The organism is Xanthomonas protegens (genome assembly GCF_038442435.1).
Classification (GTDB): Bacteria; Pseudomonadota; Gammaproteobacteria; order Xanthomonadales; family Xanthomonadaceae; genus Xanthomonas_A; species Xanthomonas_A sontii.
Map to the genome: position 1 here is coordinate 1 of NZ_JAQJCQ010000017.1, position 103,795 is coordinate 103,795.

The window sequence follows — 103,795 nt, forward strand, 5'->3', positions numbered from 1 at the left end:
CCCCCCCCCCCCCCCCCCCCGGGGGCCCCGCCCCCCCCCCCCCCGCCCCCCCCCCCCCCCCCCCGGGCGCCCCCCCCCCCGCTCCTACGAGAAAACCTGCCTCCGGCTTGATTGCGGCGAAAGCAAGTTGGTCGCAGCACTCGTCAGCAGCGCCGGGCGCTACGAATGGCAGTCGCGGCTGAAGCCGCTCCTACGCGCTTCACGACAGATGCGCCCATCCAGCGCACGAACACGCGACCGAACGCGCCCGCTAGTCGACCAGACGCAGGCGCAGTTCCTTGGGCAGGGCGAACACCATCGACTCCGGCTCGCCCGCCAGTTCCGACACGCCATCGGCGCCGAGTTCGCGCAGCCGCGCGATCACCCCGTCCACCAGCACCTGCGGCGCCGAGGCGCCGGCGGTCAGGCCGACACGGCGCTTGCCGGCGATCCAGGCGGGGTCGATCTCGTCGGCGCCGTCGATCAGGTAGGACTCCACCCCGTCGCGCCGCGCCAGCTCGCTGAGCCGGTTGGAATTGGAGCTGTTCGGCGAGCCGACCACCAACACCAGGTCGCACTCCTTGGCCAGGTCACGTACCGCGTCCTGGCGGTTCTGGGTGGCGTAGCAGATGTCGTCGTTCTTCGGACCCTGCATCGCCGGGTAGCGCGCGCGCAGCGCCTCGATGATGCCGCGGGTGTCGTCCACCGACAGCGTGGTCTGGGTGGTGTAGGCCAGGTTCTCCGGCTGTTTCACATCCAGCGTGGCGACCTGCTCGATGTCCTCGACCAGATAGATGCGGCCGGTGCCGCATTCGCGGTCCCACTGCCCCATCGTGCCCTCCACCTCCGGATGGCCGGCATGGCCGATCAGCACCACGTCGCGGCCGGCGCGGCAGTGCCGGGCCACCTCGAAATGCACCTTGGTCACCAGCGGGCAGGTCGCGTCAAACACCTTCAAGCCACGCCGCTCGGCCTCCTGGCGCACCGCCTGGGCCACGCCGTGGGCGCTGAAGATCACCGTGTTGCCGTCGGGCACCTCGTCCAGTTCCTCGACGAAGATCGCGCCGCGCTGCTTGAGGTCGTCGACCACGAAGCGGTTGTGCACCACCTCGTGGCGCACGTAGATCGGCGCGCCCAGGGTTTCGATGGCGCGCTTGACGATCTCGATCGCGCGGTCGACGCCGGCGCAGAAGCCGCGGGGGTTGGCGAGCAGGACATCCATTAGCTAGATCCGCCGGCCACAGGGGCCAGGCGCTTCGACAGGGAGAGTGGCACCGATTATCCCGCTTTTCGCTTCGCCTTGCCGTCGAACAGGCCGAACAGGGCGATGCCGATGGCGCCGGCGACGATCGCCGAGTCGGCGATGTTGAACGAGGGCCAGTAGTGCTCGCCCACGTACCACTGGATGAAATCGACCACGTGGCCGTGCATCAGCCGGTCGATCACGTTGCCGATCGCCCCGCCGATCACCAGCGCGTACGGCAGCGCGCTGCGCCACTCGCCGCGCGGGGTGCGCGCCAGCCACCAGGCCAGCAGGCCGCTGATGCCCACCGCCAGCGCGGTGAAGAACCAGAGCTGCCAGCCGCCGGCCTGACTCAGGAAACTGAACGCCGCACCGGTGTTGTAGGTCCGGTACCAGTTCCAGAAGCCGGGAATCACCGGCACCGCGGTGAACTCGGGCAGGCTGGACAGCACCCAGGCCTTGCTCCACTGGTCCAGGCCGATCACCACGGCCGACAGCAGCAGCCAGATCAGGGCGGAGGGGTTGGGTCGTGCGGTCATGCGGGAAGTCCGCCTTGGGCGAATAAGGAAAGGAAGGACGGCCGGCGCCGCAACCACGGCGCCGCCGCTGGCCCCGGCAGCGCGCAGGTCGCGTGGCCGGGGACGGGACTCAGAACCAGCGGCGCTCCTCCCCCGGTCCTTCGATGTTGCTGACGCAGCGGCCGCACAATTCCGGGTGCGCCGGATCGGCGCCGACGTCGGCGCGGTAGTGCCAGCAACGCACGCACTTGGGCTTCTCGGTGGCCTGGGCGCTGACGAAGATCTCGTCGGTGCTGGCCTCGCGCACCACCACGTCGCCGCTGATGAACAGGAAGCGCAGCTCTTCCTGCAGCGGCTGCAGCTTCGCCGCGGTGGCGGCGTCGGCGGCGACGGTGATCTCCGCCTCCAGCGCCGCGCCGATCACGCCATTGCTGCGCATCGGCTCCAGCACCTTGGCCACCTGCTCGCGCAGCGCCAGCAACTGCTCGAAGTCGGCCGCGCTCAGCGCCGCGTCCTCCGGCAACGGCGCCAGGCCTTCGTACCAGGTCGCGAACAGCACGTTGCCCAGGTGCGCGCCCGGCAGGTAGCCCCACAGCTCGTCGGCGGTGAAGCTCAGGATCGGCGCGATCCAGCGCACGAAGGCCTCGGCCACATGGAACATCGCGGTCTGCGCCGAACGCCGGCCGAGCGAGTCCTCGGCCATGGTGTACAGCCGGTCCTTGGTCACGTCCAGGTACAGCGACCCCAGGTCCACGCTGCAGAAGTTCAGCAGCGCCTGCACGATGGCGGCGAAGTCGTAGCGCGCGTAGGCGGCCTTGATCTGCTCCTGCACCTCGTAGGCGCGGTGCACGATCCAGCGGTCCAGCGCCACCAGTTCCGGCAGCGGCCGCAGGTGCACGGCCGGGTTGAAGCCGTGCAGGTTGCCGAGCAGGAAGCGCGCGGTGTTGCGCAGGCGCCGGTAGGCGTCGGCGTTGCGCTTGAGGATCTCCTGCGACAGCGACATCTCGTTGCTGTAGTCGGCCGAGGCGATCCACAGGCGCAGGATGTCCGCGCCCAGCGTCTTCATGATGTCCTGCGGCTCGATGCCGTTGCCCAGCGACTTGGACATCTTGCGGCCGTGCTCGTCCACGGTGAAGCCGTGGGTCAGGCACTGCCGGTACGGCGCCGCGTGGTCCAGCGCCACGCCGGTCAGCAGCGAGGACTGGAACCAGCCGCGGTGCTGGTCGGAGCCTTCCAGGTACAGGTCGGCCGGCTTGGGCAGGCCGCGTTCGGTCAGCACCGCCTCGTGGGTGACGCCGGAATCGAACCAGACATCGAGGATGTCGGTGATCTTGTCGTAGTCGCCCGCTTCGTCGCCGAGCAGCTCGGCGGCGTCCAGCGCGTACCACACGTCCACCCCGCCCTCCTCGACGCGGTCGGCGACCTGGCGCATCAGTTCGGTGCTGCGCGGATGCGGCTCGCCGGTCTCGCGGTGCACGAACAGCGCGATCGGCACGCCCCAGGTGCGCTGGCGCGAGATCGTCCAGTCCGGGCGCCCGGCGACCATGCCGGCGATGCGCGCCTGGCCCCAGGCCGGGTACCAGTGCACGCCCTCGATGGCCTGCAGCGCCTCGGCGCGCAGGCTGGCCTGCTCCATCGAGATGAACCACTGCGGCGTGGCGCGGAACGCGATCGGCGTCTTGTGGCGCCAGCAATGCGGATAGCTGTGGACCATGCTGGCACGCGCCAGCAGCAGCCCGCGCGCGGCCAGCAGGTCGGCGATGACGTCGTTGGCCTTCCAGATGTGCAGCCCGGCCAGTTCCGTGCCATCGACCGCGGGGGTCGACGGCAGGTACACGCCGCGCGCATCCACCGGGTTGATCTGCGCGGCGCCGTAGCGCTCCAGCAGCCCGTACGGCTTCACCGCCACGTAGTCCTCCTGGCCGTGGCCGGGGGCGGTGTGCACCGCGCCGGTACCGTCGGTGTCGGACACGTGGGTGCCGAGGATCACCGGCACGTCGCGCTCGTCGTAGAACGGATGCGCCAGCACCTGGTGTTCCAGCGCCGCACCGGCGACGCGGCCGTGCACCACGACCTCATCCACCCCGTAGCGCTGCAGCGCGCGCTCGGCCAGCGCGTCGGCCAACACCAGCCAGCGGCGGCGGCCGTCGCGGGCCGGGCCTTCCACCAGCGCATAGACCAGCTCCGGCCCCAGCGACACCGCCAGCGAGGCCGGCAGCGTCCACGGCGTGGTGGTCCAGATCGGCACCGCCACGTCCGCCCCCTCCGGCAGGGTCGCGCCGAACGCGGCGGCCAGCGCCGCGCCGTCGCGGGCCGTGTAGGCCACGTCCACCGTCGGCGACTGCTTGTCGGCGTACTCGATCTCGGCCTCGGCCAGCGCCGAGCCGCAGTCGAAGCACCAGTGCACCGGCTTCACGCCGCGGGTCAGGTGGCCGTTCTCGACGATCCTGGCCAGCGCGCGGATCTCGTTGGCCTCGAAATGGAAGTCCAGCGTGCGGTACGGGTTGTCCCAGTCGCCAATCACGCCCAGGCGCTTGAAGTCGCGGCGTTGGATGTCGATCTGCGCGTTGGCGTACTCGCGGCACTTCTGCCGGAACTGCACCGCATCCAGCTTGACCCCGACCTTGCCGAACTTCTTCTCGATCGCGATCTCGATCGGCAGGCCATGGCAGTCCCAGCCCGGGATGTACGGCGCGTCGTAGCCGGACAGGTACTTGGACTTGACGATGATGTCCTTGAGGATCTTGTTGACCGCATGCCCCAGGTGGATCGCGCCATTGGCGTACGGCGGGCCGTCGTGCAGCACGAACAGCGGCCGGCCCTGCGCGTTGTCGCGCAGCCGCGTATACAGGCCCTCGCTCTCCCAGCGCGCCAGGATGTCCGGCTCGCGCTTGGGCAGGTCGCCGCGCATCGGGAACTCGGTCGCCGGCAGATGGAGGGTGGCTTTGTAGTCCTGGGTCACGGGCAGTTACCGGTCGGTGGTCTTCAGGGTGAGGTCCGCGCGCGGGGCGGCGGACACGGGCGGCAGGCCCGCGCCAGCGGGCGCAGCGAGCAGTTGCCGCGCCAGCGCGGCGTCGCGGTGCATCTGCGCGGTCAGCGCCGGCAGATCGGCGAAGGTTTCCTCGTCGCGCAACTTGGCGACGAACTCCACCTCGATGTGGCGACCGTACAGGTCGCCCTGGAAATCGAACAGGTGCGCTTCCAGCAGCGGCTCCACGCCCTGCACCGTCGGGCGGGTGCCGAAGCTGGACACCGACGGCCACGGCTGTGCCGCCACCCCATGCACCCAGGTGGCGTAGATGCCGGACAGCGCCGGGGTGCGGGCGAACCGCAGGTTGGCGGTGGGGTAGCCGAGCGTGCGCCCGAGCTGCTTGCCGCGCACCACGCGCCCGCCGATCGCGTACGGGCGGCCGAGCAGCTCCGCCGCATGGGCGAACTCGCCGGCCACCAGCAACTCACGGATGCGGGTGCTGGAAATGCGTTCCTCGCGCAGGTGCACCGGCGCGATCTCGTCGGCGGCGAAGCCATGCTGGGCGCCCAACGCACGCAGCAGCGCGATGTCGCCGCCGCGCTTGTGGCCGAAGCGGAACGCCGGGCCGATCCAGACCTCGCGCGCACGCAGGCGCTCGACCAGCACGCGCTGCACGAAGTCTTCCGCACTCATCGACGCCATGCGCCGGTCGAAGCGCAGCAGGCCGACGCTGTCGACGCCGAGTTGGAGCAGGCCCTGCACCTTGGCCCGGGCCAGGGTCAGCCGCGGCGGCGGCGCGGCCGGGGCGAAGAACTCCCGCGGCAGCGGCTCGAAGCTCAGCGCCACCGCCGGCACGTCCGCCCCGCGCGCGCGCGCGATCGCCTGCCGCACCAGCGCGCGGTGGCCCAGGTGCAGGCCATCGAAGGCGCCGATGCAGACCACGCTTCCCTGCGGGAACAGGGTCCCGCCCTCGACGTCTCTAAACAGCCTGCTCATTCCTCGGTCCGAAGCGCCGGCGCAGGAGGCGCCGGTCGATGATGCGTAACCGTCGAGTATAGCGGGTGGGGCCACGGCCCGGGCGCAGCCTCCCGTCGTAGGAGCGGCTTCAGCCGCGACCGGGGATTCCACCGCCACCCCGCAGGTCGCGGCTGAAGCCGCTCCTACGAATCCCCAATCCCGAATCCCCACTCCCAGCCCCACTACTGCTCGCGCAGATCCCGCGGCCGGAACCCCAGCGCCAGCAAGGCAAGCAGGTATACCGCGCCGCCGCCGCCGACCAGCAGCAACAGGCTGCCGATGCGGTGCCACTTGTCCATGGTGGTGAACGCCGGCAGCCAGTGCAGGCCCAGCGCCAGCACCGCGGCCATCGCCGCACAGGCCACGCCCAGCCGCAGCAGATAGCCGCTCCAACCCGGCTTGGGCTGGTAGACCTGGTCGCGGCGCAGCCAGCGCCACAGCAGGGAGAGGTTGAGGTAGCTGGCCACCGCGCTGGCCAGGCCCAGCGCCAGGTGCAGCCCCGGCACCGCCTCCAGCGCCGCGCGCACGCCCTGCGCGCGCAGCTCCGCCGGCACCCACAGCTGGTACAGGATCGCCAGGAACAACAGGTTCAGCGCCATGTTGGCGACCAGCGCGGCGACGCCAGCACGCACCGGCGTACGCGTGTCCTGGCGCGAATAGAACGCCGGCAGCAGCACCTTGAGCAGGGCGAACGCCGGCAGGCCGAAGCTCAGCCCGAACACCGACATCGCCGCCATGCGCGTATCGAAGGCGGTGAACTTGCCGTACTGGAACAGGGTCGCCACCAGCGGCTGGCTCAGCAACATCAAGCCCAGCATCGCCGGCACCGCGATCAGCAAGGTGGTACGCAGCCCCCAGTCCAGCGCGTTGGAGAACCCGGCGCGATCGGTCTTGACGTGGTGTCGCGACAGCGCCGGCAGGATCACCGTGCCCAGGGCCACGCCGAACACCCCCAGCGGCAGCTCCAGGAAGCGGTCGGCCTGCGATAGCCAGCTCTGCGAGCCGGCGTACAGGAACGAGGCGATCACCGTGTCCAGCAGCAGGTTGATCTGCGCGATCGAGGAGCCGAACAGGGTCGGCACCATCAGGGTCAGCACCCGGCGCACGTCCGGATGCCGCCAGCCCCAGCGCGGCAGGGTCAGCAGGTCGATACCGCGCAGGGCCGGCAACTGGAACAGCAACTGCAGCACACCCGCCACCAGCACCGCCCAGCCCATCGCCAGGATCGGCACCTGCAACCGCGGCGCCAGCCACAGCGCGCCGGCGATCATGCACAGATTGAGGATCACCGGGGTCAGCGCCGGCAGGCCGAAGCGATGGAAGCTGTTGAGCGCGCCGCCGGCCAGTGCGGTCAGCGACACGAACAGCAGGAACGGGAAGGTCAGACGCAGCAGGTCGACGATCAGCCCGAACTTGGCCGGATTGTCGATCGCGCCGGGATTGAACAGCATCGCCATCTGCGGGGTAAAGATCAGCCCCAGCGCGGTGACCAGCAGCAGCACGCCGCCCAGGGTGCCGGACACGCGCGACATCAGCGCACGCAGGTCGGCGTGCGGGCGGGTTTCCTTCACCTCGGTGAACACCGGCACGAAGGCCGTGGCGAACGAGCCCTCGGCGAACAGCCGGCGCAGGAAGTTGGGAATGCGGAAGGCCACCCAGAACGCATCGCTGGTGGCGTTCGAGCCGAAGGAATAGTTGATGGCCTGGTCGCGTACCAGACCCAGCAGGCGCGAAACCATGGTCATGCTGCTGAAGGAGAGCAGCCCGCGAAACATGCGCGGCGTGCTCATGCGGCGGCCCTCTTGACAATTGACTTGACGCAAATATTCGGACGCTTCATACTCTCCCGCTTGTTTTTATCCACCACACAGCTTTCCAGGAAACCACCACCGTGGCCAATATCAAGTCCGCCAAGAAGCGCGCCAAGCAGACCGTCGTGCGCAACGCGCGCAACACGGCTCAGCGTTCGATGCTGCGCACCGCCGTCAAGAAGGTCATCAAGGCCCTGGACGCCAACGACGCAGCCGGCGCCGAAGCCGCTTTCGCCATCGCCCAGCCGATCCTCGACCGTTTCAGCTCGCGTGGCCTGATCCACAAGAACAAGGCTGCCCGTCACAAGAGCCGCCTGAGCGCCCGCATCAAGGCGATCAAGACCGCCGCCTGATCGGCCGCAGTCGACGCCGGAAGCGCGCACGCTTCCGGCAGCACCACGAAAAAGCCCGGCCTCGGCCGGGTTTTTCGTGTGCGCGTCACCCTGCCCCGCGCGCCGCGGGACGGCGCGACGCTCAGGAGGCATTGGCGGCCGCCTCCAGCGCCTCCTCGCGCTGGCGGTCGAAGAACGCCATCACGTCCTTCATGATCGGCCAGGTGCCTTCGCGGCCCAGTGCCGACACCAGGTACCAGGGCTGGGTCCAGCCCAACTCGGCGACAACCTGCTCGGCCAGCGCACGCGCCTCGTCCTCGAACATCAGGTCGGCCTTGTTCAGCACCAGCCAGCGCGGCTTGGCCAGCAGCTCCGGATCATGCTTCTGCAGCTCGCGCTCGATCGCCCGCACCTGCTCGGTCGGCGACACGCCATCCACGCCACCCTCCATCGGCGCCAGATCCACCAGGTGCAGCAGCAGGCGGGTGCGCTGCAGGTGGCGCAGGAACTGCGCGCCAAGGCCGGCGCCGTCGGCGGCACCCTCGATCAGCCCGGGAATGTCAGCGATCACGAAGCTGCGATAGGCCTCGACGCTGACCACGCCCAGGTTCGGATACAGCGTGGTGAACGGGTAGTCGGCGACCTTCGGCGTCGCCGCGGACACGGCGCGGATGAAGGTGCTCTTGCCGGCATTGGGGAAGCCCAGCAGGCCGACGTCGGCCAGCAGCTTCAACTCCAGCTTGAGCGTGCGCTCCTCGCCCTCCTCGCCCGGCGTCGCCTTGCGCGGCGCGCGCGTCACCGAACTCTTGAAGTGCATGTTGCCCAGGCCGCCCTTGCCGCCCTGCGCGACCAGCAGGCGGTCGCCGTGCGCGATCAGATCGCCGATGACCTCGTCGGTCTCGACGTTGATCACCACGGTGCCGACCGGCACGGTGATGGTCAGATCCTCGCCGGCCTTGCCGTACATCTGCCGGCCCATGCCGTTCTCGCCGCGCTGCGCACGGAACGCGCGCTGATGGCGGAAGTCGACCAGGGTATTGAGATTCTCGTCGGCGACCAGCCACACGCTGCCGCCATTGCCGCCGTCGCCGCCGTCCGGCCCACCCAGCGGGATGAACTTCTCGCGGCGAAAGCCGATGCAGCCATTGCCGCCATTGCCGGCCGTGACCTGGATTTCCGCTTCGTCTACGAGTTTCATGGGATTCGGGATTCGTGATTCGGGATTGGGAAAACACCGGACGCCACAGTTTAGCGGCGCCAGCAAAAGAACGGAGGCAACGGAACGGAGGCCAGCAATCGAGGGCTCTGGCGGAATCCGCAGTTGCGAATCCCCAATCCCCAATCCCGCCATCCCGGCCACCAAACGAAAAACCCCGCCGAAGCGGGGCTTTCGTCAGCAAGCCTGCGCCACGGCGCAGGCCCTGGACACCGGCGACTTACGCCTCGGTGACCACGCTCACGGTGCGGCGCTTCTTGGCGCCCTTCACCGAGAACTCGACCTTGCCGTCGACCAGCGCGAACAGGGTGTGGTCGCGGCCCAGGCCGACGCCGGCGCCCGGGTGGAACTGGGTGCCGCGCTGACGCACGATGATGTTGCCGGCTTCGATGGCCTGGCCGCCGAACATCTTCACGCCCAGGTACTTCGGGTTGGAGTCGCGGCCGTTGCGCGAGGAACCTACGCCTTTTTTGTGTGCCATGACTGCTGCTCCTTACTTCTTGTCGCCACCGGCGATGCCGGTGATCTCGATTTCGGTGTAGTGCTGCCGATGACCCTGACGCTTCATGTGGTGCTTGCGGCGGCGGAACTTGATGATGCGCACCTTGTCGGCGCGGCCATGGGCCACGACCTTGGCGGTGACGGCGGCGCCCTTCAGCGCGTCGCCGATCTTGATGCCGTCGCTGTCGCCCAGCATCAGGATGTTGTCGAACGTGATCTCGTTGCCGGCTTCGACTTCGAGCTTTTCCACGCGGAGCGTTTCGCCCTGCGCGACGCGGTATTGCTTACCGCCAGTGACCAGTACTGCGTACATGACCAGACTTCCTCTGTAGTTATTGTGGTCGTTCCCGTCGTGCCGTTTCGGGCAGACAGGAGCGGGATTGTAAGCCGCCGTGCGCGGCAGGGTCAAGCCCACCCAGCCCCGGACTGTCAAGCCCCGCGGGCCGGCACGGCTGCCTGAACCAGCCAGCCGCCGGCGCCCGGCGGCGCTGGGATCTGCGGCAATTGCCCCCACCTGACAAGCTGGGTACGCTGATCGATTGCCGTCCCCTTTCCGCCCCCACACTGGCCAGCGGCACCGCCACGGCCGGCACATTCCGGAATCTCTTCATGGCGATGGATTACATCCGCATCCGCGGCGCGCGGACGCACAACCTCAAGAACCTCGACCTCGACCTGCCGCGCGACAAGCTGATCGTGATCACCGGCCTGTCCGGGTCCGGCAAGTCCTCGCTGGCGTTCGACACCATCTACGCCGAGGGCCAGCGCCGCTACGTGGAGTCGCTGTCGGCGTACGCGCGGCAGTTCCTCAGCGTGATGGAGAAGCCCGACATCGATCACATCGAAGGCCTGTCGCCAGCGATCGCGATCGAGCAGAAGTCGACCTCGCACAACCCGCGCTCCACCGTCGGCACCATCACCGAGATCTACGACTACCTGCGCCTGCTGTACGCACGCGTCGGCCAGCCGCGCTGCCCCGACCACGGCTATCCGCTGGAGGCGCAGACGGTCAGCCAGATGGTCGACCAGGTGCTGACCCTGGATCCGGAGCAGCGCTACATGCTGCTGGCGCCGGTGATCCGCGAGCGCAAGGGCGAGCATGCGCAGGTGTTCGAACAACTGCGCGCGCAGGGCTTCGTGCGCGTGCGCGTGGACGGGGAGCTGTACGAGATCGACGCGGTGCCGGCGCTGGCGCTGCGCCAGAAGCACACCATCGAGGCGGTGATCGACCGCTTCCGCCCGCGCGAGGACATCAAGCAGCGCCTGGCCGAGAGCTTCGAGACCGCGCTGAAGCTGGCCGACGGCATGGTGTCGGTGCAGTCGCTGGACGACACCGCGGCCGCGCCGCACCTGTTCTCCTCCAAGTACAGCTGCCCGGTCTGCGACTACTCGCTGCCGGAACTGGAACCGCGCCTGTTCTCGTTCAACGCGCCGATGGGCGCCTGCCCGAGCTGCGACGGCCTGGGCGTGGCCGAGTTCTTCGATCCCGAGCGGGTGGTGGTGCATCCGGAGCTGTCGCTGTCGGCCGGCGCGGTGCGCGGCTGGGACCGGCGCAACGCGTATTACTTCCAGCTGATCGCCTCGCTGGCCAAGCACTACAAGTTCGACGTCGACGCGCCCTGGCAGTCGCTGCCGGCGAGCGTGCGCCAGGCGGTGCTGTACGGCAGCGGCGACGAGACCATCACCTTCACCTACTTCACCGATGCCGGCGGCCGCACCCAGCGCAAGCATCGCTTCGAAGGCATCATCCCCAACCTGGAACGCCGCTACCGCGAGACCGAATCGCCGGCGGTGCGCGAGGAACTGGCCAAGTACATCAGCGAACGGCCGTGCCCGGACTGCAAGGGCGCGCGCCTGAACAAGGCCGCGCGCAACGTGTTCGTCGCCGACCGTCCGCTGCCGGACCTGGTGGTGCTGCCGATCGACGATGCACTGACCTTCTTCCGCCAGCTCGACCTGCCCGGCTGGCGCGGCGAGATCGCCAGCAAGATCGTCAAGGAGATCGCCGAGCGGCTGGGCTTCCTGGTCGACGTCGGCCTGGATTACCTGACCCTCGAGCGCAAGGCCGACACCCTGTCCGGCGGCGAGGCGCAGCGCATCCGCCTGGCCAGCCAGATCGGCGCCGGCCTGGTCGGCGTGATGTACGTGCTCGACGAGCCGTCGATCGGCCTGCACCAGCGCGACAACGAACGCCTGCTCGGCACCCTCACCCGCCTGCGCGACCTCGGCAACACGGTGATCGTGGTCGAGCACGACGAGGACGCGATCCGCCTGGCCGACTATGTGCTGGACATCGGCCCCGGCGCCGGCGTGCACGGCGGCGAGGTGGTCGGCCACGGCAGCGTGCAGGACCTGTTGAAGGCGCCGCGCTCGCTGACCGGGCAATACCTGTCCGGCAAGCGCCGCATCGAGATCCCGGCCAAGCGCCACAAGGCCAATCCGAAGATGACCCTGCACCTGCGCGGGGCCACCGGCAACAACCTCAAGAACGTCGACCTGGACATCCCGGCCGGCCTGCTGACCTGCATCACCGGCGTGTCCGGCTCGGGCAAGTCGACGCTGATCAACGACACCCTGTTCACCCTGGCGGCGAACGAGATCAACGGCGCCTCGCACAGCGTGGCGCCGTACCGCGAGATCGAGCACCTGGACCTGTTCGACAAGGTCGTGGACATCGACCAGTCGCCGATCGGGCGCACCCCGCGCTCCAACCCGGCCACCTACACCGGCCTGTTCACGCCGCTGCGCGAACTGTTCGCGCAGGTGCCGGAAGCGCGCTCGCGTGGCTACTCGCCGGGGCGCTTCAGCTTCAACGTGCGCGGCGGCCGCTGCGAGGCCTGCCAGGGCGATGGTCTGATCAAGGTGGAAATGCACTTCCTGCCGGACGTGTACGTGCCCTGCGACGTCTGCCACGGCAAGCGCTACAACCGCGAGACGCTGGAGATCCTGTACAAGGGCTTCAACATCAACGACGTGCTGGAAATGACCGTCGAGGATGCGCTGAAGCTGTTCGAGCCGGTGCCGTCGATCGCGCGCAAGCTGGAGACCCTGGTCGACGTGGGCCTGAGCTACATCAAGCTCGGCCAGAGCGCGACCACCCTGTCCGGCGGCGAGGCGCAACGCGTGAAGCTGTCCAAGGAACTGTCGCGGCGCGATACCGGCCGCACCCTGTACATCCTCGACGAGCCGACCACCGGCCTGCACTTCCATGACATCGAGGCGCTGCTGGGCGTGCTGCACAAGCTGCGCGACGAAGGCAACACCGTGGTGGTGATCGAGCACAACCTGGACGTGATCAAGACCGCGGACTGGATCGTCGACCTGGGACCGGAAGGCGGCCACCGCGGCGGCACCATCCTGGTCACCGGCACGCCGGAAGACGTGGCGGCCTGCCCGCAGTCGTACACCGGCCAGTTCCTGGCGCGGATGCTGCCCTCCACCAGTGCGCGCCCGGAGCAGCCGGCGGCGATGGCCAACAAGCCCGATGCGCGCCCGCCGCGCAAGGTCAAGCCGGAAAAGCCGGCGAAGAAGCAGGCGGTAGCCGCCAAGAGCGGCAAGGCCAGCAAGAGCACCACCAGCACCGGCACCAAGAAGAAGAAGGACGTTTGATGAGCAGCGAACACAAGATCCTGGCGCGCATCCCGATCAGCGTGCGCTGGCGCGACATGGACAGCATGGGCCACGTCAACAACGCCAAGTACATCTCCTACCTGGAAGAGGCGCGCGTGCGCTGGATGCTGGGCGTGGAAGGCGTGTCGATGAGCGATCGCATCGCCCCGGTGGTGGCGGCGACCAACGTCAACTACCGCGCGCCGATCGTGTGGCCCAACGACATCCTGGTCGAACTGTTCGTCGAGCGCCTGGGCACCAGCAGCGTGACCATCGGCCACCGCATCGTCGACCAGCAGGACGAAAGCCGGCTGTACTCCGACGGCAACGTGGTGGTGGTGTGGATGGACACCCAGACCGGCAAGAGCGCGCCGCTGCCCGACGCCGTGCGCAAGGCAACGAGCTGACGCCTGGGCTTGCGCCGGGCGAGGCCCGGCGCAAGACACACCATCGAAATACCGGCGGCGTTGTCGCTTGAATCGCGGGCGCAGCGTGCGACCGCTCACCTAGTCGAGCACCTGCGCACGATTTCGCGTGGTGCGGCATAGGCATCTCCAACAGCCCCTTCGCATTTGCATTGGCGCTGCTTGCTTTCGTAGGAGAGGCGCCCTCTCGCGAGGAGGCTCCCCTACATCGCCTGCTTGCGCACCGTCAGCGTCGCGTCGGCCTTGCCGCCATCTTCCAGTTGCAACTGCAGCGGCACGGCCTGGCCCTCCGTCAGCGCACCCTTGCCCTGCATCAGCATCAGGTGCATGCCGCCCGGCTTGAGCTCGACGCGGGCGCCAGGGGCCAGCGGCACGCGCTCGACCGCGCGCATCCGGCTGACGCCGGCCACCAGCGTGGTCTCGTGCAGCGACACATCGCCGAAAGCGGGGCTGCTGGCCCCGACGATCGTGACCGGCGTGCCGCAGCCGTTGTGGAGCACGCCGTAGCCGGCGGTCATCAGCATCGCCGGGTTCGGCGGCAAGCGCGCCCAGCCCTGCTCCAGAGTGACGCACGCCGGTTCCGCGGCCAACGCAGTGGCGGCAACCGCGCACAGCACGAACAATACGCCAGCGAATGGTTTGGTTATCATCGCCGAGGTTCCTTCTTCGAAAGCAGACCGCAGCATGACGACGCTCATCGACGTGATCAACCACGGCCCCCTCCGCGAACTGCGCCTGGCGCGGCCGCCGGTCAATGCGCTGGACACCGACCTGTGCCGGCACCTGATCCAGGCGATCGAGCAGGCCGGCGCCGAGGGCACGCACGGCATCGTGCTGTCGGGCAACGAACGGCTGTTCTCCGCCGGCATGGACGTGCCGCACCTGCTCGGCCACGGCGACGACCGCGCCAAGCTGCTCGGCAGCTGGCAGCAGTTCTTCGGCGCAGCGCGTGCCCTGGCCGCCAGCCCGATCCCGGTGGTGGCGGCGCTGACCGGACACGCGCCGGCCGGTGGCTGCGTGCTGGCGCTGTGCTGCGACTACCGGGTGATGGCGCGCAGCCCAGATGCGGCGCATCCGCTGCACATCGGCCTCAACGAGACCCAGATCGGCCTGGTCGCCCCGGAAGGCATCCAGCGCCTGCTGCGGCGGGTGGTCGGCGCGCACCGCGCCGAGCGCCTGCTGGTCGGCGGCGACCTGGTCAGCGCCGAGCGCGCGCTGGAGATCGGCCTGGTCGACGAACTGGTCGACGCCGACCTGGTGGTGGCGCGCGCGCTGGCCTGGCTGCTGGACCTGCTCAAGCGCCCGCGGCAGCCGATGCTGCAGACCCGCGCCATCGCCCGCGCCGACCTGCGCGCGGCGCTGGCCGACGAACACATCGGGCTGGAACGGCTGATCGACGACTGGCAGGCACCGGACACCCAGGCCGCGCTGCGCGCGCTGGTGGCGCGGCTGGGCAAGGGCTGAGCGGAGCGGGCACGCGGGCGGGCGCGGACGGCCCGCTATAATCGGCGCACGTCCGTCGCCAGGCCCCGCCTCTTGTCCGCCAAGCCCGCCCCCGTCGTCTCCGAACTGATCGAGCTGCTGTCGCTGGAGCGGCTGGAGGACAACCTGTTCCGCGGCCAGAGCCGCGACATCGGCACCAAGTACGTGTTCGGCGGCCAGGTGCTGGGCCAGGCGCTGTCGGCGGCGCAGGCCACGGTCGAGAACGCGCGCCGCGTGCACTCGCTGCACGCCTACTTCCTGCGCGCCGGCGACATCGAGCATCCCATCGTCTACGACGTGGACCGCACCCGCGACGGCGGCAGCTTTTCGGTGCGCCGGGTCACCGCGATCCAGCACGGCAAGGTGATCTTCTTCTGCGCGGCCTCGTTCCAGGAACAGGAAGACGGCGCCACCCACCAGCTGAAGATGCCGGAAGTGCCGCAGCCGGAAGACATCGAGCCGACCCCGGCGGCGCGCCCGGAAGTGCTGGCGACGCTGCCGACCAAGGTGCAGCGCTGGCTCTCGCGCGGCGGCCCGTTCGAGTTCCGCCACGTGTATCCGCGCGACGAACTGAATCCGCCCAAGCGTCCGCCGTTCCAGCAGATGTGGCTGCGTCTGAGCGAGCCGGTCGGCGATGCGCCGGAACTGCACCAGGCGCTGCTCGCCTACGCCTCCGACTTCCACCTGCTCGGCACCGCCACCTTCCCGCACGGCATCAGCTACTACACGCCGAACGTGCAGATGGCCTCGCTCGACCACGCGCTGTGGTTCCATCGCCCGTTCCGCGCCGACGACTGGCTGCTGTACTCGCTGGACAGCCCCAGCGCGCAGGGCGCGCGCGGCCTGGCGCGCGGGCAGTTCTTCACCCGCGACGGCACCCTGGTGGCCAGCACCGCACAGGAAGGCCTGATCCGCGTGGTTCCCGACGCCGACGCCGCGGCGCAGGTGCCGGCAAAACGCTGAGGACACGAACATGCGTCAGATCTTCAGCAGCCAACGCGTGGAAACCGCCGAAGGTGTCGCCGCCCTGCTGCGCGATGCCGGCATCGACGTGCGCCTGAGCAACGGCCGCTCCTACCGGACCCGGCGCAGCGGCCAGTTCAGCTATCTCGACCCGGTCGCGGCGCAGGCCCAGCCCACGGTGTGGGTGGTGCACGCCGACGACCAGCCGCGCGCACGCGAACTGCTGCGCGACGCCGGCCTGCTCGACAGCACCCGCCGCGACCCGGAACAGGGCCGTGCGCCCTATCTGAACGAGTTCCGCTCGCAGGTGGAAGCCGACACCGGCAAGCGCTGGGCCTGGCGCATCCGCATCGCCCTGCTGCTGGCGATCGGTGCGGTGGCGCTGATCACGGCGCTGCGCCATCGCGACAACCGCGCGCCGACCACCGCACCGGCACAGGCACCCGCGACGCAACCGGCCACGCCCCCGGCGCAGGACACCGGCAGCGACGAAGTGCGCGTGCGCGTGCAGCCGGCAGCGCGCGGCAACTGAGCCGCGCCGAGCGCAGGTCCACGCATGCGGTGGACATCGCGTATGCGATGACGTCCTGCCGATGATCGTCCTTGCGCGACGGCGCGACACCAGGCGCTGCGACGGCAATCCGATCGGCACGGCGATCGCGTCCTGCACGCGGTGTTCGCTGTAGCAAATGCCGGCATCGCAACCTGCCGCGACGCTGTCGACGCGTGGCGCACGGCCACGCGCGTTCCGCGCTGCACCTGCCGCCACACTGCACGATGCGCGACAGCAGGTTTCGGTCCATAAAAAAACGCCCCTGCGCGAGGGGCGCAGGGGCGCTGTCGATCGGCGCCTTGGTGCAGTGACGCCGCGGCCACCGCCGCGGCGGATGGATCAGTTGCTGTCCGGCGCCGGCATCGGTGCCGGCGCATCGCCGCGGCGCTGCCCGCCCGGGCGATGCGCCCAGCGCTTGGCCTGCGCCGCATCGAACTCGGCGCGGCTGAGCATGCCGTCCTTGTTGGTATCGGCCGCGGTGAACCAGGCATCGCGATGCTGCTTGGCGCGCAGTTCGAAGTCGGCACGGTCGATGTAGCCGTCCTTGTTCACGTCCATCTTGTCGAAGCGCGCGGCGAGCTTGGGATCGGCCTGCGCTTCGGCGCGGCTGATGCGGCCGTCCTTGTTGGTATCCAGCTTGGCCATCATCGCGCCGGGCACGCCGTGGTCGCCCGGGCCTCCGTGACGGCCGTGGCGCGGCCACTCGTCGCGGCTGAGCTTGCCGTCGCGGTTCTTGTCCATGGCGTCGAAATGCTCGGCCAGGCGCGGATCGGCGGCGGCCTCGCTGCGGTCGATGACACCGTCGCCGTTCTTGTCGAGCGCGGCGATGCCGCCGGCATCGGCGGGCGCGGCGGGATCGGCCGGCGGCGGGGGAACGGCGTAGGCGGTACCGGACAGCACGGCCAGCACGGCCAGGGCGAGCAGCGGGTTGCGAGACTTCATGGGTCACTCCCTGAGGATGATGAGGAACCTGCCGAAGACGGCAGGCGTCCGGCGCCGCAAGCGGCCCGCATCGCGGGCCGGCACCGCGGTGCCTTCCCTTCTGACAACGCCCCGTCGCCGCCGCGGTTGACCCGCCGCCGGGCGCATTCATCGACGGGACAGTCGCGGCCCCTGCGATGGCGAAGCGCTATGCTCGACGCATGGCTATCCATTCCGACGCCAGCGACGACCTGCGGCTGTTCCAGACCGGCCAGCACGCGTGTGGCTACTGGCCCGAGCGACAGGCCCGCGACCTGGTACTGGACCCGCACGATCCACGCCTGGGGGCGCTGTATCCGCTGGCACTGAGCTGGGGCTTCCGCCGCTCCGGCGATCTGGTCTATCGCCCGCACTGCGACCATTGCCGCGCTTGCGTTGCGGTGCGCATCCCGATCGACGCGTTCGTGCCCGATCGCAGCCAGCGCCGCTGCCTGGCGCGCAATGCCGATGTCGAGGTCCGCATCGTCGCCGCCGAGCGCAGCGAGGAACAGCTGGCGCTGTACCAGCGCTACCTGCGCCACCGCCATCCCGGCGGCGGCATGGACGATCACGGCGCGCACGAGTTCGACCAGTTCCTGATCGGCCGCTGGTCGCATGGGCGCTTCCTGGAGCTACGGCAACGCATGCCGGACGGACGGCGTGGGCCGCTGCTGGCGGTAGCGGTCACCGATATCGCCGCGCAGGCGCTGTCGGCGGTCTACACCTTCTACGACCCGGACGCCGGCGCGCGCGGCCTGGGCACCCTGGCGATCCTGCAGCAGATCGCCTGGGCGCGACGCGAAGGCCTGCGCCACCTGTATCTGGGCTACTGGATCCGCGGCCACCAGAAGATGGACTACAAGCGCCGCTTCCGGCCGCTGCAGGCCTACGATGGCCGCCACTGGCGCGACTTCGACGACTATCTGCGCCAGCTCGGCGGCTAGCCGACGGCAACCGATACCGCGCTGCCCAGCCGATGCCGCCGCACGTCGCCGCACGTCGCCGCACGTCGCCGCGCCATCGTGCGGACATGCCACGCATGCGAAAATCGGCGCATGACATCACGCCTCCTCCTGCTCGCCCTGACCCTGCTGTGCGGCGCCTGCGCGCACACCGCTCCCACTTCCGCCCCGATGACCGACGCCGCAGCGCCCGCCGCCACGACACTGCGCCTGGCCACCTACAACACCTCGCTCAATGCCGACGACCCCGGCGCGCTGATCGCCGCCCTGCAGGGCGACAGCGCGCAGGCGCGCAAGATCGCCGCGGTGCTGCAGCAGGTGCGCCCGGACATCGTGCTGCTCAACGAGTTCGACTACGACGATGCGCACCGCGCCGCCGACCTGTTCGAGCAGCGCTACCTCGCGGTGCCGCAACCGCACGGCGGCGCGGCGTTGCGCTATCCCTACCGCTACCTGGCCCCGGTCAACACCGGCGTGCCCAGCGGCCTGGACCTGGACAACGACGGCCATGTCGGCGGCGAAGGCCGCGCGCGCGGCAACGATGCCTGGGGCTACGGCCTGCATCCCGGCCAGTACGGCATGCTGCTGCTGTCAAAGTACCCGATCGACACCGCGGCGGTGCGCAGCTTCCGCCTGCTGAAATGGAGCGCGATGCCCGACGCGCTGCGCCCGGTCGACCCGGCCACCGGCCGCTTCTTCCACAGCGACGCGGTGTGGGCGCAGTTGCGGCTGTCGTCCAAGTCGCACTGGGACGTGCCGGTGCGCACCCCGCTGGGCGTGCTGCATGCGCTGGTGGCGCACCCGACCCCGCCGGTGTTCGATGGCGCGGAGAAGCGCAACGCCGCACGCAACCACGACGAACTGCGGCTGTGGCGCGAGTACCTGGACGATGCCGGCAGCGGCAAGGCGCGCTGGCTGTGCGACGACGCCGGCCGCTGCGGCGGGCTGGCCGCCGATGCGCAGTTCGTGATGCTCGGCGACCTCAACAACGACGTGATCGACGGCGACGGCCACCACGACGCGATCCGCGCGCTGGTGACGCATCCGCGCGTCCTGCAATATCCCACCCCGCACAGCGCTGGCGGCGAGGAGACCACGCGCGCCTACGCGGCCACCGGCATCGACCATCGCGGCCCACCGCAGCAGGTCACCGGCGATTTCGGCCCCAAGGCCGGCACCATGCGCCTGGACTACGTGCTGCCGTCGCGCAACTTCCGCTACCTGGACAGCGGCGTGTTCTGGCCGGCCTCCAATGATGCCTCCGCCGCCATTGCCGACGGCAGCGACCATCACCTGATCTGGGTCGACGTCGCCGCGGGTCCGTAAGCGCAGGCGGACCGGGGGGCGGCGCGCAGCATGGCGCCGCCTTGCTGCACCCCACAGGCGGCCTGACGGCCGCCTTTTGCTTGTCTGGCCGGCGCGCCAGGCGCCTGGCGAGCGGCCTGCACCCGCGCGTCCGCGTTGACCGCTGGCCGCGAGGCGGCGCCGGTGTGAGCAGGGCCCGACGCCTTCGCGGCAGCGGTGCCGCCCGTCGGATCGCCCCTCCTGCGCAGGCACCTGCGCCGGGCGTCGCCATCGGCCTTGATCCAGATCAAGGGCAAGATCGCGCCGACGCGGTCCAATGCCTCCCGCACCCGGTCAGGATGCGCAAGCGGATGGCGAGCATGCGAACGCAACAGTTGCAACAGGCGCTGGAAGGCCTCAATGGCGCCACCGCCGATATCGAGGCCTCGGCGCTGATCTCCCTGGACGGGCTGATGATCGCCTCGGCGATGCCGCAGGGCATGGACGAGGACCGCGTCGGCGCGATGTCCGCGGCGCTGCTCGCGCTGGGCGAGCGCAGCGCGCGCGAACTGGCACGCGGCGCGCTGGAGCGGGTGCTGATCCAGGGCGAACTCGGCTACGTGATCATGAGTGCGGCCGGCCGCGAGGCGGTGCTCACCGTGCTGGCCAAGCCCAGCGCCAAGCTCGGCCTGGTGTTCCTGGACATCAAGCGCGCCGCGCAGGCGCTGCAACAGATCCTGTAGGGGGCGCCGCCATGCCGCTGCCGCCGATGCAAGCGCCGCACGAGCCGCACCGCAGCGCCGAGCTGCGCTACCACGACGGCAGCCGCCGCACGGTGTACTGGAGCGAACGCGAGGTGGCCTATCCGGACGGGCGCCTGATCGTCTCGCGCACCGACCTGGACGGCATCATCACCCACGCCAACGACGCTTTCGTCGAACTCAGCGGCTGGCCGCGCGAACTGCTGATCGGCGCGCCGCACTGCATCCTGCGCCACCCGGAGATGCCGCGGCGCGCATTCCGCGAACTCTGGGACACAGTGCTGGCAGGCGAGAAGTGGCACGGCTACGTCAAGAACCTGCGCCGCGACGGCGCCTGCTATTGGGTCTACGCCACCGCGTTGCCGAACGTCCGCGGCGGCCGCGTGGTCGGCTTCACCTCGGTGCGGCGCAAGCCGTCGCGACGGCGCATCGACGCGTTGCAGCCGCTGTACGCGCAATGGCTGCAGGACGAACGCGCGGAGCCGCTGGCATGAGCTGCACGTTCCTGGTCGCGCCGGACTTCGCGCCCGAGTACTTCGGCGGCTGGTACCTGCTCAGCACGGTGCTGCAGCGCCGCGCCGGCCTCGGCCTGCGCCTGCTGATGCCGGCCGACGCCGCCGAACAGCGGCAATTGCTGGACGACAGCGTCGTCGACCTGGTGTACGCCAGCCCGTTCGACGCCAGCGCGTTGATCCGCGACCGCGGCTACCTGCCGCTGGCCAGGCCGCGCGGGCACGCCGACGAGGTGGTGATCGCGACCGCGGCCGAGGCGCCGGCGCGCTGCGTGGAAGACCTGCCCTACGGCTGCCGCATCGCGCTGACCGCCAACCACGACGTGCGCCTGATCGGCCTGCGCCTGCTGGAACCGGCCGACCTGGAGCCGGAACGCATCGCCTGGCGCCCGGCCAGCGGCTACGCCGCGGTGGCGCGACTGCTGCTGGAAGGCGAAGCCGATGCCGGCCTGTTCCTGGCCACCGCCTACCACGGCCTGTCGCGGCTGACCCGCGAGCGATTGCGCCCGCTGGTGGAGAGCGCGCTGTGCGACATCGGCCACGTGCTGCTGGCGCATCCGCGCCTGGGCCCGCAACTGCCGGCGCTGCGCGACGCCCTGCTGGCGCTGGGCGATGCCGCGCATCGCGACGACCAGGCAGTGCTCGACGCGCTGGGCCTGGAGCGCGGCTTCGAGGCGATGGCCACGGAGGACGCCGAATTCATGATCGACCTGATCGACACCTTGCTGGACTGAGGCGCCCATGCCCACGCTTCCCGCTCGCGATCCCGCACGCCTGGTGATGCGCACCCATGCCCGCGCCCTGCTGCGCGACCCGCGCGACGCCGCCGCGCACCTGGCGCGGCTGCACGCGGCGCTGCAATTGCACGACAACGAACCGACCCAGGGCGTGCTTGCCGACCTGTTCGTGGCCTTGCCGCGGCACGACGTCGCCCTGCGCCAGTTGGCGCTGCAGATGGCCGCGGCGCATCTGGCGCCGCACGTGGCCGAGGCCTTCCAGCGCCACAGCCAGGGCCACGCGCTGCTGCCGATCAACGCCCTGGCCACGCGCTGGAGCGTGCTGGCGCGGCCGTCCGCCGACGTGCCGGCGCGAGTGCGCCGGGCCAGCCCGGACCATTCGCGGCGGATGGTGCGCGAGGTGGTGGACGCGCTGTGCGACGGCGCACCGATCGCCGCGGCGCGCTGCGAGCGCGAGTTCCTGGACTACTGCATCAGTTGCCAGGACAAGCTCGCCTTCATGCTCGCCACGCGCGAACTGCGCCGCCATGCGCTGGCCCTGGGCGACCGCTGGGACAGCACCGCGCGCTGGCTGCAGCAGCGCGAGCCGCTGGGTGGCCGCAGCGTCGACGCCCTGTCCTTTTCCAGCGCGAGTGCGTCGCGATGACCGCCCCCGACCCGACCAACTCCGAACCGACCTGGCTGATGCCGACCCCGCACGGCGTGCTGCACGGCTTCGCCAGCGCCACGCCCGACCGCCTGCAGCGCGCGCTACAACTGCTGCTTGGCGCGCACGGCGCGCTGTCGCTGCAGGAATGGCGCCAGCGCGTGGGCGGCGACGCACAGCGGCTACTGCAGGAGGCGCGCGAACAGCAATGGGTGCAGTTGCTACGGCGCGCAGTGCCGGGCCCGGAAATCCGCCTGGACGATTTCGCCCAGCACGTGATCGCCCCGCTGTCGGCCGAACGCCGCGCGGTGCTGGCCTCCGACAGCGGCTTCTGCCTGGGCCATGCCGGCCTGGACCAGGAACAGGCCGACACGCTGAGCGTGGCCGCGGCCGACTTCTCCGGCTTCGCCCAGCGCCAGAGCGCGCGCGGCTGGCACGGCGCGCACCGCTACGTGGCGTTCTACAGCGAGCCGCAACTGCTGCTGCCGGACTGGTCGTTCGTGCCGTTTTGGGTCGACGGCGCCGGCTATTGGCTGGTGCTGGGCGGCGAGGCCCTGCTCAACAACCTGGCGATGGTGGAACTGGTGTGGAGCATCCGCCTGGCGGCGGCACGGTTTGCGCCGCCGGCTTGAGCGATCGGGATTGGGGATTCGGGAGTGGGGATGAAAAGCGGGTTCGCGTTGCGGCCCGCTTTTCCTGTGTGCGGACTCAGGCGTCGAGGTCGATGCTCAGGGCAGCGGCAGCGTCGCGGGCGGTCTGGCGTGCCTGCTCGATGTCGGCGCCGCGGGCCAGGGTCACGCCGACGCGGCGGTGGCCGTGCACGCTGGGCTTGCCGAACAGACGCAGGGCGGTGTCCGGCGCCTGCAGGGCGGCGTCGATGTTGCCGAAGCGCGGCACGCCTTCGCCGTGCGCCAGCAGCGCGCACGAGGCCGACGGGCCGTTCTGCCGGATCACGGGAATCGGCAGGCCGAGGATCGCGCGCGCATGCAGGGCGAACTCGCTCAGTTCCTGCGACACCAGGGTGACCAGGCCGGTGTCGTGCGGTCGCGGCGACACTTCGCTGAACCAGACCTCGTCGCCCTTGACGAACAGCTCCACGCCGAACAGGCCCCAGCCACCGAGATCGTCGGTGACCGCGCGGGCGATGTCCTGCGCGCGCTGCAGGGCCAGCGCCGACATCGGCTGCGGCTGCCAGCTCTCGCGGTAGTCGCCGTCCTTCTGCCAGTGCCCGATCGGGTCGCAGAACGCGGTGCCGCCGGCGTGGCGCACCGTCAGCAGGGTGATCTCGTACTCGAAGTCGATGAAGCCTTCGACGATGCAGCGGCCGGCGCCGGCGCGGCCGCCGGTCTGCGCGTACTCCCACGCCGCGTCGATGTCGGCGGCGCTGCGCAGCGTGCTCTGGCCCTTGCCGGAGGACGACATCACCGGCTTGACCACGCACGGCAGGCCGACCGCGGCGATCGCTTCGCGGTATTCCTCTGGCGTGTCCACGAAGCGGTACGGCGAGGTCGGCAGGCCCAGGGTTTCGGCGGCCAGGCGGCGGATGCCTTCGCGGTCCATGGTCAGCCGCGCCGCACGCGCGGTGGGGATCACCCGCTGGCCGAGGTCGCGCTCCAGCGCCACCAGGATCTCGGTGTGGATCGCCTCGATCTCCGGCACGATCAGGTGCGGCTGCTCGCGCGCGATCAGTTCGCGCAGCGCCATCGCATCGAGCATGTCGACCACGTGGCTGCGGTGCGCGACCTGCATCGCCGGGGCGTCGGCATAGCGGTCCACCGCAATCACTTCCACGCCGAAGCGCTGCAGTTCGATCGCCACTTCCTTGCCCAGCTCGCCGGAGCCAAGCAGCAGCACACGGGTGGCGGAAGCGGACAACGGGGTTCCCAGAGTGACCATGGCGGCGGCGCCTGCGCGAAGAGGGGAGCCGTATTCTACCGGGCCAGCACCCCGCGCCGGCACAGGACCGGCCGCGCCATCGTCGGCGCGCAGCGAGGTGCTATCTTCCGCAACGTCACTGGGGATGTCGCCATGCACGCACACAGCGCCGAACACCGCCGCGGCACGCCCTGCCGCACCGCCGAGGCGCGTCCATGCACTCGCTGATGCCGGCCGAAACCTACATCGACGAGGCCTGGTTCGCCCGCGAGCGCGAAAAGTTGATGATGCCGCTGTGGCAGTTCGTGGCGCCGCGCATGCTGCTGGACAAGCCCAACGCCTTCGTGCGCCGCTCGATCTGCGGCGTGGACGTGGTGGTGCAGCACATCGACGGCGAACTGCGCGCCTTCGACAACCTGTGCCTGCACCGGCAGAACCCGCTGCAACAGCAAGCGCAGGGCGTGCGCCCGCTGGTCTGCAGCTACCACGGCTGGCGCTACGGCGCCGACGGCGGCGTGGACAACATCCCGTTCCAGGACGATGCCTACCGCCTGGCCCCGGAAGCACGCGCCTGCCTGCGGCTGCGCCGCTTCGCGGTGGCCTGCATCGGCAAGCTGGTGTTCGTGAACCTGTCGCCCGAGCCGATGCCGCTGGAGGCGCAGTTCTCGCTGGAGGCGCTGGAGATGCTGCGCGCCGCTTCCGAACAGTTCGACGACGAAGTGCTGGTGGCGACCTTCGAGGCCGACTTCAACTGGAAGCTGGCCTACGAGAACCTGCGCGACGCGCTGCACCCGCGCTTCGTGCATGCACGCACCCTGGCGCAGCAGGTGAAGTTCCAGGTGCAGATGGACGACGCCGGCATTGCCGAGGCGCGCCGCTATCACGCAGAGGGCAGCGCCTCGCGCGAGGCACATCTGGCGCGGCTGCGCGCGTTCAGCGGCGGCGGGCTCAACGAGCCGTTGCTGGCGATGGCGCACTACCCCTGGCACGCGCACGTCGAACGCTTCGGCAACGACGACTGGTATCTGAACTGGCTGCTGTACCCGAACCTGCACATCGCCTCGGGCTCGGGCGGCTATTCCTTCATCATCGAGCACCACCAGCCGGTATCGGCGCAGCGCACCGACCTGCTGGTCTACTACGTCACCGCACGCAAGAAGCATCGCTACCCGGGTTCCGACGCGGTGCTGCTCGGGCACCTGCACGGCGCCGAGAAGGTACTGCGCGAGGACATCGAGATCATGGAGCAGGTGCAGTCGGGATTGCGCGCCGGCGCCCCGCGCGCGGTGCTGGGCGACTACGAGCACGCCAACATGCAGATCGAACGCTGGTACATGGACGTCATGGAGGGCCGCCATGTCCTCTGACAAGTACGTGGTCGGCAGCGGTGCGCTGCTGCGCTGGGCGCTGGCGGCCTGGGCCGAGGCGGCGCCGGAGTGCGTGCTGCACCCGGTGGACGTGGCCCAGGGCAAGGACTACCGCTTCGACCTGGATGCCCTGCACGCGCTGGCCGATACCGGCGCCACCGCCTTCGTCGCCTGGGGCGCGCAGTTCCTCAACTTCCGCCGCCAGGAACTGATGGGCGAACTGAAGGCGCGCGGTTTCAGGATGCCGCCGCTGATCTGCCGCGGCGCGCAGGTGGCCGCCAGCGCGCGCGTGGGCGAGAACTGCGCGATCGGCACCGGTGCCATCGTCGATGCGCACTGCGACATCGGCTTCAACGCCTGGATCGGCGCGGCGGCGGTGCTGGAATCGGCGGTCAAGGTCGGCGCATCGGCGTGGATCGAGGCCGGCGTGACACTCGGTGCCGAAGCGCAGATCGGCCCCCAGGCCACGCTCGGCCGGCAGGTCGACGTCGGCCCCGGCGTGCGCATCGGCAAACGCTGCCAGATCGAGATCCCCGGCCGCTACCGCAGCGACATCGCCACCGGCACCCACCACCTCAGCGGCTTTCGCACGCCGGTGCTGATTCTCGGCGGGTGAGTTGTCGCCGCTCGCGGCGACGGGATTGGGGAGTCGGGATTGGGGATTCGTAAAAGCGCTGGGTCTGCCCCGGCGTGACAGCACGCGGCCGATGGATGCACACCGCCGACGCCCGCCAAGTCGACACCCGGGCTGCCACCGCAGCAACTGCCCCTTCATACCTCGCGACTTCAGCGCCATACCGATCCTCAAAAGCGGATGCCGCGCGCGGGCGGGAAGCGGAGATTCATAAGGCTCCCTGGACCCGTCCGCCCCGATGAACCCGCTCCCACGATTCCCCATTCCCGATTCCCCAATCCCCGTCCCTTGCAACCTGATATCAATTTGATATCTTTTCATCCAACCACCCAAGGACGTCCACCATGAAAGAGCAGCCCCGTTCCTCCCTGCCCGGCATTCCGATGATCTTGGGCCTGGTCCTGGTGTTCGTGGCCGGCGCCGGCGCGATCATTGCCACCGGCGTGCTGCAGCCGTCGGCGATGCCGTGGACCCTGCTGGTCGCGATCCCGGTGCTGACCGTCGCGCTGTTCCTGGTGGTCGGCCTGTATGCGCTGGAACCGAACCAGGCCGCGGTGCTGAGCCTGTTCGGCCGCTACGTGGGCACGGTCAAGGACCCGGGCCTGCGCTGGAACAACCCCTTCTTCAGCAAGCGCAAGGTCAGCCAGCGCGTGCGCAACTTCGAGAGCGGCCGGCTCAAGGTCAACGAACTGGACGGCAGCCCGATCGAGATCGCCGCGGTGATCGTGTGGCAGGTCATGGACGCGTCCGAGGCGGTCTACAACGTCGACGACTACGAGAGCTTCGTGCACATCCAGTCCGAGGCGGCACTGCGCGCGATGGCCACCAGCTATCCCTACGACCAGCACGAGGACGGGCAGATCTCGCTGCGCAGCCATCCCAACGAGATCAGCGAACAGCTCAAGCGCCACCTCGACGAACGGCTAACCCAGGCCGGCGTGGACGTCATCGAGGCACGCATCAGCCACCTCGCCTACGCCCCGGAAATCGCCCAGGCCATGCTGCAGCGGCAGCAGGCCAACGCGGTGATCGCCGCGCGCACCCGCATCGTCGCCGGCGCGGTGGGCATGGTCGAGATGGCCCTCGCCGAACTGCAGAAAAACGGCGTGGTCGCGCTGGACGAGGAGCGCAAGGCGCACATGGTCAGCAACCTGCTGACCGTGCTGTGTTCGGACCGCGGCACCCAGCCGATCGTCAACGCCGGCTCGCTGTACTGAGGTGCCGATGTCCATGCACGCCGCCATCGCGCCGCTGGCGCTCGCCCTCTCCGGCCTGCCGGCCCTGGTCATCGCCGCCTGGGTCGGCGGCAAGGGCGACGACCGCGCGCGCGGGCTGGGCCTGCGCTGGGCGCTGATCGGCCTGGCGATCCTGGTCGGCGCCGCGGCGCTGTACTGGACCGGTGGCCAGCGCGCCGGCGTCTATGCGGTGGCGATCGCACTGCTGCTGGTGGTGAACGCGCTGATCGTGTCGATGCTGCTGCACCTGCGGCGCAGCGACGCCGCGCGGCAGGAGCGGTCATGAGCGAGAAGAAGGCCTATCCGCTGCGCATCAACGCCGACGTGCTGGCGGCGGCGCAGCGCTGGGCCGACGACGAACTGCGCAGCCTCAACGCGCAGATCGAATACGTGTTGCGCGACGCGCTGCGCAAGGCGGGCCGGCTGCCCAAGCCCGGTGACGACAAGGAACGCACCTCATGAGCAAGCGCTGGGAGTACCTCACCGTCGAGGCCAAGACCAACCTGATGCTGGGCCTGAAACTGGACGAACTGCAGGCCGATCTGAACAAGCACGGCAAGCTCGGCTGGGAACTGGTCAACGTCCTGACCCTGCCTGGCACCAAGCCGCTGATGATGTTCAAGCGGGAGGTCTAACATGCGCCCGCATCGGGTTCTTGCGCTTGCACTGACGACGCTGCTCGCTCCGCTCACGGTGCTGGCCGCGACGCCGCAACAGACCGCCGGCGCGCTGCCGGATCGCCTGCAGGCTGTCGGCCTCGCCGCTGTCGAAGCCGACCAGCACCGCGATCCCGCCCTGAACCACCTGCGTATCGCGCGCAGCGTTGCACCCGGACCGGCCGAGTACGCGACGCCTGGCCATGTCGACCCGGCCCTGATCGCCGATGTGGCCGCCTGGGTGCGCGCCCTGCCCGCCAACCACGGCGCCGCGCCATGAGCCGGCTGCGATCCACAGCGCCCTCGCCGGCACGGCGGTATCCGGTGGCGCCGGCGCATGGGTTGGGTCTGGCCTTGTGGCTGTGGCTGCCGCTGCTGCTCGTCGCCGCCGTGATCGGTGCCTTCGCGCTGCACGCCGCGCGGCCCGGTGCGCTGTGGTGGCATTTCGGGCTGCTGGCGCTGATCGGCGTGGCCGGCACCGCCACTTTCGCGCGGCAGCGCGTGCTGCTGCACGATGGCCTGGTGGAGGTGCGTGCGACGTTCCTGACCAAGCGCGTTCCGCTGGCCGCGCTGCGCCTGGGGGACGCGCGCGTGGTCGCGCTGTCCGAGCACACCGGCTTCAAGCCGGCCTTGAAGCTGCTCGGCTTCGGCTACCCCGGCTTCCATGCCGGCCACTACTGGACCCGCGACGGGCACAAGGCGTTCTGCCTGATCACTAGCGATCGCGTGCTGGCCGTTCCGCTGCACGACGGCGGCTGGCTGCTGCTCAGCGTCGAACACCCTCGGCAGGTGCTGCAGGAATGGCAGGCGCTGGCGGCGCCGGCGCGTGGCGGCGAAGACACACGCGGCGCGACCCGCCGCATGGCGTGAGTCCGGCGCGCAGCGCAGCGCCGCGTCGATCGCCGCTGCGAGCGGCCCTCGCACAGGGCAGGACATGCCGCGCGCAGTGCGGTAAGTTCTCGCGGCTCTCATGCACCCAATGCGCCGAGGACGCCAAACCGAGGGTTCCGGCGTATCCGAGGCGATACGCTGGACCAGCAGCAACGCTCGCCCTCGTCACCAGCGGCATGCACAGGGACGCGACCTCGCCTCAACCATCAAACAACTCTCCAGGATCGGCCCGATGGACGACACCGCGCCCCGCGAGACTCCCGCCACCGCACCGGCGCTGCCGCCGACACTGTCGGCGCGGCTGCACGGCCTGCATTGGCACCGCAATCTGGTCGGCGAGGCCGGCGCCCTGGTCTATCGGCTAAGCGGCACCAGCACGCCAGCCCTGTACCTCAAGCGCGGCACCGGCGCCTCGCACGACGACGTGGTGGACGAATTCGCGCGCCTGCACTGGCTGCGCGGAACCGGCTGCGTGCCGCGCGTGCTGCATTTCGAGGCCGACGCCGCCGGCGCGTGGCTGCTGAGCGAAGCGCTGCCGGGCAAGACCGCCTACCAGTGGCTGCAGGAGGCGCCCGCGCAGGCCGAGCGCATCGTGCAGACGCTGGCCGACTTCCTGCGCCGCTTCCACGCCTTGCCGATCGATACCTGTCCGTTCGACGCCACTCACCCGCTGCGCCTGGCCGCGGCGCAACGCCGGCTGTTGGCGGGCCTGGTCGACACCGAGGACTTCGACGCCGCGCGTGCCGGCTGGTCAGCGGACGCGGTGTGGCAAGCGATGACCGCGCTGCTGCCGCTGGCCAGCGAGCGCGTGCTGTGCCACGGCGACTATTCGCTGGACAACATCCTGCTCGACGCGCCGGACCACATGATCGGGGTGATCGACCTCGGCCGCGCCGGCGTCGCCGACCCGTACCAGGACCTGGCGATCCTGGCCAACTGCCTGGACGAATTCGGCCCGCAGCTCGCCGACCATTTCTTCGCCGCGTACGGCATCGCCACGCCGGACCTCACGCGGCTGCAGTTCCACCAGTTGCTCGACGAGTTCTTCTGAGCCGCGTCTGCCGCGTCGTGTGCAGCGCGGCAGGATCGCCCCACGACTGGCCGCCCGCGTTGCTTGGCTCTACCCTGTGCCGATGCGCACCGTCCCCAGCCTGCTGCTCAACACCGAGACCATCGAACTGCTGCCGGCCGCGCGGCTACGCGCCCGCAGCAACGCCGACGCGCGCCAGCTCGCGCAGGCGACCTGGCTGCTGCGGCGCAAGCACGACGGGCGCTACCTGGCGACCGCGAACGCACACGGGCTGCACGCGCTGGTCCCGCGGCTGATGCACGAACCCGGCATCGACGCGGCCCTGGATCGGCTCGACGCGCTGCCCGCACGCGGCGCGATGGCGGCTGATGAGATCTGGTTGCCGCTGCACGCGCTGGAGGAGCAACTGGACCAGCTGGGCCTGGCCGCCGACGCCTACGCGCAGCGCACCGGCCTGCCGCTGCAGCCGGAACCGGCCACCCTGCACGCGGCCGGCGCAGATCGCTACCGCCGCCCGCTGTGGCTGAGCGCGGGCGCCGCACGCGCCTGGCACGCGCTGCGCCAAGCCGCCGCGCGCGATGGCGTGGTGCTGGAGGCGATCTCCGGCTATCGCAGTCATGCGTATCAACTGGGCATCTTTGCGCGCAAGTTCGCCCGCGGGCAGACCCTGGAGCAGATCCTCGCGGTCAATGCCGCGCCGGGCTTCAGCGAGCACCACAGCGGGCACGCCCTGGACATCGGCACGCCCGGCGAGCCGCCGGCCGAGGAAAGTTTCGAGCGCACGCCGGCCTTCGCCTGGCTGCGCGACCACGCCGGCGCCTTCGGCTACCGCATGAGCTATCCGCGCGACAACCCGCATGGCATCGTCTACGAACCCTGGCATTGGTGCTGGCAGGAGGCCACTTGCGCATGACCCGTTCCGACACCCGCCGGCCGCGCGCCGGCACCGCCGCCTGGCGGGCCTTGACCCTGCTGGCCCTGGCCCTGCCCACCTGCGCCACCGCGCAATGGCACGACCGGCAGGGCCAAACGCTGCCGGACAGTGCCGAGCGCGGCCATGACAAGGCCTTCGCCGCCGCACTGCAGATCGCCGACGATGCAGACTTCAGCGCGTTCGCGCAGGAGTGGGGGCAGACCGAGGCCGCACATGCGCCCAACCTGCGGACGATCGCGCGCGTGAAGCGCGGCCAGTTGCTGCGCGTGGCGCTGCTGTATTCCGGCTGCGCGCCCAGCCCCAACAACGGCGGCGCCTGCGATGCGCAGATGAGCCTGCGCGTGCTCGGCCCCGACGGCAGCACCACCCTGCAGGATCCGATGCGGCCACTGGGCATGGGCGGCCCACCGGCCGCCGCCGGCCTGCTGGAACTGGCGCCGCTGTCGGTGCAACTGCGTTTCGAGGACAGCGACCCGCTCGGCACCTATACCGTGCAGGTCACGGTCAACGATCCCAGCCAGGACGCGTGGGTGCGGTTGAAGGCGCAGGTGGAACTGGTCGGCGACCGCTGAGTACAGGCCGTATCGGCCACGAAGACCGGGAATGTTGATGAACGAGCACATCGATCATCGGCGCCGTGCCGCCAGCGCTACGCTGCTCGGCGCTGGCGCCGGCTTGGCGCTATCAGGATGCGGGCGCAGTGCCCCTGATCCACTGGAGATCGGCGACATCGCTGCCATCGATCGGACCCGCGTCGCGCGCATCGCGCGACCGCGCAGCACGGCCGAGGTCGCTGCCCTGCTGCGCGACAGCCGCGGCGCGGTGTCGGTCGGCGGCGCGTGTTACAGCATGGGTGGCCAGGTCAGCGCCGCCGGCTCGCTGCATCTGGACCTGCGTGAGCTGGTCGGCGTGGTTCATCTGGATCCGGGCGCGCAGCGGATCCGCGTGCGCAGCGGCATGCGCTGGCGCGACGTGCAGGACCGGATCGATCCGCACGATCTTTCGATTGCGGTGATGCAGAGCTACAGCAACTTCAGCGTCGGCGGCTCGATCTCGGTCAATTGCCACGGCCGCTACCTGCACGCCGGCCCCATCGCGCACACGGTGCAGGCCCTGCAACTGGTCGATGCGCAAGGCAGCGTGCACGAACTCGATCGCCAGCGTGAACCGGCGCTGTTCGCCGCGGCGATCGGCGGCTACGGCGGGCTCGGCGTGATCACCGAGGCCGAGCTGTCGTTGGCCCGCAACGATGTACTCGAACGCCACGTCCAGCAGCTGACGCTGGTCGAGTACCCGGCCTTCTTCGCCGAACGCATCGCCAGCGATCCGCTGGCGATCATGCACAACGCCGATCTGATGCCGCCACGCTTCGACCAGCCGTTGGCGGTGACCTGGCGCCGCAGCACCGGGACACTGACCGAGCCCCGCCGGTTGCTGCCCCGCGGACAGAACCACGCGCGCGACCAAGCGATGATCTGGGCTGCCTCGGAGTTACCGCTGGGCCCATGGCTGCGCGAGCACTACCAGACCGAACCGCTGCTGCACACGCCGGCGGTCATGCGCCGCAACTGCCAGGCCAGCTTGGATGCGAAGGCGCTGGAACCACGCACCCGGCGCCTGTCCACCTTCCTGCTGCAGGAATACTTCGTGCCAGTGTCCGCGTTCGCCGCATTCGCGAAGGAAATGGCCGCGATCCTGCGTCGCCATGAGGTCAATGCGCTCAACGTCTCCATCCGCCACTCGCCCGCCGATACGGTGGCGTTGCTGCGCTGGGCGACGCAACCGGTGTTCTCGTTCGTGCTGTACCACAAGCAGCGCAGCGGGATGGCCGCGGACCGCGCCTCGGCGGTGTGGACGCGGCAGCTGATCGATGCCGCACTTGCACACGGCGGACGCTATTACCTGCCGTACCGCCTGCATGCCAGCACCGACCAGTTCGCCGCAGCCTATCCGGAGGCCGAGGCGTTCGCGCGGATCAAGCGCCAGGTGGATCCGCAAGGACGCTTCCGCAACCACCTATGGGACAAATATCTGCCGCGCGCATAGGGCAGCGCACACAAGGCGCCTGGCTGGCGTGCATCGAGCGACACGCAGCAGAATGCAACGCCACTCAGCGCCGAAGCGCGTCCACCGCCCACAGCAGCCAGCCCAGCATCAGCGTGGTGCCGCCGATCGGCGCCAGGCGCGTCGGCCACTGCGCCAGCGCGTTGCCGGCCAGGCTGCCGGAAAACAGCACGGTGCCGAGCAGCAACAGGCACAGCGCACTCCGGGCGAGCAAGCGTTCGCTGCGGCGGCCCAGCGCCGCCAGCGCCACGCCGTGGCCGAAGGCGTACAGCGCCGCGGTCTGCAGGTGCGATTGCGCCAGGGGCTCGGCCACGCCGTGCGAGGCATAGGCGGACAGGCCGATGGACACGGCCGCCAGCAGCGCGCCGGCACTGCACAGCCAGAACGGTCCGCGCGTACGGCGATCGAACGTCAGCATGAGGGTTTCCTCCGGGAGCGCGGCAACGTTTGCCGGCCCCATAAACAGAACGCGCCGCAAGATGCGGCGCGTTCCGGTTCACTCGTCCACCAGGGCAGGACGGACTTACTTGATCGCCCAGTAGATGTCGTAGGTGCCTTCCGGCGTGAACGACTTGTCCACTCCGCCCTTCCAGGCTTCGTACGGACGGTCGGTCACGTCGTAGCCGCTGGTCGCGGCCCAGGCACGCAGCGCATTGCGCGCCGCATCCAGGCCCGCCATGTGGCCGGTGTAGCTGGCGAAGGCGGAACGGTGCGCTTCGGTACGCAGGTAGGTCACCGGGGCGCCCTGCGGGATGGTCACCTTCAGCGGCTCGCCGGAGGCGGCAACCGGGGTGGCATCGACCGGCGCGGCGGCCACGTCGTCCTTCTTGTCGTCCTTCTTCTCATCCTTCTTGGCGTCGTCCTTCGGCGCGCCACCGGCACGCTTGCGCACCGGCTGGGCGACGTCGAACGCGTACTTGTCGGCGCCGAAGTCGGTGGTGACGATGCGCACCGGGCCGGCCGCTTCCAGGCCGTTGGCGTCCATCACCCGCTTGATCCACTCCTGGTTGTCCTTGATGGACTTCTTGATGGAGTCGTTGTCGCGGTCGATGTTGCCGGCGTTGACCACCAGCAGGTCCTCGGCCGGGACGTCGACGACCTTCAGGTCCTTCAGCGGGGTGTCGTCGGAGCGGTAGTCCACGTTCGGCACGGTGGCCAGCACGTTGCTCAGGCGCGACAGACCCAGCTTGATGTCGTCGCCGACATGGCGGCTGACGTACAGGCCGGCGTAACGACCCAGCAGGTCCCAACCGTACTTGACGGTGTAGTCCTGGGTGATCTTCACGTTGCGGCCGTTCTTGCCGGTCGGCTCCAGCTTGAAGCTGGTGGTCTTGTCCTTGCCCTTGGTCTCGTCCTCGATGGCGATGACCACGTCCTTGTTCTTCTCGGTCGAGGTGATGGTCCAGCTACCCTTGCCGATGTAGCCCTCCTTGGAGCTGTAGTCCAGGCGCGCGCCGACACCGGATTCCGGGCCGGAGAGCTTCAGCTCGATGCGCGGGTCGCGCAGCACCAGGGGGTTCCAGTCCTTGAACCGACGCAGGCTGTTGACCGTGTCATAGACGATGGTCATGCGCCGATTGGTCTCGACGCTTTCGGACATGTGACGCTCCGAGGGCAGCACCACGCCGACAATGACGAACAGGCCAGCCACGATCCCCAGGGCGATCAGGAACTCGATAATACGGGTCATTCAGGAGGTCTCCGGGGCCGATCCCACGGCCGGGTTGATGAAGCGAAGCGCCCATCCTAGCAGGCTTCGCTGTCCGTGGTCAGCACATCACGGAATGCCGCTTCGCCCCGCGCCGCAACGGCCTTGCGCGGTGCCGGCAGCGGCGGTGCGCGCGGCGCCGGGGACGACCAGACCATTGTCCCAACGACGGCGGCGGACAGGCGGGCGCACCCAAGACCGGCCCGCATCGAATCGAGCAATGACGGCACTCTCGGACAGCCGGGCGTGTCCGCGCCATGCCAAGCCAAGGCCAGACCACTTGCCTGCGCGCGACAGGCGCGACAGCGCCATGCCGGCACGGTCTGCATGGCCTCCGGCGACACGGGACCCGGCCGGCGTGCGCGCGACCCGCCCCCGCCGGCCGTCATCCTGTCTGGTTCAGACCACCTGCGGCCCCGGGCGGAGCATCCTGCTCGGTCAGACCAGCTGCAGCTCGAACGCCTTCAGCACCGCCCGGGTGCGATCGCGCACGCCGAGCTTGGAGAGAATGTTGGAGACGTGGTTCTTGATCGTGCCCTCGGCCACGCCCAGCGAGTTGGCGATCTCCTTGTTGGAGAAGCCGCTGGCCATCAGCCGCAGGATCTCGGTCTCGCGGTCGGTCAACGGGTCGGGCCGGTCCAGGCTGACGAAGTCGTTGCGCATGTGCTCCAGGCCGGACAGCAGGCGCTGGGTCACTGCCGGCTGCACCAGCGAGCCGCCCGCGGCCACGGTGCGGATCGCGCCGACCAGTTGCTCCAGCGACACGTCCTTGAGCAGATAGCCCTTGGCCCCGGCCTTGAGCCCGGCCAGCACCAACTGGTCGTCGTCGAAGGTGGTCAGGATGATGGTCGGCGGCAGCGCGGCGGCGCGCGACAGCGTCTGCAGCGCCTCCAGCCCGGACATCGACGGCATGCGCATGTCCATCAGCACCACGTCGGGCAGCACCTGCGGGATCAGCTCCACCGCCTGGCGGCCGTCGCTGGCCTCGGCCACCACCTCGATGCCGCCGTCCAGCGCCAGCAGCGAGCGGATGCCCTGCCGCACCAGGGTTTGATCGTCGACCAGACACACACGGATCATCACAACACTCCTTGGGGAACGGCGGGCGGCAGCAGGGTGGCGGCGCCGGGGACCGCGGCGCGCAGGCGGAAGCCGGCGCCCGGCGCGGCCGCCACGTCCAGGCTGCCGCCATACTGGCTCAGGCGCTCGCGCATGCCGCGCAGCCCGTTGCCGGGAGCCAGGGTCTCGCAACCGCGGCCGTCGTCGCGCGCCTGGATCACCACCTGCGGGCCGTCGCGGCGCACCTCGATCCACAGATTGTCGGCCTGGGCGTGGCGCACCGCGTTGGTGATGATCTCCTGGGTGCAGCGCAGCAACACGTGCGCACGCTCGGGATCCTCCACGGTCAGCGGCTCCTCCACCTGCAGATGAATCTGCAGCGACGGGACCCGCTCGGCCAGCGGCCGCAGCGCCGCCGCCAGGTCGATCGCGCCGCTGTCGCGCAACTGGCTGACCGCCTCGCGCACGTCGGTCAGCAGCAGCTTGGCCAGGGTATGCGCCTGCTGCACGTGCTCCTGCGCGCGGCCCTCGGTGATGTGCCCGGCCACTTCCAGGTTCAGGCTCAGCGCGGTCAGGTGGTGGCCGAGCAGGTCGTGCAGTTCGCGCGAGATGCGGGTGCGCTCGTTGACCCGGGCGCTCTCGGCCAGCAGCGCGCGGGTGGCGCGCAGTTCGGCATTGAGCTGGCGCTGCTCCTCCCGCGCCTGGGTCTGCTGCCGTGCGACCAGGCTGGTGACGAAGATGAACATGGAGAAGCCGCCGTACAGCAGCGACTGCATCAGCGCCTCGAACGGCGGGAAGCCGATGGTCAGGTACACCGGCAGCACCGCCAGCTGGCTCAGCAGCAGCCAGGCCACGCCGGCGCGCACCGGCAGCAGCCAGGGGATCACCCCGGCCGCCACCATCATCAGGATGCTGCCCAGCCCGGAGCGGTGCAGGTAGCCGACCGCCAGCGCGCAGATGGTCAGCAGCACCAGCATGCCGCGGTCGTACCAGCGCACGCCGTCGCCGCTGTGCAGGCGCCGGGTCAGCAGGAAATAGACCACGCCGAAGCCCAGGTAGCTGGTCAGCAGCAGCCACACCTCGCCGCTGGGCATCCGTCCCGATTCCTCGACCGGCTCCCAGTACAGGTACAGCAACGGCATGCAGATGACCGCCCAGGTGAACAGGCCGGCATAGCGCAGGACGCGGGTATGGCTGAGATATCCCAACATGCAGCCATCTTAGGATGAACGGCGCGCATTGCACTCCCACGGAAGTCATGCCGGCGCGGCTCGCCGCCCCGGGTCGCGCGTGCGATAATCCGCCCCTGCGGCCCGCACGGGGCCGCGCGCGCATCAGCAATGGAGTCTCAATGTCGATCGTCATCCGCGACGTGCGCGAGCACGAGCTCGATTCGGTCCTGGCCCTGAACAACAACGCCGGACTGGCGATCCTGCCGCTGGATTCGGCCAAGCTGCACCGCTTCTACGAAACCGCAGAGTACTTCCGCGTCGCCGAGCGCGACGGCAACCTGGCCGGCTTCCTGGTCGGCTTCGGCAGCGACAGCGACCACGACAGCAGCAACTTCGCCTGGTTCCGCGAGCGCTACCCGCAGTTTTTCTATATCGACCGCATCGTGGTGGCCAGCCGCCGCCGCGGCGGCGGCGTCGGCCGGGCGTTCTACGCCGACGTGCAGAGCTACGCCGAGTTGCGCTACCCGCAACTGGCGTGCGAGGTTTTCCTGGATCACGGCGCCGATGCGGCGCTGCTGTTCCACGGCAGCTTCGGTTTCCGCGAAGTGGGCCAGAACACGATGAACGAAGTGGAGGTGCGTGCGAGCATGCTGTTGAAGGATCTGTGCAGTTACGCCTGGGTGCGCGAAACCTACGGCGACACCCTGCCCGAACTGCCCTGGGCCGGCCACGCCCATCGTCTGCAGCGGGCGCAGCGCCCGACCGGGACCTGAGCGTGTCGTCGGTGAATCTGGACTTCGAGCAGGCCGGCGAACTGAAGATCGGCCAGGTCGGCATCGCCAACCTGCGCGTGCGCACGCTGGACGTGGCGCGGCTGAGCCAGGAGATGCGCGAGCGCGTGCAGCGCGCGCCCAAGCTGTTCGGCCGGGCCGCGGTGATCATCGATTTCGGCGGCCTGGCGCAGACCCCGGACGTGGCTACCGCGCAGGCGTTGCTGGATGGCCTGCGCGACGCCGGCGTGCTGCCGGTGGCGCTGGCCTACGGCACCCGCGAGATCGAGGAGCTGTCGGTGGCGCTGGGGCTGCCGCTGCTGGCCAAGTTCCGCGCGCAGTACGAGCGCTTCGATGGCGGCGCGCCCGCTGCGGCGCCCGCCCCGGTCTCGCCGCCGCCCCCGCCTCCGCCACCGCCCGCTCCGACGGCGCGGCCGCAACCCGGGCGCATGCAGAAGAGCGCGGTGCGCTCCGGACAACAGCTGTATGCGGAGAATTGCGACCTGACCGTGGTGGCCACCGTCGGCGCCGGCGCCGAGGTGATCTCCGACGGCAGCATCCACATCTATGGCAGCCTGCGCGGCCGCGCCCTGGCCGGTGCGCAGGGCAACACCGAGGCGCGGATCTTCTGCCGCGACTTCCACGCCGAACTGGTCGCCATTGCCGGCCACTACAAGGTGCTGGACGATATTCCCAAGGAACTGCGTGGCAAGGCCGTCCAGGTCTGGCTGGAGCAGGACCAGATCATGATCGCCGCGCAAGACTGACGCGGCCCAACTACGAACGTATCAGGAGATAGTCCTTTGGCTGAAATTATCGTTGTCACCTCCGGCAAGGGCGGCGTCGGCAAGACCACCACCAGCGCGAGCCTGGCCTGCGGGCTGGCGCGACGCGGCAAGAAGGTCGCCGTGATCGACTTCGACGTGGGCCTGCGCAACCTCGACCTGATCATGGGCTGCGAGCGCCGCGTGGTGTACGACTTCGTCAACGTGGTGCACAACGAAGCCACGCTGAAGCAGGCGCTGATCAAGGACAAGCGCTTCGACAACCTGTTCGTGCTGGCCGCCTCGCAGACCCGCGACAAGGACGCGCTGACCCAGGAAGGCGTGGAGAAGGTGCTCAAGGACCTGGCCGCCGACGGCTTCGACTACATCGTCTGCGATTCGCCGGCCGGCATCGAGAAGGGCGCGTTCCTGGCGATGTACTTCGCCGACCGCGCGGTGGTGGTGGTCAATCCGGAAGTGTCCTCGGTGCGCGACTCCGACCGCATCCTCGGCCTGCTCGACTCCAAGACCCACAAGGCCGAGAGCGGCAAGAGCCTGCCCGCGTTCCTGCTGCTGACCCGCTACAGCCCGGCGCGCGTGGAAACCGGCGAGATGCTCAGCATCACCGACGTGGAGGAAGTGCTCGGCCTGAAGGCGATCGGCGTGATCCCCGAATCCGGCGACGTGCTCAACGCCTCCAACAAGGGCGAGCCGGTGATCCTGGACGCCGAATCCCCGGCCGGCCAGGCCTACGAGGACGCCGTGGCGCGCATCCTCGGCGAGGAACGTCCGATGCGTTTCATCTCCGTGGAGAAGAAGGGCTTCTTCACCAAGTTGTTCGGAGGGTGAGCATGGGACTATTCGATTTCCTCAAGACCAAGAAGAACACCGCCGAAACCGCGAAGAACCGCCTGCAGATCATCATCGCGCAGGAACGCAACCACCGCGGCGGCCCGGACTACCTGCCGCTGCTGCAGCGCGAGCTACTGGAAGTGATCAAGAAGTACGTCAACATCGACGCCGACGCGGTCAAGGTGGACTTGGTCAAGGACGGCGAGCACGACGTGCTCGACATCTCCGTCGCCCTGCCGGAAGGGCCGACGCCCTGAGGCGGCGCGTCGGCCGTGGCCGACGCCGCGGCTGACGCATCGGTGGGCCGGCGCCGCGATGGGCCGTGCCTGCCGTTCCCGGGCGCGTCGGCCGCGCCCTTTCCGTCCCGACGAAGTTCACCCGATGCAGACCGATACCGCCCTTCCCGCTGCCGCCGCCCAGGTGCTGACCGTGGGCGCGATCGGCCTGGACGCGCCGCGCGCGCTGCTGGCCGGCTACGGCCTGGCCCTGCATCGCGTCGCCGACGGCGCCGCCATTCCCGGCAGCTACTGGGGCGAGCCGGAGGCGGGGGTGATCGCCAGCGACGTCTACGTGCGCGACGACACGCCGGTGCATTCGCTGCTGCACGAGGCTTGCCATCTGATCGTATTGCCGCCGCAGCGGCGCGCGCAGGTACATACCGACGCTACCGATTCAGTGGAAGAGGAAGACGCCACCTGCTACCTGCAGATCGTGCTGGCCGACGCCCTGCCCGGCGTGGGCCGTGCGCGGCTGATGGCGGACATGGACGCCTGGGGCTACACCTACCGGCTGGGTTCCACCCGCGCCTGGTTCGAACAGGACGCCGACGACGCGCGCGCCTGGCTGGCGCAACGCGGGCTGCTGCCGGCCTAGCCCGTCGTCCTTACGGCGCAGGCGACGGCGGCGACGCCCCGGGGCGCTTCAGCGCGCTGCTCAGGTCCAGTGTCGCGCGGGTCCCGCTGCCGGCCAGCGAATCCAGGTGCAGCGCCCAGCCCAGGTGCTCGCACAGCCGCGCGATCAGGTCCAGGCCGATGCCGCTGCCCTCGCGGCTGCCGCCGCCGCGTGCCATGCGCATGTAGATCGCGCTGATCTCTTCCGGGCTCATGCCGTGGCCGGGATCGTCGATGCACACCACGCCCGGCGACGGCATGGTGATCTCGATCCGGCCCTTGTCGCTGTTCTCGATGGCGTTGCGCAGCAGGTTGCCGATGGCCACCTGCAGGATCGCCAGCGGCGTCTCCACCTCGCACGGCGGCATCGGCGCCAGGGCCAGTTCCAGGCGCTTGTCCGCGCACAGGTGGCGGTGATCCTCGACGATCTCCGGCAGCAACTGGTCCAGCCGCACCAGATCGCTGCCGCGCGCGAGCCGCGCCGGGTCCTTGGCCAGTACCAGCAGCAGCGAGATGAGCTGGCCGACGCCGCTGGCGGTGCGGCGGATGCGCAGCAACTGGTTGCGCACGCTGGGCGGCACGTCGTGCTGCTCCAGCGCCAGCTCGGCGGCGCCGCCGATCACCGCCACCGGCGTGCGCAGTTCGTGGCTGGTGCTGTCGATGAAGGCGCGCTCGCGCTCCACGAACAGGTCGTTGCGCGCCAGGTAGTCGTTCAGCGCTTCGGCGATCACCACCTGCTCGGCGCTGGCGCGCGGATGCACCTCGATGCGCTGCCCGGGCCGGTCCGGACGCAGGCTGCCGATGCGCTGGGCCATGTCGATCAACGGCTGCACCACCCGACCCATGCCCCAGGCCACCAGCGCGCCGAGCAGCAGCACCGCCACCGCGTTGGACACCAGCATCCACAGCGCCAGGTTGTCCTCGTGGTCGTGCAGTTCGGTGATGTCCAGCGCCAGCGCCAGGCGACGGCCGCGCACGTCCTGCACCAGCACCACCTTCTCGCTGCCTTCCAGTTGCACTTCGTCGTGCAGGCCCGGGCCCAGCGCCGCCACTGCCGGCGGCAGCGGCGCGCCGCCCTCGTCGCCGTACAGGCTCACGGTGCGGGTGTCGATCCAGCGATAGTCCGGGTCGGCCGCGCTGCGCGCCAGGAAGTGGTCCAACTCGGAGGTCAGCAGCGAGCGCCAGGTGAGCTGCTCGGCCTGGTCGTTGACGATGTAGCCATGCACGAACACCGCCAGCGACAGCAGCGCCGCGTAGCCCACCAGCCACAGGGTCAGCCGCTGCCGCAGCCCGGCCCTAGTCGGCATGCTCGCCCTCGTGGGGGCCGACCACCGCCAGGCGGTAGCCGATGCGCGGCAGGGTATGGATCAGCTTGGCCGCGAACGGGCCGTCGACACTGCGGCGCAGGTCGTAGATGTGCGAGCGCAGCATGTCCCCGTCCGGCGGCTCGTCGCCCCACAGCGCCTGCTCCAGGCGATCGCGGGTGACCGCGGCCGGGCTGGCCTGCATCAGCACCTCCAGCAACTTGCGACAGGCCGGGTACAGATGCAGGGTACGCCCGCCGCGGGTCACTTCCAGCGTGGACAGGTCCAGCTGCAGGTCGCCCACGCGCAGCAGCTTGCTGCGGCCGCGGCCACTGGCGCGTACCAGCAGTGCTTCCAGCCGCACTTCCAGCTCCGGCAGCGCGAACGGCTTGGTCAGGTAGTCGTCGGCGCCAGCGCGGAAGCCGGCGATCTTGTCCGGCAGTTCGTCGCGCGCGGTCAGCATGATCACCGGCACGTCGGCATGGTGCTCCTCGCGCAGCGCACGCAGCACCTGCTGCCCGTCCAGGCGCGGCAGCATCCAGTCCAGGATCAGCGCGTCGTAGCGCTGGGTGGTGGCCAGGTGCAGGCCGGTCACGCCATCGGGCGCCGCGTCCAGGGTGTGGCCGCGCACCTCGAAGTAGTCGAACAGGTTGGCGACCAGGTTCCGGTTGTCTTCTATGACCAGCAGCCGCATGGGGGCGCTCGAATTCGGGGGACTGACCCGCCCATGCTAGCGGAAGCGTGTCGGAACGCCGTCAGAACGGCCGCGCGCCTTGATCGAATCTCAATAAAACCTGGAAAGGATCCCAACACGGCGCCGTCAGGCTGCCTTCCGCGCCGGCCACCGGTACGCGTGGCCCGGCGCTTGCATCAGTGCGGCCGTGCGCAACCTTCGCTGAAGCCTCGGCCCTCTCACCCGCAGTTCCGACAGCTATCCGACACCTGCAACCCGACCATGCCCCCACTTTCCCGCCGTCCCTGGCCGCCTTCGTCGACCATGTTCAGTACGCCCCTGCGATTGTCCGCTGCGGCGGCGCCCCACCTCGGCGCACGCCGACACTTCTATCTGTCCCACCTCTGGGTGCCGCTGGTCCTGGTGCTGCTGGCCAGTGGCCTGCTGATGGGCCTGGGCGGGGATTTCTGGATCGCCGACCTGCTGTATCGCTGGGAAGGCGGGCAGTGGGCGCTGAAGGATGCGGCGCTGACCCGTAGCCTGATCCACCACGACGGCAAGATGCTGAGCGCGGCGGCATGGGCGGTGACCGCCGCGCTGGCGGTGTGGGCCTGGCGCCGTCCGGATGCCCGCCGCTACCGGCTGCCGCTGCTGTACCTGCTGCTGGCGGTGGCGCTGAGCACCGGCGTGGTGTCGCTGCTGAAGTCGGTGACCCACATGGACTGCCCCTGGGACCTGACCCGCTACGGCGGCGAGCGGATCTTCGTGGGCCTGTTCGAGACCCGCCCGGCGGGCATGCCGCGCGGGGTATGCTTCCCCGCCGGTCATTCCAGTGCCGGCTATGCCTGGGTGGGGCTGTACTTCGTCGCGCTGGCGCTCAAGCCGGCCTGGCGTTGGCCGGCGCTGGCGATCGGCCTCGGGGGAGGCCTGCTGTTCGGTCTCGGCCAACAGCTGCGCGGCGCGCATTTCATGTCGCACGACCTGTGGACGCTGGCCCTGTGCTGGGGCGTGGCACTGGGCCTGTACCGGGCGATGCTGTGGCCGCGTGCGACCCTGTCGCAGGCCGATCGACGCCCTTCCACCACCAACGATTCCGCCGCATGAGCCATTCCGTCGCCCCGCCCTCGCCGTCCACCGCCTCCCGCGCCCGCTGGTGGGCATGGCGTCCGCAGTTGAGCAACGAGATGCTGGCGCTGGCGGCTAGCGCGTTCTTCGCCCTGGCCTGCAACGGCATGTTCTGGCGCAGCGCGATGAGCGGCCACGGCGGCGACGTGAAGCTGGCGCTGTCGCTGTTCCTGCTGCTGCTGGCGGTGCACGGCCTGCTGCTGGGCCTGCTGCTGTGGCGCGGCATCGCCAAGCCGGTGCTGACGGTACTGCTGATCACCACCGCGTTCGCCGCGCACTACATGAACAGCTACAGCGTCTACCTGGACGCGGACATGCTGCGCAACGTGCTGGCCACCGACCACAAGGAATCGCGCGAGCTGATGACCCCGGCGCTGATCGCGCCGCTGCTGTTCTACGCGGCGCTGCCGATCCTGGTGCTGTGGCGGGTGCGGCTGATCCGGCGTTCGCCGCTGAAGGCGCTGGCGATCCGCGCCGGCTTCCTGGTCGGCATGCTGGCGCTGGGCGGCGTCGCTGCGATGCTGTCGTTCCAGGACCTGTCGGCGATGATGCGCAACCATCGCGAGATCCGCTACCTGGCCACGCCGATCAATTACCTGGTCGCGCTGCGGCAGAACTTCAAGTCCGACAGCCCCACGCGCAAGGCGCCGAAGCTGCCGCTGGAACACGACGCCAAGGCGACCGCACGTGCGCCGGGCAGCAAGCCGCGGCTGCTGGTGGTGGTGCTGGGCGAAACCGCCCGCGCGCAGAACTGGGGCCTCAACGGCTATGCGCGGCAGACCACGCCGGAACTGGCCAAGCGCGACGTGATCAACTTCCCCGACATGCACTCCTGCGGCACCAGCACCGAAGTCTCGGTGCCGTGCATGTTCTCCCCGTTCGGCCGCCACGACTACAACGAGAGCAACATCCGCAAGCACCAGTCGCTGCTGCACGTGCTCGAGCACGCCGGCATCAGCACGCTGTGGCGCGACAACCAGTCCGGCTGCAAGGGCGTGTGCGACGGCCTGCAGATCCAGCACCTGGACGACGCCAAGGATCCGCAGCTGTGCAAGGACGGGCGCTGCATGGACGAGATCCTGCTGCAGGATCTGGCCGCGCAGGTGCGCGCCAAGCCCGGCGACCGCGTGGTGGTGCTGCACCAGCTCGGCAGCCACGGCCCCAGCTACTTCGAGCGCTACCCGGCCGCGTTCCGCCGCTTCACCCCGACCTGCGACACCGCCGACCTGGGCAACTGCAGCCGCGAGTTGATCACCAACGCTTACGACAACTCGCTGCTGTACACCGACCACCTGCTGGCGCGCACCATCGACGCCCTGCAGGCGATGCCCGACTACGACACGGCGATGATCTACCTCTCCGACCACGGCGAGTCGCTGGGCGAGAAGGGCCTGTATCTGCACGGCGTGCCCTACGCGATCGCGCCGCAGGAGCAGACCCATGTGCCGATGGTGATGTGGTTCTCGCCCGGCTTCGCCAGTGCGCGCGGCCTGGACCTGGCCTGCCTGCAGGCGCGGTCGCGCCGCTACGCCGACCAGGACAACCTGTTCCCGTCGGTGCTGGGCCTGATGCAGGTCAGGACCGGCGTCTACGACCACACGCGCGACCTGTTCGCGCAGTGCGCCAGGCCGCAGTGACCGCCCGTCCACGCGCACTCATGGCGTAAGCGGGCGCGGCGGCGAGGCCCAGGGCGCGCCGCCCGAACTTGCGGCGTTGCGGGCGGGCCACTAGCCTTCCGGGCAATCGCCCTGCAAGGATTCGCCGTGACCCACCGCTCTCCGCTGCTCGCGCTGTGCCTCGGCGCGAGCCTGCTGACGCTGTCCGCCTGCCGCAAGGAACCCGCGGCCGAGACCGCCGCCCCCGCCGCGGCCCAGCCCCAGGGCGAGAGCGCCGACCAGTTCGTCGCCCGTATCAACGAGGAGTACCGCGCGCTGCTGCCGGAACTGACCGCGGCGCAGTGGCTGTCGGCGACCTACATCAACGGCGACAGCGAGCGGCTGGCGGCCAAAGCCAACGCGCGCTGGCTGACCACGCTCAACGGCTGGATCGCGCAGGCGCGACGCTACGACGGCAAGCCGATGTCGCCCGACAGCGCCCGCGCACTGCGCCTGCTGCAGCAGATGACCGCGATGCCGGCGCCACGCGATCCGACGCGGCTGGGCGAACTGGCCGCGCTGGCGACGAAGATGGAAGGCGCCTACGGTGCCGCCTCCTACTGCACCGGCGAAGGCGACGCGCGCCGCTGCCGGCAGTTGGGCGAACTGGAGGACGTGCTGCGCCGCAGCCGCGACTACGACCAGCAACTGGATGCCTGGCAGGGCTGGCACGCCGCCGTGCAACCGATGCGCAAGGACTACCAGCGCTTCGTCGAACTGGTCAACGAAGGCGCGCGCGACATGGGCTACGCCGACACCGGCGCACTGTGGCGCAGCGGCTACGACATGCCGCCGGCACAGCTCGCCGCCGAGACCGACCGGCTGTGGACGCAGGTCAAGCCGCTGTACGAACAACTGCACTGCTACGCGCGCGGCAAGCTCGACGCCGAATACGGCAAGGACAAGGGCGAACTCGCCGGCGGCCTGCTGCCGGCGCATCTGCTCGGCAACATGTGGCAGCAGGACTGGAGCAACCTGTGGGACCTGCTGCAGCCCTACCCCGGCGCCGGCAGCCTGGACATCACCGACGCACTGGAGCGGCAGTACCAGGGCAACCTGAGCGCGGCGCTGGCGCGGCGCAACGGCGACACCTCGGTGGACGCGCGGTTTATGGCCCAGCGCGAGGCGCAGTTGCTCAGCGCGCGGCAGATGACCGAGCGTGCACAGGACTTCTACACCTCGCTGGCGATGCCCAAGCTGCCGGACAGCTACTGGACGCGCAGCCAGTTCATCAAGCCGCTGGACCGCGACGTGGTCTGCCACGCCAGCGCCTGGGACATGGACATGGCCGGCGACGTGCGCACCAAGATGTGCGTCAAGCCGAACGAAGAGGACTTCACCACCATCTACCACGAACTCGGCCACGTCTATTACGACCTGGCCTACAACCCGCTGCCGCCGCTGTTCCAGGCGGGTGCCAACGACGGCTTCCACGAAGCCATCGGCGACACCGTGGTGCTGGCGATGACCCCGCAGTACCTGCATTCGATCGGCCTGGTCGATGCGCCGCAGGTCGGCCGCGAAGCGTTGATCAACGCGCAGATGCGCATGGCCCTGAGCAAGGTCGCGTTCCTGCCGTTCGGGCTGATGATCGACCGCTGGCGCTGGGGCGTGTTCGACGGCTCGATCGCCCCGGACCGCTACAACCAGGCCTGGTGGGAGCTGAAGGCCAGGTACCAGGGCGTGGCGTCGGCGACGCCGCGGGGCGAGGACTTCTTCGACCCCGGCGCCAAGTACCACGTGCCGGCCAACACCCCCTACACCCGCTACTTCCTCTCGCACATCCTGCAGTTCCAGTTCTACAAGAGCCTGTGCGACGCCGCCGGCTACAAGGGCCCGCTGTACGAGTGCACCTTCTACGGCAACAAGGAAGCCGGGCAGAAGTTCTGGTCGATGCTGCAACGCGGCGCCAGCCAGCCCTGGCAGGCCACGCTCAAGGAACTGACCGGCAGTGAGCGCATCGACGCCGGCCCGCTGCTGGAATACTTCGCGCCGATGCAGGAGTGGCTCAAGCAACAGAACCAGGGGCGGATGTGCGGGTGGGAGGCGGCATCTGCCGCAGCGCACCCCACTGCAGTCCCGGCGCAGAAGCAAGGTTGACGCGGCGCGGCGGGCGCAAAGCCGAAGCGCAGTCGTCAGGACAGACCGTGGAGGTAAGCGCGTAGAGGAAATGCGCGCCGTGCGGATCAGTCAGGCGGGAAAAGAAGCCGCGACATGCCTGAAGTGCTTATCGCGTCCGTGCAGACACGTGCTGCGCCTCGCTGTCGGCCTGCTGCAACGCGAGCGCCGCCCCGTCCTTGGCGGGTGACGCGATCGCCTCTTCCGGTCGCGATGGCACCGCAGAGAGATCGACCTTCACCCGGAACCCCGGCGTATACCCTTCGATCCAGGCGTTGCCGCCATCGACCATGACGTGTTTGATCTGCTCGGGCCGCGTCATGCCATCGCGCTGGGCCTGCGCCGCGGCATGCCTCAGCGTCGCATCCGGCATAGCGGCCGGGAATCGCTCCTTGATGGCACGAAACAGCGGGTCTTCGTCCCGCACTGCCGCCCCCTGCTCCGGCACCTTCAGCGGCACGTGCCAACCCTGCGGCGCGTGGGCTTCCTGCTTCGGCAGATGCAGCCGCCGCATGTGCTCCGACCATTCCGGCGCACCGATGCCCTGCCGACCCTCGCCCGGCGGCAACGGCCCGCGCAGTTCGTTGACGGCGTCACCGGCCAGCCCGCGCACGCCGCGTGCCAGAAGCGTGGTGCCGATGCGCATGGATTCCACATCCTCGCGGTACCTGCCGATCATCGGCGCGTACTGGGCGGCGCGCTGGTGCGCCGCCGGGTCTTCCAACACGGAGCGGTCGGGCCGCCCGTTGCCGTCCACCGGCAGGAAGTTGTGCATGCGGTGCGACTCGACGAGCAACCCGCCGACCGCGCTGAACGGATTGCGCGCATCCCAGCCGCCGCTGCTGTTGTCGTAGCCGGCGCGCTGCAGCGTGGCGACTTCCTCGGGCGTGGCGTAGATGCGGACCTGGCTGTAGTGACGGCTGGCAGCGCTGACGGGGTCGCCGGCCATGACGTGGTTGACGACGTCGGTGCCACCTTCGGGGATCCGGCGATCCAGGCTGACCGCGCCGTAGGCGTTGAAGGTCTCGCCCTTCAGGCCGAAGTGGTGGGCGGCGACCTGCGCGAGGTCGCCGCCCAGGGAGTGGCCGGTGACAACGACAGGCGGGACCCTTCCATGCTCGCCTATCTTCTCGGCATATTGCACAGCTTCGCGCGTGAACGCGATGGCGTCTTTCACCTGCCTGTTGTGCCTGGTAGCGACCATGCCGCCATCGGCCGCAAGGCCATCTTGCAACGGCTGACGATCGAATTCGGTCCCGCGATGCGCGACAACCAACTCGCCGGTATTCACTCGCTGGTACAGGATGCCCTGATAGCCGGAAGGTCGATCCACGTACGCTAGGCGCCGGTAGAACTCTCCGCCGATTTCAATGGTGGCGCTCTTCGGCCCGAACTCATTCGGCTTCGAATAAACGTCGTATGCGAGGGTTGCGTACTGTTGACTGGTCAACGTCATGGGACCACCCGCTCTGCTTTGAGCGTGACCTTGAACAGGTTCTTGCGAGCCTCTTCGTCGAAATCTTCCGCATCGCGCTGACCGACATCCTGGAAATCATCCATATCCTCTTTGGGATAGCGGCCCTTCCAGAAGTAGGTGACCTTCGACCGGGACTCGATGATCTCTGGCCTCTCAAGACTGGGAGAAAAATTCGTCTCCTGCTGCTTGCCTGTTGCCTTCAATCCGATGACGATGCCGTTGATCCTCCAGTGGCAGATACCCTGACCGTAGTAGTCAGCATCCACCATCCCATCGGTATAGATCGTAGTGACATAGGTGTTGGCATCGACCTTCGCAAAAGCCGCAGGGATATGGTCGTCCTTGCGTTTTGTCCACACTCCTTCAAGCGGCTCTCCTGGCGTGCATTGTTCGTAGTTGCTCATCTGATAGACAGCGGCAGCATCCACGAATCCAAATGGCCCAGGCGCATCCTCAATCATCATCGTGATCCGATACGCCTGCGTCGGATGCGGATTCTTGCGGTACACCGGGTCACCATGGGCGTCGGCATGAGGACTGGCGGCATTCTCCGAGGCAGTGTTCATCGGGTTGCATCCTGTCAACAACAGCAGAAGGGAAAAAGCGCAGAGGATCTTGGCGTTCATGGAAAGGGTCTCAGGCCACGATGGTGCGCCGCGCTGCATGCTCGGCGGCAGCGAGGGCTTCGGTGAGCCGGCGGCAGCCATGGCGCACGTGCAGACGTTGCATCAGCAGCAAGGCGATCAAGATCGGCAGCGACAGGCCCAGTTCCGGCACCTGGATGAAGAGCGGCAGGGAACCGGGGAGCGCGACGGCCGCCAGGGCAGACAACCACATCAGCAAGGTCATCCCGGCTACCTGCAGGATGGCATGGCACAACTGCCTGGACTGCACCGTGCGCTTGCCACCGGAGCGCAGACGCCACCAGGCGCGCGACGCGCGCACGACCAGCAGCGCCAGCATGCCCACCATGCCCAGTTGCAGCAGAGCACCCAATACCGCCAGTGTCTGGGCCATCAGCAGTGCCGTGCCACCCGCATGACGGTAGGCCAGCGCGGCCATCCCGGCGGTGAGCAGCAGTGCGAGTAGCGCCGTGGTCAGCAGCGCACACGTGCGCCGCACGCAAATCTGCCACTCCTTCGACCACAGCATGTGGGACATGTCACGGCTCCTGCATCGACCAAGTCAGGGAACGGCAGCGCTGTCCCGCACCACGGAAGAGCGCGGCGTCGCCGCCGCTGACCCTACCTTCCCGCTCGTGAACGCATGGGGGCAGACACGCGCATACATCGCCGACGAGTACGCGTTGTAGCAGTACGGGTTGGTGACGGTGAACGCGCCCGTGGCGGGATTGATCGGCGCCCAGCAGTCGCTGGGCACGCCGATCGTGCAGAAGAGAAACGGATCGTTGTCGTAGTACGGAATGAACTCGTAGTAGCCGTCAGTCTGCGCCGACGATGGCAACGCCATCACTGAAAGCAGCGCCAAGGGAAACAATCCACGCTTCTTCACGACCCTTCTCCTTGAGGGGTTGCTAATCTTCCAGCCTCGCTTGAGGCCAGGCATCAGTAGCTTTTGAAAACCGCCTTGGAACATGCGGTGTAGATCACCTTGCATTGCATACCAGAGACCGCGCGATTCTCTCGCTCGCAACGCTCCATCGCGACGCCGCTGGCTGCTTCTTCGTCGCCTGCGGCGGCGAAGCTTGTCGGCCCGTCGAGGTAGGCCCTTCCCCCAACCTGTGGCTCCGCAACAGCCGCACACTGGTTTTTATAGACAAAGCCGATTCGACAATCCTTCACTCCATCGGAAGAGCAGCGCCTCAGCGCGTCGGCCTCCGCTTCGGATTTCGATGCCTTGCCTGTCGTCACCCCCAGGCTGTTCCAGCCGTCGCCCGAGCCCATGGCAATAGCACCCCAGGTCTTGACCCAGTACCCAGTCGGCCGGAGAGCCTCCTGCGGGGCCGCCTGGTTCTGCGGAATCGGAGCGCAACCAGCCGCCCCCTGGCCACCGATGGGATACTGGCCGGGGGGACATCCGCCTTCCGCGTGGGCGCCATACGCAGCGACCATCAAGACGCAAAGCGCTAGAAGTTTGAAGTACATAGCTCTCTCTTTCACGTTACCTGATCCTGGTATCGCGGTTGGCAGCGCCCATGACGCCACTGCCTTCGGAAGGAGAATTGTTGGCCGGCGCGCCGCCAAGCCGGTGGTTAGCCGAGCCCACCATCGAACCCGACGAAGCCTGCGAGTCCGGTCGGGTTTGCGGGGGGCTGTAAGACCCCGGCGGCTGCCCCTGCGGCCCCGGCGAAGACGCAGTCGCAGGGCCGAAGGCCGTGTAGGTCATGAACGTGCCCATGTTGCCTTGCCAGACCGCCGCGGCGATCGTGCGCGCAGTACCGAAACGCAGCAGACCTATATACATAGGAGATCATCTTTAAGCATCTAAATCAGTACCTCCGAAACACAGGCTCAGAGCAACCGATATAGATAACCTCGCACCGCATGCCGGCGTTTTTTGCCAAGCACCTTTTGAGCACGCCATCACTCGCCATTTCCTTTGTAGGCGCCGAAACAAATTGAGCCAAGCCAATGGGGCTTGGCTTGTCCCCATCTCGCGGCTCACCGATGGCAGCACATTGGTTTTGATACGTAATGGCCACACTACAATTAGTTGGCCCCTTCTTGGCGCACCGTTCTAAAGCCTGTTGCTCGGCTTCGGATTTAGACATAGCCCCCGTTGGCACGCCGTAGTAGGGGATGGAGTCCACTCTCCCGACCGCGATAGCCCCCCAAGTCTTGAGCCACTTCCCAGTGGGTCGAGCCTCTTGTGAAACAGTGGAATTTTGCTGAGGAATCGGTGCACAGCCCGCCGTACCCTGGCCGCCAATAGGGTATTGCCCGGGAGGGCAATTTCCTTCAGCAGTCGCAGCAGCAGAAATGAAGAGTAGTGCTAGAAAGAAGAAAATCCGCGCCCCAGTCATTTTCACCTCGAATTAGAAAGTGAAACTTTCATTAAAATACGACTTCAAGTCTAGCCCAGACGATCAGCGTTCCTCTGACTGGCAATACCACGCATACCAGTTTCCTGATTCGGAGCGATGCTGGAAGAAGGTGGCACCCTTGTTGAACTTAGATCAGCGGGCGACTCGGACCCACTGCTAGTCCGACTATTGGGAGCCACGCGCTCCGGCGTGTAAGACCCCGGCGGCAGCCCCTGCGGCCCAGGCGAAGACGCAGTCGCAGGGCCGAAGGCCGTGTAGGTCATGAACGTGCCCATGTTGCCTTGCCAGACCGCCGCCGCGATCGTGGGCACCGTGACGATCAGCACCGTCATCAGCAACCCGATCCCGCCCTGCTGCAGCGCCTGGGACGACAGGCCTTCGGCATTCGCCAACGGAATGAACTTCATCGCCCAGTACGCCGCCGCCACTTTGGCCGTGAACTTCAAGACCATCGCCGACACCACCGACAGCATGGACATCGAGAACAGGGTGCCGATCACGTAGAACAGCCACTTCCGGAACAGGTCCTTGGTCTGGTCGAACATCAGGAAGAAGATGAAGATCGGGCCGATGCCCACCAGGAATGCCATGGTGAACTTGAACAGCAGCAACATCGCGCCCGCCGCCATGGGCGGGCTGGCCGTGCCGAAGCTGGCCAGCAGCATCGAGCGCCCCTTCTTCTCGATCGATTCTGGATCGTTGGCGTCCACACGCACCGCGTCGAGCGCTGACAGGGCCAGCTGCGTGTACTTCAGGTTGTCGTCGATCGATTCGGCCGCGCTGCTGGTGTCGTCTCCGGTGAACAACCCGTGGATCTCCATGTCCAGGTTGTCCGTCATCGCCTTGTGCAACGCCGCACCGTTTGCCCCCAGGGTCGATGCGATCATCAGGATCACCGCCACCTTGGCCGCCTTGACCATCGTCGCCATCGCCGATTCGCGGGACTGCCCGGTGACGATGCGGTAGCCCTGGATCAGGATCCAGAACGTGGTAGCCGTCAACGCGATCACGCTCACCCAATGCATCGCGCGGCGCATCAGTTCAAGGCCGAACTCGGCGATCTCGTTGGTGAAGTAGTTGTTCACCAACCGGAAGAACAGGAAGTCGCCCAGATTGGCGTCCGCCAACGGCTGCATCCAGTGCGTGGCGGTGTCGAAGAATCCGTTCATGCTGCGTGCCTACCCGATGTCCCGTGCTGTGTTGGAGTTGCCGGTGCCATCACTTGGACAGCGCCCCAGCGAGCACACCCGCCTGGATCACCTGCCCCAGGATGTTGTTCTTGTTGCCATCCAGCGCCCGCCGCGCCAATCGCGACTGGTCGTCCTTGAGCGCCACGATGTAGGTGTCGTAGGCCTTCATCTGCGCCTGCCAGTAATCCAGGTCCATGGCGTTCTGCGCGACGAAACGCCGCACCTCGTTGTCGTTGGCGGCCAGCGCGCCCTGGCTGGTCCCAATCCCGTCGCGCTGCGACTGCACCTGCTTGAACTGTTCGTTGCGCTGGATCAGGCGCTTGAGCATGCGCACCGTCTCGTTGTACTGGGCGTTCTTGGCCATCACGATGCGCGCGCAGACCTTCATCTGCTCGTCGACCGCGCTGCCGTTCATGTCCGGCGCCAGCGCCTTGAACTGGTTCATCAATCCGGCGATGCCGCTCTGGCTCGCGCCGGGGCAGCTGTCCTCCAGCCCGTAGTCCTGGGGACGCTCGGGAAAGTTGTCGGCCATGGTGGAGTCGCCGAACTGCAGCCGCTGGAGCTTGATGAGTTGCTGCTGGTAGTGCTCCAACTGCATCTGGTACTGCTTGATCGTCTCGCCCCAGCGCTTGGCCTGCTCGGCGTATTCCTGCAACGCCTTGGCCATCGACATCGGGTCGTTGACGATCCAGGTGGCGCTGGCGGGTCCGGCAGCCAAAAAGGCGGCGAGCGCGACGCCTGCGAACAGGCGCGACCAGCGGGGGCGACGGGTCGAGGAGTGGGTCATGGGCGATCTCGGCAAGTCTCGTGCGATACAGGACGCAGCGACGGTTTCCAGCTGCTGTGCGTTGGCGGCAGAGGCCGACGGACAGCCGTCGGCGGCAGCAGCGGAGCCACTGGGTGGTCGGATTGGGGAACCTGCTGCGGCCATAGTCCTTTATGAGCAGATGAGGCAGGGTGCGGCGGACTCTTGCATGAAGTGCATTCCATTTCCACCGTTCCATGCGCCTCCGTAGGGAAGCGCATTCAGCGAAGCCAGGCACGCCAATGGTTTCGCTGACCGGGGTAGGAAAACTCCGACATTTCGTCGCGGCATGTCCCGAGCCAGCCAGCGACGCTGTCACCGTCCGTTTTGCGCAGCCAGGTCCGCGCCGGCCCGCCCAGGCCGACCGCGGTGCGCCAGCTCAGTCGTCGGCCAGCCGCGCCCAGCGCTCGTGGTCGCGCCATACCCCGCCGATGCGCAGGTAGCGTGGCGAATAGCCTTCGCGGCGGAAGCCGGCGCGCTGCGCCAGCGCCAGCGAGCGGGTGTTGTCCGGCTGGATGTTGGCCTCCACCCGGTGCAAGCCCAGTTCGGCGAAGGCGTAGGCCACGCACAGGCGCAGCGCATGCGTCATCAGTCCGCGGCCTTCGCAGCCGGCCATGGCGTGGTAGCCGAGGTAGGCGCTCTGGAAGCAGCCGCCGACCACCTGGCTGAAGGTGAACAGGCCGGCGAGCGCGCCGCTGCTGCGTTCGCGCGCTAGCAACGCGATGTTGCTACCGTCCAGAGTCTGCGCGTACCAGGCCTCGAAGCCGGGCACGTCGGTGAACGGGTAGGTCCACGGGTGATGCAGGGCGACGCTGGCGCGGTGCGCCTGGATCAGCGCGATGCCGTCGCGGCGCCGCACCCGCGCCAGCGACACGGCCTCCTGCGCAACCTGGCCCGCGCTCTGGCCCATGGCCTCAGGCCGGGGCCGCGGCGCCGTCGTCGCGGCGCATGACCTGGGCGTGGCGCGTCTTGAACTCGTCGAAGCTCAGGCCCTGCGCCTGCGCATCGGCGTGCGCGGCGTCCTTCAGCGCGTCCGAGTACATCAGCCGCACCGGCGTGCCGGCGCGCTCGTGCAGCTCCGCCGCCTGCATGATCAGCGACAGCACCTGCGCGGCGCTCTCGCTCTGGCCGGCGATGCGCCCGTCCATGCCCAGCACCCACTCGCCGTCGCGGCGCACGATGCCGGCCAACAGCGTGCGCTGCTGGTCGCGCAGTTCCGCATGCGGCTCGATGGGCGCGGCCGGCGCGGCGTCCTCGGCACGGTGGCGCAGGCGCTCGGCCAGCTTCTTGCGCAGATCGCGGCGCTGCTTGGACTGGATGGACATGCGGTTTCCTCAACGAAGACCCGACGACGATAGCCCAACCGCGACGCCGCTCACAGCGGGTCCGCCGGTTCCAGCCGAGGCACCTGCGCGTCCGGCCGCGGCAGGCGCTTGCCGCTGCGCCGCTCCCAGCGCCAGAAGCCCCAGCCGAGCAGGAAGAATGCGCCCGAACCCAACGCTAGGTGCAGCGCATGGCCGCTGAGCAGCGGCGACAGCACCCCGGCCACCAGCACGGTCACCATCAACTGGGTGAAGGCCTGCAGCGAGGAGGCCAGCCCGCGCTGGCGCGGGTACATGTCCAGCACCGCCAGCGCCAGGATCGGGAAGATCAGCGCGGTGCCCAGGCCGGCGAAGAAGATCGGCAGCACCGCCCACGGCAGCGCGATCGCCGGCGTCAGCGCGGTGTAGGCGATGTTACCGGCCATCGACAGGCCACAGCAGACGAAGCCGAAGCGCACCTGGCGCATCGGCCCCAGCCGCCCGGCCATGCGCCCGGACAGGAACGCGCCCAGGGTCATGCCGCCGATGGTGGGCAGGAACAGCCAGGCGAAGTCGCGCTCGGTCTTGCCCAGCAGGTCGATCATGAACACCGGCGCCGAGGCGATGTACAGGAACACCCCGCCGAAATTGAACGCGCCGGCCGCAGCCAGGCGCTGGAAGCGCGGATTGAGCGCGATGCCGATGTAGTCGCGCAGCAGCGTACGCGGCGCCAGCGGCGTGCGCGCCTGCGGCGGATGCGTCTCCGGCATCCAGCGCAGCGTCGCCACCAGCAGCAGCGAGGAGAAGCCGACCAGGAACCAGAAGATCATCGGCCAGCCGCGGCCGCTGCCCAGGATCCAGCCGCCGATGACCGGCGCGATCGCCGGGGCGATGCCGAAGATCATCGACACCTGGCTCATCAGCCGCTGCGCATCGTCGCCATGGAACAGGTCGCGGATCACCGCGCGGCCGACGATCATGCCGACCCCGGCCGACACGCCCTGCAGCGCGCGGAACGTCAGCAGGGTCGGCAGGTCGCGCGACAGCGCACAGCCGGCCGAGGCCAGGATGAACACGATCAGGCCGGCGACGATCACCCGCCGCCGCCCCAACGCGTCGGACAGCGGCCCGTGGGCCAGGCCCATCAGCGCGTAGGCCAGCAGGTACACGCTCACCGTCTGCTGGATCGCCACCGGATCGGCGTGCAGGCGCTGCGCCAGCTGCGGGAACGCCGGGAAGATGGTGTCGATGGAGAACGGGCCGAACATCGCCAGCCCGGCCAGCAACAGGGCCATGCGGCGTGTGGACACGGACGGGAGCGTCATGGGGACATCATCCTGAAAAGCCGGCCGCGGCGGCCGCAGGACGGGCGCACGCGCGACGACGCCGTCCGGCATGGACGGGCGCGAGAAAAGGGAGTGCGGCCATGATACGCGCTGCGGCCGCAGGCGCGCATCCGCCGCGGCTTGCCCATTCAGGCTGGCGTGGGTGCGCGCGGCCCGCCGTGGGCGCCGCCGGCCACGCTATAATCGCGGCGCAGCAAGGTGGGAGAAGCGGGGCGACCCGCTGCCGAAGGCGCAAACGCCCGTAATCGCTCAGGCCCGATACCACCCGCACCAAGACTCTGGAGAGACCGGTCAAACCCGGCGCCGAAGGGGCACGAAGCGCAGCGCCAGCCGCCGCTTCCAAACTCTCAGGCAAAAGGACAGAGGGGCATTGGGAAGACGCGTGCTTCCCGTCGATCGTGCCCGCCGCTGCGGCCCGACGACGGCCTTGCGCGCGTCCCCGCCTCCTCGTGCCTTCCTCAGCCGGACGACTGCCATGTCTCACACCTCTTCGCTGCGCGACCTCGAACACCACTCGGCCTTCATCGAGCGCCACATCGGCCCGAACGACGCCGAGATCGCGCACATGCTGCGCACCGTCGGCCACGACTCGCTGGAGGCGATGACCGACGCCATCGTACCGGGCAACATCAAGTCGCCCGCCGCGCTGGCGCTGCCCGACGCCATCACCGAGGAGGAGGCGCTGGCCAAGATCCGCGCCATCGCCGACAAGAACACCGTGTTCCGCAGCTTCATCGGCCAGGGTTACTACGGCACCCACACGCCGAAGGTGATCCTGCGCAACATCCTCGAGAACCCGGCCTGGTACACCGCCTACACCCCGTACCAGGCGGAGATCTCGCAGGGCCGCATGGAAGCGCTGATCAACTTCCAGACCATGTGCGCCGACCTCACCGGCATGGAGATCGCCAACGCCTCGCTGCTGGACGAAGCCACCGCCGCGGCCGAGGCGATGACCCTGGCCAAGCGCTCGGCCAAGTCCAAATCCGACACCTTCTTCGTGCACGACGCGGTGCAGCCGCAGACCCTGGAGCTGCTGCGCACCCGCGCCGAGCCGCTGGGCATCGTGCTGCGCGTGGGCACGCCGGAGGAAGCGCTGCAGGCCGAGTGCTTCGGCGTGCTGCTGCAGTATCCCGATAGCTTCGGCCACATCGGGGACCACAAGGCGCTGGCCGACGCGGTGCACGCGCAAGGCGGCCTGGTCGCGGTCGCCACCGACCTGCTCGCGCTGACCCTGATCGCCGCGCCCGGCGAATGGGGCGCGGACATCGTGGTCGGCAACTCGCAACGCTTCGGCGTGCCGTTCGGCTTCGGCGGCCCGCACGCCGCGTTCATGGCCTGCCGCGACGCCTACAAGCGCTCGATGCCGGGCCGCCTGATCGGCGTGTCGATCGACGCCGCCGGCAACCCCGCCTACCGCCTCACCCTGCAGACCCGCGAGCAGCACATCCGCCGCGAGAAGGCCACCTCCAACATCTGCACCGCGCAGGTGCTGCTGGCGGTGATGGCCTCGATGTACGCGGTGTACCACGGCCCCGAGGGCCTGGTGCGCATCGCCCGCCGCACCCACCGCCTGGCCGCGATCCTGGCCGCGGCGCTGCGCGGCGCCGGCGTCGCCGTCGGCGAGCGCTTCTTCGACACCCTGCACGTCACCGGCATCGACGCCGAGGCCATCCATGCCAAGGCGCGTGCGGCCGGCATCAACCTGCGCGCGATCGACAGCACCGCCCTGGGCATCAGCCTGGACGAGACCGCCACCCGCGCCGACGTGGTCGCGCTGGCGCAGCTGTTCGGCGCCCAGGCCGACGTGGACGCGCTCGACGCCGCCACCGCCGACGCGCTGCCGCCGCAGTTGTTGCGCCACAGCGCGTTCCTGCAGCACCCGGTGTTCAACACCCACCATAGCGAGCACGAACTGCTGCGCTACATGCGCGCGCTGGCCGACAAGGACCTGGCGATGGATCGCACCATGATCCCGCTGGGCAGCTGCACCATGAAGCTCAACGCCACCGCCGAGATGATTCCGGTGACCTGGCCGCAGTTCGGCGCGATCCATCCGCTGGCCCCGGCCGAGCAGAGCGTGGGCTACAAGCAGCTGATCGACGAGCTGGAAGCGATGCTGGTCGAGTGCACCGGCTACGATGCGGTCAGCCTGCAGCCCAACTCCGGCGCGCAGGGCGAGTACGCCGGCCTGCTGGCGATCCGCGCCTACCACCGCGCGCGCGGCGAAGGCCACCGCGACATCTGCCTGATCCCAGAATCGGCGCACGGCACCAACCCGGCCTCGGCGCAGATGTGCGGCATGACCGTGGTGGTGACCAAGTGCGACGGCAACGGCAACGTCGATGTCGCCGACATCCGCGCCAAGGCCGAGAAGTATTCCGAGCGCCTGGCCGCGTTGATGATCACCTACCCGTCCACCCACGGCGTGTTCGAGGAAGACGTGGTGGCGATCTGCGAGGCGGTGCACGCGCACGGCGGCCAGGTCTACACCGACGGCGCCAACATGAACGCGCTGGTCGGCCTGGCCAAGCCCGGCAAGTGGGGCTCGGACGTGTCGCACCTGAACCTGCACAAGACCTTCTGCATCCCGCACGGCGGCGGCGGCCCCGGCGTCGGCCCGTGCGCGGTGAAGGCGCATCTGGCGCCGTACCTGCCGCGCACGCTCGGTGGCGACGGCGACGTGGGCATGGTCTCGGCGGCCAGCTTCGGCTCGGCCTCGATCCTGCCGATCAGCTGGATGTACATCACCATGATGGGCAACAGCGGGCTGCGCAAGGCGACCCAGGTCGCGCTGCTCAACGCCAACTACATCGCCAAGCGCCTGGCGCCGTACTACAAGACCCTGTACACCGGCCGCAACGGCCTGGTCGCGCACGAGTGCATCCTCGACGTGCGCCCGCTGGAGAAGACCAGCGGCATCGGCGCCGAGGACATCGCCAAGCGCCTGATCGACTTCGGCTTCCATGCGCCGACGCTGAGCTTCCCGGTCGCCGGCACGCTGATGGTGGAGCCGACCGAGAGCGAATCGCAGCACGAGCTGGACCGCTTCATCGACGCGATGATCCAGATCCGCGAGGAGATCGCCGCGATCGAGGACGGCCGCCTGGATCGCGAGGACAATCCGCTCAAGCACGCCCCGCACACCGCCGCGCAGGTCACCGCCAGCGAGTGGACCCACGCCTACCCGCGCGAGCTGGCCGCGTTCCCGCTGCCGACGCTGAAGCAGCAGAAGTACTGGCCGCCGGTGGCGCGCGTGGACAACGTGTACGGCGACAAGAACGTGATGTGCGCGTGCATCCCGGTGGACGCGTACAAGGAAGACGTGGTGGTCTGAGCATGGACCCAGACGACGCAGGAGGCGGCCCAGCCACCAAAGTGCTGAGCGCTTCTGCGCAAGCGCCCTTGCCGAATTGGCAAGGGCGAAACGTCGAGGATGCCGAAACATGCCTCGAAGTGGACTGATTACTGCGTATAAGTCCCCAATACCGTCAGATCGGCAAAATTGCCGGCACCGACGACGCGCATGTAGTAGGTCTGCGCCGCCGGACGCGTCAACGTCACCGATTCGTTGTTGCCGGCTTTTGTCGATCGGTATGTCGCATCCGTGCCATCCACTGCAGGCGCACTGCCCGCTTTGACATACAACGCGACATCGCCGCTGCCACCATAGGTCCGCAGTGTCAAATTGCGAGCGCCGGCAGGCACGCTCAGGGTGTAGAGGAACGTTTCACCGACAAACCCGCTCTGAGAATTCAGCGGGACGCCGCGGGTCAGCGCCACTTCGGGATTGCTAAGGTCCGGCGTAGTCAACGCCGCTCGGACCGCTGCGTACGTATCCAGCAGACCCGCGCCAATTGGCTTGTCCGGCGTTACCGCAAGGGGTGCGGCGGTGCTCGACAGCAGCCTGCGAATCTGTACCGGCGTCGGTACGGACAACTGCGCTTCCTGTCGAGCGCTCAGCATCATCGCTACTGTTGCGGCCACGTGGGGAGTCGCCTGCGAAGTCCCCGCATAACCGGCATATCCGGTGTCCGCGAGCGGTACTGTGGTGCCACGGTTCAACGTAGACCAGATCACGCCAGCGGAGATGGTGTCGCCGAATGCACCATCGTTAGGATGTACACCGCCGCCAGGCGCTGCGATCGCCACGCCCTTGCCGTAGTCGGAATAGTAGGCGCGCGTTGAGGTGATGCCGGTCGCCGCCACCGCAATGACACCCGGACAACTGGCCGGGGAAATATTGGCAACATCGACATTGCTGTTGCCCGCGGCCACCACCACGACCGTGCCACGGGCAATCGCGCCGCTGATGGCCTGGCCCAACGCGCTATTGGCATCGCATGCGCCGCCACCGCCCAGACTCAGGTTAATGACTTGCGCGGGATGCGTATTGACGGGAATGCCAGCGACGCTGCCGCCGGATGCCCAGGTGATGGCATCGGTGATGTCGGAGGTGCTACCGCCACAATGGCCGAGGACGCGCACCGGCAACACCTTCGCCTTGTAGGCGACTCCGGCCAGACCGATGCCGTTGTTCGCCATCTCGGCGATGATGCCCGACACGTGCGTACCATGCCAAGAACTCGGTTCCTGCTGCGATGCATCGACGCAGCCGCCATTGTCGTACAGGTATTCGTCGCCGGTGGTCCAATCCCCAAGATCCCAACCGCCAGCGGCACGGCCATCGCTGCTGCGACCGGAAATGAATTTGTCGCTGATGAAGTCGTAACCGGCATCGCCCAGCGACGTGTCCAGGTCTGGATGCGCAGTGATGCCGGTATCTAAGACGGCGACGGTGATGCCGTTGCCATCGGCCAGGTTCCAGGCGCGCGCCACGTTGGCGCCACCGTAATTGGCATAAGCATTGGTATCGCTGCCGACGGTGGTCAGAGTGCCATCCGGCGCAGCATGGTCCCACTGCAGGCTGACCGAACGCGGATCGTCGGTGACGACAGGCGGGTCGACATCGGCTCGCTGCACCGGCTTGAACGCGTGCAGCATCAGATCAGGCTCGACATACACGACATTTGGATCTGCAGCCAGTTGCGTCATCAGCGCTTGCGCATCAGCCTGGCTTAGGCCGCGACTGGTACGCAATACCACAGCATTGCGGCCCAGCGCGCGCAGATAGCGCGCACTCGGCGACGCACTGACCGCGGACTTTGCAGCTGGCGCTTGGGCAGCGGCCAGAGCGCGTGTCGCTTGCCGCTCAACGTCGGCGCGATTGCGTGCGACGGTGCCATCCTGGTAACGAACAATGAACTGATTGAATCGAGCTTGCGGGGCGGCAGCAGGGATGCTGGCGGGAAGCTTCGATAGAAGTTCGTCGGCGATGGCATCCGGGCCGAGCAGGAGCGCGGCGAGCGTCAGTGGCAACACGTGTTTGCGGGGAAACATGAGATCACTCCAAAAAGATTGCGAAAAAGTTCCTACCGATCACAGATCCAGACCGAAGCCGAGTCCAACCGAGCGTTCGTCGCCAGAGAACGCGCCGCCGAGGCTGAAGCGTCCCTTCGCGCCAACCGGAACCGCGTAGCCCACAGCCAGCGCCTTCTCGCCCGCCTGGAAGCCGACGCCGAACGCGATCCGGCCGCGCGAGGACAGCCCGCCGCCTGCGTTGATCGCCATCTGGGTATTGGCCGCGGACATCGAACCCAATCGATCCAAGCGCGTACCCATCGTCGAGAAACGGCGATCGGTGCGATCGCTAAGCGCCGTCAAATCGTCTTGCGTGGCCATGCTGGCCCACTTGCTGTCGGTGTAGGCGTTGGCGCGCTGCAAGGTCCGGGCATCGCCGTTGTCGGCGTATGTCTGCGCATTGCTCAACGCTTGATTTACCTGACCGACATTCGCGGCATCGGTGCTCTGCGTGCCCGCCGCCACCTGAGTGATCTGGCGCTGCCCACCGTTGCTGCCGACGGAAACGGTATTGGCACGATCGGCGACGGCACCGGCGCCGATGGCCACCGATCCTTCTGCGCTCGCTTGGGCACTGCTGCCTATGGCGGTCGCGTTGACGGCCGATGCCGTGGCCTGCGCCCCCAGCGCCGTGCCGCCGACAGCCGCCGCCGCCACCGTGGCGCCACTGCCAACGGCCGTACCACTGTCGGCACCAACCGTGGCGTTGCGCCCCACCGCGGTGTCAGTTGCGTCCTGCGCATGTGAGGTATCGCCCAGGGAAAGCCCGCTACCAGTTCCCGCTTGTACGCTGGAGGTGCCCGACCGCAACTCGCTCAGATACCCGTCCACCGCACCGAATGCCAAGGCGATACTGGAATAGCTCTGCCCTTGCAGCATGTAGCTCGGCGCGACCAATGCGCCGTTGACGTAGGCAGCGCCGCCGCCAAAGACGGCCGCGGTCGAGGCGAGCCCCGTGTTCAGCTGATTGACGGTGACAGCGTCGTGCACATCGGTGCCGTCGGCGACGTTCACGATCTGCCGATAGTTTCCCGAGCTGATGCCAGCACCCACGCTGGCGCCCACCGGCGTTCCAACGGAGACGGTATTGGCACGATCGGCTACCGCATTGTCGCCCAAAGCCACACTGTTGTCGGCGATCGCCTGAGTATTCACGCCAAGCGCGACTGCACCCACCCCGAAACTTGAGGCATTATTTCCGACCGACGTGCTCGCCTCCCCATATGCGCTGGCGATGAACCCGATTGTGGTAGTACCGAAGGCACGTGAGACCGCAAGGCTCCCGATCGCGGTGGAACCGTAATCAAGCGCAGTTGCGCCGGTTCCAATGGCCACACCATAGTCGGCCTGGGCCGTTGTCGCGACGGGAAACAAACCGTCCACCGAAGAGCCGATCGCGATGCCGTGGTTGCCTGACGCGATGCTGGCATTGCCAAGCGCGATGCTGCGATCGCCCGTTGCTTGGCTTGCATTGCCCAGCGCCATCGCGCCAGACCTCTGTGCCACGCTTTGCGCACCAAGCGCAATGGCGCCGTCCAGCGTAGCCTGGGCAGACGCGCCAATGGCGATGGCATTCGCCTCGGCCGCATTGGCCTGCGTGCCGAGCGCCACCGCATTTTGCGCCGAAGCCGTGGTGCCATAGCCGACGGCCGTCGCCTGCTCGCCGGTCACCGTCGCGCCGTTGCCAACAGCGGTGGCGCCGATCGCCCCGGCGTAGCTAGCGGCGCCCAGCGCTACCGCGTAGTCCGCGTTGGCCAGCGCCTGCGCGCCAACCGCGATCGTTTGCTCGCCGCTGGCACCTGCATTGGCGCCAAGCGCAGTACTCTCGCTGCCGCTGGCGGTAGCGAAGTAGCCGCTGGCCAGTGCGCTATCGCCGTCTGCCAACGCCTGCGTCCCGAGTGCCGCGGCGCCCTGCCCGGAGGCACTGGCGCCGGTTCCCACCGCGACAGCATCATCTCCGCTGGCCGAAGCGGCCGCAAATGTGCCGTTCGCGTCCGGAGCGATCTGCACATAAGGCGTAACATCGGTGGCGTTTTGCGCTAGCGCAAAGGCTGGCAACGCCAACAGCGCGGCGGCGAGCAGGCAAAATGGCGGCCATGCGTCCAGGCAGGACAAGCGGCCACGATCGACGCAGGCTCGCGTCTGATACGAATTGTTCATGCAAAATGGTCCCGTGTATGCGGATGCTGTGCCCATGCTTCCTGCGCAAGTCCGGCATCGAAGAAAGAAGGCGCATCGTCGCGCCTCGCGCCAGCCCCCCTTCGGCCGACGGATGCATTACTAGCAGTTGGTCACAGGACTGACATCCACGGAGTCTTTCAAATCTCACCGTTTCTTGCTTATGTCACTCCCATCCCACACGCCCCCACGATGCCACCATCGTCCGTCGAGCCATGACCGATGAAAACGTTCACGCAATGGTTGAAGGCTGCCCCCATCCAGGATCCGATAGAGCGCAAGAACGCTCCTCTGGTGCAGCTATTCTTTCTCTTCTCCTTCGCTTACTTGTTCGTGACGAAGGGCGTTTTCACTTTTTACGAGGTACGCCTGGCGAACGCAGTACCGCCGACGCTCGCACTCGACGCGGTCGTGGACGGCGTGATCGCATTGTCGGCGCTGGCTGGCTTTATCCTGGTGAGGCGCGGCCTTTATCGCCTTGCGCTGCGCACCTTCGTCGGCGTATTGCTGGCGCTTGTGCTGTACAACTATGCCACTGTCGGCGCGCAACATCTGTTCCCCACGCCGCTCCCTTTATTGATCCTTTCGTTCGGCGGATTGCTGATCGGCCGCCGCGACATGTGGTGGATCTACGCTGTACTGCTGGCCAGCCTCGGCCTCGGCATCGCCAGCGATTACTTCCACTTTTCCAGCGCCGACGGACTTTCCTCCATGGCGATGGAGCGCATGGCCTCGATCGGCGGGCTTTACACCATGTCGGCCATCATCTTCGATGGCGCTATCCGCGCGTTGCGCGAGGGGATCAAAGACGCGCGCACGCACGCGCAGGAGACCGCGCGCGCCAATCAGGCGCTGGCAGCGGAAATGGAGAAGCGGCGAGAAACCCAGCGCCGCCTGCTGCACACCCAAAAGCTGGATGCCATCAATCGGACTGCGGCGGGCGTCGCGCACGACTTTGACAATCTGCTCAGCGTAATTCTTGGCTATGCGATGCAACGCGGACGCATGGCAGAACACGGCGCCGAAGAATTGCAAAAAGGCCTGGCCTCGATCGAGCGCGTAGCCCGTCAAGCGCTCGACCTGACTGATCGCCTGTTGTCGTTCAGCCGCCTGGAAGATATCAAGCCTGTCCGCTTCGAACTGGACAGGGCAGTCGCCGAACTCGTGCCAATGCTGAGACAGCTATTCGACCCCTCCATTCGCATCGATACGATTGCTGGTACCGGCGCACGTATGATTGAAATGGACCGCCACCAGTTCGACGTGATGGTGCTGAACATTGCATCGAACGCATGCGACGCGATGCAAGAGCTTTCCAACGGCACATTTACTATCACCACCCGAGTAGGCACAGACGACGAGGTAGAACTGGAACTCCACGACTCCGGGGTAGGTATCGGCCCAGAGGTCTTGCCGCGGATATTCGACGCATTCTTCACCACTAAGCCCAGCGGGCACGGTACAGGGCTGGGACTTGCAGGCGTCCTGGACATCGTGAGTGCCATTGGCGGCCGGGTCCGAGTGGATAGCGAGCCAGGCGCGGGAACCGCGGTGACGCTATCCCTACCCTGCGTACAATGAACCGCGAGATCAGGCTGCGTCGCTATCCGTATCCAACTGCCAGTCGCCAACGACAATGGCGTAACCCAAGCCACGCGTGGTCTGCAGCGGCAAGGTCTCGCCAGCGACCCGCATGGCCTTGTTGCGCAACCGATGAATCATCATGTCCAAACGGTGCCCATCGAAGTTGCAAGGATCAGGATCGATGGCGAGATGCAGTTTCTCGCGCTCTACCGGGCTTCCTTGGGCCTGGACCAGCGCACGCATCACTGCACGCTCGTTTGCGGTCAGCGGGATCGTGGTGCCGCTGGGCGCACAGATCGACCAGTGACCTGCACCCAACTTCCAGACAGGCGGCGACAGCGACTGGGCGTGTTGACGCTGGCGCTCCCATATACGTCTCATCAGGCTATGGATCGTGGCGACCAGCACATCCATTTCCACCGGCTTGGACAAAAACGCATCTGCACTGCCCATCAATGCATTGATGCGTGCCGACTTGCGCCGATTGGAGGTCAGGATGACGATGCCCACCTCGGAGATCTCACGCAACTGTCGAGCCACATCGAGTCCATTCTCCCTGGGCAGCCCAATATCGATCACCACTACATCGAACGGCTGTTTCAGCATCTCCAGGAAAAGAAACTTTGATTCCCCCAGCCCGACCACCTCGAAGCCGTGATCCCGCAGTCCCTTGGCGATGATCTCCTCCCGCAGTTCGACATTATCCTCCACCAATCCGACCCGGATTGGACGCTTGCCAGCACTCATGCCACCCTCGACTCTTTAGCGTTGTGTTACCCGACGTCCCAATCACCCAAAGGTAAGAGCTGGCATGATTCGTCCACAAAGGGAGCGACCGGTTGCCGATCATAAACTTCTGGTGGACATGCACAAGGAGGACGCCGTCGTCGCACCATCGCCTTCAGAATAACCAAACTGCAGGCCTGCAGGTCGGACGGATATCTCCCGACAGACGCCGCTGCACTCAGTTGCCCGCCACGCCGGGATCGAACGCCAAGCTGGCGCCGATATGCTCCAGGCAGCGCAGCGGTTGCGACCGCCCGACGCCATCCGTGGCGCCAGCTTGGCGGCGATGCCGCACCACCCTTCGGCGCTCGCGGCGCGTCGACCGCCAGCAGCAACGGTACGTTCGCAGTTCGCCGCAGCCAGCGCGGGGAAAACGAGGCGGCAGTGCGATACGCTGCGTGCGCAGCTGCGCTTTGTGCGAACTGGAACACATGCCGACGCACCATCTCACGCCACGCTCTGACAGGTTGCACGAACCGTTCACGCCTGCCGGCACAGCATCGGCCAAACGCTCTGCCGATTCTCTCCCGCGCAGCAGCAGCCATTTGCAGCGTGACCCTTCTGTCGTTTCTGCCTCCCCCCCTCGGAGCGCTCATCCATGGCCAGCCCTCGCAAGCCCATCAAATCCAGCACGCCCGTCGATACCAGCGCCTCCGCCGACCAGCGCGGGCATGGCGACGAACTGCATCAGCACGCAGGCGGCACGCATCCGCCGCTGACCACCAACCATGGCATCCCGGTTGCCGACAACCAGAACTCGCTGCGCGCCACGCCGCGCGGGCCGACGCTGCTGGAAGACTTCATCCTGCGCGAGAAGATCACCCACTTCGATCACGAGCGCATTCCCGAGCGCATCGTGCACGCGCGCGGCAGCGCCGCACACGGCTACTTCGAACTGACCAAGTCGCTGGCCAAGTACACCACCGCCGCGCTGCTGACCGAGGTCGGGGTGAAGACGCCGGTGTTCACCCGCTTCTCCACCGTCGCCGGCGGCGCCGGCTCGGTGGACACGCCACGCGACGTGCGCGGCTTCGCGGTCAAGTTCTACACCAAGGAAGGCAACTGGGACCTGGTGGGCAACAACATCCCGGTGTTCTTCATCCAGGACGCGCTAAAGTTCCCGGACCTGATCCACGCGGTGAAGATGGAGCCGGACCGCGGCTTTCCGCAGGCGGCCAGCGCGCACGACACGTTCTGGGACTTCGTCTCGCTGATGCCCGAGTCGCTGCACATGATCATGTGGGCGATGAGCGACCGCACCATTCCACGTTCGCTGCGCATGATGGAAGGCTTCGGCATCCACAGCTTCCGTCTGCTCGACGAGGAAGGCCGCAGCACCTTCGTCAAGTTCCACTGGCGGCCGAAGCTCGGCCTGCAGTCCACGATCTGGGACGAGGCGGTGAAGCTGGCCGGCGCCGACCCGGACTTCCACCGCCGCGACCTGTTCGAATCGATCGAACGCGGCGACTTCCCGGAATGGGAACTGGGCGTGCAGTTGTTCACCCAGGAACAGGCCGACGCCTTCCCGTTCGACCACCTGGACGCCACCAAGCTGATCCCGGAGGAACTGGTGCCGCTGCAGATCGTCGGGCGCATGGTGCTGGACCGCTGGCCGGACAACTTCTTCGCCGAGACCGAGCAAGTGGCGTACTGCCCGGCCAACATCGTGCCCGGCATCGACTTCTCCAACGACCCGCTGCTGCAGGGCCGCCTGTTCTCGTACCTGGACACCCAGCTCAGCCGCCTGGGCGGGCCGAACTTCCACCAGTTGCCGATCAACGCGCCGAAGTGCCCGTTCGCCAACATGCAGCGCGACGGCCACATGCAGATGGGCGTGCCCAAGGGCCGCGTCGCCTACGAACCCAGCTCGCTGCAGGCCGACAGCCCGCGCGAGACCACGCGCGGCTTCGTCAGCCACCGTACCCAGCCCGACGACGGCGCCAAGGGCCGCGTGCGTGCCGAGAGCTTCGCCGACCACTACAGCCAGGCGCGGATGTTCTACCGCAGCCAGACGCAGCCGGAACAGGCGCACGTGGCCTCGGCGCTGGTGTTCGAGCTGTCCAAGGTCGACACCGCGCACGTGCGCGAGGCCGTGGTCGGGCATCTGCGCCACGTCGATCCCAAGCTGGCGCAGCGCGTCGCCGATGGGCTGGGCATGGATGCGCTGCCACCGGCACCGCCGGCGGAGATCGCACCGCAGGACCTGCCGCTGTCGCCGGCGCTGCAGTTGATCGGGCGGATGAAGCCCACCCTGCAGGGCCGCGCGATCGGCATCCTGATCGACGAGGGATCCGACGCGAAGGCCGTGCGCGACCTGCGCAAGGCCGCCACCGACGCCGGTGCCGCGGTCAAGATCGTCGCGCCCAAGCTCGGCGGCGCCGTCCTCAGCGACGGCAAGCGCCTGACCGCCGACGGCCAGCTGGCCGGCACGCCCTCGTTCGTGTTCGATGCCGTGGCGGTGGTGCTGTCGGCCGAGGCCGGCAAGCGGCTGAGCAAGGAGTCGGCGGCCATCGACTTCGTCAGCAATGCCTTCGCCCACCTCAAGGCGATCGCCGCCGACGCCGGCGCGCAGCCGCTGCTGAAGGCCGGCAACGTGCAGAAGGATGCCGGGGTGGTCGAAGCCAGCGACAGCAAGGGCTTCATCAACGCCGCCAAGACCCGCCAGTGGAGCCGCGAAGCGAAGCTGCGCCTGCTGGCCTGAGTGAGGCGGCGCTTTCCGCCATGGCGCCGCACGCTGGCGCCATGGCGATGATCGCGACCCGACCCGGGTCGCGGGCGGCACGCGCCAGCGCGCGAACCGCTACACGCCGGGGGACACCAGCGTTCCGGGGCGCCACGACCTCGACGGCTGGTCGCGCACCAGCTCATGTTCGCGTGGGCTGCCATCCGCACAGGCGGCCACTATGGCGACGGTGGGATCCATTCCACATGCACCGCCCACCGTCCGCAGCCCCAGATGCGCCCAACCAGGGGTCCGAGACCGGACACCTGGGCCGGCCCAGTGGCGCCGCAAAATCGCCTGGTCAATTTTTCGCCACCCCTCTTGACACTGTTGTGTCACGGGCCGGCATCGGCCTTATCCACAACCTTATGCAGAAGTCATCCACACCCCCTGTGGACAAGCCGCCGATGCCGCCCTCACCTCACCGGAACATCCAAGTCATTGATTCTTGGTTAGAAAGCTTGTCACGGACTTGACAAGAAGCGGACGGAGCACTCCTGCGTGGCCGCCTGACGGCGACCGCAGGAAAAACTTATCCCGAGCCTGGGGGCGGCGTGTCTACAGCGGAGCAAGGTGAAGGGGACGTGAAATCTTCACCTGTTCGCGACGGACGGTTGGCGCAGCGTCTCCCGCTCCCGCCAGGCAGGCCGAACGCTCCTGCCCAAGTGCGGGAGATCGCCTCGCGGGTTGTGCAACGCACCATGTTTTCCGCCCGTTCCAACACTCTCGGGCTGGGCCGGGGTGGCCCGCCATGGGACACCCGGCCACACCATGGTCACGGCGTCAGGATCACCTTGCGGCAGTCCTGCTCCTTCTTGTCGAAGATCGAATACCCCTGCGCGGCCTCGGCCAGGCTCAGGCGGTGGGTGATGATCTCGTTGGGCCGCAGCCGGCCCTCGCCGATGTGCTCCAGCAGTTCGGGCATGAAGCGCTGCACATGGGTCTGGCCCATCTTGAAGCTCAGCCCCTTGTCGAAGGCGTCGCCGAACAGGAAGCCGTGGATGAAACCGGCATACACGCCCGGCACGCTGACCGTGCCGCCGCGACGGGTGGCGGCAATGCACTGGCGCAGCGCCGTGCCGCTGCTGCCTTCCAGCTTCAGCGTGGCCATCACCGTCTCCACCGTGCTGCCCTTGGCCTCGAAGCCGACCGCGTCGATGCTGGCGTCCACGCCACGCCCGTCGGTCTGGCCGACGATGATGTCGGCCGGATCGTCGATCTCCTCGAAGTTCAGCGGAATCACCCCGTAGGTGCGCTGGGCGAAGTCGAGCCGGTACGGATAGCGATCGACCATGAAGATGCGCTCGGCGCCGAGCATGCGGCAGCAGGCCGCGGTCATCAGCCCGACCGGGCCGGCGCCGAAGATCGCCACGGTACTGCCCTGGCGCACCCCCGCGTTGACCGCGGCCTGGTAGCCGGTGGGCAGGATATCGGACAGGAACAGCACCTGCTCGTCATGCAGCACGTCCGGCACCACCAACGGGCCGACATTGGCCTTGGGCACGCGCACGTACTCCGCCTGGCCGCCGGCCACGCCGCCGTACAGATGGCTGTAGCCGAACAGCGCGGCCGGCGGGCGGATGCCCTTCTGGTTCAGCGCCGCGCCCTTGCCGGTGTTGGTGGTCTCGCAGGCGGCGTACTCGGTCAGGCGGCAATGGAAGCACTCGCCGCAGGCGATCACGAACGGGATCACCACGCGGTCGCCCTTCTTCACCCGCTGCACGTCCGAGCCGACCTCTTCCACCACACCCATGAACTCGTGCCCAAGCACATCGCCAGTGTGCAGATCGGGGATCTTGCCGCGATACAGGTGCAGGTCCGAGCCGCAGATCGCGGTGGCGGTGACGCGGAGGATGATGTCGTCGGTTTCGACCAGCACCGGGTCGGGAACGGTTTCCACGCGCACGTCCCGGGTGCCGTGATAGGTCAGAGCTTGCATGGGTAGGTCCTTTCGTCTGCGAACACGTGCCCGCAGTGTCGCCGCCGATGCCGTGCATCGTCGGTGACCACGCCGTGAGTCCGATGTCGCGACCGCAGTGCCTGCGCGCGTGGTCGCTGCTTTACCATGCGACGTCCCCACTGCGAGCCGATGCCATGCCCGACAGCCTCCACGACCTGCAGGCCGCCCAGCGCGCCTTCGCCGACGCCCGCGACTGGGGTCAGTTCCACAGTCCGCGCAATCTCGCCGCGGCGCTGTCGGTGGAAGCGGCGGAATTGCTGGAGCACTTCCAGTGGCTGGACGATGCGCAGAGCCGGCAACTGTCTGCAGAAAAAAAGCAGCAGATCGGCAGCGAGATCGCCGACGTGCTGCTGTATCTGGTGCAGTTGTGCGACAAGCTGGAGATCGATCCGATCGACGCCGCGCAGCGCAAGATGCTGGCCAACGCCGCCAAGTATCCGGTGGAGCGCGCCAAGGGCCGCATCACCAAGTACACCGAGCTGTAAGACCCCGGCGAATCGCGCCGCTCGCGGATGCGCCGACGCGCGGCGGTGGCATCCGCCGCCGCGCGCCATGGAATGACTAGCCGCTCGAGCGCGAACTGCGTTTTCGCACGGATGTCTTGCCTGCGCGCTTGCTGGTCGTGCGCTTGCTGGATGCGCTCTTCTTGGCTGGTGTCTTCCTGGCGACCGAGGTCTTCGCCGTCGACTTTTTGGACGCTGTCTTCCTGGATGCCGTCTTCTTCGATACCGTCTTCTTGGTCGCAGTCTTCTTTGCCGAAGAAGTCTTGCTCGCCACCTTCTTGCTCGCGGCCTTCTTGGCGGGCGTCTTCCTGGCCGAGGCGGTCTTCGCGGTGCGCTTCTTCGCGGCAGCCGTCCGCGTACCGGCCTGTTTGGCCCGGGTCTTCGCGGCCTTCTTGGCCGCGCTCTTGCGCACCGTCGCGCCCTTGGTCTGCGCGGCCTTCTTCGCCGCGGCCGAGCGGCTGCTGGCACTGCGCTTCTTCGCCGCGCGCTTGGTCTGCGTCGACAGTGCCTCGCTGCCCACCGTCTGCGTTGCGCTCTTGCCCTTGCTGGCGGTCTTCAGCGCCTTCTTGGCGCCGCGCGAGCGCGTTGGCGACGGCTTGGCCTGCTTGCCGCCCTTGGCCTCTTCCTGCGCAACCTTCTTCTTGGTGTCTTTCGACGCCGTCTTCGACGCGCCGGTCTTGACCCCGGCGCGGCGCGCCTTGGACAGGCCGATGGCGATCGCCTGCTTGGTCGACTTCACCTGGGTCTTGCCCTCGCGCACGCGGTCGATTTCCTCGCGCACGAATTCGCCGGCCTGGGTCGTGCCAGCCTTGCCTTCGCGCTTGGCACGGCGCGCACGGGTGGAGGTGGATTGCTCCGGCATCGATACATCTCCTGAAAGCGGCCACGACGGCCATCGGCTCCGGGTGTAGCAACGCGCAGGTCAAGAGCAGGCATACGACAGGCGAAGCGCGCGTGCATATGCCTGCACGCGGAAGACGGCGCAATCAGCTGTCGCGACCGCACAACGCCGGCGAATAGGTCTGGATGGCATGCTGGATCGGCGCGTGTCGGCCGTACATCAACGCGCCGACCAGGACCACCGACACGATGGCGTACATGCGCAGGCGCGCAGGCAGCTGCGGGGCACCGCGCCACTGCAGATAGCACGCCGTCGTCGCCGCCCCGACCACCACACCGGCCGCGACCTCGGACAGGCTGTGCGCCCGCGCATAGACGCGGGCAATGGCGATCACGCTGGCGATGGCGAAACCGCAGGCGATCGCCAGCCGCGGCCGTGGACGGGCGCGCAGGCACAGCATGCAGGCCATCGGCCATACGCAGGCGGCGAGCATGGTGTGTCCACTGATCACCCGGAACTGCAGGGCGCGCAGTTCCACCCCACAGCCGGCGTAGAGAATCTTGGTCACCCCGACCAGGGCCGCGGCGCTCGCCAGCAGGCCAAGCCAGGTCGCCGCGGCGCGCCATCCATCACTCCCCAATGCCAGCCACAACGCGCAGACGAGCGCCAGCGGCAGCGTCATCGCCGCGTCGCCGAAGTTGCTGATGGCAGACCACATGCTGGGGAAAACGTCCTTCGGCGTACGCGTCGTTCGGAGCCACCGACGGCGTGCGCCGGGGCGGCCATGATACGGGCGATCGCTCGAACGGGAAGATCGTGGTGCGCAGCGCGCGACGGAGGCGCAAGCGCGGCCACGGATCCAGCCGCCGCCCCGCGCGTGCCGGCAGCCCCCTGAGCCACAGCAAGCCCCTGGTAGGTCTCGAAGCCATCAAAGGCGCCCTGACGCCGCTTCTGCACAACAGCCTGCATCTGTTCGCGCGCAGCGTAGGCAACGCACGCACGCGCTTTTCAGCTCGCGCGTGCGGCACGCCCCACTGCGACCACCTCCGGCGCCGGCTCCCAGCCGAACACACTGCGCCCGCCATAGGCGTGCGACTGCGCGCGTTCCTCGGCGATGTAGTCCTCCACCGACGGACCGCGTGCGGTCGGTTCCAGCAAGCGCGCCTGCGCGTCCAGGCGGCGGATCGCGTCCAGTTTCTCTTCGCGCCCCAGCTTGGCCTGCGCCACCGCGGTCTTGAGCACGCCGATGGTGTGGTCGTAGACCCGCGTCGGTACGGGGAACGGGTGCCGGTCCTTGCCGCCATGGGCCAGCGAGAAACGCGCCGGGTCGCTGAAGCGGCACGGCGCACCGTGCAGCACCTCGGCCACCAGCGCCAGCGCGCGCACCGTGCGCGCGCCGACGCCCGGCACCTGCAGCAGATCGGCGAAATCGCGCGGGCCGCATTCGGCGGCGGCGGCCAGCGCCCCGTGCAGGCGCCGCACCACGATGTCGCTGCCGCGCACGTCGTGGTGGTCGGGCAACGACAGATGCGGCAGGTCGGCCGGCCGGCGCTCGGGCACCGTGGCGGCCGCCGGCGCGAACAGGTCGCCGGTCTCCGCGAACAGCGCATCGGCGGCCGGCGCAGCGGCGCCCCGCCCCTGCGCGGCGTGGGTCGGCGCCGCGGCGGCCGATACCGGCGTCCGCGCGGCCTCCAGCGCGGCGTATTCGCGGGCGATGCGCTCCGGTGCCAGCGTCTGCAGCAGCTCCACCTGCGCCGTACGCGCCGCGGCGGCGCGATGATCGGCGAGATTGACGATGCGGCCCTGGCGCGGGCCGTCGATCGCCGCATGCGGCGCATCGACGAAGCTGCTAAGGCCTTCCGACAGCCAGTGGTAGCGGCGTGCCTGCTTGCGCGCGCCGTGCATGCCCTGCTGCACCACCACCCAGCGCCCGTCGTCGCTGACGATGAAGCCGTGCAGGTACAGGTCGAAGCCGTCCTGCACCGCGGCACTGTCGACCTTGGCCACCAGGCGGCTGACCCGCGCCAGGTCCGCGCCGTCCAGACCGGTGCGCTCGCCCACCGCCTGCAGCTCGTCCGGCGTGGCCCGCGAATGCCGCCCGCGGCCGCCGCACACGTGGATGCCCAGTTCGCCGGACAGCGGCGCCAGGCCGCGCTTGAGCGCGCCCAGCACGCTGGTGGTGATGCCGGAGGAATGCCAGTCCATGCCCATCACCGCCCCCAGCGACTGGAACCAGAACGGATGCGCCAGGCGCCGCAGCAGTTCGTCGCGGCCATAGCTGTGCACGATGGCCTGGCACATCACCGCGCCGAGCCGGGTCATGCGCGCGCCCAGCCAGTGCGGCACGCGACCGCCGTGCAGGGGCAGATCGGCGCTGCCGGAACGTCGGCTCATGGGGGCTCCGAGGAACGGGGTGCACCAGGGTAGCCAGTGCGGGTCTCAGCGTGCGAGTCTGGAGGCGAGCGCAGGCTGAGTGATTCAGTGCGGCCGCACGCGCGAAAGCACCCAGGGCGCTGCATGGATCGGCCCTGCTCGTTGCGTGTCCCGCAGCGCATGCCTTTCGACGACGCCGACGGGCAACTGGATCCCGAAGGGAGTCAGCGCCGCTCTCAGGAGGGCAAGCACCTCCGCGCAACCGCGCCTGCCGTCGAGGCTTCAGCCCTGAAAGGAGGCGTTATGGCTTGCGTCCCGATCCAGGCGAACGCATCGCGCGGCAGCGGACCGACGACGTTGCTGCGTCGACGTAGGCAGCGCAACGATGCATCCTGTTCCTTACGCTGACTTGCAGCTCAGCTGGCCGCGCCAGGGCCGTCACATCCTGTCGTGCGTCGACACCGATTCGATCATGTCTACCAGGTGGATCGCCCTGCGATTGCGCAGTTCGTCTTGGACCACCAGCGCTTCGGCGGCGAGTTCAGCTACGACCGGATGAGCTGGATCAAGCCCAGTTTCCTGTGGACGATGTACCGCGCCGGTTGGGCGCAGAAGCGAGGGCGGGAGCGGATCCTGGCGATCCGGCTGCCACGCGCCTGCTGCCACTACGCAGGCACTGCCGGCACGGCCTCACGCACACGGCGCGCGACACGTGCCGGGCATAATGCGCCTCACGTCGACTGTCGCCACACGCCCGATGTCCTACGCCGCCCTCCGCACACTGCTCGCCTCCTGGGGCGAACTGCGTCCGCAACCTGCATCCGACTGGCAGGGCACGCTGCCGCTGCCACAAGCGCTCGCCGACTTCTATGCGCAGGTGGGGCCATGGGGCGACATCCGCGACGCCACGGCCGGCCCGACCGGCCTGTCGCTGCAACTCGGCGGCAACCCGCTCGACATTCCGCCGTTGTGCAAGCTGTGGGCGCTGCAGGCCGGCTACCGCTGGAACGCGATCGACGGCAAGCCCATAGCCGCCTGGCGCGACCACTGGCTGGTGATCGCGGACCAGGGCGCGGACCCTGTCATCCTCGATACCGCCAGCGGCGGCGTGCTGTTCGCGTTCCACGGGGCCGGCGCATGGCGCCCCCGACCGCTGGCCGCCAGCCTGGAGATCGCATTCGGTGGCCTGGCGACCATGGCCAACACCATGGCCGAACTCGGCGATGCCGCATTCGACGACAGCGCCGCGCTGTGCGCCACTGCCCACAACGCGGTCGCCGCGTCGCTGGCCGCCTATCTGGGCAGCGACGTCGAGGCCGCGCGCTTTCTGGAAACGCTGGATTGGTAGCGGGTTGAGCAAGCAAGGCGCGGCTGCGCCAAGCGCGACATCTACGCCCACGTTGGCGACGGTATCGCCCCCTGCCGGTCGCCCCATCGCGATCACGCGGATGCACGGTGATGTTCCAGGAGCGCGCCTGCCGACCCACGATTATCGTGCACCGCATCACAACTTCCCGCTCCTGATGAGGTAGCGTGACCATCGGGGTCCAAACAGGGGGTTTGCCGATGACGTTTCGTACCACGCGGCGCGGGCTGTTGCTCGGCGCCGGTTCGTTCGCGTTGCTGTCGCACGTGCCGATGGGCCTGGCCCTGCCGCGCGCGCCGGCGAAGACGCCGGCCTTCATCGATGCCCTGATCGCGCGGATGACGCCGGAAGAGAAGGCCGGGCAGCTGACCCTGTTCGGTTCGGCGCAGCAGACCGATGCGGCGGCCGCCGCCAATCCGGTCAACGTGCGCCCCACCGCCGAGGGCCAGTTGGCCGCGGCGCGCGCCGGACGCCTGACCGGCATCTTCAACGGCTCCAACGTGCGCTGGCACCAGCAGTTGCAGCAGGCCGCGCTGGAGAGCCGGCTGAAGATCCCGATGCTGTTCGCCGCCGACGTGATCCACGGCTTCACCACCGTGTTCCCGGTGCCGCTGGGCGAAGCCGCCAGCTTCGAGCCGGAGCTGGCGCAACGCACCGCGCGTGCCGCCGCGCTGGAGGCCAGCGCGGTCGGCATCGACTGGACCTTCGCGCCGATGGTCGACATCGCCCGCGATGCACGCTGGGGCCGCGGCGTGGAAGGCAGCGGCGAGGACGTGCTGCTGGGCCGGCGCTTCGCCGAGGCGCGCGTGCGCGGCTTCCAGGGCGAGGGCATCGACCATGCCGATGCGCTGGCCGCCTGCGCCAAGCACTTCGCCGCCTACGGCGCGGCCGAGGCCGGCCTGGACTACAACACCGTCGACATCTCCGAGCGCACCCTGCGCGAGGTGTATTTCCCGCCGTTCCAGGCCGCCTTCGGCGCCGGTGCGGTGACCACCATGGCCTCCTTCAACGAGCTGTCCGGCGTGCCGGCCACCGCCAACACTTGGCTGCTCAGCCAGGTGCTGCGCGGCGAGTGGAACTACAGCGGCCTGGTCGTCTCCGACTACACCGGCGACCTGGAACTGGTCGCGCACGGCTACGCCCGCGACGCGCGCGACGCGGCGCGGCTGGCGTTCCTGGCCGGCGTGGACATCAGCATGCAGAGCGGGCTGTATCTGCAGCACCTGCCTGGCCTGGTCGCCGACGGTGCGGTGCCGATGGCGCGGCTGGACGACGCGGTGCGCCGCGTGCTGCGCTTCAAGGCCGCGCTGGGCCTGTTCGACGACCCGTTCCTGCGCATCGTGCCCGAGCGCGCGCAGGCGCGGCAGCGGCGTCCGGAGACGCTGGCGCTGGCGCACGAGGCGGCGCGCAAATCGGTGGTGCTGCTCAAGAACGAGGGCGAACTGCTGCCGCTCAAGCGCCAGGGCCAGCGCATCGCGCTGATCGGGCCGATGGCCAGCAACTGGGTGGAAAGCGCCGGACCGTGGACGCTGTTCGGCGGCGACGACAGCGGCAACGACCTGGCCACGGCCCTGCGCGCGCAACTGGCCGATCCGGCCGCGTTGCAGGTGGTGGAAGGCTGCGCGTTCGAACACGCATTGCCGGGCGGCGTGCAGGCGGCGGTGGCCGCGGCGACCGCCGCCGACGTGGCGATCCTGGCGATCGGCGAGCCGCTGCGCTACTCCGGCGAAGCGCAGTCGCGCACCGACATCAGCATCCCCGGCGCGCAGCAGTCGCTGCTGGCCGCGGTGGCGGCCACCGGCACGCCGGTGGTGGTGGTGCTCAGCAATGGCCGTGCGCTGGTGCTCGACGGCGCGGTGCTGGACGCGCCGGCGATCCTGGTCAGCTGGTTCCTCGGTTCGGCCTCCGGCCCGGCGCTGGCCGACATCCTGTTCGGCGTGCACGGCCCCTCCGGGCGCCTCCCGGTGAGCTTCCCGCACGAATCCGGGCAGTCGCCGTACTACTACGCGCACAAGCCCACCGGTCGCCCGGATCCGCGCCCGAACGCGCTGACGCCCTTCACTACTCACTACCGCACGATCTCCAACACCGCGCTGTTCCCGTTCGGCCACGGCCTGACCTATGGCCGCATCGAGTACGGCGAACTGACCTTGAGCACGTCGCGGCTGGCCGCCGGCGGCACGCTGAAGATCGCCGCACGCATCCACAACCGCGGCCACCGCGACGCCGAGGAAGTGGTGCAACTGTATGTCCGCGACCGCAGCGCCAGCATCACCCGCCCGGTGCGCGAACTGAAGGATTTCCGCAAGGTCGCGGTGCCGGCCGGTGGCAGCGCCAGCGTGGACTTCGTGCTGCGCCGCGAGGATCTGCTGTTCGTCGGCCAGGCGCTCAAGCCGACGGTGGAACCCGGCCAGTTCGATCTGTGGGTAGCGCCCTCGGCGCAGGCACCGGGGCTGACGGCCAGTTTCGAACTGCTGGGCTGATCGCCGCATCGGCAACCGCTGGCGGTGGCGGCCACGCGGTCGCCACCGCGGCAGGCGCGTGGCCAACGCGGGCGGCGTTTCACGTCGGCGGCACTGCGCGCTCACATGGTGCTGCCGCGCGTGGCGCTCAGATAGGAATGTCGTCTGCAGCGATGTCGCGCATCGCGCGCGCCAGATCCTTGCGTCGCATCCGCAGACGATGCCGCACCGGCGGCGCTTGCGATGCGCACCGCCGCGCCTTCCCCCACGCCAGGAGCCGCGCCATGCACGACCACGATCCCGACCACTCCGCCGGCCGCCGTCGCGCGCTCGGCGCCCTCGGCAGCGGCCTGGCCGCTGGCGGCGCGCTGGCGATGTCCGCCGGCGCCAGCGCGCAACCCGCCGCTGCGACCAGCGCCGCCCGCCCGCCGATGCAGAACCCGCGCACGCAGTACCCGCGGCCGCCGTTCGACACGCCGAAACAGGAATGGCCGGGCCTGGCCTCGAAGATGGTGCCGGTGCCCGACCATGGCGAGCGCAGCTACGTCGGCTCCGGCCGCCTTGCCGGGCGCAAGGCGCTGATCACCGGCGGGGATTCGGGCATCGGCCGCGCCGCGGCGATCGCCTTCGCCGGCGAAGGCGCGGACGTGGCGATCAACTATCTGCCGCAGGAAGAACCGGACGCGCGCGAGGTGGTCGCACTGATCCGTGCGGCCGGGCGCAAGGCCGTGGCCATCCCCGGCGACCTGCGCGACGCCGCATTCTGCAAGCAACTCGTCGCGCAGGCGGTGCAGCAACTCGGCGGCCTGGACATCCTGGTCAACAACGCCGCGCGGCAGACGGCGCAGACATCGCTGCTGGACATCGACGACCAGCAACTGGACGACACCCTCAAGACCAACCTCTACGCGCTGTTCTGGGTGACCCGCGCCGCCCTGCCGCACCTGCCGGCGGGTGCGGCGATCATCAACACCACCTCCATCGTCGCCGACGACCCACCCGAGTCGCTGCTCGATTACGCCACCACCAAGGGCGGCATCGTCAGCTTCACCAAGAGCCTGGCCAAGCAGCTCGCGCCCAAGGGCATCCGCGTCAACGCGGTGGCGCCGGGGCCGTACTGGACGCCGCTGCAACCCAGCGGCGGACAGTTCATGGACAAGCTCAAGACCTTCGGCGCCGACGGCCCCACCGGCCGCCCCGGCCAGCCTGCGGAGATCGCGCCGATCTACGTGCTGCTGGCCTCGCAGGAATCCAGCTTCACCACCGGCAGCGTCTTCAGCAGCGTCGGCGGACGCGGCAACGTGGGTTGATTCGCCGTCACGTCGTGCGACTGTAGGAGCGGCATCAGCCGCGACGGGCATTCCTGCGACAGCCCGTCGCGGCTGAAGCCGCTCCTACGTGGGTTTATCCCAGGCAGAACGCGTGCAATGCCACCGTGATCACCCGCCAACTCCGCCGCTAGTGACGGCGCGGTTCGACTGTCGGCCTGCTGCGCCACCACACCCGGCACACCCGCCACGACGGCCTTGGTTGATTCGCTGCCAGGCCGTCATGCGATCGTAAGAGCGGCTTCAGCCGCGACAGGCACTAGCCCGATCATCCTGCCAATTCCGCCGAAAGGAACGGCGCGGTCCGACTGTCGGCCTGCTGCGCCACCACACCTGGCACGCCCGCCGCCACGACCTTGCCGCCCGCCCCGCCCGCACCTGGCCCCATGTCGATGATCCAGTCGCTGGACGCGGCCACGCGCATGTCGTGCTCCACCGCCACCACGGTGTTGCCCGCCTCCACCAGCCCGTGCAATTGCCGCAGCAGCGTGTCCACGTCGGCCGGATGCAGACCGGTGGTGGGTTCGTCCAGCACGTACACGGTGCCGCGGCGCTGCGCGCGCTGCAGCTCGCTGGCCAGCTTGATGCGCTGCGCCTCGCCGCCGGAGAGTTCGGTGGCCGGCTGGCCCAGGCGCAGATAGCCCAGTCCCACCTCCATCAGCACCTGCAGCGGCCGCGCGATCGGCATATCGTCGGCGAAGAAATCCAAGGCCTCCGCTACCGTCATCCGTAGCACCTGCGCGATGTTGCGGCCGTGCAGCTCGATCTCCAGCGTCTTGGCGTTGTAGCGCGCACCATGGCAGGTCGGGCAAGGCGCATACACGCTGGGCATGAACAGCAGTTCCACGCTCACCGCACCCTCGCCTTCGCAGGTCTCGCAGCGGCCCTTGGCCACGTTGAACGAAAAACGCCCGGCATCGTACTTGCGCTTGCGCGCTGCCGGCGTGGCCGCGAAGCGCTTGCGTACATGGTCGAACAGGCCGGTGTAGGTCGCCAGGTTGGAGCGCGGGGTGCGCCCGATCGGCGCCTGGTCCACCTGCACCAATCGCCGCACGTGTTCCAGGCCGCCGGCAATATAGCCATCGGTGGCGACGCGCGCGCCGCGCTCCAGCGGATCCAGTTCCTCCTCCGCCTCGGCCGGCGCCTGCCCCAGTTGCGTGCCCAGCAGTTCCACCAGCGCCTGGCTGACCAGCGAGGACTTGCCCGAGCCGGACACGCCGGTGACGGTGGTGAACACGCCCAGCGGGATGTCCACGTCCAGCGCGACCACGTTGTTGCGGCTGACCTCCCGCAACTGCAGCCAGCCCTCCGGCGTGCGCGGCGCCTGCGTGGCGGCCTTCGGCGCGGCGAACAGATAGCGGCGCGTGGACGAGGCCTGCACCTGTGCCAGTCCCGCGGGCGGACCGCTGTACAGCACCTGCCCGCCGTGCTCGCCGGCACCGGGGCCGACATCGACGATCCAGTCGGCATGGCGGATCACGTCGATCTCGTGCTCGACCACGAACAGCGAATTGCCCGCGCCCTTGAGCTGGTCCAGCGCGCCCAGCAGCGCCTGCGTGTCGGCCGGATGCAGACCCGCCGACGGCTCGTCCATCACGTAGACCACGCCGAACAGCTGCGAGCGGATCTGCGTGGCCAGGCGCAGCCGCTGCAGTTCGCCGGGCGACAGCGTCGGCGTGCTGCGTTCCAGGGTCAGATAGCCCAGCCCCAACGCCTCCACCACCTGGATCCGCGCCAGCAGGTCCTGGGCGATGCGCTGTGCGGCCAGCGCCTGTTCCGGATGCCGCGAACGGCCCTGCATGCGGCCTTCGGCCGCGGGCCGCAGCAGGTCGGCCACCTCGCCGAGCGGGCGCTGCGACAGTTCGCCGATGTCCAGCCCGGCGAAGGTCACCGACAGCGCCTCGCGGCGCAACCGCTTGCCGTCGCAACTGGGGCACGCGGTGCTGATCAGGTACTGCGCCACGCGCTTCTTGATCAGCGCGCTCTGCGTGCTGGCGAAGGTGTGCAGCACGTAACGGCGCGCGCTGCTGAAGGTGCCCATGTACGCCGGCTCCTGCTTGCGCTTGAGCGCGCGCTGGGTCTCGGCCAGGGTGAAGCCGGGATACACCGGCACGGTCGGTTGCTCGTCGGTGTACAGGATCCAGTCGCGGGTCTTCTTCGGCAGCTTCGCCCACGGCACGTCGACATCGTGGCCGAGCGTGGTGAGGATGTCGCGCAGGTTCTGCCCGTGCCAGGCCGGGGGCCAAGCCGCCACCGCGCGCTCGCGGATGCTCAGCGAACGGTCCGGCACCATCGACGCCTCGGTGGCGTCGTAGATGCGCCCCAGCCCATGGCAGGTGGGGCAGGCGCCGGCCGGCGTGTTCGGTGAGAAACCGTCGGCATGGATGATGTCCTGCCCCGGCGGATAGGTGCCGGCACGCGAATACAGCATGCGCAACGAGTTGGAGATGGTGGTGACGCTGCCCACCGACGAGCGCGTGCTCGGCGCGCCGCGATGCTGCTGCAGCGCCACCGCCGGCGGCAGGCCGTCGATGGCGTCCACGTCGGCGACGCCGGCCTGGTCGATCAGGCGCCGCGCATACGGCGAGATCGAATCCAGGTAACGCCGCTGCGCCTCGGCGAACAGCGTGCCGAACGCCAGCGACGACTTGCCCGAACCGGACACGCCGGTGAACACCACCAGCGCATCGCGCGGCAGCTCCACGTCCACGTCCTTGAGGTTGTGCTCGCGCGCGCCACGGACGCGTACGAAGCCGGAAGCGGCGAAAGCGGAAGGCGTGGACATGGGCGTGACCGGCAACGCGAAGGAGCGCGCAAGCTTAGCCGGTCGGCTGACATCGGCGTGTCGCGGCGGACGCGATGCAGCACGCTCGCTCGGCCATCGGCAAAGGCGAACCGTCGCCGGTGCCTCAGGTCTCAGCTCAACGCAGGCGCCGCCAGCATGACGGCATCCTCGTCGCGCGCGGCCAGCGCCTGCATCCGCGTCACCGCAGTGGCGAACGCGCGCAGCACCGCCACGCCGCGTTCGGCGTAGATCGCATGCAGTGCCTGGTAGTACCACAGCGTGCCGTCGCGCCCAGCGGTGAAGCGCTCGAACACTGCCGCACCGACCTCGGGATCTTCCAGGTCGGCGACGATGCTGCGTGCGTTGTAGAGCTTGTCGCAGGCCGACACCAACAGCACCGCATCCGGGGCCTGCGCCAGATGCGCCAGATGCGCCAGATACGCCTGCTTGCGGATGCGCCAGTCGCGGCGCTTGGCCGGCACGTCCGCGGGCACCGCCTTGCGCTCGGCCGTGGCGTCGGTACAGGCCATCACCATGTCCGCCACCGCCTCGCCGAACTGCGCGCGGATCACGCCCTCATGGCCGGCGCCGCAATCCTCCACCACGTCGTGCAGCAGCGCCGCGATCGCCTGGTCCTCGTCGCCGCCGGCCTCCAGCACCAGCGTCGACACGCCCAGCACGTGGCTCAGATACGGCACCGTGCCGCCCTTGCGGAACTGGCCGGCGTGGGCGATGCGCGCGTAGTCCACGGCGCGCGCGTAGCGTTCGGTGAGAGCGGTCATGCGGCGATCCTGACGGAACAGGCCGGCATTATCGCCAAACTTGCCGGCGTGAGCGCGTGGAGACGCGTGTGAACGTGGACGCCGTTCAAGCCGCATGTGGCGGCCATTGCGTACCTGATCGGCCGACAACGGGTACGGACGCGGGCTGCCGCGCCACCCTGCTCTGGTCCAAGCGCGTTCCCCGCTTACACTTCCCTGCTCCCACGCCACCGCAATGCCCGCACACATGGACGTCCGTCACCTCGACCAGCACGCCCCGGAACTGCCGCAGATCGCCGCCTGGTACCACGCGGCCTGGGGCCGCGAGGCGGGTTTCACGCTGGACGACGAACTGCGCCAACTCCAGCGCGCCGCAGATGCGCATGGCCTGCCGCGGCGGCTGGCCGCTTTCGATGGCGCCCAGCCGATCGCCGTGGTGCAGCTGAAGGACCGGGAAATGGACGCCTTCCCGCAATACCCGTACTGGCTGGGCGGCATGTACGTCGCCGAGGCCTATCGCGGGCGCGGCATCGCCGGTCGCCTGCTCGCCCATGCCCTGGCCGACGCCGCCAACCTTGGCCTGGACGTCCTGTACCTGCAGACCGAGCAGTTGGACGGCGGCCTGTACGCCCGCCACGGCTGGCAGCCCGTGCAGGAAGCCGATTCCCACGGCAGCCGCGTGCTGCTGATGGTCCGCCCGGTCGGCTGAGCGGGTGTCCACGTGGCCGCGCCTGCACATTACTTTTCCCCCGCGCCGCGTTAACGTGGCGCTTGGAAAGATAGGGCGTCAGCCACCAACCCACCGCCCGCTCGACACATACGCATGAACGCAGCGCCGAGGATGCAACCCACCATGATCACCGACACCGTCCACGCCGTGGACGACACCGCCACCGACAGTGCCCCGACCCCACCCGCACGCCGCGGCGCCGTCTCCGGCCGCGCCGCCGCGCATAGCGTGTACCGCTCGCCGCTGTCCGCCGACGACGCCAGCAGCGACGCGCTGCGCCTGCGCGAACAACGCGCCAAGCGCGCGGCGCAGGTCGCCGCCGTCGGCACCGTCGCCGCCCTGGCTGCCGTGGCCCTGATCGCCTGGCGTCGCGCACGGCGCTGACCGCGCAACAACACCAGGTGCATTTGGCATAATGCGCCGAGCAGGAAGCTCGCCACCGCCCACGCAAGGAACGTCCTCATGACGCCATGGCACCGCATCGCCCAATTCGCAGGCCTGGCGCTGGTCGCCAGCGCCTGCAGCATGCCCGCCGCCGCCCGCAAGACGCCCATGGCCTCGGCGGTGCTGAGCGTCCCGGCCGACCTGCCCAACCAGCGCCTGTTCGACTGCGCCGAATCCAGCATCGCCACCCTGTCGGAGACCAGCAGCTCCTGGCCCAAGGTCACCCGCGAAGACCCAACCAAGGGCATCCTGGAATCGGGCGACTTCCCCGAAACGAACCGCAGCGGCTTTCGCCTGCGCCTGGAGCGCCCACCGGGCGCCAACCAGGCCAAGCTCGCCCTCAAGGGCGCCGGCGCCTATTTCGTCGACCTGGGCGTCGACAAAGCGATGCAGGATCTCAAGACCGCACTGGATCGCTGCGTCGCCACGCAGCCACAGTAAACCCAACGAACGGAACACGGCAGTTCTGATCCCCCGCTTCATTCACACCGACCAAGGAAGGACACGACCATGCCCAATTATTCAATCGAAGCCCGCTCGCTCGGCGTGGTCGGCATCGCCGGCCATGACTTCTGGGTGCTGCGCGACGAACACGGCAAGGCCGTGGCGGAACTGCATGGCCTGGCCACCGACCGCCAGACCGGCCAGGCCATTCCCATCGGCACCGACGAGACCCGGCACTCGCTGCGCGCCTGGCATTACCCCCACGATCCCGCCTACGCCCGCTCCATTGGCGAGAAGGTGGACAGCACCACCTACATCCGCGACGACCAGCCGGCGCGTACTGTGGCCACCGGCGAAAAGCACGAAATCATGGAGCGCTGGAATACCGCGGTGCGCGCCGTGCCGGAACTCAACGCGCAGGATCGCGACTACCCAAACTATGGCTTCAAGGTCTTCGGCGAGACCGTCAACAGCAACTCCGCCTACCGCACCTTCGGCGAGCTGATGGACGTGCCCGTACAGGATTTCCCTGGACGACTCGAACCGGGCATCGACAACCGCATGCTCTCGCCGGAACGCACCGAGGAACTGCGCTACCACGCACCGGACGAACAGGATCGGCAGCGCGCACCCGCCCCCGCGGCCGATCCCACGCGCGCCGACCATCCCGATCACACGCTGCTGCAGCAGATCCGCGACAAGGTCCAAGGCCTCAACGGCCCTGGCCAGTTGAACCCGGCCGACAACGACCGCATCAGCGCCAGCCTTTACGCCCTGGCCAAGCAACACCACTTCAGCAGCGTCGACCAGGTCGCGCTCAGCCAGCAGACCGCAACTGCTGCCGCGGGCGAAAACATCTTCATCGTGCAGGGCGCCGCCAACGATCCGGCCAAGCAGCGCGCGCACATGTCCACTGCAGAGGCCGCGCAGACGCCGGTGGAGCAGTCGTATGCGATTGCGCAGGCGCAGCAGCCGGAGCCGCAGGCACCAACGCAGCAGGTGGAGTCACCGACTCAGACGCAAGACGCGCAGCCTCGGCCGCTGGTACACGCGTTTTAATCCCCGAGCAGCGCAAACTGCAGCCAGCAATATGCTGGCTGCGGTCAGCACAGATTGGCGGCTCCAAAGAACGCCTTGGTCCAGTGCCCCCGCTGCGTTGCAATACGCCGCGCGTCACAGCACTACATCGGGTTGAATTCACTCAGCCGCCGGCCAACCCACCGCCAGCGCGTCCCGCCAAAGCACCGTCGTCGTCCACCGCAGCCGCATCCTCAAGATCGCCTACTTCGCGTGCAATTCCGGCCCGCGGATCGGCCTGTGGAGCTTGGCGGCCCAGGTCTCCCTCCCTCGGCTTGGGCATCTCGGCCGCATCGTCGGCGTGTTCATCTCGCGTCTCCTCCTGTGTCACTCGAGGCTACGGCGCTTGCCGTGAACACCGTTGCTGGATGGCGTCAGGATGGCGCCGTCATCGTGCGCGGCAGTTCCCTCTTCGCGTTCGCGCCATCTGCGATGAAAGCGCGTCAGGGGCTACCGCGGTATTGGACACGTGATCCCGCGCAGCACCACGTCCATTTGCTTTACCGACGACCAGCACCATGACGCATCAGGCCATCCCTCGCTGCTTGGCTCCTTCTTGTTGCGTCAACGTTTGTTCCTGCGCTTGTGTCTGCGCCATCGTGCGCGCATCGAGCGCCTGCATCCTGGACAACGATTGCTCGACCGGCGTATTGATCGCCACATCCGTGGACATGCCGGCACGCAGATACGCTGGATTGCGCGGCTCACTCTGCACGACGAACACTGTCGCGCCCGCCGGTGCACGCGCTGTCTGCTCGCTTAGCAGCACCTGATCGATACGCTCCAGCCCGTTGGCCTTGGCCAGGTGGGCGAGGCTGGCACTCATGCGATCGCTGGTGCCATCGCTGGCCCTGCCCAATCGTGCGTCCAATTGCCCGACGAGCGTGCCCGCTTGCGTAAGCAGGGGATCCGGTAGCCCCTGCGCCGGTTCGGCTTCTGCCCGCCGACGCGGGTCCTGCGCAGGCTCGACCGGCCTGCCGTCGGGACGCACGGGTTGCTGTGGTGGACGCCCGCCCTGTTCCACCGGTCGGGGCTGCACGCCCTCCCGCGGCTGCCCCTGGTCGTGTTGCTGCTCTCTCGCAGGACCGGGCGTCGTGGTCGTCAAGACGTACTGCCATCGCGTTTGCGCTGGATTGCCCCGGACCGCGCCGATGAAGTCGTTGTACTCAGCGGGATGAATGGTCTGGCATCCCGCGGAATCGGTGCTGCCGTAGGAGCCGCGATGGATCTTGAACGTGTTGTTGAGGTCCTGCACACCGTTGACGTCGGTCTGGTCGAACCATCCATCGGCGTTGGTGTCGCGCTGGACCGCGCCGCGGCCAGCGTCGACCGCTGCCTGACTGGGCCGCAGGGCGACGTCCACAGCACCTCGTCGGAGCGGATTCGGATGCGTTCCCTGTTCCATCTCGATGGTGCCGTCACGTAGCCGCCCAAGGTCGCGGATGCCATCCGCGTTGACATCATCTCCCTCGATCTTCCTGGGGGCGGCGATGCTTTCGTACCCTGGAGATGGCGCGAACCTGCGATTCTCCACGCCACCTCCAGCAAGTGGGCGCTGGCCTGTATTGCCGGCATGGTGGTCGTACTGCGCGGTTGGCTCGGTGTTCGCCTGCTGGGCGACCTGGACATGGCGCGTACCGTTGGCATCCATCCACAGAACCACGAGGCGATCGTTGTAGACACCGGTGCCGGCCCTCGCTTCGTTGACACGAGGGGTGGCCGGATTATCGTTGGCCAGAGTCGCGGGATGCCCGCGGTCCTGCATCGCGGCGAACGTCGAATTCTCCTGACGCAACCCCAGCACGACACGCTCGTTCGGGCGCGCCAATGCGTCATGCGCCGCATCGTTGCCTTTCACCCGCACGATGCTGGCATAGACGTCGTAGGTCTGCGCATCGCTCAGCGTGGTCATCTGGTCTTGTGCGGGAAAGCGCGGCTGAGCAGTTGCAGCCGTCTGCAGCCGCTGTAACGTCGTGGCAACGCCGGGATCCGATGTTCCCTGCAAGTGCGTCGCGATGCTGGCGCGGGCGTCCATGCCAACATAGCGATCCAAGGCGTCCTGCACAGCCCCGGGCTGATGTTGCCGACGTTCTTCCAGCATCGCCAGCGCTTCTGTCGGCCGATTGGCATTGAACAATGCGGTGATCCGGTCCGCACTGGAACGGATGTCCAAGTCGTTGGATCTTGCCATTGCGATGCTCCTTGCTGGAATGGTTGCGCCTCAAGCTACTTTTCGACGAAGCGATCCTCGCCATCATCGGGATAGTCCGAACACGCAGGCTCCCCTGTACGGACCTGGCGACACGGCCACTGCGCCCGGGTCACACGATCGACGCGCTCGAAGCGCTCGCCGTTCCAGCGCACGAAGCCGAAGTGGGCATAAGCCTCGACCCTGCGCGGATCGTCTTCGGCCAATGGCTGGTCGGGATCGAATTCCATCAGCCAGCGCATGGTCGCGGCATAGGGCAGCTTGTCGTCGAAGAGCAACAGCTCGCTACCACCATGGTGTTTCTGGCGCGCGAGATCCTCGGCGCTCAACTGCGGATCGGGAGGAAACACGTCCGCACTGACATCATGGATCACGCCATCGGCGCCGAACCGATACGCCTTGCGCCCAGTTCCCGCGTGGCAGTTCATACTCGCGGCGCCGCCATCGCACTTTACCGGCCACACCAGATACACCGTCTTGTGCGGATCGGAACTTTCGAAGGAACGGATGGTCAAGTTGCCCGCAGCTACGGTGAAATCCGGACGGTGCCCCAACCCAGGTGCCGCCAGATAGAACGCGTTGTGCAAATCCGCCATGCGCGTATCGCGCTCACTGGGAAGCACCTCGGAAGGAATGGCCAACAGCGCACGCGCCATGTGTTCGGGTGCAGGGCCGCGACAATAGCCATCCCGCAGGATGGGCACGGGTGAGGACCCATGCACGTGGTCGCGATCCACGCACACCGCGCCCAATGCGCGCTCCACCTTGAACGGAACCCAGGGACGCGGTGCGTTCGCTGCTGCACTCGGGAAACCGACGATTGCATCCGCGTGCCCGGCGGCCGCGGGACGCTTCGGCGCCACCTGCGGCTCGACCTGCCCCATGGCGCGCTGCTGGGTACATCCCAGGATGGCCAGGGACAGCATCCATGCCAGCGTCGCGTGAATCCTGAAGGTCTTCACACCGTCCTCCATTGCATTCGAAGCAAAGTGTGGATGGCGTGATCCCAACGATCGCGGGCGCCAGCACCGATTTCGGCGTCAATCTACCACCGGGGGCTGCCACGTTCATCCTGTGTCGGTAGACGATGCAGAGCGTCGACTAATACGCATCGCCTTGGAGACCTCGCCGTCCAATCGGAGGGACGCCAACCCGGAGATCAACGCCCCTTTCGCTGCTCATCGGCTACGGCTGAACGTCGGCTTCGCCGAAGTGGCTCTGGCATCCGCACCTACTGGCCGCCAACCTCGCCCGACTCACGCTTCCCGCCCAACCACGAACACCACTCCATCGCCCCCGCCCCCCGTCTGCCGCAGCCGGCCTTCCGCCTCCAGTGTCTCCAGCGACACATCGGCGCCGAGTTCTGTGGCCACACCTTCCAACGTCAACCCCACCCAACGATCGCGGCCAGCATGCTTGGCGCGATACAGCGCGGCGTCGGCGATGCGCAGGCTCAGCGGCCAGTCGCCGCCGGGGTGGGCGGGGAACAGGCTGACGCCCATCGATACGGTGAGGGCGATGCGCCCGCTCGGACGTACCAGCGGGTCGGCCTGCAGGCGCTCGCGCAGGCGGCGGAACAGGCGTGGGGCGTCGGCCAGGGTGCCGCCGGGGCAGATCCACAGGAATTCTTCGCCGCCCCAGCGAGCGATGATGTCCGCGCTGCGTGCACACTCGCGCAGCAGGTCGCCCAGGCGCACCAGGGCGTGGTCGCCGCCTTCGTGGCCGTGCAGGTCGTTGACGCGTTTGAAGTGGTCGATGTCCAGCAGAGCGATCAGCAGCGGTTCCTGCGTGCACTCAGGCATCGCGGCGGCCTCGCGCGCCTGCAGCCAGGCGGTGACGTAGCGGCGATTGCGCAGGCCGGTGAGGGCGTCTTCCTCGCTCTGGCGACGGATGGTGGCGGCGAGCTGTTCCAGTTCGCGGTGCTGCGCCTGGATCTCCTCGTTCTTGCGCGCCAGTTCCGCGTTGACGCGCCGGCGCGCACGGCCTTCGCGCACCTTGAGCAGGAAAAAGCCGGCCAGCGCCAGCAGTGCGGCCAGCAGACCGTAGAGCACGCTGCGCTGGCGCTGCGCGCGCGCCTGCAGTTGCGCATACGCAACCTGTTCGGCGACACGGGTGCGGGCGAGTGCGGCCAGTTCACTGTTCTTGCGCGCCAGGTCCACCGCCGATTCGAGCTCGGCGATCCGGGTCTTGGATTCGACGTTCACCGCCTTGTCGTTGACCTCCTTGTACTCGCGCATGAGGGCAAGCGCCTCGCGGTCGCGGCCGAGCGCGTCGAGGTTGTCGATCATGCGCGGGTACAGTTCCAGCCGCCGGGGGACGTTGTCCCACTGCGTGAACATCTGCCGCGCGCGCTCGAACGCGGCGGCCGCGGCGTCGCGTTGGCCGAGATCGGCCAGCACGTTGCCGAGCGTGGAATAGACGATGCCTCCCTCGCCATGGTCGCCGCCTGGCGCCGCCCCCTCCAGCATCGCGGCCGCTTCGCGCAACAAGGGCAACGCCTCCCGCGGGCGATGCTGCAGCGCGAGTACGTTGCCCAGGTTGTTCAGCAATCCGATCAGCGACGTCTTGCCATCGGCACGCCCCGCCGCCAACGCCTGCCGGTAGATCGCTTCGGAGCGTTGCAGTTCGTTTGCGCCCTGATAGGCCGTGCCCAGGTTGTTGAGTATGTCCGCGCGCGTCAGGTCCTTGTACGGCATCGCATCGTAGGCAGCGAGCGCACGCTGGCCGTAGGCGATCGCCTTTTTCCATTCGTGGGCATAGATGAACACGCCGGTGGCGTTGTGCAGCATGGAGACGTCGTCGGGCATGTCCAGTGCCTTGACCACACGCTCCGCCTCGAGCAGGGCGGCGATGGCATCGGGCATGCGCCCCTGCTGAGCCGACACCAGGAACACGGTCTGGTTGGCCTTGTACTCCACCGGATCCGGATGCCGACGTACTCTGGACAATGCGATGCGGGCGACCCGCAAGGCGTCGTCCTGCGCGCCCATCTTGTAGTAGGAGCGGGCCAGCAGTCGCCACAGCTCGGCGATGTGCGGATCGTGTGGCAGCTCCGTTTCCAGCCGCTGCACCTCGCCTTCGAGCTGCGCGATGCGGAGCGCGTCGCGCGGCCGCCAGATCTCGGCATTGAGTTGCATGAACAGGCGCACCCGCTGTTGCGGCGACAACGGCTGGGCGAGCAGCGCCGAGCCGATGGAAACCACCCTGTTCGGCTGGCCCGCGGCGGCAGCCGCATCGACCAGTTCCAGGCCGAGCGCGATCGAGCCTTGCTTGTCGGCCGCGGCGTCCCAGGCCGGCATGCCCATCTGCAGCGCGGCCGCCGGGTCTGCGGCACGCATCGCCGCCACGCAGGCCGGCAACGCCTGCGCCGGTGCGCACCGCTGCATCGCGGCCGTGTGTGCCACCGCGGACGACACCAGCACACTCCCACACAGCAGCATCCTGAGCGACTGCAAGATCAAGCGACTGCGCACTGCCGTTCTCCCCAAGATGCCGCAGCACACACCGGATCCGTGAATGCGGCGGATATCGTCGCAATCCGGCCCCACGCGCGCCGTTGCCAGCGTGCAGCGACGCCGACCCGTGCAAGGCTATCGGCCACACGGGCAATTTCTTGAGATCTATCCCATGCAAGAAGCTACGTTACTCACGCTATACCTGCACGCGTCTGCGCCAGGCGCACCGCAATCAGCCCCTCTGCCACCGGGTGAGGGGTTGGGGTGAGGGTCCGAGCACGCAGCACACCCATGCATCCCCCAACTCCAATCCCCAAATCCCATCACAGCGGCGTCAGCTGCCTGAGCCGCGCGTCATCCGGAAACACCCGCACGCGGTAACGCGGCGGATACAGCGGCGGCTGCGGCTCCATCAGGTCGCCGAACGCGGCAACAGCCTCGTCCCAGGACACCAGGACGACCGCTTCCTCCTCGGCATCGTCGCGCGGGACGACCAGGGCGATCCGGTCGGCCCTGGGCAGCAAGGTATCGACGCCCTTGGTCCAGGTGCAGAGCGAAAACTGCCGCGCGCCGTCGTCGCGCTCCTGGTAGACGCTGAACGATGCGACGAAGATGTCTTGTTCGGTCGCGTCGTGCAGCTTGTCCAGCGCCGCCTTCTGATCGGCATAGGCAGGCGCGTCCAGCAGCCGGCGCAGGTCCGCCTGGCGCTGGCGATGCTCGGGCAACGCCAGCGCGAACGGCACCATGCGACGTGCCTCGTCGTAGGTGAACACCAGCGCCGAGACGTTGCGGCCCTGCGCGGCCGCTTCCACGCTCAGTTCCAGCATCGCGCCGATGGCGGCGGCGTCGCGATCGCCCACCACCAGCAGGCAGTCGCGCGCCGGCAGCATGAACAGCGGATTGCCCGCCACCGGTACGCGGTACAGCACGTCGGGCAGCAACGCGCGGCTGGTGTCGTAGGCATCCTGCCATGCGCCGCGGAATACGCCCGGCGCGACTTCGACGAAATGGTCGGCGGTCGCGTCGCGCAGGTTGTCGCGGGCGATGGCCAGGCCTTCGTCCAGGGTGATCCCCCATGCCGCGCGCGGCCCCTGGAACAGCGTGGAGATCGTATCCGGCAGATCCAGCGCCAGCAGCTCGACGCAATCCTCGGCAATGTCGCGCCATGCATATGGGAATGGCGCATCGAGGCCTTTCTCCAGCATGTGCTCCAGCCGCAGCTCCTCGAACATGCCGCGATTGCGGATTACCGGCATCAGCGTCGCACGCACCTCGTCGAATGTCTTTTCCCGGCTACTCTCTTCCTGCGCGTTGAGCGAGGACGTCACATAGGCGCGCAATGCCTCGGCGCGGCCTTTGCGCGTCGCGGTCCTGTAGGCCTGATAGGCATTGTGCAGATAGATGGTGTAGCCATTGCCGCCGACCAGTCGGAACGCGTCGGGCTGATAGACCAGCTCCTCGCGATAGCCGCGTGCGCGCAAGGCGTCGGTGTAGATCCTGGCGAAGGCGTCGGGGCTGGGCGTGCGGTTGAACAGCGTGTCGAACAGTGCAGCGAACATCGGCAGTCGTCCTTGTCGAGTGGCGGCATGCGGGTGCCGCGCGGAATGCTAGCGCAGCTTTGCGGCAGTCGCAGATGGACGCGGACTGCAGTGTCGGCAACGGCACTCCGGCAACTCCGGCAACTCCGATTACGTCGAGCAGCCAGAACGCGTGCGCACGCTGTTCGGTCAGCCGTCCTTCCCACGTGCATGCACGGCGCACTGCATTACGCGTGTCCGTGTGCGGCATGAAACAAAAAGCCCCGCTGTCGCGGGGCTCTCTGGAGACTCGGCACGTCCTTCTCCCGCATGCGGGAGAAGGAGCGGCGTGTCGCCTGCTTCAGGCGAACGGATCCTGCAGCACCATGGTGTGCTCGCGGTCCGGGCCGGTGGAGACGATCGAGATCGGGCAGCCGGCCAGTTCCTCCAGCGCACGCAGGTAGGCGCGGGCGGCGGGCGGCAGTTCGTCCCACACGGTGATGCCGTGGGTGTTCTCGCTCCAGCCCGGGAACTCGAGGTACACGGGGGTGCACTCTTCCCAGCCCTGCGCGTCCAGCGGCGCGTATTCGGTGCGCTTGCCGCGGTATTCGTAGGCGATGCACACCTTCAGCTTCTCCATGCCGTCGAGCACGTCGAGCTTGGTGATGCACAGGCCGGAGATGCCGTTGATGGCCACCGCCCGCTTCAGCGCGACGATGTCCATCCAGCCGCAGCGGCGCGGACGGCCGGTGGAGGCGCCGTACTCGGCACCGCGGTCGCGGATGCCCTGGCCGATCTCGTCGTCCAGTTCGGTCGGGAACGGGCCGCCGCCGACGCGGGTGGCGTAGGCCTTGGCGATGCCCAGCACGTAGTCGATGTCCTGCGCGCCCACGCCGGTGCCGGCCAGTGCGCCGCCGACGGTGGTGTTGGAGCTGGTGACGTAGGGATAGGTGCCGTGGTCGATGTCCAGCAGCGCACCCTGCGCGCCTTCGAACAGCACGCGCTTGCCCTGCTTGCGCAGGTCGTGAAGGATGCCGGCCACGTCGGACTTCATCGGCTGCACGTACTCGCCGAAGGCCAGCGCTTCGTCGAAGGTCTTCTGGAAGTCGACCGCTTCCACGCCCAGGTACTTGGTCAGCACGAAGTTGTGGTAATCCAGCGCGGTGCGCAGCAGCTCTTCCAGCTGCGGCGGGTAATGCAGGTCGGCGACGCGGATGCCGCGGCGCGCCACCTTGTCTTCGTAGGCCGGGCCGATGCCGCGGCCGGTGGTGCCGATGGCCTTGCCGCCGGCGGCCTTCTCGCGAGCCTGATCCAGGGCGATGTGGTACGGCATGATCAGCGGCGCGGCCGGCGAGATCTTCAGGCGCGAACGCACTTCCACGCCGGAGGTCTCCAGCTCCTCGATCTCCTTGCGCAGCGCGGCCGGGGAGATCACCACGCCGTTGCCGATCAGGCACAGCGCGTCGTCGCGCAGGATGCCGGACGGGATCAGGTGCAGGACGGTCTTCTTGCCGTTGATGACGAGGGTGTGGCCGGCATTGTGGCCGCCCTGGAAACGCACGACGGCACCGATTTCCTCGGTGAGCAGATCGACGATCTTGCCTTTGCCTTCATCGCCCCACTGGGCGCCGAGCACGACAACTGACTGACCCATGGCTGGGTAACTCCTGGTTTGCTGCGCGACCGTCGGGGCCACGCGGATGTGGTGGCCGTGCGGGGTCCGACCGGCGCCGGTGCGGCCGCTCCATCGGGGAGCGTCCAAGCGGCGGCAGGACCCATACACGGAAAAAGCCGGTCGAGACGCTCGCGTGGAGCGGGCCCGGCCGGCTTTTGTGCATTATCCGGGTTTTGGGTGGCGGTCACCACCCCCTGGCCCAGCGCGTTCAGCCGCGCCGCGCTGACCCGCTGGGCACGGCTCGGCCGCGGCCGTCGGCACGCGCGTTCGGCACGGGCATGGACCACCTCGCCGACGATGGCAGCACGGCAACGCCATCCTTCCAGGCGGCACGCCAAGGCATCGATTGAGCCGGGCTCCGCGCACGTCTATGGTGTCGGATGCTCAAACACCATCCATGACATGCGCACGACCGATCGCCTGGCCTTCCTCGATGCACTGCGTGGCCTTGCCGCTCTGTATGTCGTGCTGTTCCACGTCATGGCCATGCCCTCCCCGGCGGTGTCCGCCGGACCGGTCCTGACGCCGATACTCGCCGCCGGCGGCACCGGGGTGGCCCTGTTCTTCGTGATCAGCGCGTTTTCCCTGTGCTACACCATGCCGCGGCACGCGGCCACGGGGAGGCCGATACTCAGCTTCTACCTCCATCGCGTCTTCCGCATTGCGCCGTTGTTCTACTGCTGGCTCGCGTTTTCCCTCTATCGCGACGGCCGCGGTGCGCACGTCGGCCATGCAGCCGCCGAAGTGGCGGCCAATGTGTCTTTCACCTTCAACCTCGTCCAGGGATGGCAGCAGGGCATCGTCTGGGCGAGCTGGGCCATCGGCGTGGAAATGCTGTTCTATGCGCTGTTCCCACTGCTGCTGGGCGCCATACGTGGCTTGCCTGGCGCATTGCTGCTGGCGGCGGCACTCACGGGCGCGGCAATGCTGGCGTCGTCCGGACTGCTGGGCGAACAGGCCAAGGCCTGGACCGGCGATTACGGTCTGCTGCGGCATGCGCCGGTCTTCGCCTTCGGTCTATGCGCCTTCTTCGCCTATGAACGATTGACGGCACTCGATGGGGAGCGCGCGCGGCGCTGGGGCATCGCCCTGGGCGTGGCCGGACTGCTTGGCCTGGCCGCCGCGGTGGCCTTGCTGTCCCGGGCCATCGCACCCGCGATCGGCTGGATCGCCTGCGGCCTGATGTACGCGCTCCTGTTGCTGGGCATGTCGCAGTGCGCCCCCCGCTTCGTCGTCAACCCGATCAGCACGTCTCTCGGCAAGATCAGCTATTCGCTCTATCTGGGCCACCCCGCGATCATCGCGATCCTGGCGCCGCTGTTCGGCCACGTTCGCCAGGCGACTTCCGTCCCGGCACTGGCCTATGCGACATGCGCACTCGCCACGCTCGCGGTGGCACTGCCGCTGGCCTGGCTGACGTACCGGCTCATCGAGGTTCCAGGCATCGCGCTAGGCAAACGCCTGGGGCCGCAACGACGACCGGCGGATCCGGCGTCATTGCAGGCCGCGGAGCGCTGACGGGGAGATGGGCTGCGGGCTGCGAACAACTCGAGCCCTGTCCTCTCGTCGCGAAACACGCAGCGGCGATGAAAGCATGAATGGCGCCAGCCAGACTGGGGCAGCCTCTGGGCAGTGATGGCAACAGTTGGAATCGCGACAACCGCATTACCGGACCACCGTCGCAACTGAAGCCGCTCCCGCAGGGGCACGAAGGACCAGGGATCCGCTCTTGCGAATCCCCAATCCCGACTCCCCCATCCCGCCCTCAACGATCGCTCTTGAGGTACTGCAGGAACGGGTCGTTCTTGTCGAGCACGATCACGCCGTTGCCGTCGGCCATGGCGCCGCGGTAGGCCTCCAGGCTGCGGTAGAAGGCGTAGAAGGACGGGTCGGCGGAGCCGGCCTTGCCGTACACGCTGGCGGCCTCGGCATCGCCTTCGCCGCGCAGCTTTTGCGCGTCGCGCTCGGCCTCGGCGACCAGCACCGTGCTCTCGCGGTCGGCCTGGGCGCGGATGGTCAGTGCCTGCTCCTCGCCTTCGGCGCGCAGCTTGGCCGCTTCCTGCTTGCGCTGCGCACGCATGCGCTCGTACACGTCGGTGATCACCTGGCTGTCGGTCGGCAGGTCGATCTGCTTGATGCGCAGGTCGACGATCTGCATGCCCAGGGTCTTGCTGGCCGCGTTGATCGCCACCAGCTGCTTGGCGATCAGTTCGCTGCGGTCGCCGGACACCAGCTGCTGCAGGGTGCGCGAGTTGATCTGGTTGCGCAGCGAGTCGGTGATGATCGGCGCCAGCAGGCTGTTGGCCACCTTCTCGTCGCCACCGGTGGTGGCGCGGTAGAAGGCGCGCACGTCGGAGATGTAGCCGATGGCGAAGAAGCTGACACTGACGTCCTTCTGCTCGGCAGTGAAGTAGCGCGCCGGGTTGGTGTCGATCACCTGGAAACGGCGGTCGAACATGCGCACCGACTCGACCAGCGGCACCTTGAAGTGCAGGCCCGGCTTGAGGTCGGCACGCACCACGCGGCCCAGGTTCAGCACCATCGCCGCCTTGTCCTCGGGCACCACGAACACCGAGCTGAGCAGCGCGAACAGCGCGACGACGGCAATGCCCGCCCACAATGACAGTTTCATCGCTGGATCTCCTCACGGCCGGTCGGGCGCGGCGTGCGCTCCGGGTTGCGGACACTCTCGGCCGAACTGCTGTTCAACGCCGGCATCAACACATCCTGCGGCACCGTCGGCAGCGAGGTGGTCGGCGTCGGCGGCGTCGCCGCGGCCGGCGCCTTGCTGTCGGCCGGCATCGGCACGTAGATCAGCTGGCGGCCATCGCCGCCGATGACCTTGCGGTTCTCCGCCAGCACCTGCTGGATCGTCTCCAGCCACAGCCGCTTGCGGGTGACTTCCGGCGCGTTCTGGTACTGCTGCTGCAGCAGGGTGAAGCGCTCGGCGTCGCCCTGCGCGCGGGCGATCGCCGCTTCCTTGTAGCCTTCGGCGACGGTGCGGGTGCGCGCCGCCTGGCCGCGCGCCTCCGGCACCACCTTGGCGGCGTAGGCCTGGGCCTCGTTGATCAGCCGCTCCTTGACCTGCTGGGCGCCGTTGACCTCGTCGAAGGCCGATTTCACTTCCTCCGGCGGACGCGCGTCGGGCAGGGTCAGGCCAGTCACGATCAGGCCGGTGTGATAGGCCTTCAGCGCGGCCTGCAGGCGCTCGCGCGCGGCCACGGCCATCGGCCCGCGGTTGTTGAGCACCGTGTTGAGATCCGAGCGGCCGATCTGTTCGCGCACCGCGCTCTGCGCGGCCTGCTCCAGCACCAGGTCGGCGTTGCGCGCTCCGAACACGTAGGTGCGCGGGTCCTCGACCCGGTACTGCACGTTGAGCGAGACGTTGACGATGTTCTCGTCGCCGGTCAGCACCGGCAGTTGGCTGTCGAAGGTCTTGATGCGGGTGGCATCGACCTTGCGCACGGTCTCGATCGGCCACGGCAACTTGAAGTTCGGGCCCGGCTGCAGGATCCGCGAGAACTGGCCGAAGCGCAGCACCACGCCGCGCTGCTGCTCGCCGATCAACTGGAAGCTGCTGAACAGCAGCACCAGCACCACCGCACCCAGGATCCAGCGGCCGATGCCGCCGCCATCGCCGAACAGGTCCTTCAACGGACCGGGCAACCCGCCCCACCTGCCTCCCCCATTGCCGCCACGCGGCGGCCAGGGACCGCGCCCGTGATTGTCGGGGCCGTCTCCGCCCTTGCCGCCAGGTGTGTTCCAGGCCATGCATGCTCCAAGAAGGAAGGTGGCGACGCGTCGGTCACGCGCCGGTCACCGGATAATGAGTCGCCGATTCTACAAGATGGGGCAGACCCGCCGTTTCGAAAGGGTATCTTGGTGCATTCCTGCGTGCCGACCAAGGTGTTCCATGTCCGTTCCCGCCCAGTTCTCCGCCTTCCGCATCCACCAGGACGCCGCCGGCTACCACGCCGGCCTCGGCCCGCTGTCGCTGGACCAGCTCAGCGACGGCGAGGTGGTGATCCGCGCCGCCTGGTCGTCGGTGAACTTCAAGGACGCGCTGGCCGGCACCGGCCAGGGCAAGATCCTGCGCCGCTTCCCGCTGGTCGGCGGCATCGACGTGGCCGGGCACGTGGTCGCCTCCAGCGATCCGGCGTTCAAGGAAGGCGACGCGGTGCTGGTCACCGGCTGCGGCCTCAGCGAGACCCGCGACGGCGGCTACAGCGAATACGTGCGTCTGGAGTCCAAGTGGGTGGTGCCGCTGCCGGCCGGGCTGAGCCTGCGCGAGAGCATGGTGCTGGGCACCGCCGGCTTCACTGCGGCGCTGGCGCTGCTGCGCCTGCTCGACAACCGCCAGACCCCGGCGCATGGCCCGCTGTGCGTGACCGGCGCCACCGGCGGGGTTGGCTCGCTGGCGATCGACATCTTCAGCCGCGCCGGCTTCGAGGTGCACGCGGTCAGCGGCAAGGCCGAGCGCGCCGAACAGCTCAAGGCCTGGGGCGCCACCCAGGTGCTCGGCCGCGAGGCCCTGCAGACCAGCCGCCCGCTGGAATCGGTGCGCTTCGGCGGCGGCCTGGACAATGTGGGCGGGGCGATGCTGACCAGCCTGCTGGCGCAGACGGCACCGTACGGCAATGTCGCCAGTGCCGGGCTGGCCGCGACCGCGGACCTGGACATGACGGTGATGCCCTTCATCCTGCGCGGCGTATCGCTGCTTGGCATCGGCTCGGCCGGCACCGCCCGCGACCTGCGCGACCGCATCTGGCAGCACCTGGGCAGCGACTGGAAGCCGCGCCACCTGGCGACCATCTGCACCCGCGAAGTGGACCTGGCCGGCCTGCCGGAGGTGTTCGCGACGATGCTGGCCGGGCAGTCGTTCGGGCGCACCGTGGTGCGGCTGGATCCGAGCGCGTAGCCACGCCGGCGCTTTGTGACACGCAACGCTTTCCGCCCTCGCGCCGCTGCCACTACACTCGGAGCCTCCTAGGGGGAACCACATGGCACGCATTCTGATCGTCGACGACTCACCGTCGCAGTTGCTGGGCATCCAGCGCATCGTCGAAAAACTGGGGCACGAAACGATCACCGCCACCGACGGCGCCGCCGGCGTGGAAGCGGCCAAGGCGGCCTTGCCGGACTTGGTGCTGATGGACGTGGTGATGCCGAACCTCAACGGCTTCCAGGCCACCCGCACCCTGCGCCGCGAGCCGACCACGCAGAACATCCCGGTGATCCTGGTCACCACCAAGGACCAGGACACCGATCGCATGTGGGGCATGCGCCAGGGCGCCCGCGCCTACATCACCAAGCCGTTCTCCGAGGACGAGCTGTACGAGGTGATCGAGCGTGTGTTCAGTGGCGAGGATGCGCCGTAGAAGCCGGGAATCGGGATTGGGGAGTGGGGATTCGTAAGGGCGGGTTTCCGGGCGGCGTTTGAGCGCGCGGCGTAAGCCCGCGTTGCAATCGGCGCCCCTTGTAGGAGCGGCTTCAGCCGCGACAGGGATTACCGGTAACGCCCGTCGCGGCTGAAGCCGCTCCTACGCAGGTCATGCGGTTTCGCTGGCGCCGCGGCGCATTGCGCAGCTACGTGTGCAGGGCCGCTCTGCGCAACCCGCGACGGCCGGTTTATCGGGACGGCATCGCGGCTGAAGCCGCTCCTACGAGGCCCCAAGCGCGAGGGGAGCCCGCTCTTGCGAATCCCCACTCCCGACTCCCCAATCCCGCCTCACCTCAAACGGCCTCGCCAAACGCCTTGGCCAGCCCGCGATACGCCTTGCGCTGCGCTTCGGTTTCCGGCGCCGGCGCCAGCACTTCCAGTTCGACGATCTGGTCGCCCGGCGGGGTGCCGGGCAGGCCACGGCCGCGCAGGCGCAGCTTGCGGCCGGCATCGGACTCCGGCGGGATCTTCAGTTCCACCGCCCCGCCCAGGGTCGGCACGCTGATGCTGGTGCCCAGCGCCGCCTGCCAGGGCGTCACCTGCAGGGTGTAGAGGATGTTGCGGCCGTCCACCTCGAACTGCGGATGCGCGGCGTACTCGATCTCCAGCAGCAGGTTGCTGCCGCCGTTGCCCTGCCCACCCAGCCGGATCACCTGGCCGGGGCGCACGCCCTTGGGCACGCGCACGTCCAACTGCTTGCCGTTGATGGTGATGCGCACGCTGTCGCCGGCGTACACCGCCTCCAGCGGCACCGCCAGCTTGGCACGGGTGTCGCCGCGCGGCGCGCCCGGTCCCGGACCGGGGCCGGCGCCGCCCTGGCGGGCGCGCTGCTGGCGGGCGAACAGGCTCTCGAAGAAATCGCTGAAGCCGCCGCCGGCGCCGCCGTTGCCGAACACTTCCTCGAAGTCGAAGCCCTGCGCGCCGCCGTAGTTCGGCGGCGCGTGGAACTCCTCGCCCGGCCGATAGCCCTGCGCGCGCAACTGGTCGTAGGCGGCGCGCTTGGGCGGGTCGCGCAAGGCCTCGTAGGCCTCGTTGATCGCCTTGAACTTCTCTTCGGCCCCAGGCTCCTTGCTGACGTCGGGATGGTACTTGCGCGCCAGCCGCCGGTACGCGGTCTTGATCTCGGCATCGCCGGCGCTGGGTTCCACGCCCAGGGTCGCGTAGTAATCCTTGAATTCCATCCATCACCTCAAAAAGAGTCGGCCCGCCGCCTTGCGGCAACGGGCCGGTTGCATGCACTGCGCCATCGCCCGGCCATTCTACGGCCGGCCGCGAGGGCGCGGCGTCGCGATGGCGACGCCGCTGCGAGCAGGCGCTTACTGCACGATCGTGGCCCCGGTATCGACCTGAATACGGCGCGGCGTGCTCGCCGGACGCTTGGGAATGCGCACTTCCAGCACCCCATGGTAGCCGGTGGCGGAAATGCCGTCCGGATCGGCGCTGTCGGGCAGCGCGAAGCGGCGGTGGAAGCTGCCGTAGCGGCGCTCGATGCGCGAGAAACGCTCGGTGTCGGCGGCCGATTCGCTCTTGCGCTCGCCCTTGATCGAGAGGATGCCCTTGTCCATCGACACCTCGATCTCCGACGGGTCGATACCCGGCAGGTCGGCGTACAGCACGAAGCGCTCCGGCTCCTCCTTGATGTCCACGCGCGGCACCCACTGCGCGGTGACGACGGCCGATTCGTCGGTGCCGCCGTTGGGGTCGAAGAAGCGGTCGAACACCTGCTTGATCTCGTTTTGGAATGCGGCCTGGGCCGGCCACTGGCGATAACGGACGATGCTCATCGTGGTCTCCTGAAACGTGAATGAGGTACACCCCCGAGGGGACGGTTCGCGGCGGCGGGACCGGCCCGCCGTCCATGCCGGTCAGATAGGCCTGCCGCGGCGCTTTTCAAGGCGTTGACGCCACCTTCCCATTTCCGTTTCTAGACTCGGTTCATCCAAGGAGCCCGACATGCCCATCCAGACCGGCGAACGCATTCCCGAAGTGGTGCTGCAGCGCATCCGCGACGGCGTGGAAGCCGTGGACACGCGCACGTTGTTCGACGGCCGCCGCGTGCTGCTGTTCGCGGTGCCCGGCGCGTTCACCCCGACCTGTTCGGAGAAGCACCTGCCCGGCTATGTGGAGCACTTCGACGAGTTCCGCAAGCGCGGCATCGAGGTGTACTGCATGGCGGTCAACGACCCGTTCGTGATGCAGGCCTGGGGCAAGAGCCAGCTGGTGCCGGACGGCCTGCAGATGCTGTCCGACGGCAATGGCGCCTTCGCCAAGGCGCTGGGCCTGGAACTTGACGCCAGCAGCTACGGCATGGGCGTGCGAGCGCGGCGCTTCGCGCTGTACGCCGACGACGGCGTGGTGCAGGCGCTGTTCGTCGAGGCGCCGGGCGAGTTCAAGGTCTCCGCCGCCGACTACGTGCTGCAGCACCTTCCCGACTGATCCCCTTACCCACCACAGGAAACGGCCAGCCATGTCCAACAAGCCAGCCACCCCGAAGACCGACGCCAAGCCGCTGCAGCACACCGCCGGCCTCACCGACACCGCCACGCTGCGCGCCAACGCCCGCCAGAGCATCGAGGACGGCGCGATCACCAAGAGCTACAGCGCCGACCGCGAGGCGGTGATCAAGATGCTCAACGACGCGCTCGCCACCGAGTACGTGTGCGTGCTGCGCTACTACCGCCACTACTTCATGGCTGCGGGCATGCTTGCCGATGCGGTCAAGTCCGAGTTCCTGGAGCACGCGCAGCAGGAACAGGCGCACGCGCACAAGCTGGCCGAGCGCATCGTGCAGCTGGGCGGCGAGCCCGACCTCAATCCGGACACGCTGACCGCGCGCTCGCACGCCGAGTACAAGGAAGGCGAGGACCTGCGCGACATGGTCAAGGAGAACCTGATCGCCGAGCGCATTGCCATCGACAGCTACCGCGAGATGATCAACTTCGTCGGAGACAAGGACACCACCACCAAGCGCATCCTGGAAGAGATCCTGGCCCAGGAAGAAGAGCACGCCGACGAGTTCTCGGACATGCTGGAAGGCTGGATCGGCAAGTAAGCCGGATCGGCTCACGCCCTCTCGTAGGACTCGTAGGACTCGTAGGAGCGGCTTCAGCCGCGACAGGCCGTCTCGATTGCACCTGTCGCAGCTGAAGCTGCTCCTATTGTCTTTCTGGTCTGACACACATGGTTGAAGCAACTGCAAAGGCTTTCGCCTTGCGGCGAGTTACTTTTCTTTGCTCGCGCAAAGAAAAGGTAACCAAAAGAAAACGCGCCCTGCCTCGCGCCCTCCGCGCTAACGCGCTCCGGGTCCGCGTCCATCACGGGGATCCGCGGAAGGGGCATCCTGCCCCTGCCGC

Annotated in this window: 94 protein-coding genes, 2 pseudogenes and 1 riboswitch; of the genes and pseudogenes, 50 read left to right on the forward strand and 46 right to left on the reverse strand. The window is 68.4% G+C overall.

Annotated features, from left to right (window positions below; translation table 11 throughout):
- Positions 1-250 precede the first annotated feature (250 nt).
- The 5 genes from ispH to murJ all read right to left on the reverse strand — a co-directional run bounded on the left by ispH (position 251) and on the right by murJ (position 7,503).
- Positions 251-1,201 (reverse strand): 4-hydroxy-3-methylbut-2-enyl diphosphate reductase, encoded by a 951-nt coding sequence (gene ispH, locus PIQ37_RS17275; protein WP_048491459.1) that lies wholly within the window; start codon positions 1,199-1,201, stop codon positions 251-253.
- A gap of 56 nt (positions 1,202-1,257) precedes the next feature.
- On the reverse strand, positions 1,258-1,761 hold the full coding sequence (lspA, locus tag PIQ37_RS17280; RefSeq protein ID WP_342074403.1) for a signal peptidase II: 504 nt from the start codon (positions 1,759-1,761) through the stop codon (positions 1,258-1,260).
- Positions 1,762-1,870: 109 nt separating this feature from the next.
- Positions 1,871-4,702, reverse strand: coding sequence for an isoleucine--tRNA ligase (gene ileS / locus PIQ37_RS17285; protein WP_342074404.1), 2,832 nt, complete (start codon positions 4,700-4,702; stop codon positions 1,871-1,873).
- A gap of 6 nt (positions 4,703-4,708) precedes the next feature.
- Positions 4,709-5,707 carry a bifunctional riboflavin kinase/FAD synthetase gene (locus PIQ37_RS17290; RefSeq protein WP_407136960.1) on the reverse strand — a complete coding sequence of 333 codons (999 nt, stop codon included), beginning with the start codon at positions 5,705-5,707 and terminating at the stop codon, positions 4,709-4,711.
- A gap of 203 nt (positions 5,708-5,910) precedes the next feature.
- Positions 5,911-7,503 (reverse strand): murein biosynthesis integral membrane protein MurJ, encoded by a 1,593-nt coding sequence (gene murJ, locus PIQ37_RS17295; RefSeq protein WP_342074462.1) that lies wholly within the window; start codon positions 7,501-7,503, stop codon positions 5,911-5,913.
- 116 nt (positions 7,504-7,619) lie between these two features.
- Here murJ and rpsT point away from each other — a divergent pair, with 116 nt between their 5' ends.
- Positions 7,620-7,892 (forward strand): 30S ribosomal protein S20, encoded by a 273-nt coding sequence (gene rpsT, locus PIQ37_RS17300; protein ID WP_010341167.1) that lies wholly within the window; start codon positions 7,620-7,622, stop codon positions 7,890-7,892.
- 121 nt (positions 7,893-8,013) lie between these two features.
- Here the strand turns inward: rpsT and cgtA are convergent, their stop codons facing one another.
- The 3 genes from cgtA to rplU form a co-directional block, all read right to left on the reverse strand.
- Complete coding sequence (gene cgtA, locus PIQ37_RS17305) at positions 8,014-9,069, reverse strand: Obg family GTPase CgtA (protein ID WP_017916359.1); 1,056 nt, start codon at positions 9,067-9,069, stop codon at positions 8,014-8,016.
- Between the two features lie 238 nt (positions 9,070-9,307).
- Complete coding sequence (gene rpmA / locus PIQ37_RS17310; RefSeq protein WP_010341169.1) at positions 9,308-9,568, reverse strand: 50S ribosomal protein L27; 261 nt, start codon at positions 9,566-9,568, stop codon at positions 9,308-9,310.
- A 12-nt stretch (positions 9,569-9,580) separates the two neighbouring features.
- The gene (gene rplU, locus PIQ37_RS17315; RefSeq protein WP_010341170.1) at positions 9,581-9,901 is read right to left on the reverse strand and encodes a 50S ribosomal protein L21; all 321 of its coding nucleotides are present in this window, start codon (positions 9,899-9,901) and stop codon (positions 9,581-9,583) included.
- A 296-nt stretch (positions 9,902-10,197) separates the two neighbouring features.
- Here rplU and uvrA point away from each other — a divergent pair, with 296 nt between their 5' ends.
- Both uvrA and PIQ37_RS17325 read left to right on the forward strand, forming a co-directional pair.
- Positions 10,198-13,197: an excinuclease ABC subunit UvrA gene (uvrA, locus tag PIQ37_RS17320; RefSeq protein WP_150410405.1), complete on the forward strand. Its 3,000-nt coding sequence runs from the start codon at positions 10,198-10,200 to the stop codon at positions 13,195-13,197.
- The gene (locus PIQ37_RS17325) at positions 13,197-13,604 is read left to right on the forward strand and encodes an acyl-CoA thioesterase (RefSeq protein WP_160947640.1); all 408 of its coding nucleotides are present in this window, start codon (positions 13,197-13,199) and stop codon (positions 13,602-13,604) included. The genes uvrA and PIQ37_RS17325 overlap by 1 nt, the downstream gene beginning before the upstream one ends.
- Before the next feature lie 221 nt (positions 13,605-13,825).
- On the opposite strand, the gene PIQ37_RS17330 is transcribed toward PIQ37_RS17325, so the two are convergent.
- Positions 13,826-14,272 (reverse strand): copper chaperone PCu(A)C, encoded by a 447-nt coding sequence (locus PIQ37_RS17330; RefSeq protein WP_342074463.1) that lies wholly within the window; start codon positions 14,270-14,272, stop codon positions 13,826-13,828.
- A gap of 34 nt (positions 14,273-14,306) precedes the next feature.
- On the opposite strand from PIQ37_RS17330, the gene PIQ37_RS17335 reads away from it, so the two are divergent.
- The 3 genes from PIQ37_RS17335 to PIQ37_RS17345 all read left to right on the forward strand — a co-directional run bounded on the left by PIQ37_RS17335 (position 14,307) and on the right by PIQ37_RS17345 (position 16,599).
- Positions 14,307-15,086: an enoyl-CoA hydratase/isomerase family protein gene (locus tag PIQ37_RS17335; protein WP_342074405.1), complete on the forward strand. Its 780-nt coding sequence runs from the start codon at positions 14,307-14,309 to the stop codon at positions 15,084-15,086.
- Between the two features lie 72 nt (positions 15,087-15,158).
- The gene (gene tesB / locus PIQ37_RS17340) at positions 15,159-16,067 is read left to right on the forward strand and encodes an acyl-CoA thioesterase II (RefSeq protein WP_010341175.1); all 909 of its coding nucleotides are present in this window, start codon (positions 15,159-15,161) and stop codon (positions 16,065-16,067) included.
- Positions 16,068-16,077: 10 nt separating this feature from the next.
- Positions 16,078-16,599 (forward strand): putative signal transducing protein, encoded by a 522-nt coding sequence (locus PIQ37_RS17345; RefSeq protein ID WP_342074406.1) that lies wholly within the window; start codon positions 16,078-16,080, stop codon positions 16,597-16,599.
- A gap of 360 nt (positions 16,600-16,959) precedes the next feature.
- Here PIQ37_RS17345 and PIQ37_RS17350 read toward each other — a convergent pair whose 3' ends face one another.
- Positions 16,960-17,562, reverse strand: coding sequence for an EF-hand domain-containing protein (locus PIQ37_RS17350; protein ID WP_342074407.1), 603 nt, complete (start codon positions 17,560-17,562; stop codon positions 16,960-16,962).
- A 200-nt stretch (positions 17,563-17,762) separates the two neighbouring features.
- Between PIQ37_RS17350 and PIQ37_RS17355 the strand changes: the two genes are divergently transcribed.
- The 7 genes from PIQ37_RS17355 to PIQ37_RS17385 all read left to right on the forward strand — a co-directional run bounded on the left by PIQ37_RS17355 (position 17,763) and on the right by PIQ37_RS17385 (position 23,114).
- Complete coding sequence (locus PIQ37_RS17355; RefSeq protein ID WP_017912412.1) at positions 17,763-18,524, forward strand: arginyltransferase; 762 nt, start codon at positions 17,763-17,765, stop codon at positions 18,522-18,524.
- Positions 18,525-18,635: 111 nt separating this feature from the next.
- Positions 18,636-19,868 carry an endonuclease/exonuclease/phosphatase family protein gene (locus tag PIQ37_RS17360; protein WP_342074408.1) on the forward strand — a complete coding sequence of 411 codons (1,233 nt, stop codon included), beginning with the start codon at positions 18,636-18,638 and terminating at the stop codon, positions 19,866-19,868.
- 338 nt (positions 19,869-20,206) lie between these two features.
- On the forward strand, positions 20,207-20,569 hold the full coding sequence (locus PIQ37_RS17365; RefSeq protein ID WP_026143691.1) for a roadblock/LC7 domain-containing protein: 363 nt from the start codon (positions 20,207-20,209) through the stop codon (positions 20,567-20,569).
- Between the two features lie 11 nt (positions 20,570-20,580).
- Positions 20,581-21,081, forward strand: a complete 501-nt coding sequence (locus PIQ37_RS17370) for a PAS domain-containing protein (RefSeq protein ID WP_342074409.1) — start codon at positions 20,581-20,583, stop codon at positions 21,079-21,081.
- Positions 21,078-21,833 carry a PhnD/SsuA/transferrin family substrate-binding protein gene (locus PIQ37_RS17375; protein ID WP_342074410.1) on the forward strand — a complete coding sequence of 252 codons (756 nt, stop codon included), beginning with the start codon at positions 21,078-21,080 and terminating at the stop codon, positions 21,831-21,833. The genes PIQ37_RS17370 and PIQ37_RS17375 overlap by 4 nt, the downstream gene beginning before the upstream one ends.
- A gap of 7 nt (positions 21,834-21,840) precedes the next feature.
- Complete coding sequence (locus PIQ37_RS17380; protein ID WP_342074411.1) at positions 21,841-22,482, forward strand: hypothetical protein; 642 nt, start codon at positions 21,841-21,843, stop codon at positions 22,480-22,482.
- Positions 22,479-23,114: a hypothetical protein gene (locus PIQ37_RS17385; RefSeq protein ID WP_017912407.1), complete on the forward strand. Its 636-nt coding sequence runs from the start codon at positions 22,479-22,481 to the stop codon at positions 23,112-23,114. Before PIQ37_RS17380 ends, PIQ37_RS17385 begins: the two co-directional genes overlap by 4 nt.
- 76 nt (positions 23,115-23,190) lie before the next feature.
- On the opposite strand, the gene purT is transcribed toward PIQ37_RS17385, so the two are convergent.
- Entirely contained in the window at positions 23,191-24,378 is a 1,188-nt protein-coding gene (gene purT / locus PIQ37_RS17390; protein WP_342074412.1) for a formate-dependent phosphoribosylglycinamide formyltransferase, read from the reverse strand.
- Positions 24,379-24,572: 194 nt separating this feature from the next.
- Here purT and PIQ37_RS17395 point away from each other — a divergent pair, with 194 nt between their 5' ends.
- The 12 genes from PIQ37_RS17395 (at position 24,573) to PIQ37_RS17450 (ending at position 33,150) form a co-directional block, all read left to right on the forward strand.
- Positions 24,573-25,724: an aromatic ring-hydroxylating oxygenase subunit alpha gene (locus tag PIQ37_RS17395; RefSeq protein WP_342074413.1), complete on the forward strand. Its 1,152-nt coding sequence runs from the start codon at positions 24,573-24,575 to the stop codon at positions 25,722-25,724.
- Positions 25,714-26,340: a hypothetical protein gene (locus PIQ37_RS17400; protein ID WP_342074414.1), complete on the forward strand. Its 627-nt coding sequence runs from the start codon at positions 25,714-25,716 to the stop codon at positions 26,338-26,340. The genes PIQ37_RS17395 and PIQ37_RS17400 overlap by 11 nt, the downstream gene beginning before the upstream one ends.
- A 362-nt stretch (positions 26,341-26,702) precedes the next feature.
- Entirely contained in the window at positions 26,703-27,575 is an 873-nt protein-coding gene (locus PIQ37_RS17405; protein ID WP_342074415.1) for an SPFH domain-containing protein, read from the forward strand.
- Between the two features lie 13 nt (positions 27,576-27,588).
- Positions 27,589-27,879 (forward strand): hypothetical protein, encoded by a 291-nt coding sequence (locus tag PIQ37_RS17410; protein ID WP_342074464.1) that lies wholly within the window; start codon positions 27,589-27,591, stop codon positions 27,877-27,879.
- Positions 27,876-28,055 carry an Arc family DNA binding domain-containing protein gene (locus PIQ37_RS17415; RefSeq protein ID WP_148828821.1) on the forward strand — a complete coding sequence of 60 codons (180 nt, stop codon included), beginning with the start codon at positions 27,876-27,878 and terminating at the stop codon, positions 28,053-28,055. The genes PIQ37_RS17410 and PIQ37_RS17415 overlap by 4 nt, the downstream gene beginning before the upstream one ends.
- The gene (locus PIQ37_RS17420; protein WP_342074416.1) at positions 28,052-28,228 is read left to right on the forward strand and encodes a DUF4177 domain-containing protein; all 177 of its coding nucleotides are present in this window, start codon (positions 28,052-28,054) and stop codon (positions 28,226-28,228) included. Before PIQ37_RS17415 ends, PIQ37_RS17420 begins: the two co-directional genes overlap by 4 nt.
- A 1-nt stretch (position 28,229) precedes the next feature.
- Positions 28,230-28,529: a hypothetical protein gene (locus tag PIQ37_RS17425; RefSeq protein WP_342074417.1), complete on the forward strand. Its 300-nt coding sequence runs from the start codon at positions 28,230-28,232 to the stop codon at positions 28,527-28,529.
- Entirely contained in the window at positions 28,526-29,119 is a 594-nt protein-coding gene (locus PIQ37_RS17430; RefSeq protein ID WP_342074418.1) for a hypothetical protein, read from the forward strand. Before PIQ37_RS17425 ends, PIQ37_RS17430 begins: the two co-directional genes overlap by 4 nt.
- Before the next feature lie 253 nt (positions 29,120-29,372).
- Positions 29,373-30,191, forward strand: coding sequence for an APH(3') family aminoglycoside O-phosphotransferase (locus tag PIQ37_RS17435; protein ID WP_342074419.1), 819 nt, complete (start codon positions 29,373-29,375; stop codon positions 30,189-30,191).
- Between the two features lie 82 nt (positions 30,192-30,273).
- Positions 30,274-31,083 carry a M15 family metallopeptidase gene (locus PIQ37_RS17440; RefSeq protein WP_342074420.1) on the forward strand — a complete coding sequence of 270 codons (810 nt, stop codon included), beginning with the start codon at positions 30,274-30,276 and terminating at the stop codon, positions 31,081-31,083.
- Entirely contained in the window at positions 31,080-31,676 is a 597-nt protein-coding gene (locus tag PIQ37_RS17445) for a hypothetical protein (RefSeq protein ID WP_342074421.1), read from the forward strand. The genes PIQ37_RS17440 and PIQ37_RS17445 overlap by 4 nt, the downstream gene beginning before the upstream one ends.
- A 37-nt stretch (positions 31,677-31,713) precedes the next feature.
- Positions 31,714-33,150, forward strand: a complete 1,437-nt coding sequence (locus tag PIQ37_RS17450; RefSeq protein ID WP_342074422.1) for an FAD-binding oxidoreductase — start codon at positions 31,714-31,716, stop codon at positions 33,148-33,150.
- 64 nt (positions 33,151-33,214) lie between these two features.
- On the opposite strand, the gene PIQ37_RS17455 is transcribed toward PIQ37_RS17450, so the two are convergent.
- The 4 genes from PIQ37_RS17455 to PIQ37_RS17470 all read right to left on the reverse strand — a co-directional run bounded on the left by PIQ37_RS17455 (position 33,215) and on the right by PIQ37_RS17470 (position 37,146).
- Entirely contained in the window at positions 33,215-33,586 is a 372-nt protein-coding gene (locus tag PIQ37_RS17455) for a DUF423 domain-containing protein (protein ID WP_267093667.1), read from the reverse strand.
- A gap of 105 nt (positions 33,587-33,691) precedes the next feature.
- Positions 33,692-34,858 carry a polyketide cyclase gene (locus PIQ37_RS17460; RefSeq protein ID WP_342074423.1) on the reverse strand — a complete coding sequence of 389 codons (1,167 nt, stop codon included), beginning with the start codon at positions 34,856-34,858 and terminating at the stop codon, positions 33,692-33,694.
- Between the two features lie 456 nt (positions 34,859-35,314).
- The gene (locus tag PIQ37_RS17465; protein ID WP_017907693.1) at positions 35,315-35,956 is read right to left on the reverse strand and encodes a response regulator; all 642 of its coding nucleotides are present in this window, start codon (positions 35,954-35,956) and stop codon (positions 35,315-35,317) included.
- Positions 35,956-37,146 carry a sensor histidine kinase gene (locus tag PIQ37_RS17470; RefSeq protein ID WP_267084601.1) on the reverse strand — a complete coding sequence of 397 codons (1,191 nt, stop codon included), beginning with the start codon at positions 37,144-37,146 and terminating at the stop codon, positions 35,956-35,958. Before PIQ37_RS17470 ends, PIQ37_RS17465 begins: the two co-directional genes overlap by 1 nt.
- 140 nt (positions 37,147-37,286) lie before the next feature.
- On the opposite strand from PIQ37_RS17470, the gene PIQ37_RS17475 reads away from it, so the two are divergent.
- The 5 genes from PIQ37_RS17475 (at position 37,287) to PIQ37_RS17495 (ending at position 40,366) form a co-directional block, all read left to right on the forward strand.
- On the forward strand, positions 37,287-37,880 hold the full coding sequence (locus PIQ37_RS17475; protein ID WP_019801958.1) for a GNAT family N-acetyltransferase: 594 nt from the start codon (positions 37,287-37,289) through the stop codon (positions 37,878-37,880).
- A 2-nt stretch (positions 37,881-37,882) separates the two neighbouring features.
- Complete coding sequence (minC, locus tag PIQ37_RS17480; protein WP_342074424.1) at positions 37,883-38,644, forward strand: septum site-determining protein MinC; 762 nt, start codon at positions 37,883-37,885, stop codon at positions 38,642-38,644.
- A 36-nt stretch (positions 38,645-38,680) separates the two neighbouring features.
- Complete coding sequence (gene minD, locus PIQ37_RS17485; protein WP_209029460.1) at positions 38,681-39,490, forward strand: septum site-determining protein MinD; 810 nt, start codon at positions 38,681-38,683, stop codon at positions 39,488-39,490.
- A 2-nt stretch (positions 39,491-39,492) separates the two neighbouring features.
- The gene (minE, locus tag PIQ37_RS17490) at positions 39,493-39,750 is read left to right on the forward strand and encodes a cell division topological specificity factor MinE (RefSeq protein WP_160964358.1); all 258 of its coding nucleotides are present in this window, start codon (positions 39,493-39,495) and stop codon (positions 39,748-39,750) included.
- Between the two features lie 124 nt (positions 39,751-39,874).
- A complete protein-coding gene (locus PIQ37_RS17495; RefSeq protein WP_342074425.1) occupies positions 39,875-40,366 on the forward strand; it encodes a hypothetical protein in 492 nt (163 codons plus the stop codon).
- A 10-nt stretch (positions 40,367-40,376) separates the two neighbouring features.
- On the opposite strand, the gene PIQ37_RS17500 is transcribed toward PIQ37_RS17495, so the two are convergent.
- Both PIQ37_RS17500 and PIQ37_RS17505 read right to left on the reverse strand, forming a co-directional pair.
- Complete coding sequence (locus tag PIQ37_RS17500; protein ID WP_342074426.1) at positions 40,377-41,690, reverse strand: sensor histidine kinase; 1,314 nt, start codon at positions 41,688-41,690, stop codon at positions 40,377-40,379.
- On the reverse strand, positions 41,680-42,381 hold the full coding sequence (locus PIQ37_RS17505) for a response regulator transcription factor (RefSeq protein ID WP_010340248.1): 702 nt from the start codon (positions 42,379-42,381) through the stop codon (positions 41,680-41,682). Before PIQ37_RS17505 ends, PIQ37_RS17500 begins: the two co-directional genes overlap by 11 nt.
- A gap of 303 nt (positions 42,382-42,684) precedes the next feature.
- Between PIQ37_RS17505 and PIQ37_RS17510 the strand changes: the two genes are divergently transcribed.
- The 3 genes from PIQ37_RS17510 to PIQ37_RS17520 all read left to right on the forward strand — a co-directional run bounded on the left by PIQ37_RS17510 (position 42,685) and on the right by PIQ37_RS17520 (position 47,240).
- Positions 42,685-43,464 (forward strand): phosphatase PAP2 family protein, encoded by a 780-nt coding sequence (locus PIQ37_RS17510; RefSeq protein WP_342074427.1) that lies wholly within the window; start codon positions 42,685-42,687, stop codon positions 43,462-43,464.
- Positions 43,461-45,122: a phosphoethanolamine transferase gene (locus PIQ37_RS17515; RefSeq protein ID WP_342074428.1), complete on the forward strand. Its 1,662-nt coding sequence runs from the start codon at positions 43,461-43,463 to the stop codon at positions 45,120-45,122. Before PIQ37_RS17510 ends, PIQ37_RS17515 begins: the two co-directional genes overlap by 4 nt.
- Positions 45,123-45,248: 126 nt before the next feature.
- Positions 45,249-47,240: a M2 family metallopeptidase gene (locus PIQ37_RS17520; protein WP_342074429.1), complete on the forward strand. Its 1,992-nt coding sequence runs from the start codon at positions 45,249-45,251 to the stop codon at positions 47,238-47,240.
- Positions 47,241-47,367: 127 nt separating this feature from the next.
- Here PIQ37_RS17520 and PIQ37_RS17525 read toward each other — a convergent pair whose 3' ends face one another.
- The 11 genes from PIQ37_RS17525 to PIQ37_RS17580 form a co-directional block, all read right to left on the reverse strand.
- Positions 47,368-48,714 (reverse strand): hypothetical protein, encoded by a 1,347-nt coding sequence (locus PIQ37_RS17525; RefSeq protein ID WP_342074430.1) that lies wholly within the window; start codon positions 48,712-48,714, stop codon positions 47,368-47,370.
- Positions 48,711-49,361, reverse strand: a complete 651-nt coding sequence (locus tag PIQ37_RS17530; RefSeq protein ID WP_407136949.1) for a hypothetical protein — start codon at positions 49,359-49,361, stop codon at positions 48,711-48,713. The genes PIQ37_RS17525 and PIQ37_RS17530 overlap by 4 nt, the downstream gene beginning before the upstream one ends.
- A gap of 10 nt (positions 49,362-49,371) precedes the next feature.
- The gene (locus PIQ37_RS17535; protein ID WP_342074431.1) at positions 49,372-49,896 is read right to left on the reverse strand and encodes a hypothetical protein; all 525 of its coding nucleotides are present in this window, start codon (positions 49,894-49,896) and stop codon (positions 49,372-49,374) included.
- A 24-nt stretch (positions 49,897-49,920) separates the two neighbouring features.
- Positions 49,921-50,247, reverse strand: a complete 327-nt coding sequence (locus PIQ37_RS17540; protein ID WP_209245812.1) for a hypothetical protein — start codon at positions 50,245-50,247, stop codon at positions 49,921-49,923.
- 53 nt (positions 50,248-50,300) lie between these two features.
- A complete protein-coding gene (locus PIQ37_RS17545; protein ID WP_342074432.1) occupies positions 50,301-50,840 on the reverse strand; it encodes a DUF4189 domain-containing protein in 540 nt (179 codons plus the stop codon).
- A gap of 344 nt (positions 50,841-51,184) precedes the next feature.
- On the reverse strand, positions 51,185-51,718 hold the full coding sequence (locus PIQ37_RS17555) for a DUF4189 domain-containing protein (protein ID WP_342074433.1): 534 nt from the start codon (positions 51,716-51,718) through the stop codon (positions 51,185-51,187).
- A gap of 50 nt (positions 51,719-51,768) precedes the next feature.
- Complete coding sequence (locus PIQ37_RS17560) at positions 51,769-52,908, reverse strand: type IV secretion system protein (RefSeq protein ID WP_342074434.1); 1,140 nt, start codon at positions 52,906-52,908, stop codon at positions 51,769-51,771.
- Positions 52,909-52,957: 49 nt separating this feature from the next.
- Positions 52,958-53,596, reverse strand: coding sequence for a hypothetical protein (locus PIQ37_RS17565; protein WP_150411133.1), 639 nt, complete (start codon positions 53,594-53,596; stop codon positions 52,958-52,960).
- A gap of 517 nt (positions 53,597-54,113) precedes the next feature.
- On the reverse strand, positions 54,114-54,644 hold the full coding sequence (locus PIQ37_RS17570; RefSeq protein WP_342074435.1) for a GNAT family N-acetyltransferase: 531 nt from the start codon (positions 54,642-54,644) through the stop codon (positions 54,114-54,116).
- A gap of 4 nt (positions 54,645-54,648) precedes the next feature.
- On the reverse strand, positions 54,649-55,059 hold the full coding sequence (locus PIQ37_RS17575; protein WP_010340260.1) for a hypothetical protein: 411 nt from the start codon (positions 55,057-55,059) through the stop codon (positions 54,649-54,651).
- Between the two features lie 50 nt (positions 55,060-55,109).
- Positions 55,110-56,360 carry a multidrug effflux MFS transporter gene (locus tag PIQ37_RS17580; protein WP_342074436.1) on the reverse strand — a complete coding sequence of 417 codons (1,251 nt, stop codon included), beginning with the start codon at positions 56,358-56,360 and terminating at the stop codon, positions 55,110-55,112.
- A gap of 289 nt (positions 56,361-56,649) precedes the next feature.
- A riboswitch (glycine riboswitch) is annotated at positions 56,650-56,754 on the forward strand.
- A gap of 102 nt (positions 56,755-56,856) precedes the next feature.
- Here PIQ37_RS17580 and gcvP point away from each other — a divergent pair.
- Positions 56,857-59,718, forward strand: coding sequence for an aminomethyl-transferring glycine dehydrogenase (gene gcvP / locus PIQ37_RS17585; protein WP_342074437.1), 2,862 nt, complete (start codon positions 56,857-56,859; stop codon positions 59,716-59,718).
- A 128-nt stretch (positions 59,719-59,846) separates the two neighbouring features.
- Here the strand turns inward: gcvP and PIQ37_RS17590 are convergent, their stop codons facing one another.
- Complete coding sequence (locus tag PIQ37_RS17590; RefSeq protein ID WP_342074438.1) at positions 59,847-61,781, reverse strand: S8 family serine peptidase; 1,935 nt, start codon at positions 61,779-61,781, stop codon at positions 59,847-59,849.
- Positions 61,782-61,820: 39 nt separating this feature from the next.
- On the reverse strand, positions 61,821-63,962 hold the full coding sequence (locus PIQ37_RS17595) for a YadA family autotransporter adhesin (RefSeq protein ID WP_342074439.1): 2,142 nt from the start codon (positions 63,960-63,962) through the stop codon (positions 61,821-61,823).
- Between the two features lie 240 nt (positions 63,963-64,202).
- On the opposite strand from PIQ37_RS17595, the gene PIQ37_RS17600 reads away from it, so the two are divergent.
- Complete coding sequence (locus tag PIQ37_RS17600) at positions 64,203-65,561, forward strand: sensor histidine kinase (RefSeq protein ID WP_342074440.1); 1,359 nt, start codon at positions 64,203-64,205, stop codon at positions 65,559-65,561.
- Positions 65,562-65,570: 9 nt separating this feature from the next.
- Here the strand turns inward: PIQ37_RS17600 and PIQ37_RS17605 are convergent, their stop codons facing one another.
- Positions 65,571-66,311, reverse strand: coding sequence for a response regulator transcription factor (locus PIQ37_RS17605; protein WP_342074441.1), 741 nt, complete (start codon positions 66,309-66,311; stop codon positions 65,571-65,573).
- Between the two features lie 637 nt (positions 66,312-66,948).
- On the opposite strand from PIQ37_RS17605, the gene PIQ37_RS17610 reads away from it, so the two are divergent.
- Positions 66,949-69,051, forward strand: coding sequence for a catalase (locus PIQ37_RS17610; protein ID WP_342074442.1), 2,103 nt, complete (start codon positions 66,949-66,951; stop codon positions 69,049-69,051).
- A gap of 796 nt (positions 69,052-69,847) precedes the next feature.
- Here the strand turns inward: PIQ37_RS17610 and PIQ37_RS17615 are convergent.
- Complete coding sequence (locus tag PIQ37_RS17615; RefSeq protein WP_342074443.1) at positions 69,848-71,011, reverse strand: zinc-dependent alcohol dehydrogenase; 1,164 nt, start codon at positions 71,009-71,011, stop codon at positions 69,848-69,850.
- 155 nt (positions 71,012-71,166) lie between these two features.
- Here PIQ37_RS17615 and PIQ37_RS17620 point away from each other — a divergent pair, with 155 nt between their 5' ends.
- Positions 71,167-71,517, forward strand: a complete 351-nt coding sequence (locus tag PIQ37_RS17620) for a nucleotide pyrophosphohydrolase (protein ID WP_342074444.1) — start codon at positions 71,167-71,169, stop codon at positions 71,515-71,517.
- Positions 71,518-71,881: 364 nt separating this feature from the next.
- Here PIQ37_RS17620 and PIQ37_RS17625 read toward each other — a convergent pair.
- From PIQ37_RS17625 to PIQ37_RS17635, 3 genes and pseudogenes are all read right to left on the reverse strand, one after another.
- A pseudogene (locus PIQ37_RS17625) lies at positions 71,882-72,397 on the reverse strand (DUF6496 domain-containing protein); the annotation flags it as partial.
- Positions 72,398-72,521: 124 nt separating this feature from the next.
- On the reverse strand, positions 72,522-73,094 hold the full coding sequence (locus PIQ37_RS17630; protein WP_342074445.1) for a phosphatase PAP2 family protein: 573 nt from the start codon (positions 73,092-73,094) through the stop codon (positions 72,522-72,524).
- Positions 73,095-73,384: 290 nt separating this feature from the next.
- Positions 73,385-74,770 carry a DUF763 domain-containing protein gene (locus PIQ37_RS17635; RefSeq protein WP_342074446.1) on the reverse strand — a complete coding sequence of 462 codons (1,386 nt, stop codon included), beginning with the start codon at positions 74,768-74,770 and terminating at the stop codon, positions 73,385-73,387.
- A 462-nt stretch (positions 74,771-75,232) separates the two neighbouring features.
- Here PIQ37_RS17635 and PIQ37_RS20695 point away from each other — a divergent pair.
- The 4 genes and pseudogenes from PIQ37_RS20695 to PIQ37_RS17650 all read left to right on the forward strand — a co-directional run.
- A pseudogene (locus PIQ37_RS20695) lies at positions 75,233-75,409 on the forward strand (DUF4291 family protein); the annotation flags it as partial.
- Positions 75,410-75,506: 97 nt separating this feature from the next.
- Positions 75,507-76,097, forward strand: coding sequence for a hypothetical protein (locus tag PIQ37_RS17640; protein ID WP_407136944.1), 591 nt, complete (start codon positions 75,507-75,509; stop codon positions 76,095-76,097).
- Positions 76,098-76,315: 218 nt separating this feature from the next.
- The gene (locus PIQ37_RS17645) at positions 76,316-78,598 is read left to right on the forward strand and encodes a glycoside hydrolase family 3 N-terminal domain-containing protein (RefSeq protein WP_342074447.1); all 2,283 of its coding nucleotides are present in this window, start codon (positions 76,316-76,318) and stop codon (positions 78,596-78,598) included.
- Between the two features lie 410 nt (positions 78,599-79,008).
- A complete protein-coding gene (locus PIQ37_RS17650; RefSeq protein WP_407136965.1) occupies positions 79,009-79,887 on the forward strand; it encodes an SDR family oxidoreductase in 879 nt (292 codons plus the stop codon).
- 286 nt (positions 79,888-80,173) lie between these two features.
- Here the strand turns inward: PIQ37_RS17650 and PIQ37_RS17655 are convergent, their stop codons facing one another.
- Complete coding sequence (locus PIQ37_RS17655) at positions 80,174-82,690, reverse strand: excinuclease ABC subunit UvrA (protein WP_342074448.1); 2,517 nt, start codon at positions 82,688-82,690, stop codon at positions 80,174-80,176.
- A 131-nt stretch (positions 82,691-82,821) separates the two neighbouring features.
- Positions 82,822-83,472 carry an HD domain-containing protein gene (locus tag PIQ37_RS17660; RefSeq protein WP_342074449.1) on the reverse strand — a complete coding sequence of 217 codons (651 nt, stop codon included), beginning with the start codon at positions 83,470-83,472 and terminating at the stop codon, positions 82,822-82,824.
- Between the two features lie 226 nt (positions 83,473-83,698).
- Between PIQ37_RS17660 and PIQ37_RS17665 the strand changes: the two genes are divergently transcribed.
- The 4 genes from PIQ37_RS17665 to PIQ37_RS17680 all read left to right on the forward strand — a co-directional run bounded on the left by PIQ37_RS17665 (position 83,699) and on the right by PIQ37_RS17680 (position 86,128).
- Complete coding sequence (locus PIQ37_RS17665; protein WP_342074450.1) at positions 83,699-84,160, forward strand: GNAT family N-acetyltransferase; 462 nt, start codon at positions 83,699-83,701, stop codon at positions 84,158-84,160.
- A gap of 144 nt (positions 84,161-84,304) precedes the next feature.
- Positions 84,305-84,565: a hypothetical protein gene (locus PIQ37_RS17670; protein ID WP_342074451.1), complete on the forward strand. Its 261-nt coding sequence runs from the start codon at positions 84,305-84,307 to the stop codon at positions 84,563-84,565.
- 78 nt (positions 84,566-84,643) lie between these two features.
- On the forward strand, positions 84,644-85,066 hold the full coding sequence (locus PIQ37_RS17675; RefSeq protein WP_342074452.1) for a hypothetical protein: 423 nt from the start codon (positions 84,644-84,646) through the stop codon (positions 85,064-85,066).
- Between the two features lie 69 nt (positions 85,067-85,135).
- Positions 85,136-86,128 carry an XVIPCD domain-containing protein gene (locus tag PIQ37_RS17680; protein WP_342074453.1) on the forward strand — a complete coding sequence of 331 codons (993 nt, stop codon included), beginning with the start codon at positions 85,136-85,138 and terminating at the stop codon, positions 86,126-86,128.
- A 544-nt stretch (positions 86,129-86,672) separates the two neighbouring features.
- Here the strand turns inward: PIQ37_RS17680 and PIQ37_RS17685 are convergent.
- From PIQ37_RS17685 to PIQ37_RS17705, 5 genes are all read right to left on the reverse strand, one after another.
- Complete coding sequence (locus tag PIQ37_RS17685) at positions 86,673-88,337, reverse strand: XVIPCD domain-containing protein (RefSeq protein WP_342074454.1); 1,665 nt, start codon at positions 88,335-88,337, stop codon at positions 86,673-86,675.
- 35 nt (positions 88,338-88,372) lie between these two features.
- Positions 88,373-89,281: a hypothetical protein gene (locus PIQ37_RS17690; RefSeq protein ID WP_407136963.1), complete on the reverse strand. Its 909-nt coding sequence runs from the start codon at positions 89,279-89,281 to the stop codon at positions 88,373-88,375.
- Between the two features lie 330 nt (positions 89,282-89,611).
- Positions 89,612-91,759, reverse strand: a complete 2,148-nt coding sequence (locus PIQ37_RS17695) for a tetratricopeptide repeat-containing diguanylate cyclase (protein WP_342074456.1) — start codon at positions 91,757-91,759, stop codon at positions 89,612-89,614.
- 374 nt (positions 91,760-92,133) lie between these two features.
- A complete protein-coding gene (locus PIQ37_RS17700) occupies positions 92,134-93,369 on the reverse strand; it encodes a hypothetical protein (protein ID WP_342074457.1) in 1,236 nt (411 codons plus the stop codon).
- Positions 93,370-93,688: 319 nt separating this feature from the next.
- On the reverse strand, positions 93,689-94,981 hold the full coding sequence (locus tag PIQ37_RS17705) for an adenylosuccinate synthase (RefSeq protein ID WP_026144396.1): 1,293 nt from the start codon (positions 94,979-94,981) through the stop codon (positions 93,689-93,691).
- Positions 94,982-95,404: 423 nt separating this feature from the next.
- On the opposite strand from PIQ37_RS17705, the gene PIQ37_RS17710 reads away from it, so the two are divergent.
- Complete coding sequence (locus tag PIQ37_RS17710; protein ID WP_342074458.1) at positions 95,405-96,520, forward strand: acyltransferase family protein; 1,116 nt, start codon at positions 95,405-95,407, stop codon at positions 96,518-96,520.
- Between the two features lie 247 nt (positions 96,521-96,767).
- Here PIQ37_RS17710 and hflC read toward each other — a convergent pair whose 3' ends face one another.
- Complete coding sequence (gene hflC, locus PIQ37_RS17715; RefSeq protein ID WP_026144397.1) at positions 96,768-97,634, reverse strand: protease modulator HflC; 867 nt, start codon at positions 97,632-97,634, stop codon at positions 96,768-96,770.
- On the reverse strand, positions 97,631-98,773 hold the full coding sequence (gene hflK, locus PIQ37_RS17720; protein WP_342074459.1) for an FtsH protease activity modulator HflK: 1,143 nt from the start codon (positions 98,771-98,773) through the stop codon (positions 97,631-97,633). The genes hflC and hflK overlap by 4 nt, the downstream gene beginning before the upstream one ends.
- 142 nt (positions 98,774-98,915) lie before the next feature.
- Between hflK and PIQ37_RS17725 the strand changes: the two genes are divergently transcribed.
- Positions 98,916-99,920: an acrylyl-CoA reductase family protein gene (locus PIQ37_RS17725; RefSeq protein ID WP_342074460.1), complete on the forward strand. Its 1,005-nt coding sequence runs from the start codon at positions 98,916-98,918 to the stop codon at positions 99,918-99,920.
- Positions 99,921-100,002: 82 nt separating this feature from the next.
- Positions 100,003-100,380, forward strand: a complete 378-nt coding sequence (pilH, locus tag PIQ37_RS17730) for a twitching motility response regulator PilH (protein WP_010340114.1) — start codon at positions 100,003-100,005, stop codon at positions 100,378-100,380.
- A gap of 355 nt (positions 100,381-100,735) precedes the next feature.
- Here pilH and PIQ37_RS17735 read toward each other — a convergent pair whose 3' ends face one another.
- A complete protein-coding gene (locus PIQ37_RS17735; protein ID WP_148829409.1) occupies positions 100,736-101,623 on the reverse strand; it encodes a DnaJ C-terminal domain-containing protein in 888 nt (295 codons plus the stop codon).
- 135 nt (positions 101,624-101,758) lie between these two features.
- On the reverse strand, positions 101,759-102,226 hold the full coding sequence (locus tag PIQ37_RS17740; RefSeq protein ID WP_010341349.1) for an Hsp20/alpha crystallin family protein: 468 nt from the start codon (positions 102,224-102,226) through the stop codon (positions 101,759-101,761).
- A 169-nt stretch (positions 102,227-102,395) separates the two neighbouring features.
- Between PIQ37_RS17740 and PIQ37_RS17745 the strand changes: the two genes are divergently transcribed.
- Both PIQ37_RS17745 and PIQ37_RS17750 read left to right on the forward strand, forming a co-directional pair.
- On the forward strand, positions 102,396-102,878 hold the full coding sequence (locus PIQ37_RS17745) for a peroxiredoxin (RefSeq protein ID WP_152240528.1): 483 nt from the start codon (positions 102,396-102,398) through the stop codon (positions 102,876-102,878).
- A gap of 31 nt (positions 102,879-102,909) precedes the next feature.
- On the forward strand, positions 102,910-103,494 hold the full coding sequence (locus PIQ37_RS17750) for a ferritin-like domain-containing protein (RefSeq protein ID WP_342074461.1): 585 nt from the start codon (positions 102,910-102,912) through the stop codon (positions 103,492-103,494).
- Positions 103,495-103,795: the final 301 nt, after the last annotated feature.

What these genes read in the sequence shown, in the direction of transcription:
- PIQ37_RS17635 (WP_342074446.1), bottom strand. Translation starts at nt 74,770, where the DNA reads ATGAGCCGACGTTCCGGCAGCGCCGATCTGCCCCTGCACGGCGGTCGC.
- PIQ37_RS17410 (WP_342074464.1), top strand. Translation starts at nt 27,589, where the DNA reads ATGCACGCCGCCATCGCGCCGCTGGCGCTCGCCCTCTCCGGCCTGCCG.
- cgtA (WP_017916359.1), bottom strand. Translation starts at nt 9,069, where the DNA reads ATGAAACTCGTAGACGAAGCGGAAATCCAGGTCACGGCCGGCAATGGC.
- ispH (WP_048491459.1), bottom strand. Translation starts at nt 1,201, where the DNA reads ATGGATGTCCTGCTCGCCAACCCCCGCGGCTTCTGCGCCGGCGTCGAC.
- PIQ37_RS17435 (WP_342074419.1), top strand. Translation starts at nt 29,373, where the DNA reads ATGGACGACACCGCGCCCCGCGAGACTCCCGCCACCGCACCGGCGCTG.
- PIQ37_RS17680 (WP_342074453.1), top strand. Translation starts at nt 85,136, where the DNA reads ATGCCCAATTATTCAATCGAAGCCCGCTCGCTCGGCGTGGTCGGCATC.
- PIQ37_RS17395 (WP_342074413.1), top strand. Translation starts at nt 24,573, where the DNA reads ATGCACTCGCTGATGCCGGCCGAAACCTACATCGACGAGGCCTGGTTC.
- PIQ37_RS17580 (WP_342074436.1), bottom strand. Translation starts at nt 56,360, where the DNA reads ATGACGCTCCCGTCCGTGTCCACACGCCGCATGGCCCTGTTGCTGGCC.
- PIQ37_RS17735 (WP_148829409.1), bottom strand. Translation starts at nt 101,623, where the DNA reads ATGGAATTCAAGGATTACTACGCGACCCTGGGCGTGGAACCCAGCGCC.
- PIQ37_RS17685 (WP_342074454.1), bottom strand. Translation starts at nt 88,337, where the DNA reads ATGGCAAGATCCAACGACTTGGACATCCGTTCCAGTGCGGACCGGATC.
- PIQ37_RS17465 (WP_017907693.1), bottom strand. Translation starts at nt 35,956, where the DNA reads ATGATCCGTGTGTGTCTGGTCGACGATCAAACCCTGGTGCGGCAGGGC.
- PIQ37_RS17590 (WP_342074438.1), bottom strand. Translation starts at nt 61,781, where the DNA reads ATGTTTCCCCGCAAACACGTGTTGCCACTGACGCTCGCCGCGCTCCTG.
- PIQ37_RS17535 (WP_342074431.1), bottom strand. Translation starts at nt 49,896, where the DNA reads ATGTCCCACATGCTGTGGTCGAAGGAGTGGCAGATTTGCGTGCGGCGC.
- PIQ37_RS17430 (WP_342074418.1), top strand. Translation starts at nt 28,526, where the DNA reads ATGAGCCGGCTGCGATCCACAGCGCCCTCGCCGGCACGGCGGTATCCG.
- PIQ37_RS17290 (WP_407136960.1), bottom strand. Translation starts at nt 5,707, where the DNA reads ATGAGCAGGCTGTTTAGAGACGTCGAGGGCGGGACCCTGTTCCCGCAG.
- PIQ37_RS17640 (WP_407136944.1), top strand. Translation starts at nt 75,507, where the DNA reads ATGTCCTACGCCGCCCTCCGCACACTGCTCGCCTCCTGGGGCGAACTG.
- PIQ37_RS17450 (WP_342074422.1), top strand. Translation starts at nt 31,714, where the DNA reads ATGAACGAGCACATCGATCATCGGCGCCGTGCCGCCAGCGCTACGCTG.
- PIQ37_RS17650 (WP_407136965.1), top strand. Translation starts at nt 79,009, where the DNA reads ATGCAGAACCCGCGCACGCAGTACCCGCGGCCGCCGTTCGACACGCCG.
- PIQ37_RS17675 (WP_342074452.1), top strand. Translation starts at nt 84,644, where the DNA reads ATGACGCCATGGCACCGCATCGCCCAATTCGCAGGCCTGGCGCTGGTC.
- PIQ37_RS17525 (WP_342074430.1), bottom strand. Translation starts at nt 48,714, where the DNA reads ATGACGTTGACCAGTCAACAGTACGCAACCCTCGCATACGACGTTTAT.
- PIQ37_RS17415 (WP_148828821.1), top strand. Translation starts at nt 27,876, where the DNA reads ATGAGCGAGAAGAAGGCCTATCCGCTGCGCATCAACGCCGACGTGCTG.
- PIQ37_RS17645 (WP_342074447.1), top strand. Translation starts at nt 76,316, where the DNA reads ATGACGTTTCGTACCACGCGGCGCGGGCTGTTGCTCGGCGCCGGTTCG.
- PIQ37_RS17665 (WP_342074450.1), top strand. Translation starts at nt 83,699, where the DNA reads ATGGACGTCCGTCACCTCGACCAGCACGCCCCGGAACTGCCGCAGATC.
- PIQ37_RS17700 (WP_342074457.1), bottom strand. Translation starts at nt 93,369, where the DNA reads ATGTTCGCTGCACTGTTCGACACGCTGTTCAACCGCACGCCCAGCCCC.
- PIQ37_RS17530 (WP_407136949.1), bottom strand. Translation starts at nt 49,361, where the DNA reads ATGAACGCCAAGATCCTCTGCGCTTTTTCCCTTCTGCTGTTGTTGACA.
- PIQ37_RS17500 (WP_342074426.1), bottom strand. Translation starts at nt 41,690, where the DNA reads ATGCCGACTAGGGCCGGGCTGCGGCAGCGGCTGACCCTGTGGCTGGTG.
- PIQ37_RS17510 (WP_342074427.1), top strand. Translation starts at nt 42,685, where the DNA reads ATGTTCAGTACGCCCCTGCGATTGTCCGCTGCGGCGGCGCCCCACCTC.
- uvrA (WP_150410405.1), top strand. Translation starts at nt 10,198, where the DNA reads ATGGCGATGGATTACATCCGCATCCGCGGCGCGCGGACGCACAACCTC.
- PIQ37_RS17495 (WP_342074425.1), top strand. Translation starts at nt 39,875, where the DNA reads ATGCAGACCGATACCGCCCTTCCCGCTGCCGCCGCCCAGGTGCTGACC.
- PIQ37_RS17400 (WP_342074414.1), top strand. Translation starts at nt 25,714, where the DNA reads ATGTCCTCTGACAAGTACGTGGTCGGCAGCGGTGCGCTGCTGCGCTGG.
- PIQ37_RS17425 (WP_342074417.1), top strand. Translation starts at nt 28,230, where the DNA reads ATGCGCCCGCATCGGGTTCTTGCGCTTGCACTGACGACGCTGCTCGCT.
- PIQ37_RS17610 (WP_342074442.1), top strand. Translation starts at nt 66,949, where the DNA reads ATGGCCAGCCCTCGCAAGCCCATCAAATCCAGCACGCCCGTCGATACC.
- rpmA (WP_010341169.1), bottom strand. Translation starts at nt 9,568, where the DNA reads ATGGCACACAAAAAAGGCGTAGGTTCCTCGCGCAACGGCCGCGACTCC.
- PIQ37_RS17710 (WP_342074458.1), top strand. Translation starts at nt 95,405, where the DNA reads ATGCGCACGACCGATCGCCTGGCCTTCCTCGATGCACTGCGTGGCCTT.
- PIQ37_RS17570 (WP_342074435.1), bottom strand. Translation starts at nt 54,644, where the DNA reads ATGGGCCAGAGCGCGGGCCAGGTTGCGCAGGAGGCCGTGTCGCTGGCG.
- PIQ37_RS17350 (WP_342074407.1), bottom strand. Translation starts at nt 17,562, where the DNA reads ATGAAGTCTCGCAACCCGCTGCTCGCCCTGGCCGTGCTGGCCGTGCTG.
- PIQ37_RS17565 (WP_150411133.1), bottom strand. Translation starts at nt 53,596, where the DNA reads ATGGCCAAGGCGTTGCAGGAATACGCCGAGCAGGCCAAGCGCTGGGGC.
- rplU (WP_010341170.1), bottom strand. Translation starts at nt 9,901, where the DNA reads ATGTACGCAGTACTGGTCACTGGCGGTAAGCAATACCGCGTCGCGCAG.
- PIQ37_RS17545 (WP_342074432.1), bottom strand. Translation starts at nt 50,840, where the DNA reads ATGTACTTCAAACTTCTAGCGCTTTGCGTCTTGATGGTCGCTGCGTAT.
- PIQ37_RS17475 (WP_019801958.1), top strand. Translation starts at nt 37,287, where the DNA reads ATGTCGATCGTCATCCGCGACGTGCGCGAGCACGAGCTCGATTCGGTC.
- PIQ37_RS17750 (WP_342074461.1), top strand. Translation starts at nt 102,910, where the DNA reads ATGTCCAACAAGCCAGCCACCCCGAAGACCGACGCCAAGCCGCTGCAG.
- PIQ37_RS17370 (WP_342074409.1), top strand. Translation starts at nt 20,581, where the DNA reads ATGCCGCTGCCGCCGATGCAAGCGCCGCACGAGCCGCACCGCAGCGCC.
- pilH (WP_010340114.1), top strand. Translation starts at nt 100,003, where the DNA reads ATGGCACGCATTCTGATCGTCGACGACTCACCGTCGCAGTTGCTGGGC.
- PIQ37_RS17360 (WP_342074408.1), top strand. Translation starts at nt 18,636, where the DNA reads ATGACATCACGCCTCCTCCTGCTCGCCCTGACCCTGCTGTGCGGCGCC.
- PIQ37_RS17380 (WP_342074411.1), top strand. Translation starts at nt 21,841, where the DNA reads ATGCCCACGCTTCCCGCTCGCGATCCCGCACGCCTGGTGATGCGCACC.
- PIQ37_RS17740 (WP_010341349.1), bottom strand. Translation starts at nt 102,226, where the DNA reads ATGAGCATCGTCCGTTATCGCCAGTGGCCGGCCCAGGCCGCATTCCAA.
- PIQ37_RS17620 (WP_342074444.1), top strand. Translation starts at nt 71,167, where the DNA reads ATGCCCGACAGCCTCCACGACCTGCAGGCCGCCCAGCGCGCCTTCGCC.
- PIQ37_RS17325 (WP_160947640.1), top strand. Translation starts at nt 13,197, where the DNA reads ATGAGCAGCGAACACAAGATCCTGGCGCGCATCCCGATCAGCGTGCGC.
- PIQ37_RS17630 (WP_342074445.1), bottom strand. Translation starts at nt 73,094, where the DNA reads ATGTGGTCTGCCATCAGCAACTTCGGCGACGCGGCGATGACGCTGCCG.
- PIQ37_RS17455 (WP_267093667.1), bottom strand. Translation starts at nt 33,586, where the DNA reads ATGCTGACGTTCGATCGCCGTACGCGCGGACCGTTCTGGCTGTGCAGT.
- PIQ37_RS17405 (WP_342074415.1), top strand. Translation starts at nt 26,703, where the DNA reads ATGAAAGAGCAGCCCCGTTCCTCCCTGCCCGGCATTCCGATGATCTTG.
- PIQ37_RS17555 (WP_342074433.1), bottom strand. Translation starts at nt 51,718, where the DNA reads ATGACTGGGGCGCGGATTTTCTTCTTTCTAGCACTACTCTTCATTTCT.
- PIQ37_RS17345 (WP_342074406.1), top strand. Translation starts at nt 16,078, where the DNA reads ATGCGTCAGATCTTCAGCAGCCAACGCGTGGAAACCGCCGAAGGTGTC.
- PIQ37_RS17575 (WP_010340260.1), bottom strand. Translation starts at nt 55,059, where the DNA reads ATGTCCATCCAGTCCAAGCAGCGCCGCGATCTGCGCAAGAAGCTGGCC.
- PIQ37_RS17615 (WP_342074443.1), bottom strand. Translation starts at nt 71,011, where the DNA reads ATGCAAGCTCTGACCTATCACGGCACCCGGGACGTGCGCGTGGAAACC.
- PIQ37_RS17705 (WP_026144396.1), bottom strand. Translation starts at nt 94,981, where the DNA reads ATGGGTCAGTCAGTTGTCGTGCTCGGCGCCCAGTGGGGCGATGAAGGC.
- PIQ37_RS17690 (WP_407136963.1), bottom strand. Translation starts at nt 89,281, where the DNA reads ATGCTGTCCCTGGCCATCCTGGGATGTACCCAGCAGCGCGCCATGGGG.
- PIQ37_RS17330 (WP_342074463.1), bottom strand. Translation starts at nt 14,272, where the DNA reads ATGATAACCAAACCATTCGCTGGCGTATTGTTCGTGCTGTGCGCGGTT.
- PIQ37_RS17440 (WP_342074420.1), top strand. Translation starts at nt 30,274, where the DNA reads ATGCGCACCGTCCCCAGCCTGCTGCTCAACACCGAGACCATCGAACTG.
- PIQ37_RS17595 (WP_342074439.1), bottom strand. Translation starts at nt 63,962, where the DNA reads ATGAACAATTCGTATCAGACGCGAGCCTGCGTCGATCGTGGCCGCTTG.
- PIQ37_RS17725 (WP_342074460.1), top strand. Translation starts at nt 98,916, where the DNA reads ATGTCCGTTCCCGCCCAGTTCTCCGCCTTCCGCATCCACCAGGACGCC.
- PIQ37_RS17605 (WP_342074441.1), bottom strand. Translation starts at nt 66,311, where the DNA reads ATGAGTGCTGGCAAGCGTCCAATCCGGGTCGGATTGGTGGAGGATAAT.
- PIQ37_RS17515 (WP_342074428.1), top strand. Translation starts at nt 43,461, where the DNA reads ATGAGCCATTCCGTCGCCCCGCCCTCGCCGTCCACCGCCTCCCGCGCC.
- PIQ37_RS17355 (WP_017912412.1), top strand. Translation starts at nt 17,763, where the DNA reads ATGGCTATCCATTCCGACGCCAGCGACGACCTGCGGCTGTTCCAGACC.
- gcvP (WP_342074437.1), top strand. Translation starts at nt 56,857, where the DNA reads ATGTCTCACACCTCTTCGCTGCGCGACCTCGAACACCACTCGGCCTTC.
- PIQ37_RS17335 (WP_342074405.1), top strand. Translation starts at nt 14,307, where the DNA reads ATGACGACGCTCATCGACGTGATCAACCACGGCCCCCTCCGCGAACTG.
- PIQ37_RS17655 (WP_342074448.1), bottom strand. Translation starts at nt 82,690, where the DNA reads ATGTCCACGCCTTCCGCTTTCGCCGCTTCCGGCTTCGTACGCGTCCGT.
- PIQ37_RS17375 (WP_342074410.1), top strand. Translation starts at nt 21,078, where the DNA reads ATGAGCTGCACGTTCCTGGTCGCGCCGGACTTCGCGCCCGAGTACTTC.
- PIQ37_RS17385 (WP_017912407.1), top strand. Translation starts at nt 22,479, where the DNA reads ATGACCGCCCCCGACCCGACCAACTCCGAACCGACCTGGCTGATGCCG.
- PIQ37_RS17460 (WP_342074423.1), bottom strand. Translation starts at nt 34,858, where the DNA reads ATGACCCGTATTATCGAGTTCCTGATCGCCCTGGGGATCGTGGCTGGC.
- minE (WP_160964358.1), top strand. Translation starts at nt 39,493, where the DNA reads ATGGGACTATTCGATTTCCTCAAGACCAAGAAGAACACCGCCGAAACC.
- PIQ37_RS17560 (WP_342074434.1), bottom strand. Translation starts at nt 52,908, where the DNA reads ATGAACGGATTCTTCGACACCGCCACGCACTGGATGCAGCCGTTGGCG.
- PIQ37_RS17660 (WP_342074449.1), bottom strand. Translation starts at nt 83,472, where the DNA reads ATGACCGCTCTCACCGAACGCTACGCGCGCGCCGTGGACTACGCGCGC.
- PIQ37_RS17600 (WP_342074440.1), top strand. Translation starts at nt 64,203, where the DNA reads ATGAAAACGTTCACGCAATGGTTGAAGGCTGCCCCCATCCAGGATCCG.
- hflK (WP_342074459.1), bottom strand. Translation starts at nt 98,773, where the DNA reads ATGGCCTGGAACACACCTGGCGGCAAGGGCGGAGACGGCCCCGACAAT.
- PIQ37_RS17470 (WP_267084601.1), bottom strand. Translation starts at nt 37,146, where the DNA reads ATGTTGGGATATCTCAGCCATACCCGCGTCCTGCGCTATGCCGGCCTG.
- PIQ37_RS17365 (WP_026143691.1), top strand. Translation starts at nt 20,207, where the DNA reads ATGCGAACGCAACAGTTGCAACAGGCGCTGGAAGGCCTCAATGGCGCC.
- lspA (WP_342074403.1), bottom strand. Translation starts at nt 1,761, where the DNA reads ATGACCGCACGACCCAACCCCTCCGCCCTGATCTGGCTGCTGCTGTCG.
- PIQ37_RS17505 (WP_010340248.1), bottom strand. Translation starts at nt 42,381, where the DNA reads ATGCGGCTGCTGGTCATAGAAGACAACCGGAACCTGGTCGCCAACCTG.
- purT (WP_342074412.1), bottom strand. Translation starts at nt 24,378, where the DNA reads ATGGTCACTCTGGGAACCCCGTTGTCCGCTTCCGCCACCCGTGTGCTG.
- PIQ37_RS17745 (WP_152240528.1), top strand. Translation starts at nt 102,396, where the DNA reads ATGCCCATCCAGACCGGCGAACGCATTCCCGAAGTGGTGCTGCAGCGC.
- PIQ37_RS17445 (WP_342074421.1), top strand. Translation starts at nt 31,080, where the DNA reads ATGACCCGTTCCGACACCCGCCGGCCGCGCGCCGGCACCGCCGCCTGG.
- PIQ37_RS17670 (WP_342074451.1), top strand. Translation starts at nt 84,305, where the DNA reads ATGATCACCGACACCGTCCACGCCGTGGACGACACCGCCACCGACAGT.
- PIQ37_RS17420 (WP_342074416.1), top strand. Translation starts at nt 28,052, where the DNA reads ATGAGCAAGCGCTGGGAGTACCTCACCGTCGAGGCCAAGACCAACCTG.
- hflC (WP_026144397.1), bottom strand. Translation starts at nt 97,634, where the DNA reads ATGAAACTGTCATTGTGGGCGGGCATTGCCGTCGTCGCGCTGTTCGCG.
- murJ (WP_342074462.1), bottom strand. Translation starts at nt 7,503, where the DNA reads ATGTTTCGCGGGCTGCTCTCCTTCAGCAGCATGACCATGGTTTCGCGC.